Genomic DNA, 115,343 nt, shown 5'->3' on the forward strand with positions numbered 1-115,343 from the left:
CATCGCCTGCGCCGGCGGCAGCAGCACCTTGTCCTTGCGGTTGAGCACGAACCATTGCCGGATGATCGGCAGGCCGATCACATCCAGCATCACCAGTCGCTGCTGCTCCAGTTCGGTGGCCACCGTATGCGCGGAGATGAAGGCGATGCCGAGCCCGGCCATCACGGCCTGTTTGATCGTTTCATTGCTGTCCATCTCCATGCCGATCGTGGCGCGCAAGCCTGCGCTCTCGAACAATTGCTCCATCAATCCGCGTGTGCCCGAGCCCGGCTCTCGCGTCAGGAAAGTCTCGCTTGCGAGATCGCTCATGGAGAGGCGCGCCTTGCCCGCGAGGCGATGATCGCTCGGCGCGATGATCACATGCGGATGATCGCCGATCAGGTTCACATCCATGTCGATCCCGGCCGGCGGCCGGCCCATGATCGCGATATCGAGATCGTAGCTGCGCAGACCTGCGATGGTCTCCTCGCGATTGCCGACCGTCAGCAAGATCTCGATCTTGGGATGGAGCTTCGCGAAGGCCGAGATGGCGAAGGGCACGAAGTATTTCGCCGTACTGACGGCGCCGATGGAGATGCGCCCGCCGGTCTTGCCGGCCATCATGTCCAGCGATGTCGCGCAGGCCGCCATCGCTGCCTCGATCCGTTCCGACAGCGCCAGCACCTCGCGGCCCGCATCGGTCAGAATCATCCCGTCGCCGGTGCGCTGGATCAGCGGCAGGCCGGCGAGGCCTTGCAGGTTGCGTAGCTGCAGCGTCACCGCCGGCTGTGTCAGGCGCAGCTTCAAAGCTGCCGCCGTAATGCTGCCGCTGGCGGCGACGGCGGCCAGTGCACGCAGCTGGCGGATCGAGATGTCGCGGAAGCGCTTCGTCATATAAGGAAAACTTTCGCGGCCTAATTTTTACGAAAGTTCCTTTATTTGGCCCCGAGGGTCAATATCTGTGGGCAAAATGACCCATTTCTGCCATTCCCGGGCCTTCCGGACGCGGCCATGTGCCAGAAGGAGCCCAGTATTTTGCGGAGATTGCGATGACCGACCACATGCCCCTGTCCCGATATACGGCTGACTACGCCGGACAGGACCCGCTGCGGCTGGCGGTGGCTGCTGCGGTCGACGCCTTCGCCAAGGCCTCCATCGAAATCTCCGACCTGATTGGCTGCGGCGCGCTGGCCGGAATTACCGGCGAGGCGCAGGGCGCGCAGAATGCCGATGGCGACGTGCAGAAGGATCTCGATGTCCGCGCCGACGAGATCGTTCGCGCGGCGCTGAAGCCGGTGTCCTGGGCAGCGCTGGCCTCCGAGGAAGCCGAGACAGCGGATATCAGTGATAGCGGCGGGTTGCTCGATATTGCTTATGATCCGCTCGACGGATCGTCGAATATCGAAACCAATATGACGGTGGGCACGATCTTCTCGATCATGCCGACCTCGAAGGGCGCGATCCCATTCACGCAAAAAGGCAGCGCACAGATTGCTGCCGGCTTCGTTGTCTACGGCCCGCAGACATCGCTGGTCCTCACGCTCGGTGATGGCGTCGATATCTTCACGCTCGATCGCACAGCAAGAAGCTACAAGCGCATTCGCCAGCGCGTGCAGATCCCGGCCGAGTGCGCGGAATATGCGATCAACGCGTCCAACCATCGCCACTGGGAAGCGCCGGTGCGCGACTTTGTCGAGGAGTGCCTCGCCGGCGTCGATGGCCCGCGTGGCAAGAATTTCAACATGCGCTGGATTGCAGCCTTGGTCGCCGAGGCCTATCGCATCCTGATCCGCGGCGGCGTGTTTCTCTATCCGTCCGATGCGCGCAAGGGCTATGCCGATGGCCGGCTGCGTCTCGTCTATGAAGCGCATCCCATGGCCTTCATCGTCGAACAGGCCGGCGGCGGCGCGACCACGGGTCGTGTCCGTATTCTCGATCTCGCGCCGACGGCGATCCATCAGCGCGTGCCGCTGATCATGGGGTCGATCAGCAACGTGAAGCGTATCGAGGCCATGCATATCGATGCCAGCGCGGGACAAGCGCAAGCCGCAGCAGAATAAAGCAAAGCGCAGCCGAACCAAGAATGTGCGCACGACACATCCTGTTTTGAGCCATTCAAAACATGACAGGCTTGAGGCCTTCTAAGGCTAGCCGGCCCGAAACCGGTTGAGCATGACGCGACCGCGGCCTAGACAAACGCAGGGGTCGCAAAGGATACGCGCATGCTTCCGCAGCAGGTCAAGGTCTCTGATATCACCGACGAGAATTCGACACAGATCTATCTCAACCAGGCCATCATGACGACGTTCTGCCGCGTGCTCGATAGCTCGCGTCTGGCGCCCGATGTGGTGATGCGTCTTCTGGCAACCGCGATCGGCGCGACCTATCGCGAAGTTGCCGCGGCCCATCAGGACGGTCAGTGCCCCTGCGGATGGCGCCCGGTCCCGGATGCCGATATCGAGGCCCTGCGATCGTCGCTTGAAGGCGCTGCTGCGCCGAAGATGGCCGACGATCTGCACAGCATGGTGATCGCCGGACGGGCGTAATCGCCGACCGATCTGCCCTGAATTAAGGCGCATCTGCGCGGAATTGGCCACTGCGGATCACCGCAGATGGCAATTCTGGGCCTGTTTCGCTCTCCCGATCACGTGATTGGGCCAGCGCGATCGGCATATGGCAATTCCTTTAGACCTAAACTACTTTGGCCCGATCCTTGAATGTCGAGGAGATCGCGATCGGTGCAAAGTGACCTCATGACATCCTCATCCGCTGCAGTTCTCGACCACACCCCGGCCAGTTCGACCGTCTGGCGCGAAGTCGCGCGCGCGATCGCCGATATCGGCGCCAAGCGCTGTTTCGGTCTGGTTGGCGGCGCAAATTTCAAGGTGACGCTCGGCCTGACCGAGTTCGGTGTCGAGTTTGTCGCTGCGCGTCACGAAGGCGGCGCGGTGAGCATGGCCGATGTGGCGGCGCGTCTGACGCGCGATCTCACGATTGTCAGTGTGACGGCGGGGCCAGGTCTGACCAATGCGATCACTGGCATCGGCGAAGCTGCGAAGAGCGACACACCATTGCTCGTTCTCGCGGGTGACGTGGTGCTCGGCGACAAGCAGTCGGCATTTGCCTTTAATCAATCCGAACTCGTTCACGCGGTTGGCGGCGAGTGGCGGCAGATCACCGATGCACAGAGCGCTTACGCCGACACCTGGAAAGCAGCCTCGGTTGCTCTGCGTGAGCGCAAGCCGGTCGTGCTCAGCCTGCCGATCAATGTGCAGGAAATGCCGGTGACGGCGACGATGGGCAAGAAGCATTTGCCAATCATGCCGCGGGTCACGATCAATCCGGCGAAGCTGGATGAACTTGTTGCGACGATCCGGACATCGAAGCGACCGCTGATTCTGGCGGGTCATGGTGCTGTCGTGGCCGATGCGCAGCCGTTACTGGTTCAATTGGCCGACAGACTCGGCGCGTTGCTGGCGACGTCGTTGCAGGCGCATGGGATGTTTTCCGGTCATCCGTGGAATCTGGGTGTTGCCGGCGGTTTCTCGTCGAAGGCCACGGCTGAACTGATTGCACAGAGCGACATGATCCTCGCCTTCGGCATGTCGCTGAACATGTGGACCACGAAGAAGGGCAAGCTGATCTCGGACTATGCCCAGCTCGTGCAGATCGATGTCGAGAAGGGGCGCATCGGCGTGCATCGTCCGGTCGATCTCGAACTTGAAGGCGATGCCTCGGCTGTGGCCACCACCGTGTTGCAGGCGTTTGACAAGACGCCGCCCAGCGAGGCCGGCTGGCGCACGCCCGAGGTTGCGGCGGTGATGACTGCCAGAGGCAATCATAATCTGGCCTATGACGACACCAGCACTGCCGAGCACATCGATCCGCGCACGCTGAGCAAGGCGATGGACGATATCCTGCCGAAGGATCGCACCGTCGTTGTCGACGGCGGACATTTCGTCGGTTGGGTGACGCGCTATATTTCAGCGCCCGATCATAAAGGCTGGTGCATTCCGATCGCGTTCCAGTCCATCGGCCTCGGCCTTGCCGGCGCGATCGGTGCGGCGGTGACGCAGCCGGAACGCTTGACCGTGTTAGCAGTCGGTGATGGCGGCTTCCTGATGTCGATCGCGGAACTGGAAACCGCGGTGCGGCTGAAGAAGCGCATCTGTATCTTCATCTATAATGACAGCGCCTATAGCGCCGAGGTGCATCATTTCGGGCCCGAAGGCTACAACGCCGGCATGGCGCAGTTCCCGGTGACCGACTTTGCCGCCATCGCGCGCGGCTACGGCGCCGATGGCGTTGTGGTGCGGACGCTCGCCGATCTCGATGCCGTGAAGGCCTGGGTCGCCGATGGTGCGCAGGGCGTGTTCATCGTCGATGGCCGGATCAATCCGAAGCTCATAGCGGATTGGTACAGAGAAATGTTCAGTGGCGCGAATTTGTAGTTGGCCTTCTTATCTCTCCCCGCTTGCGGGGAGAGGCCGGCTGAAGCGCGTGGAGCGCGTGAAAGCCGGGTGAGGGGGAGCGTTAAGAGCAAACCACTAACTCCCCCTCACCCGAAGGCTCCGCTGCGCTCGCTGTCGACCTCTCCTCGCAGGCGGGGAGAGGTTATGCCGCGGCTTGGTTCGTTGCCTCAACATTCGCCAACCATTCTTTCGCAATCGTCAGGTCCGCCTGCGATAATTGATGGCCAACGAGCAGCGTGCGGTGCTGCACATCGGCACCCGCTTTTGCCAGCATCACGGCAAGCCGCTGCGAATTGCTTGGCGGGATGATCGGATCGGACTGGCCCGACACGATCAGTACCGGCTTGGCTGCGAGATCTGCCACTGGCGCGTCACGTAGCGGCACCATCGCCCGCAACAATATGCCGCCGGCCAGCGCCTCGGGTCGCAACAGCATCATCGCAGCGGCGATATTGGCGCCGTTGGAATAGCCGAGCGCGATCGGTGCGGTGATGCCGTAACGCTTACGTGCTTCGGTGACGAAGTCCGCGAGCTCGTTGGCGCGTCTGATCACATCGTCCTCGTCGAACACGCCTTCGGCGAGCCGGCGAAAGAAACGCGGCATCCCGTGCTCCAGCACCTGACCGCGAGGCGACAGCAATGCAGTGCCGGGCGCAATCGCCTCGCCGAGTGGCAGCAGATCGCTTTCGTCACCGCCGGTGCCGTGCAGCAGCAGGAGCGGTGTTGCCTCGTGCCGGTTGCCCGGCACGAAGCGATGGATGTGGGACAGATCAAAGCTCATGACGCCACCTTTTCGATATCGAGCACCGGCAACACGCGTTCGATCTCGCTGCGATGCTTTTCGAGGAACGCGGGCAGCTTCAGATGTTCGCCGAGGGATTCGACGGGCTCATCCACGGCAAAGCCCGGGATGTCGGTGGCGATCTCGAACAGCACGCCGCCGGGTTCGCGGAAATAGACCGAGCGGAAGTAGTTACGGTCCTTCTGCTCCGTCGGCTGCTGGCCATGAGTCTTCACCAGCTTGTTGGCCATCACCTGCTGATCGGCATCATCGATAGCGCGGAAGGCGACGTGATGCACCGAGCCACGGCCCTGACGGCCCGGCAGGAAACCGCCGGCCTCATAGATGTCGACGATGCCGCCTTCCGCGCTGTCGGCACTCAGGCGAATGATCGAACCTTCACGCGCGGTTTCCTTGAAGCCGAACACGTCGGTGAGGATCGCGCTGGTCTTCTCGGCCTTCTCCAGCAGTAGCGTCACGCCATGGAAGCCGCGGATCGCGTGTTCGGCCGGGACGTCGCCATTGCTCCAGCCGGGCTCGTTCTCGATACCGGCAACGCCGACCAGAGCGAGGCTCATGCCGTCCGGATCGGTGAAGGGCAGCACGGCTTCGCCAAAGCGCTTTTCGAGCGCTTCATGGGCGATGCCCTTCTCAATGAAGCGATGCGTCCAGTAGCCGAGCGAACGGGCCGGGACGCGGAACGAGGTCTGCTGGGTCTGGCCTACGCCGCCACGGCCGGGGGCGGCATGTTCCCACGGGAAGAAGGTCAGGATGGTGCCCGGCTTGCCGGTCTCATCGCCGTAATAGAAATGATAGGTGCCCGGATCGTCGAAATTGACGGTCTTCTTGACGAAGCGCATGCCCAGCGCGCGGGTGTAAAAATCGAAATTCCGCAAGGCGTTACCAGCAATTGCGGTGACATGGTGGATGCCTGACATGGTCTGTCTCCTGGTTAGGAAGGCGTTTCGTCTTCCGTTGCCGGGATAATTGGGTGATCCCCTGATCAAAGACAATCTGGTCATTTGTGACATGACTGTCTACGATATGGTGACAGTCAGGAATGCCTCATGGACAAACTCAACAGCCTGCGTGCCTTCGTCAAAGTCGTCGAACTCGGTAGTTTCTCCGAAGCAGGGCGGCAGTTGCGGCTGTCGCGCTCGGCGATCTCGAAATATGTCGGCGAGCTTGAACAGGATCTGGGCGTGCAGCTTCTCAACCGCACCACGCGCCATGCCAGCGCGACCGAGAATGGCCAGGCCTATTTCGAGCGGGCGTTAAGTATTTTGGCCGATCTCAATGCCGCCGATCAGGCGGTGGCGCAGGCGCAATCGACGCCGCGCGGATTGCTGCGCGTCAATGCGCCGATGTCATTCGGCACGCTGCAACTCGGGCCGGCCATCGCCGACTTCATGGCGCAATGTCCGGAGCTGCAAATTCAGCTCGTACTCTCGGACGATCAGGTCGATCCGATGCAGGGTGGCTTCGATGTCACACTGCGTATCGCCGATCTGGAATCATCCAGCCTCATTGCGCGCAAGATCGTCGCCATTGATCGCGTCGTCTGTGCATCGCCGGATTATCTCAGGCAGCACGGTACGCCAAAGCTGCCGGAAGACCTGCGCAGCCACGCACTTCTGACTTACGGCTTCCTGCTCACGGGCAATCAATGGAAGCTCACGGGCAAGAATGGTGACGATCACTGGATCCAGCCGAGCTGGACGCTCTGCGTCAACAATGCCGAGGTGCTGCGCGATGCCGCCATCAAAAGCAGGGGAGTCGCGCTGCTGCCGACCTTCATTGCCGGCGATGCATTACGTGCAGGATCTCTGCGCGGTGTGCTCAGTGCCTACAAGGCGCCGCCGTTGACGCTCTATGCGATCTATCCACCGACGCGGCATCTCGCCGTGAAGGTGCGGCTGTTCATCGACTTCCTGGTGGCGCGCTTCAGCGGCGTGCCCGAGTGGGACAAGCAACTCAAAACGTAGGGCGAATTAGCGCCAGATCGCGCGCATGCGGGAATTGATGTCCATGCGCACACCCTGCGCAGCCGCACGCGCCGGATCGACTGCCGCGACCTGTGGCCAGGTGGTGCGCTCGAACAAATGGAGCAGCGCCTCCGGAATGAAGCGGGTGCGCGACGCATAGACATGGCGGTCGCCATGCGCCTGCTGGCCGTGGGTGAAGAAGCGCTGCGGCACCATCAGATGCAGATCGTCCTTGGCGCGCGTCATCGCCACATACAAAAGCCGGCGCTCTTCCTCGATCTCGGCGGATGTCCCGGTGCCCAAATCCGACGGCATGCAGCCATCGACCACATTCAGCACATAGACCGATTTCCATTCCTGCCCCTTGGCAGAGTGAATGGTCGAGAGGATCAGATAATCCTCATCGAGCAATGGCACGCCGGACTGATCGCTGGTCGCGTCCGGCGGATCGAGTGTGAGTTCGGTGAGGAAACGTTCCCGGGACGGATAGCCCGAGGCGATCGCTTCGAGCTGGATCAGATCGGCACGGCGCGTCAGCGAGTCCTCGTGAATCCTGTCGAGATGCGGCTCGTACCAGCGCCGCGCCAGTTCCAGCTCGGCGGGCCAGCCGGCACGGCCTGATTTTATTTCACTGACGATCTCGACAAAGCCGGGCCAGTCGGCAGCTGCGCGCGGCGGCGCAGGGGCATGTACCAGCGCGCCGATCGGATCGGGCGCCGTGATCATGTGATCCAGCGCGCGCTGTGCGGACGCCGGCCCGACGCCGGGCAGCAACTGCATCAGACGGAAGCCGGCAACGCGGTCACGCGGGTTCTCGACGAAACGGAGCAGCGCCAGCATGTCCTTGACATGCGCAGCATCGAGAAACTTCAACCCACCGAACTTCACGAACGGAATGTTCCGCCGCGTCAGCTCGACTTCCAGGGATCCACTATGCGACGAGGTGCGGAACAGCACCGCCTGTTCCTTCAGCGTCATGCCGCCTTCGCGATTCTCAAGCACACGCGCAACGATGGCGCGGGCCTGGTCGGTTTCGTCCCTGATGGTGACGAGTTGCGGCTTGGCGGAGGAGGCGCGGTCGGTCCAGAGATTCTTGGTGAAGCGTTCGCGGGCGAGATCGATCACGCCATTGGCCGCTGCCAGGATCGGCTGCGTCGAGCGATAATTGCGGTCGAGCGTGATGATCTCTGCCGGCGGGCTGAACTGCCTGGGAAAGTCGAGAATGTTGCGCACGGTGGCGGCGCGAAACGAATAGATCGACTGCGCGTCGTCGCCGACGACGGTGAGCCCGTGGCCCTGTGGCTTCAGCGCCAGCAGGATCGCCGACTGCAGCCGGTTGGTGTCCTGATATTCGTCGACCAGCACGTGATCGAAGCGACCGCCGATATCATCGGCGAGCAGCGGTTCGCTCGCCATCTGCGCCCAGTACAAAAGCAGGTCATCGTAATCGAGCACGTTCTGCTTCTGCTTGGCTTCGACATATCCGGCGAAAAATTCGCGCAGCTCAGCCGACCAGGCCGCGCACCACGGATAGGACGCGCCGAGCACCTGATCGAGTTCGGTCTCGGAATTGACGCAGCGGGAGTAGATCGCGAGGCACGTGCCCTTGGTCGGGAAGCGCGTTTCGGTTTTGGAGAAACCGAGTTCGTGCCGGACCAGATTCATCAGGTCCGCGGAATCCTCGCGGTCGTGAATGGTGAATGCAGGATCGAGGCCGATTTGTTCGGCATAGTCGCGCAGGAGTCGCGCGCCAATGCCGTGAAAGGTGCCGGCCCAGGCCAGTGCGTCGGTCATGACGCCGGCATTGTCGCCGATCACCTTGCGCGCGATGCGTTCGACGCGGCGGCTCATCTCGCTGGCCGCGCGCCGCGAGAAGGTCATCAGCAGGATGCGGCGCGGATCGGCGCCATTGACGATCAGATGCGCGACGCGGTGTGCAAGGGTGTTGGTCTTGCCGGAACCGGCACCGGCGATGACCAACAGCGGTGCAGACGTGATGCTGTTCCCGTGCGGGAACACGCCATGCTCGACGGCATGGCGTTGTTCTGGATTGAGGGCGTCGAGATAAGAGGCTTGAGCGAGCAAGGCATGTATCCGAGGTGACGAATCACGCTCGCTGATTCCCGCTTTGTTCGCAATGGAAGAGCGGCGTGCCGAAGCGCGCCGCTGGAAGAATTAGGCCGCCCGTACTTCGCGCAGGAACACATCGACCTGCGTGCGGAGGTCTTCGCCATTGCGTGACAGGTCCGCGGCCGACTCCACCACGCGCGACGCGGCGAGGCCGGTCTCGCGGGCGGCGTCATTGACGCCGGCAATGTTTTGCGAGACCTCGCCGGTGCCGCGGGCGGCTTCGGCGACGTTGCGGGCGATTTCGAGCGTGGCTGCGCCCTGCTCCTCGACGGCGGCGGCGATGGCGCTTGCGATCTCGCTGACGCGGCCGATGGTCGAGGTGATGCTCTGAATCGAACCCACCGAGAGCTTCGTGGCGCTCTGAATCGCGCCGACCTGTGCCGAGATTTCGTCCGTTGCCTTCGACGTCTGGGTGGCCAGTGCTTTCACTTCGGAAGCGACGACGGCGAAGCCGCGGCCGGCTTCACCTGCGCGGGCCGCTTCGATGGTGGCATTGAGTGCGAGCAGGTTGGTCTGCGCAGCGATCTCGCTAATCAGCTTGACGACGTCGCCGATCTTCTGCGCGGCCTCCGCAAGGCTTTGCACTTCGCTATTGGTGACGTTGGCCTGCGATACCGCATCGCCGGCGACGCGGGCAGATTCGTTGACCTGCTGTGCGATCTCGCTGATCGAGGCGTTGAGCTGCTCGATAGCAGCGGCGACCGCCTGAGCGCTCTGCGTGGCCTCCTCGGACGCTGCCGCGACGGCTGCGGTCTGCCGGGTCGATTCCTCGGCGGTGGCCGCCATCGATTGCGCGGTGTTGCGGAGTTCGCCGGCAGCCGAACCGACGGCGGTGACTACGGTACCAACGCTGCCCTCGAAGCGCGAGGCGAGAGCACTCATGGTGTCGCGGCGATCGTTCTGGGCGCGCTCGCGCTGCTCTTCCTGGGCGGCGCGCAACTGTTCGGTTTCGATCAGCCCGGTCTTGAAGATTTCGACGGCGCCGGCCATCGAGCCGATCTCGTCCTTGCGGCCTGCACCCGGCACCGCGATCGCGTGATTGCCGCCCGCAATGGCGCGCATCGCAGTTTCGAGTGCGCGGATCGGCTTCGCCATCGAGCGGCCCATGAAGGTTGCGATGGCGCCGGCGAGCAGCAGCACGCAGGCAGAAATGATGGCCAGCCAATTCAGCGAGGATCGCATCAGGCTGTGATATCCGCTGGTATCGCGAGTGATCTCGAAGACGGCGATATTGTCGCCCGAAAAGCTCTTGATCGCGCCGAAGGTGGTGGCGACAGGTTTGTTGTCGAGTTCGCCATATTGTGTCACGACTTCACCGGCGAGCGCGCGACGCAGCGTATCGACACTCGGGGCAGCCGACTTCAGGGTGGACACTAGCGTCTTGCCGGCCTGGCCATCGATCTGGTGAATGCCGACATCGACACCGAAGCGCGACTTCATGGTGTCGACGAAAGTCTTGCCGAACGGGGCGCCGACATCGATGGTGCCGAGAATGGCTTCACCATCCATCGCGGGCGCTACGCCAAAGACGTTGAGCGCATCGCGGCCGGGCTCGATGCCGCCGACCGACTTCTTGCTGGTCATCGCCTGCACCACCATCTTGCGGCGCTCGGAGACGTTGTCGCCGAAGGTGCCGGGATTATGGATGCGGGCGAAGCTGATGGCCGGCGGTGTTTGAATCGTGATCAGTTCCAGGCCGCGCGGCTTGATACGCTGATGGGCCTCCTTCAGATTCGCGAGCGCACTGGCACGATCGTTCGCCTTGATAGAGTCCTTGATTGGCTGTGACGACGCGATCGACTCGGCAACCGCGAGCAGCGTGCGCGTTTCGGCATTCAGCGCAGCGGTCAGATTGGCGTAGTCGTCATGCGCCTCGCGCGTAAGGGCCGTGTCGATGATCGCCTGTTGCTGCCACATGCTGAAGGCAGCGAGCGCGCCGCACGATCCGGCAGCGACGAGCGTGATGGCGACAATCATACGTGCTGAAATAGAATTGAGTGCTTGCATCGACGTGCCCCTTGGACCGCGACAAGCAATTTTGCTGCGGCACTGAAATTCCACGTGAAAATAGGGAAGCCGAGTGAAGGAGCCCTTAATTACCTCTGCTGTGTAGGTATCCGGGTATCATAATTCCATTATGCCGCAGCAGATTTTGGCTTCGGGCGATGCCAGCATCAGTCGTGATCGAATGTGCGACGATACTAGTGGAGCCGAGACGAGCCATTCCCCGGCGCAAGGCATCGGTCCACGTGCGAGAGAAGAACCGCCGATTTGAGGGGCTTCTGGAGGCGACAGACGGCGCCGAGCTCGGTGGACATCGCGAGAAAATCGGGCGCTGACACGCCTGCCGGTGAGGCCGCGTGACCTGACATGACGATGATCGGGATCTCCGGGCGGCACTGATGCGCCAGCTTCATCGTCTCCAGCCCGTTCATCCCGGGCATGAAGATATCGATGATGAGTAGATCGAAATCCGCGTTGCGGAGAATGTGGCGCGCGCGCGGGCCGTCGCTCGCGCAAGTGACGCGGTGGCCTTCGCGCTCAAGCATCAATTTGGTGAAGATCTGAACGACCTTGTCATCGTCGACGATCAGGATGCTTGCCATCTGCCGGTCCCCCGGATGCCGTCGCGCCAGTGCGGAGCATGGTTGTCTGGTTACGCACGCATCGCTACATTCCACGTTGCAAATGTGGCTTCTCGTTAAACGCCGCATCGAGCAGCGACCTGTGGACCTGAATATGTCCGTCATAACTGACGAATCCGAGCTTGCGAAACTTGTTCATGAAGAAGCTGACGCGCGACCGCGTGGTGCCGATCATCTCCGCCAGCATTTCCTGACTGATGTCGATATCGATGGGATGGCTGGCGCCTCCCTCGCCATAGTGAGCGAGGATCAGCAACAGGCGCGCGAGGCGCTTCTCGCTTGAATTGAACAACTGATCGATCAGATCTTCTTCGATGCGGTTGTTGCGCGACAGAAGATAGGCGACGAAGAATTCTGCGAAAGCCGGCTCGTCGCGCAGATGGGCGAGCATCACCGACTTGTTAATGGTAACAATCGTGCAGTCTTCCATCGCCGTCGTTGTGACGGTGCGCAACGGATGACCATTCAGGCAACCCTCACCGAGGAATTGTCCGGGTTCGAGCAGGCCGACGACGGCTTCCTTGCCTTGTTCGGACAGGACCGTGAGCTTGATACGCCCGCTCAGGATGTAGCAAACAGAATCTGCCACCTCACCCTGACAGAAGATGTTCTGGTTTTTCTTGCAGTCGGTCGTAACCTTTCCGATGCCGGGACAGGTCAGAAAATACGGCGCATCGAACTCGGCTACAGCAGGGACCTTCAAGGCAGCTAGCCGTGTCATCGCGAATCTCCGGATCGATCTTTGCAGGTCAGCGTAAATCTATTCAGGGTTGTATTGTTCCCATCAGATCTAGTTAAATTGCCGGCATAAGAGATCACAAACGCACATGCGTGAGTGGGAGGATTGATGGGGTCATCAATGCCGATGCGCACATAGATACCACCAGGCGCGTGAGGCGGCGTAGTTACGTCATCGGATTCACTGCCCTGAAACAACTTCCCTCCATGTTGCTACGCAACTTAACGCGCAGATCGTCTGTCATGTCCGCAACACACGCTGCCCTTGAATTGCGAGGGTTAACGAAACGTTTCGATCGGCCAGCCGTCGACGGACTCGATCTCACGGTTCGTGCTGGCGAGTTCTATGCGCTGCTGGGTGCCAACGGAGCCGGCAAGACGACGACATTGCGCATGGTCGCGGGATTGCTGCGTCCCGATGCCGGATCGGTGTCGATACTTGGTATCGACGCGCTCGCCGATCCGGTGGCAGCGAAACAGATCATGGCCTGGGTGTCCGATGAGCCGATGATCTATGACAAGCTAACGCCGCTCGAATACCTCGAATTCGTTGCCGGTCTATGGGGCTGCGATGCTGAAACGGCGGAGCGCACGTCGCATGGATTGTTGGCATCGCTAGGCCTTGGTCCACATCTGCATGAGCGATGCGAAGGCTTCTCCAAGGGGATGCGCCAGAAGGTGGCGCTGGCCGGGGCGCTGGTGCATGAGCCCCGGCTGATCATTCTCGACGAACCTTTGACCGGGCTCGATGCCGTGTCGGCGCGTCATGTCAAAGGCCTGTTGCAGGATCGCGTGCGCTCCGGCTGCACCGTGATCATGACCACGCATATTCTCGAAGTCGCCGAGCGCATGGCTGACCGGATCGGCGTGATCGCCGCAGGCAGGCTGATTGCCGAAGGTACGCTTGCCGAATTGCGTCAGCAGAACGGACAGGGCGACACCAGCCTCGAAGATATGTTCGTGGCGCTGGTGGACGGCGCGCCGGTTGCCGCATGACGCCATCCGCCAGCGTGATGTGGTTTGCTGGCCATGAAGTCCGGCTGGCCTGGCGAGAGATGCTGGGCATGCTCACGGCGGGGCGTCGCTGGCGTCCGCGCAGCGTTTCGCTTCTGCTGATCGCCTTCGTGATCTTCCTGCATTTGCCGGCCTATGCGGTGGTCGGCCGTTTCGCAGATGTGCAGACGCCGCTCGATCAACCGACGGCCATTGTTATCACCGCGAGTATCTTCCTCGCCTGGGCGCTCGTTCTGTCGCAGGCTATCGAGTCCGTCACCCGCGTATTCTACGCGCGCGCCGATCTCGATCTCATCATGTCGTCACCCGCGCCGCTCACCAACCTGTTCTCCGTCCGCATCGCGGCTATCGCTTTGACGGTGACCCTGATGGCGATGCTACTGGCAACGCCTTTCGTCAACGTACTGGTGATCGGCGGCGGTGCACGCTGGTTCTCCGCCTATGCCGTCGTCATCGCGATGGGCCTTTCCGCATCGGCGTGCGCCATCGCCATCACCGTCGGACTGTTTCAGCTCTGCGGCCCCGCCAAAACGCGACTGGTCGCGCAAATTATTTCAGCCGTGACCGGCGCAGGCTTTGTCATCGCATTGCAGGTTGCGGCGATTCTCTCTTACGGCACGTTGTCGCGTTTCGCCGTGCTGACCTCCGATGCCGCAGCTGCCTTTGCGCCTGAAGCGGACAGCATGGCGTGGTGGCCCGCGCGCGCGATGCTTGGCGATGTCGCGGCACTGGTGCCGCTGCTGGCAGCCGGGTTGATTATGCTGGGAAGCGCCATGGCGATCTTCTCGCCGCGATTCAGCAACTACGTGGCCAGTGCCGCACCATTGGCTCAAGTTGGTCGCAAGAAAGTCGCAAGACCGTTTCGACCGGGTTCTCGACGTAACGCCTTGCGCCGCAAGGAATTTATCCTGTTATGGCGCGATCCGTGGTTGGTCTCGCAAACCCTGATGCAGCTGCTGTATCTGCTGCCGCCGGCCCTGATGCTGTGGCGCAGCTTCGGCGAGGGGGCCGGCGCGTTCATCGTGCTGGCGCCGGTGATCGTGATGGCCGCGGGTCAGCTCGCCGGCGGCCTGGCCTGGCTGACGATCTCCGGCGAAGACGCAGCGGATCTGGTCACGACCGCGCCGCTTCCCGCAAACACGATCATCACGGCCAAGGTCGAAGTCGTGCTGGTGATCATCGCCGTGGTGTTCACGCCGATGGTCGCGAGTCTTGCGCTCGTCTCGCTGCAGCTGGCTGCCGTGACGGCATTGGCGACCGTCGTGGCGGCCGCCTCGGCGACAGCCATCCAGCTCTGGTTCAGGGTGCAGGCACGGCGCAGCCAGTTCAGGCGCCGTCAAACGTCATCGCGCATTGCGACCTTCGCCGAGGCTTTCTCGTCGATCGGCTGGGCCGCGACGGCGGCACTGGCACTGGTGCTGCCGATTGCCTCTGTGATCTCGGGTGCCATGACGGCAGGCCTCATGGCTCTGACGTGGAAGATCAGTCCTGTCAGGACCTGAAACAGCAAAGCCACCCGCGGACACGGATGGCTTTGAAATTAACAACGGTCTCGAAACGACGATCAGGCCACCATCGACATCGGCGCGACGGCAGAGGTGGCTTCGCTAAAAACCTCGTCGGTGACCACCGTAAAACGCACCAGCGGCGTCGGGCCGAAATTGGTGGAGATTGCGACGTCCGCGGCATCGCGGCCGCGGGCCATCACGATGCGCCCGATGCGCGGATGATTGTGGCGCGCATCGAAGGTGTACCACTTGTGTCCGAGATAGACTTCGAACCAGGCGCTGAAATCCATCGGCGCGGGATCCTTGGGCACGCCGATATCACCTAGATAGCCGGTGCAGTAGCGCGCCGGAATGTTCATGCAGCGGCACAGCGTAACGGCCAGATGCGCGAAGTCGCGGCACACGCCGATGCGCTCTTCATGGCCTTCGAAGGCGGTGCGATCGTTGCGGGCATGGTGATAGCCGAACTCGATGCGTTGATGCACGTAATCGACAATGGCCTGGACGCGCGCTGCGCCATCCTCGATATGGCCGAACAGCGACCAGGCCAGATCTGACAGCTTCTGGGTGTCGCAGTAGCGGCTGCCGAGCAGGAAGACCATGACATCGTCAGGTAGCTCGCCGACCGCCTGCAGCGCCCCGGACGGCGGAGCCGCATCCGGCAGTCCGCTATCTGAAATCAGAAAGTCATTCTTGATCTCGATGAGCCCGGGCGGCGCGACGATGCGCGTGCAGGTATTGCCGAACATGTCGAGATAATCATGCGCCTGTACGTCGTGGGAAAACTGGATCCGGTGCGGGCTCTGCAGATCCTTCGCGCGCGAAGGATGAATGCTGAGCATCAGGATCATGGGTGTTTCCTGCAAACACTGGAAAGCGATGTCGTAGCCCGCGCGAATCTTCACTTTTACGTCTCCACTTGCTCGGCAAATCAGGAATTCATCGTTGCCAGACAAGTGTAGTCACCAAACATCGTTCCGAGGTTCAGTGACAGGAATGTGCAGAAAATGTGGGCAGCAAAGCCGCGCCGGCCCCGCTGCGCCATGAGCTATTTCTTCAGGGACAGCAGCAGCAGCGAGCGGGCGGTCACCTGATACATATGGCCGAACGGGAAATCCTCGCCGCCCTTCGTATCGGGGATATTGGTATCCACCAGAAGTTCCCAGGCCTGTCCGCCAAACGCCTCGGGCATCGTGAAATCGACCAGTCCTTCGAAGCCGTTGAGAATCATCAGCATGGTCTGGTCCTCGGCTGGCTTGTGGATGCCGGTCTTCTGCGCGCGGCCGTCCAGCAGCATGCCGAAGCATTTCATGTTGCCGTCTTTCCAATGTGCATCTTCCATCGGGCCGCCATTGGCGTTGATCCATGTCACGTCGCGAACATCGAGATCGGGATCGTGTTCGCCGGTCAGGAAGCGGCTGCGACGCAGGACCGAGCAGCCGCCGAGCAGCTTGATGAGCCGCTTGGTGAAAGCGAGCAGGTCCTTGCCCTCGGTCGTCAGGCTCCAGTTGAACCAGGAGATCTCGCTGTCCTGGCAATAGGCATTGTTGTTGCCGTTCTGCGTGCGGCCGAATTCGTCGCCGCCGAGCAGCATCGGCGTGCCCTGCGAGAACAGCAGCGTTGCCAGCATGTTGCGCTTCTGCCGCTCGCGCAGCGCGATGATCGCCTTGTCGTTGGTCGGCCCTTCCACACCGCAATTCCACGAGGCGTTGTTGGAGGAGCCGTCCTTGTTATCCTCGCCATTGGCCTCGTTGTGTTTCTCGTTGTAGCTCGCCCAGTCGTTCAGCGTGAAGCCGTCATGGGCGGTGACGAAGTTGACGCTGGCCCAGGCGCGGCGGCCCTGATGGTTGAACATGTCGCCGGACGCGACAAGCCGCGGCGCCAGTGCGGAGACCGGCGCTTCGCCGCGCCAGAAGTCGCGCGCAGTATCGCGGAATTTGTCGTTCCATTCCGCCCAGCCGGGCGGGAAGCCACCGACCTGATAGCCGCCGGGCCCGATGTCCCAAGGTTCGGCGATCAGCTTCACTGTCGTCAGCAACGGATCCTGATCGACGGCTTTCAGGAAGCCGCTCTGTTCGGTGAAACCGTAGACTTCGCGCGCGAGAATGGTGCCGAGATCGAAACGGAAGCCGTCGATGTGCATCTCCCGCACCCAGTAGCGCAGGCTGTCCGCCACCATCTGGATGACGCGGGCATTGGATAGGTTGACCGTGTTGCCGGTGCCGGTGTCGTTGATGTAATAGCGGGGCTTGTCCGGCATCAGCCGGTAATAGCTGGCGTTGTCGATGCCTTTGAAGGATAGCGTCGGGCCAAGCTCGTTGCCTTCGGCGGTGTGGTTATAGACCACGTCGAGGATGACCTCGAGCCCACCGGCGTGCAGCGCCGACACCATCTCCTTGAACTCGCGTAGCGAGTTCGGTACGTCCGATGCGTAGCGCGGATCGGGCGCGAAGAAGCCGATGGAATTGTAGCCCCAGTAATTCACCAGCTTCTTGTTCAGCAGATAGTCGTCATTGATGAAAGTATGGATCGGCAGCAGCTCGACCGAGGTGATGCCGAGGCCGCAGAGATAATCCACCACAGGCTTGCTGCCGAAGCCGGCATAGGTGCCGCGCAGCTTTTCCGGCACGTCGGGATGCAGCTTGGTGAAGCCCTTGACGTGGGTCTCGTAGATGATGGTCTGGTCCCATGGCACGGGCTGCCGGCCAGCCTCGCCGGCCCAGTCGAAGTCGCGATCGACAATCACGCATTTCGGCATGAACGGGGCGGAGTCCCGTTCGTCGAAAGTGGTATCGTCGCCGCTTTCCATCTTGTAGCCGAACACGGCCGGATTCCATTCGAGCTGCCCGGCATGGGCGCGGGCATAGGGATCCAGCAGCAGCTTGTTCGGATTGAAGCGATGGCCCTTTTCCGGCTCATACGGGCCATGGACGCGGTAGCCATAGAAAGTGCCGGGGCTGACGTCCGGGATGTAGCCGTGAAACACCTCGTCGGTATATTCCGGCAGCTCGATTCGCGTTTCCTTGTCGCCGTCGAACAGGCAGACCTCGACCTTGGTGGCATTGGCCGAGAAGAGCGCGAAGTTGGTGCCCTTTCCGTCCCAATGCGCGCCAAAGGGATAGGGAAGACCTTCTTCAACTACTCTGTTCGTCACGATTGCCCCACTGTCTGGTGATGAAAATGCGCGGGATAACTGCGCCGCCGCATTTCCGTTGCAATGCAATCAGGTTGTTTCGGAATATATCTTGGCCTGCGAGGGTCGCTAGCCCGGAGTTTTGCTTATGACCGACGTCTCCCGTCACAAACGCATCGCATTGCTGGGCGCGCCAGTTGAAGTCGGGGCCTCGCAGCGCGGGACTTTGATGGGGCCGGCGGCCATGCGGACGGCAGGCTTGGGGCCGCTGCTGGAGGAGCTTGGCTTCGAGGTGGAGGATCATGGTGACCTCATGCCACCGTCTGTGCCTCTGTCGACAGATACGCCGCCGGAGAATGCCAAGCATTACCGTGTGATCCAGAGCTGGATCCAGGCGTTGAGTGCGCGAGCCTACACGCTTGCCAAATCGGGCGCGCTGCCGATCTTCGTGGGGGGTGATCACAGCCTGTCCATGGGATCGGTCAATGGCGTGGCGCGACACTGGCACGAGCAGGGGCGCGAACTGTTCGTGCTGTGGCTCGACGCGCATGCCGATTACAATACGCCGCACACGACCATCACCGGCAACATGCACGGCATGTCCGCGGCCTTTCTGTGCGGCGAGCCCGGTCTGGATGGCTTGCTCGGCGTTGATCCGCGCGCATCGATCAAGCCTGACAATCTCGATCTGTTCGGGATTCGCTCCATCGACAAGCTCGAGAAAGAGCTGGTGCACGCACGCAAGGTGGCCATTGCAGATATGCGGCAGATCGACGAGTTCGGTGTCGGAGTTCTGATCCGCCGTGTCATCGAGCGGGTCAAGGCGCGCAACGGCGTGTTGCATGTGTCCTTCGATGTGGATTTCCTCGATCCTGCAACAGCGCCCGGCGTTGGCACCATGGTGCCCGGCGGCGCGACCTATCGTGAGGCGCATCTGATCATGGAGCTGCTGCACGATTCCGGCCTGATGTGTTCGCTGGATGTCGTCGAGCTCAACCCGTTTCTGGACGAGCGCGGGCGTACCGCACGGGTGATGGTCGAGCTGGTCGGCAGCCTGTTCGGGCAGCAGATCACCGATCGGCCGACACCGAGCAACGCAATTATACCGCCCGGCTAGTTCACGTTCGGCAAAACCTCGATTGGTTCCGGGCTTTCGTGCGCGTTACGCGTGATCGTTTTGTCATGCTCTCGGAACTAACCCTGCAGTGCGGGATTGCTACCTCATGGTTCACACACGAGGAGCACGTCATGATTAAGCATCTTGCCATCATCGCCGTTGCTGCGGCGGGCATCAGCAGCGCAATTCCAGCCAAGGCCCAGGAGTTCGGCGTTGGCGTCGGTCCGGGAGGCGTTACGGTTGGCGCCGTCGGCCGCGACCGCTATCGCGACGACTATGATCGCGGGTACTACCGCGATCGTCGTGACCGCAACGAGACCGTGATCATCAAGCGCAGCCGCGACCGCGATCGTGGCTATTACGATGGCGGCGTCGAACGTCGTACTGTCATCGAACGCTACTAATATTACGCCGAACGAGAGGCGGCCCTTCCTCGGAAGGGCCGTTTTTTCGTGCGTGATGGAAGCCTCAGAACATTGAGTGACAGGACCATGGCAACTGCAGCGACAGTCTGGTGGCAGGCCGGTACCATCTATCAGATCTATCCGCGGTCGTTTCAGGACTCGAACGGAGACGGCATCGGCGATCTCGCGGGCATCGTTGGCCGGCTGCCTTATCTGCGGCGGCTCGGCATCGACGCGATCTGGCTGTCGCCGATCTTCCCGTCTCCGATGGCAGACTTCGGCTATGACATATCAGACTATATCGGCGTCGATCCGATTTTCGGTACGTCGGCCGATTTCGATGCGCTGGTGGCTGCGGCTCACGGTCATGGTCTGAAGATCATTCTCGATCTGGTGCCGAACCACACCTCGGATCAGCATCCGTGGTTTGTCGAAAGCCGGTCATCATCAGATAATCCCAAACGCGATTGGTATATCTGGCACGATCCGAAGCCGGACGGCAGCGCGCCGACCAACTGGATGTCGGAGTTTGGCGGCAGCTCCTGGCAATATGACGAGGCCACCCAGCAATATTACTATCATGCCTTTCTCGACAAACAGCCCGACCTGAACTGGCGCAATCCTGCCGTTCGTGACGCCATCTATGAGGTGATGCGGTTCTGGATGCGCCGCGGCGTAGATGGCTTTCGCGTCGATGTGATCTGGCATCTGATCAAGGATTCTGAATTTCGCGATAACCCTGCAAATCCGAATTTCACGGCCGGGCGCCCGCCACACGAGGCTTTCCTGCCGCTCTACTCGACCGATCGGCCGGAGACGCTGGATGTGGTCGCCGAAATGCGCCGCGTGGTCGATGAATTCGACGATCGCGTGCTGATCGGCGAGATCTATCTCCCGTTCGATCGGCTGGTCGCCTACTACGGAAGTGACCTGTCGGGCGCGCATCTGCCGTTCAATTTTGCGCTGCTCTCCGCGCCGTGGAATGCTTTTGCCATCGGCGAATTGATCGCGCGCTACGAAGCCGCACTGCCGCTCGGCGCCTGGCCGAACTGGGTGCTCGGCAATCACGACCGGCCGCGCGTCGCTAGCCGGGTTGGCATGGCCCAGGCGCGCGTCGCTGCGATGTTGCTGCTGACGCTACGCGGGACGCCGACGCTATACTATGGCGACGAGATCGGCATGAAGCAGGTGCCTATTGCACCGGATCAGGTTCAGGATCCGTTCGAAAAGAATGTGCCTGGGATTGGTCTCGGCCGCGACGGATGCCGCACGCCGATGCAATGGGGTGCCACCGAGCATGCGGGTTTCACGACCGGCCAGCCCTGGCTGCCGCTGGATGCGGACTATCCGCATCAGAATGCGGCGGCGCTTGCGGCCGATCCCCATTCGATTCTTAGCCTCTATGTGAAGCTGATCGATTTGCGCAAGCACATGCCTGAGCTTGTGTTCGGCGGCTATGAGCCTGTGGACGCTGCGGGCGATGTGCTGGCCTATCGGCGCGTCTATGACGGGCAGGCGCTCCTGATTGCCCTCAATTTGAGCGGTGAGCCTGTCGTATTGCATGTGGAGGGCGGCGAGATTTTGCTGGCGACGGCGCTGGATCGTAAGGGCGAGAACGTGTCGGGCCAATTGGAGTTGCGCGGCAATGAGGGCGCTATTGTAAGGTTACGATAGCTCAGGTCCATCAGCCATCTTCCTGGATTGCCTGGCTTGCGCTCGCAATGACGCGGAGGGGCTGGTGCGATTATCCCGGATGCGCATCCGTCTCGCCATCGATGTCGCTTCTGCGCAGCAGATAATCCAGACCGCCGACACGATACCAGCGATAGGCATAGGCCTCCAGCATCAGATGATGCTTGCCTTTGGCGTCGGCGCGGCTGTGGTCTTCAGCCAGAAGGTTGATCAGGTGTTCGCCCTGCTGGCCGTCTATCCCGACAGCAAAGGTAACTTCGCAGGGTTTCTCGTCGAGATTATGCACGAACAAGACCGAGTTGTTGCGCCAGTCATAGCGGATCGCGAGCACGGCCGGATTGCGCGTGGCGATGATGGCAAAGTCGCCCCAACCGATCTCCGGCACTTCCTTGCGCATGCGGATCATGCGCTCGGTCCAGTTCAGCATCGAATTGGGATCGCGGCGTTGTTTGGCGACATTCACGTGGTCGTAGCCATAGGGGCCTTTGTTGATCACCGGGTTTTTCGACCTGTCGCTCTTGGTGAAGCCGGCATGCGGCTCGGTCGACCATTGCATCGGCGTTCGCGCGCAATTGCGCTCCGGTAGGGATAGATCGTCGCCCATGGCGATTTCGTCGCCATAGCGCAGCACCGGTGTGCCGGGCAGCGTGTACATCAGGCTATAAGCGAGTTCGAGCCGGCGCCGGTCGCCGCCCAACATAGGCGCCAGCCGACGGCGGATGCCGCGGTCGTAGAGCTGCATGTCCTTGTCCGGGCCGAATTTGGCAAACACCGTCTGGCGTTGCTCTTCAGTCAGCCGTCCAAGATCGAGCTCGTCATGATTGCGCAGAAACAAGCCCCATTGCGCCGTCGCCGGGCGCGGCTTGGTCACCTTCATGGCCGCCGCCAGTGGACGTACATCGCCGGAGGCCAGCGCATAGAAAAGGTTCTGGTTGACGTGGAAGTTGAACATCATCTGCATGCGGTCGCCATCGTCTCCGAAATATTCCATGTCGGTTTCCGGCAGCACATTGGCTTCGGCGAGAATGATTGCATCGCCCTTGCGCCATTGCAGGAATTCGCGGAAGGCGCGCAGCATGTCGTATTGTTCGGTCGGCTTATTGACCTTCGGTCCCTTGGTGGCGATCACGAAGGGCACGGCGTCCATGCGGAAGCCGGAGACGCCGAGCTGCAGCCAGAAGCCCATAATCTTCAGGATCTCGGCCTGTACATAGGGATTTGATGTGTTGAGGTCGGGCTGAAAATCGTAGAAGCGATGGAAGAACCAGGACTTCGACGTGGTGTCGTGGGTCCAGGTCGATTTCTGCACGCCGGGAAACACCATGCCCTTGTTGGCATTGGCTGGCTTCTTGTCCGACCAGACATACCAGTCGCGATACTTCGAATCCCTGGCGCTGCGCGCGTCCTTGAACCAGGCATGCTGGTCCGAGGTGTGGTTGACCACGAGATCGATGATGACGCGGATGCCGCGCTGGTGGCAGCCATGGGTGAATTCGACAAAGTCGCCGAGCGTGCCGTAGCGCGGATCGACGCCGTAATAGTCTGAGATGTCGTAGCCGTCGTCCTTGCCGGGCGACGGCTGGAACGGCATTAGCCAGATCGCGGTAATGCCGAGGCCATGAATGTAGTCAAGCCGCCGCGTGAGGCCCTTGAAATCGCCGCAACCGTCACCGTCGGCATCCATGAAACTGCCGACGGACAGGCAGTAGAAAACGGCGTTTTTGTACCAGAGGTCGTCGATCATGATGGCACCGGTATGCAGGACGGTGCGGTTCAAGTCGTGGCGCAAGCGAGGGTTCCGTTTTCGCCGGCGGTATCCATCGTTCTCATTGCAAACAAAAACGCCGCCGGTTGCCCGACGGCGTGTTGATAATGCGATCGGCTGGTGTGCCGAAGCTCAGTCGAGACCGATTGTGGTCAGGTCCTGGAACCAGTGCTGGGCCTGCACGAACTTCTTCACCTTAGGCGACAGCGCATGCGGGTTGGTGTCGTGAACTACCCAGACCAGCACGGCATCGTCGACGATCTGCGCGTGGGCTTCGGCGAGCAACTCGTCCTGCTTCTTCGGATCGAACGTGTTCTTGGCTTCGTCGATCAGCGCATCGACCTTCGGGTTCTTGTAGCCGCCCCAGTTCACGCCGACCGGTGCGATCTGGCCGGAGTGGAAGAAGCGCACGATGGCGTAGAGCGGATCCGAGGTGACGTAAGCGATGTTGTTGGACGTGATGCCCTTCATGCTGTCGTCGGCCGCACCCTTGCGCCATGCGGTGTAGAGAACTTCGAGTTCGACGACCTTGAATTCCACCTCGACGCCGATTTCCTTGAAGCTCTGCTGCAGGAATTCGTTGATCGGCAGCGACAGCATCTGGCCGGTGCCGCCATTGGCGATGATGAACGTCGCCTTCAGCGGCTTCTCCGGGCCGTAGCCGGCTTCCTTCACCAGCTTCTTGGCTTCGGCAAGATCATACTTGATCTTGAATGTCGGCTTGCCGAACCACGGGCTCGACGGATCGACCTGGCCGATGGCGGGCTTGGCGAGTCCGTTCATCAGCGCGACGACGGCATCGCGATCGATGGCGAGGTTGAGCGCCTTGCGCAAGCGGACGTCGGTCCAGGGTGAACCCGGCAGCACGCTGAGGTGATAATTCCAGACATGCGGCGTGACGTTGTCGACGATCTTCATGCCGGCGCCCTTGAGCTGCGGCACAGCGTCGGGAGCAGGGGTCTCGATCAGGTCGACCTGACCGGCGAGCAGCGCGTTGGTGCGGGTGAGGGCTTCCGGCATGGGCACGAGCACGAGCTTGTCGGCTTTCGGAATGCGCTTCTTGTCCCAGTAATCCGGATTCTTGCTGAGCTCGGCGAGCTCGCGCGGAACGAGCTTGGTCAGCTTGAACGGGCCGGTGCCCGACGGCTGCGATGCGAACTTGTCCCAGTCCTTGCCGACCTTCTCATACTGCGCCGGGCTGGAGACCAGGAACCAGAGCATCTGATACGGGAAGAAGGAGTCGACGGTCTTGGTGGTGATCTCGACAGTGCCGTCGTCGATCTTGGCGTAGCTCGCGACCGAGGGCAGGCGGGTCTTCACCTGCGCGCTCTGGCGCTTGTCGAATTGCGGCGCCTTCTCGTTCAGCACCTTGTCGAGATTCCAGATCACCGCATCGGCGTTGAAGTCGCTGCCATCGTGAAACTTGACACCCTTGCGCAAAGTAAAGCGCCATTTGGTCTTGTCGGTGTCGTCGACCTTCCATTCGGTGGCGAGGCCGGGAATGAGTTTGCCCGGACGATCGGCGACATCCATTTCCCAGGCGACGAGCGGATCGTAGATCGTATAGCCGGTGAACTGGTAGCCGCCGGCGCCGCGATCGGGTTGACCCGTGGTCAGCGGCACGTCCGCCATCGAGATGCCATAGCGCACCACCGTTTCGGCTTGCGCCGGCGCGGCTGCACCTATGGCGGCGGCGATGGCCGCAACAAACAACGAGCTTCGAACGCGCATAAACCAGACTCCGTATGGTGGGATATTGTCTGCCAGATACCTGCAATCCTGATGCCAGATTGGGCATTTCGAACGGTTGGTGTGTGCTGGTGTGCTGCAGTGCCGCAGTTTGAGTCATTGCGGTGCAAGGTTGCAGGCCTTGGCACAAGCGTTGCATAAGAATTAGCCAGTTTAGAACAAGCCAACACTGGCGAGAGCCAACGTGTCATCCAAAGCCAAGAGGGACTGATTACGATGCGTATCGAAAAGCCGACAAAGAGCCGTCTCGCGGCAGCAATCACCTTGCTGACGCTCGCTACGGCCCTGACCTTGCCGCAGGTGGCGCGCGCCGAGACGGTGCTGCGCATCGGCATGACCGCTGCCGATATTCCGCGCACGCTCGGCCAGCCCGATCAGGGCTTCGAAGGTAATCGTTTCACCGGCAACACGATGTATGACGGCCTGACCGGCTGGGATCTGTCGTCCGCGACCAAGGCGAGTGTTGTCATCCCGGCGCTCTCCACTGAATGGAAGGTGGACGACGCCGACAAGAAGAAGTGGACCTTCAAGCTGCGTCCCGGCGTCACTTTCCACGATGGTTCGGCCTTCAATGCGGATGCCGTCGTCTGGAATGTGGACAAGGTGCTCAAACAAGATGCAGTCCAGTTCGACGCCAGCCAGGTTGGTGTGACCGCCTCGCGTATGCCAACCTTGGTGTCGGCGAAGAAGATCGACGACATGACCGTCGAACTGACCACGAAAGAGCCGGACTCCTTCCTGCCGATCAATCTCACCAACCTCTTTATGGCGAGCCCCACCAAGTGGCAGGCGCTGTTCGACAAGGCCGAAGGCGCCGACGCCAAGGCCAAGTCGCAGGCCGCATGGGCGGCCTTCGCGCGCGAAGCCTCCGGCACCGGCCCGTGGAAGATGTCGAAGTTCACGCCGCGCGAGCGTCTCGAACTGGTGAAGAACGACGCCTACTGGAACAAGGACCGCGTTCCGAAAACCGACAAGATGGTGTTGCTACCGATGCCGGAAGCCAACGCACGCACCGCTGCGCTGCTGTCGGGGCAGGTGGATTGGGTCGAGGCGCCGGCACCCGACGCGGTCAAGGAAATCACCGCGCGTGGCTTCAAGATCGAGAAGAACGAGCAGCCGCATGTCTGGCCGTGGCAGTTCTCCCGTGCCGAAGGCTCGCCTTGGAACGACATCCGCGTCCGCAAGGCCGCCAATCTCTGCATCGATCGCGAAGGCCTGAAGGACGGTCTGCTCGCTGGCCTGATGGTGCCCGCGAGCGGGACCTTCGAGCCCGGTCACCCCTGGCGCGGCAAGCCGACCTTCGAAATCAAGTATGATCTGAAGGCAGCACAAGCGTTGATGAAGGAAGCCGGTTACGGCCCTACCAAGAAGCTCGAAGTGAAGACACAGACCTCGGCGTCCGGCTCCGGCCAGATGCTGCCGCTGCCGATGAACGAATATCTGCAGCAGGCGCTGGCGGAGTGCTACTTCGACGTCAAGCTCGACGTCATCGAATGGAACACGCTGTTCACCAACTGGCGCCGCGGCGTCAAGGATCCCTCGGCGAATGGCTCCAACGCCACCAACGTCACCTATGCGGCGATGGATCCGTTCTTCGCCCTGGTACGCTTCCTGCAGTCGTCGATGGCGCCGCCGGTCTCGAACAATTGGGGCTTCATCAACAATCCGAAATTCGATGAACTCGTGACCAAGGCACGCACCACCTTCGATGCGACGGCACGTGACGCGGCGCTGGCCGAGCTGCACGCCGCTTCGGTCGATGACGCAGCCTTCCTCTACGTGGCCCATGATGTCGGTCCGCGTGCGCTGAGCCCGAAGATCAAGGGCTTTGTGCAGCCGAAGAGCTGGTTCGTCGACTTCTCGCCGGTGTCGATCACGCCGTAAGCAACAAGCGAATATCGGCCGCACATTGTGCCGCTGATATTCGCACGAACCTCTCCACGTCATGGCCGGGCTTGACCCGGCCATCCATGCCCTCTTCGCTGCAAAGACGTGGATGCCCGGGTCAAGCCCGGGCATGACGAACGAGGGGGCAGAGTCTGAACCGAAGGTGATCAGTGTTCGTCTATATCGCGCGACGCGTCGTCTATGTGATTCCTATCGTCCTCAGCGTGGCGCTGGTGTGTTTCCTGCTGGTGCACATTACGCCCGGCGATCCGCTCGTTGCCATTCTTCCCGCTGACGCATCGCAGGAGCTGGCGCAGCAACTGCGCGTCGCCTACGGCTTCGATCGTCCGCTACCGGTCCAGTTCGGCCTTTGGCTGTGGCGCGCGCTACACGGCGATCTCGGCAGCTCCATCGCCACCGGACGTCCTGTTCTGGCGGAGGTGATGAAAGCCGTCGGCAATACCGTGACACTGGCCATTGCGGCCGCCGCCATCGGTTTCACGCTCGGTTTGTTTTTCGGGCTGATCGCCGGCTATTTCCGCGATACCTGGATCGATAAGGTCGCAACCTCGATCGCCATCGCCGGCGTGTCCGTGCCGCATTACTGGCTCGGTATGGTGCTGGTCATCATCTTCTCGGTGCAGCTCAACTGGCTGCCTGCGGTTGGCGCAGGGCCGGGCGGCTCCGGCTCATGGGCTTGGGACTGGGAGCACATCAAATATCTTGTGCTGCCGGCGATCACGACATCGGTCATTCCGATGGGCATCGTGACCCGCACGGTGCGTGCGCTCACCGGCGACATCCTGTCGCAGGATTTCGTCGAAGCGCTGCGCGCCAAAGGCCTGCAGGAAACCAAGGTGTTTCGCCACGTCATCAAGAATGCGGCGCCCACGGCGCTGGCCGTGATGGGCCTGCAGCTCGGCTACATGCTCGGCGGTTCGATCCTGATCGAAACCGTGTTCTCGTGGCCCGGTTCGGGGCTTCTTCTGAACTCCGCAATCTTCCAGCGTGACCTGCCGCTGCTGCAGGGCACGATCCTGGTGCTGGCGCTGTTCTTCGTGTTCCTCAATCTTCTGGTCGATATCGCGCAGGCATCGATCGATCCGCGCATCAAGCGGAGCTGACCATGCTGGATATCCTCTCATGACTGTAATGACAGACACCGCATTGCAGGCGGCGCCTGCCACCAAGGCCCGCGGCTATTGGGCCACGGTCGGCCGCCGCATCGTGCGCGACAAAGTCAGCATGGCCTGCGCGTTCATTCTGCTGCTGATCTTCCTGGTGGCGATCTTTGCGCCCTATCTGCATCTCGCAGACCCCTATCAGGGCTCGATGATCCGTCGCCTGCGCGCGATCGGTACGCCCAATTATCCGCTCGGCACCGACGAACTCGGCCGCGACATGCTGGCGCGCCTGATCTATGGCGGCCGTCTGTCGCTGTTGATCGGCATCCTGCCGGTGATCCTGGCCTTCATCATCGGGACGGGTCTTGGCGTTGTGGCCGGCTATGTCGGCGGCAAGCTCAATACCGCGATCATGCGCACCGTCGACGTGTTCTACGCGTTCCCGTCGGTGCTGCTGGCCATCGCGATCTCCGGCGCGCTCGGCGCCGGCATCGTCAATTCGATCGTGTCGCTGACCATCGTCTTCGTGCCGCAGATCACGCGTGTCGCCGAGAGCGTTACCACGGGCGTGCGTAACATGGACTATGTGGAAGCCGCGCGTGCCTCCGGCGCGAACGCTTTCACCATCATGCGCGTGCACATGCTGGGCAACGTGCTGGGTTCGATCTTCGTCTACGCGACTGGCCTGATCTCGGTGTCGATGATCCTCGCTGCCGGCCTGTCGTTCCTCGGCCTCGGTACCAAGCCGCCGGAGCCGGAATGGGGTCTGATGCTGAACACGCTGCGCACCGCGATCTATGTCAATCCGTGGGTGGCAGCACTCCCAGGCGCGATGATCTTCGCGGTGTCGATCTGTTTCAATCTGCTGAGCGACGGCATGCGCAGTGCCATGGATATCCGGAACTGATGGCATGAGTGATATTGTAGAAGAAATCGACAAGCTGGAGCCGCTGGAAGACATTGGCGGTGTTGCACAGCCGCTGTTACAGGTGGTCAGTCTGACCAAGCACTTCCCCGTGCGCGGCGGATTGTTCGCACCGAGCAAGACCGTGCGCGCGGTGGACGATGTGTCGTTCGCCATCGCCAAGGGCGAAACCGTTGGCATTGTCGGCGAGTCCGGCTGCGGCAAGTCGACGACGGCGCGGTTGCTGATGCATTTGATGCCGCGCAATTCCGGCGACATCATCTATGACGGCCGTACCGTCGGGCGCGAACTCTCGCTGCGCGAACTGCGCCGTGGCATGCAGATGGTGTTTCAGGACAGCTACGCCTCGCTCAATCCGCGCCTGACCATCGAGGAATCGATCGCCTTCGGGCCGAAGGTGCACGGCATGGCTGACAAGGCCGCGCGGCTGCTGGCGCGCGAGCTGCTCGGCAAGGTCGGTCTGCGGCCCGAGACTTTCGCCAACCGCTATCCGCATGAAGTCTCCGGCGGTCAGCGTCAGCGCGTCAACATCGCGCGTGCACTGGCGCTGTCGCCCCGTCTCGTCATTCTCGATGAAGCGGTCTCGGCGCTCGATAAATCGGTCGAGGCGCAGGTGCTCAACCTGCTGGTCGATCTCAAGCGCGAGTTCGGTCTGACCTATCTGTTCATCAGCCACGATCTCAACGTGGTGCGTTACATCTCCGACCGCGTGCTGGTGATGTATCTCGGTGAGGTCGTTGAACTCGGCCCGGTGGACGAAGTCTGGGACGGGCCAGCACATCCCTATACGCGCGCGCTGCTCGCCGCGATGCCGTCGTCCGATCCCGACAAGCGGACGGAAACGCCGCCGATCACCGGCGATCCGCCGAATCCGATCGACCCACCGTCCGGTTGTCGTTTCCACACACGCTGCCCCTTTGCCGAAGCGATGTGCGGCGAGGCCACGCCGAAGCTGACTGAAATCACGCTGACCGGCCACCAGGCCGCCTGTTACATGGCGATCCCGGGTTCGGGACACAGCAAAGCACCTGCTGCAGGAGCGCACTGACATGACCAAACCGACTGCCAAGCAGATCAAGGCGCTGACCGAAGTCAGCGGCCTTCCGGCCTCCGACGAGGTTGCGGAGCGCATCGCCAATTCGATCGGGCCGGCGTTCGAGGGATTCGCGGCTGTGGCTGGGACGCTGCCGTTCGATCTTGAGCCCGCGACCTTCCTCGCTGTTCAGAATACGAAGGCTGCCAAATGAGCGTCACCGAACCCGCATTGCTGTCGCTGACGGAAGTCGCCGACGCGATCGCAAGCAAGAAGATTTCGTCGCGCGAAGCCACGCAGTCGTGCCTCGATCGTGCCGTGAAATCGCAGCCGAGCCTCAACGCCTATATGTCGATCGAGGCCGATGCAGCGCTGAAGGCGGCGGACGCGGCCGATGCGTCGCTCGCCAAGGGGCAAAGCCGCGGCGTGCTGCACGGCGTGCCGCTGGCGCACAAGGACATGTATTACGACGAAGGGCACGTCGTGACCTGCGGCTCGCATATTCGCCGCGACTGGGTTGCGACCACGACGGCGACGTCACTGCAACGCTTGAAGGATGCCGGTACGGTGCGGCTTGGTTCATTGCAGATGGTGGAATTTGCTTACGGCCCGCTCGGTCACAACGTGCATTACGGCGCCGTGCATAACCCGTGGCATGTCGATCACGTCACCGGCGGTTCATCGTCCGGCTCGGGCTCGGCCGTTGCCGCGCGCCTGACCTATGCGGCGCTCGGCTCCGACACTGGCGGATCGATCCGTCTGCCGGCGCATTTCTGCGGCGTCTCCGGTTTGAAAACGACGGTGGGGCTGGTCAGCCGCGCCGGTGCGATGCCGCTGTCGCAATCGCTCGATACGGTCGGTCCGCTGGCGCGTACTGTCGAGGATTGCGCTCTGCTGACCGGCCTGATGGCCGGTGCCGATCCGCTCGATCCCACCACCAGCACGCACCCTGTGCCGGACTACATGGCGGCGACGCGCGTGTCCGCCAAAGGTATGACCGTCGGCATTCCCAAGGCGTTCTATGTCGACGACCTCGACGCCGATACGGCGGCCGTTTTGCAGAACACCATCGCGGCGCTGAAGGATGAAGGCATCAAGATCGTCGAGGTCGATCTGCCCAATCAGGGCCAGCTCACGGCAGCCTGCCAGTTCGTGCTCGCGACGGAAGCTGCGGCGATGCACAAGCGCTGGATGATCGAGCGGCCGCAGGATTACGGCGCGCAGGTGCTGATGCGGCTGCAGAACGGTCTCGCGATCACCGGCGTCTCCTATATCGAGGCACTGCGCTGGCGTGGTCCGGCGCTCGCCGCCTATCTGGCGGCAGTCACCGGGACTTACGCCGTGCTCGCTCCGGTTTCGCCCGGCGCGGCTCCGACCATTGCGGAAACCGATGTCGGTAACAGCTCGGGCGCCGAAGCGATGATCCAGCGCCTGACGCGCTTCACGCGCCCGATCAACTATCTCGGTCTGCCCGGTCTCTCGATCCCGGCGGGTTTCACCAAGTCGAAACTTCCGGTCGGCATGCAGCTGATCGGTCGCCCGTTCGACGAAGCGACGCTGCTGACCATCGGTGCGGCCTTCCAGCGCGCGACCGACTTCCACAAACAGTGCCCGGAGTTGGCATGAGCAATCTCGTCGACGTTCGCAATCTCAATGTCCGGTTCGGCGGCGAACGCACCGTCTATGCGGTGAACGATCTCAATCTCACGCTCGGCGAAGGCGAGGTGCTCGGGCTGCTCGGCGAGTCCGGTTCGGGCAAGAGCGTCACCTTGCGCGCGCTGATGCGGCTTCTGCCGAAGAAGCGCACGCAAATCACCGGCACGGTCAACGTGCTCGGCAAGGACGTGCTGGCGCTCGACGATGATGAGCTGTCGGCATTTCGCGGCCAGACGGTGTCGATGATCTTCCAGGAACCGGCCCTGGCGCTGGACCCCGTCTATACGATAGGTCAGCAGATCGCCGAAAGCGTGATGCGTCACGAGGGCAAGAGTCAGGCCGAGGGTGTGAAGCGCGCGCTCGAAATGCTCGAGGTCGTGCGCATTCCTTCCGCCAAGCGTCGTCTCGATGCCTATCCGCATGAAATGTCCGGTGGCATGCGGCAGCGCGCGATGATCGCGCTAGCGCTGGCCTGCAAGCCGAAGATCCTGCTCGCGGACGAGCCCACCACGGCGCTCGATGCCACCGTGCAGATCCAGATCCTGCTCTTGCTACGCGAGCTGCAGCGTGAATTCGGCATGTCGATCATCTTCGTCACGCACGATATCGGCGTGGCCATCGAGATCTGTGACCGTGTCGCGGTGATGTATGCAGGCCAGATCGTCGAACAGGGCACGCTAAGCCAGATCGTGCGCTCGGCCGTGCATCCCTATCCGCAGGGGCTGTTGGCCTCCACCGTGCACGGCGCCAAGCGCGGCGCGCGCCTTGAGACCATTCCCGGCACGCCGCCGTCGCTCGACAAGCCGCCGGTGAATTGCTCCTTCGCGCCGCGCTGCAAATTCGCCCAGCCGCGTTGCGTCGAGGCGCCGCCGCCGAATGTCGAACTTGCCGACAATCGTGTGGTGCGGTGTATTCTGGCGGAGCAGGCGGCAGCGGCAGTGCCGGCCTGACGCCTTCCTACCCCGCCAAATTCTTCAGCAGGAACGTCAGCGCCGTCTGCGCGAAGCTGTGCATGTTGCCGGACCGGTCGTTACTGCCCGTCTCCAGCGTCATGACCTCGTTTCGCGGGCCGGCGACGGCCATGCAGCTATGGCCGGCGGCGTCGCCATAGCGATTGCCGGAGGGGCCGGTGGCGCCGGTCTCCGACAGTCCCCAGTCGCATCCGAGGCGGGTGCGGATCTGGGTCGCCAGCAGTTGCGCGTAGGGCTCTGAAGATGAGCGCATGCCCGGTATCCTAAACGCGTCATCGGAAATATCCATCAACACGCGCCGTGCATCGCGCGTATAGATCACGCCGCCGCCGATGAAGTAGACGGAGGCGCCGGGCACTGCGAGCAGTGCTGCGGAGATCAACCCGCCGGTCGAGGATTCAGCTATGCCGATGGTCTGTTTGCGCGCGATCAGCTCAATCGCGATCTTCTCGGCGAGGGGAATGAGATCTCTCATGACTTCTTCCCCCAAGGTTTAGACCAGGGCCTGATCCACGGCTTCTTCGCCATTGATCCGTAGACAGCGCGAATGAAATTCTTGCTGGCGGTTTCGTTCGGCGCCCATTTGGCGTCGAGATCGGCAAATGGCTTGGCCGCCAGAACCTCGTCTTCGGTCTTGCCCTCCCTGATCAGCTTGGCCATGCGATCGCGCGCCGTCACCAGCATGGTGCGATAGTCGATCAGCGCAGCCTTGTTCGCGAGCGGACCGTGGCCGGGAACGATCTTGGTGTTGTCATTCGCCAATTTCAGATAGGCGTCGGTCGCTGCGATCATGCCCTTGATATTGCCGCCGTTGAGGACGTCGATATTGGGATAGCGGCCGTTGGTGAATGTATCACCGGTCGCAATGACATTGGCGCTCTTGAAGTAGACATAGGTGTCGCCATCGGTATGCGCGTTGTCGGGATGGCGCAGTTCGGCGATGCGGCCGGGCAGACTGAGTTTGAGTTGATGCGTGTAGGTGTTGGTCGGCAGCGCCGCCTTCGGCGCAGGTGGATTCTGCGCGCCGGTCAGGAAATTCGTGGTGCCCTTTTTCAGGCGGGTTCTGACCTTGACGTTGGCGACGATGGTCGCGCCTGCGTTGGCAAAGGCCTCGTTGCCACCGGTGTGGTCGCCGTGGAAATGCGTGTTGACCAGATACTTGACCGGCTGTGGCGTCACCGCAGTGATGGCCGCGTTGATCTTGTCGTGCAGCGGGGCAAACTGGCTGTCGACGAGGATAGCGCCTGATTTGGCCGTCGCGAGCGTCATGTTGCCGCCCTGGCCTTCGAGCATGTAGACGCCGTCACCGAGGTCGGTGGTCTTGACCTCGACCTTCGAGAAGTCGGGCGGCGGCGGTGTGGACGCCTGCTGTGCGAGCGCAGGCGCCAGCGCCAGAAGGGTGAAAACCGCGGCCAGTGTCGTCCGATTCATCGCAAGCTCCATTCCGAAACAGGCCAGACTTCTAGCATGTTTCGGATGACGATCTGCTCGCGAACACGTGATGTCGGCAATGCCGATCAGCGGCCAGGGCGGTCACGTTCCGGCGGGACCTGCGAGAGCAGCCAGTCGCGAAAGGCCTTCAGCTTCCGCGAGTCGGAAGAGGCTTCGGGCGACACCAGATAGAACCCGGCATCGGCGGGCAGGCTGATGTCGAACGGCACCACCAGCCGGCCCTTGGCCAGGTCGCCTTCCACATAGGTGGTGCGGCCGATCGCGACGCCGAGGCCATCAATGGCGGCCTGCAGCGTCATGAAGATCATGTCAAAGGTCAGATCCGGTTGCTTCGAAATATCGGCCGGCAGTCCGGCGGCGGTGAGCCAGAGCCGCCAGTCATCGTCATAGCCGCCGCTCGAATGCAGCAGCGTATAGCCAGCAAGGTCCTGCGGCTGTCGCAGCGCCTTTTTGCCGGTCAGGAGCGCAGGGCTGCATACCGGAAACAGATGATCGGCGGTGAGCCAGTCCGCGCGCAAGCCCGGCCACTGGCCGCGGCCGTAGCGGATCGCTGCGTCGACATCGCCGCTCTTGAAATCGACCATGCTGGTCGACGTCGTGATGCGCACATCGATATCGGGATGGGCTTTCTGGAACATCGAGATGCGCGGCAGCAGCCATTTCGACGCCATCGATGCCAGCGTGCTCACGGTCAGCACGTGGTCGTTGTCGCGGCGCTTGAGCCGGTCCGTGGCAAGACGAAGGTCGTTGAAGGCGGCGCGAACGCCCGGCAGATAATCGTGTCCTTGCGGGGTGAGTGCGAGCGCGCGGTTCTGCCGAACGAACAGTTTGAGACCGAGCTCGTCCTCCAGCCGCTTGATCTGATGGCTGATCGCCGTCTGCGTGACGTTCAGTTCGCTTGCCGCATTGGTGAAGCTCAGATGGCGTGCGGCGGCTTCGAAGGCGCGCAGTCCGTTGAGTGACGGCAACCGGGTGCTCATCCGCGCTCTCTCCCTGGCGATCCACCGCTCTTGCCACACATGAGTTTGTGTCATGTGACGCGGTGCACAATGTCGTTTGTGCAATGTGAGAATGAAGCCGATATTTCCTGAGTAAATTTAGCTTCGGGAGAGCAAAATGTCTACTTGCACCCATGAATCGATGACAAATCATCATGCTCCGCTCACCGTGGCGGCAATCGCTGAGACGTTTCACGTGTGGCGAGAGCGCGCCCATCAACGCCGCGAACTGGCGCATTGGAGCGAGCGTGACATCCACGACGCCGGCCTTTCGGTGGGCGACGTGATGGCCGAGGCCAGCAAGCCGTTCTGGCGCGCATAGGGACGATCCGATCGTCCGGGAGCAGCTGTCATGCAACATCTCAACCTCGATGACCTCGGTCAGTATTCCGATGTGGTGTTGTCACGCAGCGGGGTTGCGGTGACGGTTCGGTTTGTCGAGCTTCACGATGCGGACGCGTTGCAGGGCTATTTTCGCGGTCTGTCGACGCGTTCGCGCTACAATCGCTTCATGGGCGCCGCCAGCGAATTGCCGGCCGGGCAGCTCGAGAAGTTCATCCATGTCGGCGAGGCTGACAGCTTCTCGGTCGTCGCGACGATCTCGCGCGATGGCTCGGAGACCATTGTCGGCGAGGCCCGCTACGCGTTCGATGAAGCGACGTCCCGTTTCGAGCTGGGCCTGTCCGTAGCCGACTTCATGCAAGGGCAGGGCATTGGCATGGCACTCATGTCCAATCTGGAATGCCGTGCTGCTGCGCTCGGAGCCGACCAGCTCTTCGGAGATACATTGCGCTCCAACGAGGCAATGCTCGCACTGGCCCGCAAGGCCGGCTTCACATTCGCGCCGACGCCGGGCGACTGGAAGCAGGTGCGCTTCGTAAAGCAGATCGATACGGTGCCAACCGCAAACCCATGTGCGGTCTGGCGCCTCGCAGCGCAATCCCTGCAGCCGATACTTGCCTAAGCGCGGCGCTCGCCACGTTCAGGCAAGATTTGATGCGACGAAGCAATTCAATCCCTCTCTAGCTCAGGATTGCTTCGTCGCATCTGCATGTCCTGAAGACGGCGCCTATGCCGTCCCTTTCGCGAAGTCTGTCGATGTGGCCACGTCGCGCCACGCAGCCAGTTCCTTTTCGACAAAAGCGTGCTTGCTCTCGATCCGCGCAACCGTGTCGCTGCCGAGCGGCAAGCGGACCGGAGGGGTCTTGGCAGCCGCGAGCTGCATGAAGGCCTTTGCCAGCTTGCTGGGATCGCCGGGCTGCGCATGATTGGCGTCGGCGGCATGGCCGCGAGTCTTGCCGACGGTGGCGTGATAGTCGCCGATCTCCAGTGCGGTGCGCACCAGCGAGTTATCGTCTAGAAAGTCGGTGCGAAAGAAACCGGGCTCGACCACGGTCACATGGATGCCGAGCGGCGCGACTTCGGCGGCCAGCGCTTCGCTGATGCCTTCGACCGCGAACTTGGTCGAGCCATAGACGCCCCAGCCCGGAAAGCCTGCATATCCGCCGACAGATGAAATGTTCATGATGTGACCAGAGCCCTGCCGGCGCATATGCGGCAGCACGGCACGGGTGACGCCGAGCAGGCCGAACACGTTGGTGGCATAGAGACGTTCGACTTCCTTGGCACTGGCTTCCTCGATCGCGCCGAGCAGGCCATAGCCGGCATTGTTGACCAGCACATCGATGCGGCCGAATTTCTTCACGGCCTGACCTGCGGCCTCATGGGCCTCTGTCTCGCTGGTGACATCGAGCCGCGTCGCCAGCAGGCGCTCATGCGTGCCGAGACGTGCGGTGACAGCATTGGGATCGCGGGCCGTTGCAACGACGGCATCGCCCTGGGCCAAAGCTTCTGCCGCAATGAGGGCGCCGAAACCGCGGGATGCTCCTGTGATGAACCAGACACGCATGATGATCTCCCTTTCGTAATGGCCCCGCGTCAGTGCCGGGCTGATGGGCGACAATTAGCGGCTCGCCAGAACTGAAATAATCCTCTATTTATTTCATGTGTTAATGAGTTGGATTCAACAATGAGCCTGATCGGTCCGGCCGACCTCGCCACCTTTCTGGCGATTGCCCGGCATCGCAGCTTTCGCAATGCCGCCATTGAACTTGGCGTGTCCGCCTCCGCGCTGAGCCACGCCTTGCGCGGCATCGAGGAGCGGCTGGATATCCGGCTGGTCAACCGCACCACCCGCAGCGTCGCGCTGACGGAGGCGGGCGAGCGGCTGTTCGCGCGGGTCAGTCCGGCGTTTCAGGACATCACTGATGCGCTGGAAGACCTCAATCATTTTCGCGGCAAGCCGGCGGGGACGTTGCGCTTCAACGCCGCCCGGCAATCGGCACAGCTCGTGCTGCTGCCGATCGTCACGCGATTCCTGAAAGCCTATCCGGAGATCAATGTCGAGATTGCCGTGAATGACGGTCTTGTCGATATGGTCTCTGCCGGCTTCGATGCGGGCATCCGTTTCGGCGAAACTGTTGCGGCGGACATGATCGCGGTGCCGATCGGCACGCGGCAGCGATCGGCCGTTGTTGCGTCACCCGGCTTCTTCAAGCAGCACAAGCCGCCGCAGACGCCGCACGAGCTGAAAGACCTGCCGTGTATCCGCTATCGCTTCTGGGGTGGCGCGCTGTATCGCTGGGAGTTCGAGCGCGGCGGCATCGAGCTCGAGATCGATGTCGCGGGCGCGCTCACTTTGAACGATCAGGATCTGATGGTGGACGCCGCGCTGGACGGAGCCGGACTGGCTTACGTGTTCGAAGGGCAGGTCGAGGAGTTGATCGCCAAACGCAAACTGGTGCGTGTCCTCGCCGACTGGTGTCCGGCCTATCCCGGTTTCTTCATGTATTATCCAAGCCGGCGACAACTGCCGGCGGCATTACGCGCCTTCATCGATTTTGCCAAAACGCCCGCTCCTGCAAAGTCGAAGACCTAGATGCGTTTCAGTTGCCTGAGAAGTTCGGCTTGCGCTTCTCGATGAAGGCTTGCACCGCCTCGCGGTGATCTGCCGTCATGGTCGTGCGGATCAGCCGCTCGGCTTCATGGTCCCGCGCCGTCGCAAAATCGAAGGCCAGTGCCTCGTCGAGATTGTCCTTCATATAGCGCAGTGCCAGCGTCGGCCCCTGCGCCATGCCGCGCGCCAGCGCGAAAGCCTCGTCCTGCAGCCTGTCGTCGGGCACCACGCGGTTGAACAACCCGATGGCTTCGGCGCGGCTTGCCTCGACTTTTTCGGCGGTGAACATCAGCTCGCGCGCGCGGGCTGTGCCGACGAGACGCGTCAACAGCCAGGCGATGCCGTAATCGCCGCTGAGACCGACGCGCAGATAGCCTGTCGAGACGAAAGCCGATTGCGCGGCGATGCGGATATCGCAGGCCATGGCGATGGCGAGGCCCGCACCTGCAGCAGGGCCTGGGAGCGCGGCAATGGTGGGCTTGCGCACGGCAACGAGGGCGCCGGTCAGGAGGCGCTGGCGCTCCTGCAGATCGGCGACACGCTCGTCGAACGACATCTCCAGCACCGTCTGCTTGCGATGCGCGCCCATGCCCTTCACGTCGCCGCCGGAAGAGAAGGCGGTGCCGGCGCCGGTAATCAGTAGCGCGCCGACATCAGGATTTTCGCCGCAGGTGCGGATCATTGTGCGCAATGCGGGCGTCAGATGGTCCGACAGCGAGTTGCGCGCTTCCGGCCGGTTCAGGGTGATGACGGCCACGCGCTCGCGGATCTCACACAGCAGTTCACTGGTGCCGGTGTCGATGACCTTTACGGCTTCGCTCATGTGTCTCGCCCCGTTCTCGCGTCAGAATTTCTCGACCCATGGACGGATTTCGAGCTCCGAACTCCATGCACTGCGGGGCTGCTGTAGCACGTTCCAGTAATTCATGGCGATGGCATCGGGGTCGAGCATCGAGTCCGGCCTGTCCGCTGGCTCAACGCGGACTGAACTGCGAATACCGCCATCGATGACAAAGTGGGCGATGTGAATGCCCTGCGGCGCGAATTCGCGGGCCAACGACTGGGCCATGCCACGCAAAGCGAACTTGCCCATGGCGAAGGGAGCCGATTGCGCAAAGCCCTTGATACTCGCGGAGGCACCAGTGAACAGGATGGCGCCGTGCTTGTTGGGCAACATGCGCTGCAATGCCTGTTGCGCGACCAGAAATCCGCCGAAGGCGCTAACTGCGATGGCTTGTGCAACATCGGGAGGTGCGAGCTCGATGAAAGGCCCGCGGGCGCGCTGGCTGGCGTTGTAGACAACGATATCCGGCGCGCCGATCTGGCGTTCGACATCTGCAAACAGTCTGGCCACATCTTCGGCCTGGGTCGCGTCGCAGGCAAAGGCCTTGGCGCCGGTCTCCTGGCACAGCGCATCCAGCTTGCCAGGATTGCGGGCGGCGAGTGCGACGCGGATGCCATGTTTGGACAGCAGCCTCGCCAGCGATGCGCTGATACCCTCACCGACGCCGACGATCAAAGCGGTTTCGTAATGCGGAATTTCCATGGATCAAATCTCCGGCTGGGGCACTTTATTCGCTGGCGCGGCAGGCGCATGATGAAGATGGAAACGCAACTGCCAAACACAAGAGGTCGTCATGAACGCCCACGCCCAGATTGCCGCCAATCTGATCGCACCCGATACGTCCGGCATGAACTTCTACCGCGCCGATCCGGCGCTGACCGATCTGCTGCGTATTCATCTGCCGGAGGATCTGTTCAACCATATCGAACCGCATCTTGATCGGCTGGGCGGTCTTGTTGGTGGGCCGCTCGATGAAGCGGGGCGGATGGCCGACAAGCATGGACCAGTGCTGCATCAGCGCGACAAGTTCGGCCAGGACGTGCAGTGGGTGGAATATCACCCGGCCTATCGCGAGCTTGAGAACGCAGCCTTCGGCGAATTCGGCATTCACGCTTTGTCGCATCGCAAGGGGATCATGGGCTGGCCCTCGACCTATCCGGTGGCGGCCAAACACGCCTTTACGTTCCTGTTCAACCAGGCCGAGTTCGGCATGGGGTGTCCCATCAATGTCACCGATGGGGCGGCCAAGTTGCTCTCGAACTATGGTGATAACGCACTGAAGGCGAAATATCTCGACGGCTTGACGCAGACCGACATGAGCAAGCTGACCCAGGGCGGCCAGTTCATGACCGAGAAGGAAGGCGGCTCCGACGTCGGCAAACTGACGACGCGGGCCGTGCAGGAGGGCGATCACTGGCGGCTGTATGGAGAAAAGTGGTTCTGCTCCAATGCCGATGCGAAGGTCGTGATGCTGCTGGCGCGGCCGGAAGGTGCGGTCGGCGGCACCAAGGGCGTCGGCCTGTTCCTGATGCCGCGGACGCTCGATGACGGCACGCCCAATCACTACCGGATCGTGCGCTTGAAGGACAAGCTTGGTACGCGGTCGATGGCGTCAGGTGAGATCAAGCTCGAGGGCGCCATTGCATATGCCGTTGGCAAGCTCGATCGCGGCTTCGTGCAGATGGCCGAGATGGTGAACTCGTCGCGTCTCTCGAATGGCGTGAAGTCGACCTCGCTGATGCGCCGCGCCTGGCACGATGCGATGGCAGTCGCGCGCGGCCGTGTCGTATTCGGCCAGCGCATCATCGACATGCCGCTGGCGCGGCGGCAATTGATGAAGATCATGGTGGCGACCGAGCAGGCGTTGTCGATGAGCTTCCTCACTGCGGATGCGCTGGACCGCGCCGAAGCCGGCAGCCAGGACGCCGCAGCGCTGCTGCGGATCCTGACGCCGACGCTGAAATTCCGTGCCACGCGTGATGCGCGCAAGGTCTGCGGCGATGCGATGGAGATGCGCGGCGGTGTCGGTTACATCGAGGAATTCGCCACCGCGCGGCTGCTGCGCGATGCGCATCTCGGCTCGATCTGGGAGGGCACCGGCAATATCGTAGCGCTGGATGCGCTGACGCGTGCCGTGGGCCGGCATGGCGCGGAAGCCGCGCTTGCGGCCGATCTGCATGCGCGGCTGGACGATTCTCCGAGCGTGCCACAGGCATGGCGCGATCGGCTGCGCGGTCTCGCCGACCGTGCCATCGGCTTCGCGCGCGAGGTCGCCGCACGGTCGGACAACGAAGGCGACGCCCGCCGTGCGACCAGTTCTCTGTATCATGTGGCCAGTGCCGTGGCACTCACATGGGAAGCGCACCGCATCCACGCACGACGCGGCGATGCGCGGCGTCTGCTGTTGTCGCGCCTTGTCATCGATCATCGCCTGATGGCGCCCGATCCGTTCGCGCTGGTGGAAACCGAGACGCAGAAGCAGATCGTCACGCATCTGCTCGGCGAGCGCGATGTCAGTATGGCGGAGGCCGGCCGGCTCGTGCTGGCCTGATCTGATCGCAGGGGCTATGACGGCGGGCTGTTGTCTTTCAGGAACTCGAGCAGCAAGCGGCTGACCTCTTCTGGTTGCTCCTGTTGCACCCAATGGCCCGCGCCGTCGATCAGATGAACCGCGCGCATGTCCGTGCAGGCGCTGTTCTGCATGGCCTCGATGGCGCCGGGACGCTGATAGATGCCCCAGTCCTGCTTGCCCGAGATGAAAGCTGAGGGCACGTCGATGGTGCGCCCGGCGAAGGTCTCGTAGTCTGCATTGAACGCGCCTGTCGTGTTGCAGCGGTACCATTGCAATCCGCCCTGGAAGCCGGTCCGGGCATATTCGCCGGCATAGAAGGCCAGCTCATTGTCCGGCAGCCATTTGCACAATGCGACCTGCTCGGGCGTCGGCATTTCCGCAGCGACGGTCTCGGCCATGGTCTGGCCGCGGTCCATCACATAGTAGGTTGGCAATTTCGCGAGTTCGCTCGCGGTCCAGCCTTGCAATGGAGTGGGCGTATTGCCCGACCAGTCCGCACTTTTGTGATGATAATAGGCGCGCAGGAAATCATGCACGCCTTGCGGCGCGTGCTGCATATGCGCGTTGGCATCGCGCGTCGCGTAGTACCACTGATAGTGGATGCGCGGCCGCGGCAGTGCGGCGAGGTCGCGATGCACGGGATCTTCCGCCTTTGGCGGAGCCGGCTGATCGGCGGTACCGAATGGCAGCGGCGGAGGCCCGGCGAAGGGCGCACTCATCAGCACGACGGATTTGAAGACATCCGGCCGCACCAGTGCGCACCATGCTGCGACCGAGCTGCCGTAGTCATGTCCGACCACCGCATCGACATGGCGATAGCCGAAGGCTGCGACCAGCCCGACCGCATCGCGCACGAGGTTGAGCAGATTGAAGGGACGCAGATCGCCATCATAGTCGGCGCTCCAGCCGGTGGTGCGGCCATAGCCACGCTGGTCCGGTGCAATCACGTGATAGCCGGCCGCGGCCAGCTGCGGCATCACCTTGCGCCAGCTGAAGGCCAGTTCGGGAAAGCCGTGCACCAGCAGGATGCAGGGCCGGCCCTTGGTTTCGAAGCCGGCCTCCAGCACATGGACGCGCAAACCGTTGATGTCCTCGACAAAGCGCGAGCGAATTCCAGCCGGCAGAATGTTGGGATCGATGGGTGTCACGTCGCCTCCATGCTGCACTTGTGCGGCAGCGTGAGTGCACTCCAGCGCAAGCACCGTGAAAAGACAACTAGCGTTTGAAGCGGGCCACCAATTCGATATGGGGCGTATGCCGGAATTGGTCCACGGGTGTGACCCTGTCGAGCTTGTAGCCGCCATCGATCAGGATCTTTGCATCGCGTGCGAAGGTCTGGACGTTGCACGACACGGCGACGACGACGGGCATCTTGCTTGCCGCGAGCCGTTCAACTTGTGCCTGCGCGCCCTGACGCGGCGGATCGAACACGACAGCGTCGAAGTCGCGCAATTCCTGCGGTACCAGTGGACGGCGAAACAGGTCGCGCATCTCGGCCTTGATCGGCTTCAGTCCCTTGGTGTCCTTGATGGCCTGTTGCAGCGATGTGATCGCGCCACTGTCGCTGTCGAGCGCGGTGACCTTGGATTTGGTTGCAAGCCGGAGCGCAAAGGGACCGATACCGCAGAACAGATCGGCGATGTTTTTCGCGCCTTTGCAGAGCTGGAGCACAAGCGCCGCCAATGTCTCTTCACCGGCCGCGGTGGCCTGCAGGAACGAGCCGGGTGGTAATGTGACCTGTGCGCTGCCCATCGTCACGACCGGCGGCACGCGCATCAGCACGAGTTCGCCATGCCGTGTCAGCCGCGCCAGTTTGTGCGCTTCGGCAATGCGCGACAGTGTCGTGATGATCGCGGTCGGCAATGGCCCGGTGCCGCGGACGTCGATATCGAGTCCGTTACTGGCGGCTGTCACCTGAATGTCCAGCGGTTTGCTGACCGGCTTCAACACCTCGGCCAGCGCGCGTGCGGCATCGAGCGCGCCATCCAGTCCAGGATCCAGGATCGGGCACGCGTCGATGGCGATGATGGCGTGGCTCGCCGATGCCGCAAAGCCGACACGCAGCTCGCCATCGCTGCCACGCCGGGCATGCAGCGTCACGCGGCGGCGGCCGGCGCCATGGGCATCGACGATCGGATCGACCGGGCAGGTGATCTTCGCCTGTGCCAGCGTGTCGATCACGATCTGGCGCTTCCAGGTCTGATAGGGATCGGGCTGCCAGTGCTGGATGGCGCAGCCGCCACAGCGCGTGAAATAGGTGCAGAACGGGTCGATCCGTTCCGGACTGGCCGTGTCGATCTGCAGCAGTCGCCGCCGCTGCGGATGCCCGTCATCGGGGCCGGCCTCGACGACCTCATGCGCCAGCGTGTAGGGCACGAATAGTGACGCGCCGTCTGCGAAGCTGACGCCGTCGCCGCGCTGGCCGACATGATCGATGGTCAGGCGTTCAGCCACGCCGGGCACCCATGAAGAATTCGATATTGCCGTCGCCGCCGGTGATTGACGACGGGAAGACTTCAATATCAGTGCAACCGAGCGTCCTGGCAAAATCCGTGATGTCGTCGCAGATGGCCTGATGCACCGCGGCGTTCTTGATGATGCCGCGTTTGGATTGCTTTCGATCGGCCTCGAATTGCGGCTTGATCAGCGCTAGCAGGCTCATCGGCGCCGCCGCGAGCGACAGCGCAACAGGCAGTACCGCCTTCAGCGAAATGAAACTGACATCGATCACGACCACATCCGGGCGGGCCGGCAGACGCTTGTTCTCATAGCTGCGGATATCGGTCTCCTCCATCGAGATGATTTTCGGATGGCCGTGCAGCGATGGATGGAGCTGGCTGTGCCCAACATCGATGGAGAACACCATGCTGGCGCCGTTGGCGAGCAGCACTTCGGTAAAGCCGCCGGTGGAGGCGCCGACGTCAAGACAGACGTGATCCTCGATCTCGATCGGGTATTGCTCGAGCGCACCTGCGAGCTTGACGCCGCCGCGCGAGACCCAGGGATGCGCCGGTTCAGCCTCGATCGCGGCATCGAGCGGTAACGGTTCGGAGACCTTGGCGACAGCCTTGCCGTTGGCCTTCACGAGACCTGCTTCGATGGCAGCTTGGGCACGTGCGCGGCTTTCGAAAATGCCGCGTTCGACGAGAAGCGTATCGGCGCGCTTGCGTAGCGCAGTCGCAGTGGTCGGAGATTTCATCATGGTCAGTACGATGCAGCAAGTTTCAAACAGGCTTCGAAGCTCGTCAGATCCTGCCAGAGATCATTGGGCGCTTCGCGGGGGACGATCATGGACGCGCCATAGAGATCGAGCGCGTGGATCATCATCAGATTGTCGGCGAGGCCGAAATTTTCGACGGTGAGCCCGTTCGCATCGACCAGATGGCCATCATGATCGGTGATCTCCGTCATACGGCGGACGCGGTCGATATAGAGCGCGGGGTCATTGCAATAGCCGAAGCACAGCTTGCCGTGGCCCGCCATATAGCCGAGCTCGAACACCGTACCGGCATCGGCGCTGGGGCCGCGGAATGGCGTGAGATTGGCGATGATGATGTCGCAGTGGTTCATCATCGCTTCGTTGCCGTGGAATATCTGGCGCGAGGCGTCGCCGGCATTGATGTCGATGGCGTTATCGAGCGGGAAGAACCCGTGTGCGCCGTAGCGCTTGCAGAGCGCGACCTTCTGCCGGCCGATCTCGGCGGCATTAGGCAGGAACACGTCGGGGCCTGCGAGATAGATATTCATGAAGTCCCCGTCTCATAGTGAGCCGCGCCGACATTGACGAGCCAATTCAGACGAGAACGAGGCAATCCGGCGGTTCCTGCCGAATTGCCTCGTCGTATTCTCTTCGCAATTGCAAACGCGATGTCGCGTTCAACGACAGATCAAGCGAGCTTGACGGTCTCGGCCTTGAAATCCTTGCCGAGGGTCTCGAACACCTTCTTGACGATCCCCTTGGAGTCCAGACCCGCTTGGGCATACATCGCTGCCGGCGTGTCGTGATCCTGGAACATGTCGGGCAGCACCAGCGAACGCATGCGCAGACCGCCGTCGAGCATGCCGTTGTCGGCGAGCAGCTGCATCACATGCGAGCCGAAGCCGCCAATCGAACCTTCCTCGACGGTCAGAAGGATCTCGTGATCGCGGGCGAGCTTCATGATCATGTCGGTGTCGAGCGGCTTCATGAAGCGTGCGTCGGCAATCGTGGTCGACAGGCCGTGGGCGGCGAGTTCGTCGGCGGCCTTCTCGCATTCGGCGAGGCGCGTGCCGAACGACAGAAGAGCAACCTTGCTGCCTTCGCGGACGATGCGGCCCTTGCCGATTTCCAGGGGGATACCGACTTCAGGCATCTCGACGCCGCGGCCTTCGCCGCGGGGATAACGCAGGGCGCTCGGTGAATCGTTGATGGCGACCTGGGTCGCGACCATGTGCACCAGTTCGGCCTCGTCGGAGGCGGCCATGATGACCATGTTCGGCAGACAGCCGAGATAGGCATTGTCGAATGAGCCCGCATGGGTCGCACCATCCGCACCGACCAGTCCGGCGCGATCGATGGCGAAACGCACAGGCAGGTTCTGGATCGCCACGTCGTGGACGATCTGGTCGTAGCCGCGCTGCAGGAAGGTCGAGTAGATGGCGCAGAACGGCTTGTAGCCTTCGGTCGCAAGACCGGCGGCAAAGGTCACCGCATGCTGCTCGGCGATGCCGACGTCGAAAGTGCGGTTCGGGAACGCCTTGTTGAAGATATCGACGCCTGTACCCGACGGCATGGCCGCGGTGATGGCGACGATCTTGTCGTCCTTCTCGGCTTCTTTGACGAGGCTCTGGCCGAACACGTTCTGATAGGCCGGGGCGTTGGGCTTGGACTTCGACTGGGTGCCGGTCGCGACGTCGAATTTGACGACCGCATGATATTTGTCAGCGGCGGCTTCGGCCGGACCGTAGCCCTTGCCCTTCTGGGTCACGACGTGGAGCAGGATCGGGCCGGTCTCCATGTCGCGGACGTTCTGCAGAACGGGCAGCAGGTGATCGAGGTTGTGACCGTCGATCGGGCCGACATAATAGAAGCCGAGCTCTTCGAACAGCGTGCCGCCATTGACCATGAAGCCGCGCGAATATTCTTCGACGCGCTCGGCACGATCAGCGATCAGCTTCGGCAGATGCTTGCCGAGCTGCTTGGCGGCATCGCGCAGCGAGCGATAGGTCTTGCCCGAATACATGCGCGACAGATAGGCCGACATGGCGCCGACCGGTGGCGCGATCGACATGTCGTTGTCGTTGAGGATGACGATGAGGCGGGAATTCATCGCGCCTGCATTGTTCATGGCTTCATAAGCCATGCCTGCCGACATCGAACCGTCACCGATCACGGCGATAACGTTGTTCTTGCCGCCGGACAGGTCGCGGGCGACCGCCATGCCGAGGCCGGCGGAGATCGAGGTCGAGGAATGCGCGGCGCCGAACGGATCGTATTCGCTCTCGCTGCGCTTGGTGAAGCCCGAGAGGCCACCGGCGGTGCGGAGCGTACGGATACGGTCGCGGCGACCGGTGAGGATCTTGTGCGGATAGGCCTGATGGCCGACGTCCCAGATGATGCGGTCGCGCGGCGTATCGAAGACGTAGTGGAGGGCGGTGGTCAGTTCGACAACGCCGAGGCCGGCGCCGAAGTGGCCGCCGGTGACGGACACCGCATCGATCGTTTCCTGACGAAGCTCGTCGGCAACCTGACGAACCCGCTCGATCTTCAGCTTCCGGAGATCTTCCGGAGTCTTAATGGTATCGAGCAACGGTGTCTTACTAAAATCGGTCACGGCACTATTCCAATTTTACATGTCCGGGACTGCGTCTGGCTTCGGGGCCGTCGCGTTTCCGCGCGCCCACCGGACAACCGCAGCCTCCAGAACCGGGAAGCCTGTTTCGAGGCCTTATAATCGGCTTCGATTTTTCAGTGTGATATCTAACATGCTTGGCGGCGACTTCATCTGATCATTTTTGCCAGATGAATGAAGCGCTTATCTACGTTAACGGCCGGCGTTTCAGCCTGCTCGTCAGCGCATAGTCCTAGTCCCTTTACACCAAAGCGATGGCCAAAGCCAACCGCCGTGCCTGCGGGGGTGGCAGCACAAAGGCGCTATGGACATTCGCGCGTGTGTCTAGCCGATGCGCCGAGCGACCGGTTCCGTCTCATGGGAACCCGTGTGGGTAGGGCTCTTCGCGCCCAAATCGAGCTTTTTCCATGCGTTTTCGCGGGTAGTGGGGGGGCCATCGACCAACGCCAAAGTTGTAGCCGGCTGACTAACACGCCCCCTGAGAGGCACGGGCCCGCAAACGATCATGAAGAAATCGTAGGCATGCGGCCGCTCATTGGCCATGACGAACTGGAAGTGCACCCGGAAGAACTTCCAGCGGAACCGGTTGTAATGTTCCGGGCGGATGATTTCACGGAACCGGACGGGGACGATGGTTGGATTCCGCCGGGCCGGGCCAGCGTCGATCCCGTGACCGACGATGGGATCGAACGGGAAGAAGTTCATCACGTCCTTGCGGGACTGGCAGTCGATCCAGTCGATGGAAGGCTCCACGGCCAGCAGCCGCAAATTGTCGCGAAAGCCTTGCGCGACTCTATGGAAGCCGACGATCGGCATATTGCCGCCGAGCGTCAGCAGCACGACGCGAGGGCCGTGGCTGCCGAGTTCCGGATCGAGTTTCAGCGCGCGGGCGAGGATTTCGGAGCCAAGGAACGAGCCGGAGCTGTGACCGACCAGCACGATTTCCTGCGCTTTGGTAGACTTGGCGACCTGGACCAGATGCTGCGCGAAGCGGTCGATCCGGGCGTCCCAGTCCGGCCGGTTGCCGTGGGAGAACTGCCAGGTGAAGATCGTATCGGCCATCAGATAAAGCAGATAGGTGTGCTTTTCGGTGTATTTCAGCAGCGAGCCGAGGACGGCCACGAAAACCGCCGCAGCGCCGCAGCCCACCAGAAATCCGTGTATTCCAAGCGCCTGCAGCCCTAGCGCGAACAGCCAGGCGATGCCCGCCGACCAGATCGCTCCGTTGAGCAGCAGGACGTGGGGCCAGCTGATGAAGGTGGCGAAGCGCCAATGCGCCTTCCAGAACCGGCCCATCGTGCCAGAGAAGACGAGGCCCCAATAGATGGCGATGGCGTGGATCAGCGTGCGCCAGATCGGCACGGCCAGATCACGCTGGATCATGTCTTCCCAGCGCAGGAAGTCGTAATCGGTCGTGGTCTGCCAGCCGTCACCGGAGGTTTCGATGCGCCAGGAGGCGGATTCATGCGCGAATTCGCCTTCGGTATGGCCCTTCGGCCGGCTGACCGAGGTGGTCAGGCCATAAAGGCGGCCGAACTTGCGCAGTTCGGTCCGAAACATGCGGTAATACTGCGAGAGTCCCCGCGGATCGTATCCCTGCACATAGATGACATGACGGTGCTGGACGCGCACGCTGGTTCCCCGGACTGACGGCGGACTATAAACAGGCCGCGCCATGCGCCAAGCGCTAATTCGGCCGCGGGGTGGTGCGAGGTCTCAACCCGCGCGATTTCCTACTGGACGTCCAGCGGTTCGGTGCCGATCGCTTTGCCGTTCGAATCCGTGGTGATGTTGTCCACGCGGGCTTCGGCCTGACGCAGCAACTCGTCGCAGCGCCGTTTCAGCGCCTCGCCGCGCTCATAGATGGCGACCGACTCTTCCAGCGGCACCTTGCCGTCTTCGAGGCGCTTCACGATCGATTCCAGTTCTTCGATCGCGGTCTCAAACGTCAGCTTCTTGACGTCAGCATGGGTGTTCTCGGCCATTCGGTTTCCCGTGTGCGCATTTTGGAAGGACGGAGTCAAAGATATGTTTGAGGGCGTATTGTGGCGGGTCCGTTTTGCGACCTGTGCCCCTTTCAGCGCGATGCCCCCATCAGCGCAGAAACATGGGCTGCGGCCGATTCTTTCAAGCCCTGCAGATCATAACCACCCTCGAGTACCGAGACAATGCGGCCACCGGCGGTGCTGTCGGCGAGATCCATCAGCTTGCGCGTCACCCAGCCGAAATCCTCGGCGTCGAGATTGAGCGACGCGAGCGGATCGCGGCGATGCGCATCGAAGCCTGCGGAGATGATCAGCAGTTCCGGTGCGAATTTCTGCAATTGCGGCAGGATGAGGTTGTCGAAGGCAGAGCGGAATTTTGCACTGCCGTCGCCGTCATGCAGCGGAGCATTGACGACCGTGTCGTGCTCGCCGCGCTCCTGGGATGCACCGGTGCCGGGAAACAGCGGCATCTGATGCGTCGAACAATACATCACCGTGGGGTCGGCCCAGAAAATGTCTTGCGTGCCATTTCCATGGTGGACGTCGAAATCCACGACGGCCGCGCGGGTAATGCCGTAGGTGCGCTGCGCATACCGCGCTGCAATCGCGGCCTGATCGAAGAAGCAGAAGCCCATCGGCTTGTTGTGCTCGGCATGATGGCCGGGCGGGCGGGTCGCGACGAAGGCATTGCTGTGCTCGCCTTTCATCACCGCGTCGGTCGCCGCGATTGCGCCGCCGACGCCGCGCATCACCGCTTCCCAGGTGCCGGGGGACATCGACGTGTCGCCGTCGAGATAGACGAGGCCATTGCTCGGCGCGACATGGCGCAGTTCGTCGATGTAGTGATTGTCATGGCACAGGCTGACCACTTCGAGATCGCCCTCTGGCGCTTCGCCCCGCACCAGCGCCTTGAAGCGATCCTCACCTAGTACCTGTTCCACGGCGCGTATGCGGTCGGGGCGTTCGGGATGACCGGGCGGCGTGAGGTGATCGAGCGAGGCCGGATGGCTCAGAAGAAGTGTCGTCATGCAAATGGTCCGCAAGCGCAGGGTGCGCTGGTATGATGAGACGATAACCTAGCCGGTCAGGTCAGGTTCCGATAGGGGGCATCGCTGGTGCGGTCGTCCCCTAACAGAGCTACCGATCAGAATTATGGATCGCTTTCTTCACATTCGATTCATGTCGTTTCATCGACACCGCCTGACGCCGCGGAATTGAAACGCGCGTTAAGTCGCGGCTGCTATCGGTGGAGGCCGCGGCATTCTGCGGAGAAGGTGCGCATATTCCATCATCGGACTCCGCAGTTGCGCTCGCGTCTGGGGTGGGTTCGTACGCGATGAGTGAATCGAGATATCCAAGGCGCGTACCCCATCTCCTGCGTTCGGTGTGGCCGTTCGTCGCCATCGTCTTGCTGCAGGCATTTCTCGCCGGCACCAGCATCCACATCCTGTCGTCGGTCCGCGCCTATGTCACCGGCGAAAGCCGATGGTCGAAGGGGCAGATGGAGGCGGTGCATTCGCTCAGCCTCTATGCCGAGACCGGCGACGACAGATATTATCGTCTCTATCAGGCGAGCATCGCCGTGCCGCTCGGGGATCTCATCGCGCGCCGCGCGCTCGAACAGCCGGTTCCGGATCTGCGGGCTGCCTATGACGGATTCCTGCAAGGCGGCAACGATGCCGCAGACATCCCCGGCATGATCTCGCTGTTTCGCAATTTCAGCAAGGTCGTCTATCTCGCCCGAGCCATCGAGACCTGGCACGCCACCGATCCCGTGATCCAGAATTTGGTGGATACGGCCGATGCCATTCACGCCAGCGTCACCGATGGCAAGGTGGGATCGATGCGCCTCGCAGCCCTGAAGGCGCAAATCGACCAGATCAATGAACAGACCTTGCCGCTGGCAGTGGAGTTCTCCCGGCGCCTCGGCATCGGCTCCCGCGCCATTCAAGGCATTCTGCTGGTCGCCAATGTGCTCACCGCGGCGCTATTGATCCTGCTCGGCATCTGGCGGATACGCAAGCTGCTGATCCAGCGTCAGCGCTTCGAGACGGCGCTGAAGATCGAGAAGGAGCGTGAGCAGAAATACATCTCACGTCTCGCGTTCCAGGCCTCGCATGATGCACTGACGGGGCTGGCGAACCGCCGCGAATTCGAGCGTCGGGTCCAATACGCATTGCCGCGGATCGACGCCGATGCGCGGCCGCATGCACTGATGTTCCTCGATCTCGATCAATTCAAGATCGTCAACGACACCTGCGGCCATGCTGCCGGCGATCATCTGCTGCGGCAGGTCTCGGGCATACTGAAAAAACATCTGCGCCCGGACAATCTGTTGGCCCGCCTTGGCGGCGATGAATTCGCTGTGCTGCTGGAGCGCTGCGAGCCGGATCGTGCGGCTGCGACCGCTGAGCGATTGCGGCGGACGGTGGAGGAACTGAACTTCGTCTGGAACGGACGTTCGTTCAACGTCACCGTCAGTATCGGCCTCGTCTGTATCGCGCAGCCCGACGTGACGCTGGAAGAGGCGCTGCGCGCGGCCGATGCAGCTTGCTACATGGCCAAGGAGAAAGGCCGCAATCGCGTTACACTGCATCAGCCCAGCGATTCCGAATTGCTGCAGCGGTTCGGCGAAATGAACTGGGTACAGCGCATTCACGATGCGCTGGAACAGGATCGTTTCTGTCTCTATGCCCAGAAGATCATTCCGCTGAGCGAGCGAGAGGATGGCACTCTGCATGTCGAACTGTTGTTGCGGCTGCGCGACGAGGCGGGGCAACTGGTTGCGCCCGGCCATTTCATTCCCGCGGCGGAACGTTATGGGTTGATGACGCTGATCGATCGCTGGGTGGTCAGGAGTGCGTTCGCCATTCTCGCCGCGCGATTGGCCGAAGGTGCCACGCCGGTCTCGACCTGTGCCATCAACCTGTCCGGCGCGACATTCAAGGATGAAAGCTTTCTGGATTATGTCCGCGAGCAATTCCGTATCTATCGGATACCGCCGACCATCATCTGCTTCGAGATCACGGAGACCAGCGCCATCGCCAATCTCGCCGATGCCAACAAATTCATTCAGGCGCTGCAGCAGATCGGCTGCCGCTTCTCGCTGGACGATTTCGGCAGCGGCATGTCGTCCTTCGCCTATCTCAAGCACCTGCCGGTGGACTATCTTAAGATCGATGGTTCCTTCGTCAAGGACATGCTCACCGATCCGATCGACCGTGCCATGGTCGAGATGATCAGCCATATCGGCAAGATCATGGGCAAGCGGACGGTGGCCGAATTCGTCGAGAGCGCCGAGATCATCACGGCGCTCACCGAGATCGGCGTGGACTTTGCGCAGGGCTATGCGGTGGGCCGGCCGGAGCCGTTCGATGTCCATAGCGAGATCGACCGGAGGAACGTGGCGTAGAAGGTGGAGGCCGTTCAATTTAATGATCGTCATGGCCGGACGGCGCGAAGCGAACTTCGCGATGATCTCAGACCTTTCCCCACGTCATGGCCGGGCTTGTCCCGGCCATCCACGTCTTCCTCTTTTTGCGGCCAAGACGTGGATACGCGGGACAAGCCCGCGCATGACGGCTGAGTATGCGATGACGGCTGCGCGTCGTTGCCTATTCGAATTTCAAACAGCCACTGTGCTTCAGACATGCGTCATCGCCCCCATTGTTTGCGGCGCGGGGGCGCCGTCGTCTCTTGCATTCCCTGCCCCCTGTGAGAGGGCGTGCGGAACGCCGGGTGCCCGTTGCACCCTTGGGCCTGATGCGAATGCGGTCTTCCGCAGGGATAATGCATCAGGACTTTCGGACGCGCCGAGCGAGTGCCCGACGTTCCGCCTGCGGTGTTTTTTCAGCCTGCTTGCACTTTGCCTTGGCGAACGGTCCGATCACCAAAATGATGGTCCCACGGCGGAGGGACAGGGAGCCTCAAGCGAGTAAGCCGGACGCGTCTTGACTTGGTCGTCCGTCACACTGTCCAGGGGTTTGTCCATCCGAAGGCCGGCCGTCCCTTGCCAGTGGCAGTGCTGGCACAGATCCGTCCTGCCCGAAGACAGACGTCACCCCATGAACCGCGTAACGCCGCATCTCCGGCGTCCACCGCATCCCACCCCGCGAACGTGACGATCGCGATCGCCCCTCTCGGTGGGGCAGGACATGGGGGAATATAATCAAGATAGGGATGATGTCAATGGGATATAGGAATAAATATTAGGGTGCTACCCCGCCCCATACTCGTCATTCCGGGGCGCGGGCGCGCCTTCGCGCACGCGAACCCGGAATCTCGACATGTTCAGCGCAAAACATTTCGGGATTCCGGGTTCGCGTCCGGCAAGTGCCGGCCGCGCCCCGGAATGACGAGCGAACGCCTCGGAATGACAGCCTGGCGCAGACCGTCGTTGCCCTAATCCACCCGCGCAATCCGCCCCAGCGGCATCGGCGACACCGGGCTGTTGGCCTTCATGTAAGCGTTCAGCGCATCGACATCGTAGACGCCGACCAGCGGCTCCTTGCCCTCTTTCAACACCGTGAAGCCATCGCCGCCGACGGCCAGAAAGCCGTTCACGGTGACGCGGTAGTTGGCCGTGGGATCGATCACCTTGCCATCCAGCATCATGCGCTCGGGCGGGACGCGCTGACCCGCCGCCGCCGTGTTATCCCACGCGTAGCTGAAGCCTTTCGACACCTGCAGGATGCGGGGCCGGATCGGCGTGATCCATTGCTGCTCAAGCATCGCCTTGATCTGCGCGCCTGTGAGCGTCAGCGTCATCAACTGATTGCGGAACGGCTGCGCTGCGAAGACGTCGCCATAGGTCACGCTGCCGTCTGCCGATTTGGTGATGTCGGCGCGGATGCCGCCGGGATTGGTAAAGGCGATCACGGCGCCGCCGAGATTGCCGGCGGATGTCGCCGCGAGATGTGCATCGGCGATGATATCGCCAAGCGGGCTTTCGCCGGTCGTCATGTCGGGCATGCGCGACAGCGTTGCGGTGACCGATCCGGCAGGACGGCTGGCGATCGGCGCGGCGACCTTGTCATAGGCGGCCAACAACGCCGTCTGGGCGGGATCGGCGGGATAGGTGGCCGTGCGCACGATGACATTGTCGGCCTTGGCGCTGATGACATCGCGGGTGGTGCGATCGAGCTTGAGGTCGATGGTGGTGACCAGCGTGCCGTATTTGTCGCCTGACGTGACGAGGCGTCCGTCGATCTGGCATGTATAGGCCCGGTGTGTGTGGCCACTGACGACGACGTCGACCGCCTTGTCGAACTTCTTCACAATATCGACGATCGGTCCGGAAATACCCGGGCATTCATTGTAGTCGCCGGTGGGGAAGCCGCCTTCATGGATCAGCACCACGATGGCTTCAGCGCCCTTTGCCTTCAGTTCGGGCACCAGTGCGTTGACGGTGTCTGCCTCGTCCCTGAATTCGAGACCGGCAATGCCGGGCGGCGCGACGAGGCCGGGCGTGCCTTTCAGCGTGAGCCCGATGAAGGCGACGGGAATGCCGTCGAATGTCTTGATCTGATAGGACGGCAGCAGCGGCTTGCCGGTTCTGGTGTCGATGGTCGAGGCGGCGAGATAGTTGAACGTCGCGCCGGCAAAGGGATGCGGACCCTGGCAGCCATCGACGGGATGGCAGCCGCCGTTCTGCATGCGAAGCAGCTCTTCGCGGCCTTCGTCGAATTCGTGATTGCCGACCGAGGCGATCTCAAGGCCCATCATCGACAGCGCCTCGATGGTCGGTTCGTCATGAAACAGTGCGGAGAGAAACGGGCTGGCGCCGATCAGGTCGCCGGCAGCCACGAACACACTGTTCGCCTTGCCGGCGCGGAGCTGCTTCACCAGCGTCGCCATATGCTCCGCGCCGCCCGCGGGCACGGTGATCTTCTTCGTCCTGTCGGCGGGATCGTCGATGGTGATGCCGCCGGGGGCAGGGCGCAGATTGCCGTGGAAGTCGTTGATGGCAAGGACGGTGACGTCGACGGGAGATGCGGGGGTCTGGGCGTGGGCGATTGCGCCGCACGCAAGTGAGATCAAGAGAGCGAGAGATGCGATGCGCGCCGTCTTAACCTCTCCCCGTTTTTTACGGGGAGAGGTCGACCGGCGAAGCGTAGCGAAGCCGGTCGGGTGAGGGGCGGGGCACAATGTCGGCAAAGCGGAAGGTCTCTCAGTTCGGATATTTGCAGCTTCGGTCGCGGTGGATAGCTATTAGTGACGCCGTCGTTTGACGCGAAAACGACACGGGGCGTCACGATTGCGTTGATGACAGCGCCATGCCCCTCACCCGCCGCTCGCGTAGCGAGCGGCGACCTCTCCCCGTAAAAAACGGGGAGAGGTTAAGAAAGCTCAGAATCATTACGCCTTCTTGCGCGCGAAGAACGCCTTGAACGCCGCGCTCGCTTCCTGCGACTTCATGCGCTCGCCGAACAGATGGCTCTCCTGATCGATGCGCCGCGTGAGATCCTCGGGCGGGAGCTTCAGCAGCCGGCGCGAGATTGCCACGGCTTCCACCGGCAGGGCGCAAATTTCGCGGGCGACCTTGCGCGCTTCGACTTCGGTGTGACCGGGCGGCACGATTTCGTTGATGAAACCGGCGGCCTGGCCATCTTCCGCCGTCATCGTGCGGCCCATCACCAGCGCGGCGAAGGCCCGCTGATGACCCATGGTGCGCGGGAACAGCAGGCTGGAGGCGGCTTCCGGCACCAGGCCGAGATGAATGAACGGCGTTGAGAAGGTTGCGGTGGTCGAGGCCAGCACGTAGTCGCAGTGGAACAGCATGGTCGTGCCGATGCCGATGGCAATGCCATCCACCGCGGCGATGATCGGCTTGGTGTTCTGCGCCAGCGAATACAGAAATTTCACGGCGTTCGACGCGCGTGGGGACTCGGCCTTTTCGGCGCTGTCCTTCAGAAAATCCTGCAGGTCGTTGCCCGCGGTGAAGGCGCCGGAGCCGCCGGTGATGATCATGCAGCGGATATCGGGATTGTTCTGCGCGGTGTCGATCGCGTCCGACATGGCGTGATACATGTCCTGCGTCAGCGCGTTCTTCTTTTCCGGCCGGCGCAGCGTGATCACGCGCGTGGCCTCTTCGTCGGTCACGATCAGATGTTCGGTCATGTCAATTCCCTGGCATAGCCCATAGCGCCCCGCAAAAAGCGCGGCTGCCGCGTTTCCTCTGCCGGATATTACATCAATCCGCTGCGGCCGATATGGTGGGCGACGGTTTATGCCAGCAAAACGGCATCGGCCGACATCACGGATTCACTGGAGTCCATCACGGTGCGTTCGAGCGAACCGGCCTGCACCGCAACATTCTCGGCGAAGAACCGCGCCAGCGTGACATAACGCGTCGCATCGCTGCCGCCGTCGATGTCGCGCGCTGCAAGCGCCTCGTTCGCCAGCATGCAGCCGCCGAGCGCCGAGCCGAACAGCCGCAGATAGGGCGTGGCGCCGGACAGTGCGTCGTTTGGCGCCGAGGCCAGCTTCTCCAGCAGCCACTTGCTCGAACGCTCCAGCGAGCCGAGCGCGTCGCGGAGTTTTGCGCCGGTGGTGCCGAAACCGGGATCGTTGGAGGCCTCGACGCGCGACACGATGCCGCCGAGTTCGTCAAGCAGTGCCCACACGGCTTCGCCGCCTGATGCCGCGAGCTTTCGCGTGACGAGATCGATCGACTGGATACCGTTGGTGCCTTCATAGATCGCCGTGATCCGCGCATCGCGGTAGTGCTGTGCCGCGCCGGTCTCTTCGATAAAGCCCATACCGCCGTGGATCTGTACGCCCAATGAAGTCACTTCATTGCCGATATCGGTGGAGAAGGCCTTGGCGATCGGCGTCAGCAGGGCGCCGCGGGCAGCGGCTTCGGTGCGCACCTTGGCGTCGGGCGAACGCGCGGCGATGTCGAGCGCCACGGCGGTGGCGTAGCAGATGGTGCGCGCAGCAGCGGTGAGCGAGCGCATCTGCATCAACATGCGCTTGACGTCGGGATGCACGATGATCGGATCCATGCCGGCCGTCTTGCTACCGATGCCGCGGCCTTGTTTACGCTCCTGCGCAAAAGCCAGCGCCTGCTGATAGGCGCGGTCGGCAATGCCGACGCCTTCAAGGCCGACGCCGAGCCGGGCCTGGTTCATCATCGTGAACATGCACAGCATGCCGCGATTTTCCTCGCCGATCAGGTAGCCAATGGCGCCGCCCTTGTCGCCCATGGTCATGGTGCAGGTGGGCGAGGCGTGCATGCCGAGCTTGTGCTCGACGCCTGACGCATGGATGTCGTTACGTTCGCCGAGCGAGCCGTCGGCATTGACGAGAAATTTTGGAATCAGGAATAGCGAGATGCCCTTGGTACCGGCGGGGGCATCGGGCAATCGCGCAAGCACGAAATGCACGATGTTATCGGTCATGTCGTGATCGCCATAGGTAATGAAGATCTTGGTGCCGGAGATGCGATAGCTGCCGTCCGCCTGGCGCTCGGCACGCGAGCGCAGCGCGCCAACATCGGAGCCGGCCTGCGGCTCGGTGAGCTGCATGGTGCCGGTCCATTCGCCGGTGACCAGCTTCTCCAGATAGATCTTTTTCAGCTCGTCGCTGCCATGGGCATCGAGTGCTTCGATGGCCGACAGCGTCAGCAGCGGGCAGAGGCCGAAGGCGATATTCGACGCGCTCCAGATTTCGGTGCAGACGGCATTGACGGCCAGCGGCAGGCCCTGTCCGCCGAAGGCCTCGGGACCGGAGACGCCGTTCCAGCCGGCGGCGGTCCAGCGCGCATAGGCATCCGGCCAGCCGGGGGCGGTGGTGACTTTGTTATCTGCGAGCTTGATGCCGTTCTTGTCGCCCACCGTATTGAGCGGCGCCAGAACGTCACTGGCAAAGCGGCCGGCCTCTTCGAGCACCGCAGCGGTCATATCGGCGTCGAAATCGCCATAATGCCCGGCTTTCAGGGCCGCCTGCAGGCCGGCGCCGTGATTGAGGGCCAGCAGCATGTCGTTGATCGGTGCTCGGTAGGTCATGGCATCTTGCTCCCGGAAATTCTTTCAGCTTTCCGCCGTCTTCCCACGAAACGGGCGCCCCCTCAACACGCCAAAGGGCGCATCCGGGGCGCGCTGTGGCTGGGGCAGGAAGATCCGGGCCTCCGTAGGGGGAAGCAAGATCCGCCAACTTCTCCAGCATTTTCAATGACTATCCTGAAGGTGACTTGTACGATACGACGCATTCATGTTGACGCGGATCAAAAGCTGGGCACGACAGATCAAGACGGACACGCATGCCGTCTATCTCGCCGCGCGCGATCCGCGGGTGCCATGGTTTGCGAAAGTTCTCGCGATCGCTGTCGCCGCCTATGCGTTGTCGCCGATCGATCTCATTCCGGACTTCGTGCCGGTCCTTGGCTATCTCGACGACCTGATCATCGTGCCGCTGGGCATCTGGCTCGTGGTGGCGCTGGTCCCAAGCGAGGTGATGGCGGAGTACCGGATCAAGGCGCGCGAGGCTGCAGAACGCCCGACCAGCAGATCGGGCATGATCGCCATCATCACATTGTGGCTGGCGAGCGCACTCCTGATCGGGTGGCTCGGCTATCGCTACTGGACGCGGGCCTGATCGCCCGCGTTCGTCAGAACCTGACTTTCACACCCGCATAGAAGGCACGCGGCCGCGCCGGGCTGACCGAACGTGCGTCTGTGAACTGAGCGCCGCCATTGGCAAAATTCGGCACCGAGTCCGTCTCGAAGAAAGTCCCGTAGGTCGAATAGCGTCGGTCGAGGACGTTGTCGACGCGGGCGAAGACCTGCACGGATTTGTCGATCTGGTACGACGCGTGGGCATTGAACACGGTATAGGCTTCAAGTTTAGGCGCCTGGTTGGAATCGTCACCGACGAAATACTGGCTGCTGACGAACAGCGCATCAGCCCCGACCTTGAAAGCGTCCGTCAGCGCATAGTCGAACCCGGCCTTGACGCGGTGACGCGGGATCGCCGGGATCTGGTTGCCGGGCAGGATCTGGACGTTGCCGTCGTCATCCTTGAACGGGCTGTTCGAGCCGATCGCGAGCGGATCAAGGAAGCGCGCATCGACGAAGGCATAGCTGGCATAGAGCTGCAGGGTCGGCGCACGCAATGTGACTTCCGCCTCGATGCCCTGCCGGCGCGTCGAGCCGACATTCTGGAAATAGCCATAGCCTTGCAGCACCGGGCTCGGGATCGCGAGAATGTCATCGGTGTTGGTGGCGCGGAAGGCGCCGATCTTCCAGCCCAGCGTGCCGGCATTCAGCTCTTTGGTACCACGCAGGCCAGCTTCTATCGTATGCGAAACCACCTGCTTGAGCGGCGGATCGGAGATCAGGAAGGCGCCGACGATGCAGGGATTGGCAGGGTCGGCGCAGCCGAGTTCCAGCGGGGTCGGCGCGCGGTTGGCTTCCGAATAGCCGGCATAGGCGGTCAGCTCAGGCGTGATCTTGTAGGTACCGCCGATGATCGGATTGAAGCGATTGAACGTGTGGTCACCGTTGAGCGCGGTGCCGATCTGATCCTCGAGCACGATCTGCGCTGTGTTGAAGCGACCGCCGCCGGTGATCGAAAAGGCATTGGTCACATCGAACGTGTCGAGCGCGTAAATGCCGCCATATCGATTGGTGGTGCGCAGCGACACCGGGCCGATCGCGATCGGATCGCCGGACTGACCGAGGGAAATCCCGCTGCCGGTGACGATGTAATCCGGGCCGATGGTGCCGAGTTCGGCGCTGGCTGTGAAATGACTGGCGCTGGACGAATAGCTGGCGCCGACGACAAAGCGGTTGTTATGGCCGAACAGCTGATCGGTGTTGGTCGCCTGCAGCGAGCCGCCCACCGTGGTCGAGCGCGTCGAGGTGCGATCATTCTCGCCAAGAACGGCACCGGGCGCGAAGGGATTGGCAATTTGCGCGCCGTTCAGGCCATTGGCCGGCGTGTCGTCATCGCCGAAACACAAGAGGGTCGGATCTTCACAGGGCTGGGTGCCGGTTGGATTGCCATCCTGGGTCTTGTTCCGGAAGAATCTCAGATGCGCTGCCGCTTCCACCGTCCAGGTTGGCGTCGCCTCGACCTTTCCAGTGAAATTGAGATAGCCGACGCGGTTGTTCGAGGTTTGCGGCGTCGTATAGGTGGCGCCATAATTCTGCTGCAGCAGTTCGACCGGAACGGTCGCCGAGGCGCCAAACTTGTTGTTGGCGACGCCCATATTGAGGTGAAGCTCGCTGCTGTCGCTGCGATAGCCAACATCGCCATAAAAGCGTCGGACGTCCGATGTCGCGAAGTTGCGGAATCCCTTGTCATGCAGGCCTTCGAGGGCGCCATAGACGGCGAAGCCCTCGACCTGCTTGCCCCATTGCGCCGAGCCCTGGATGCGGCCGAACGAGCCGCCCATCGTGCTGAGCTCGGCTCCCTGATAGTTGAAGCCGTCCTTCATCTGGATGTTGACCGCGCCGCCTAGCGCATTGAGGCCGAAGGCGGGATTGTTGGTGACCACACTGACCGAGCGGATCGCCGCGGTCGGGATCAGGTCCCAATTGACGGTGTCGCCGAAGGCCTCGTTGATACGCACGCCATTCTGATAGACCGCGAGCCCCTGCGGCGTACCGGCCACCGGCGACGCCACGAAACCGCGAAATTGCAGATCGGGCTGGAAGGGATTGCCCGCGACTTCGTTGATCAGAATGCCGGGCACTTGCTGCTGCAGCGCATCGGTGACGTTCAGGGAATTAGCGCGTTCGATCGCGCGGGCATCGACATAATTGATACTCGCCGTGACCTTGTCGACGTCGATGCCGGAACGCGACGTCGGCGTGGTCGGATAGACGTAGACCGTACGCGGCCGCTCGGCGACCCGCTGGGTGGTCTGGCGCCGGGGGCCGCGTTTGCTGGCGGTGGCAGGGGCGGACACCACCACCGGAGGCAGCACCTGCGGCTCTCCAGGCGGACTTTGCGCAAAAGCCGTTTCGGAAACCGGTAGAAAACCCGTCGACAGCGAAGCCACGACCAGCACTCTTACGCGCATCTGTTTCACCCCATTCCGCGTCGGCGCTCTGATGGCACCGTTCGGTAGCGTGATACTAGCGAGTGTGAGAGGCTGCGCTATCTGCAAATGTCGAAATCCGTCTCAGTTATTTTCCCGATAAAGTCGGGACAAATTCCCGATCGCGCGTAACAGGCGGATTTGGCAGCGGCTCCGTCACGGGAATGATAGCCTCGACAGTCACACCGTCCACATCAGATCTGACCGTGAGCGTCCCGCCCAGGGCCCAGACCCGCTCTCTCATGCCGACCAGACCAAAGCCGCCATTGCGATCAGGATCGAGGCCGCGGCCATTGTCACGCACGCGGACCAGTACGTTGTCACAGTCAGGCTTCGCCGCCGCCCCCATCACCGGTTCGATGGTCACGCTCACGGCAGAGGCTTGTGCGTGGCGGAACACATTGGTGAGTGCCTCCTGAACGACGCGATAGGCGGTCAGCTCGGCGACCTCACCAAGGGGAGCAAGCGTCGGCGATACCAGGCTCTCGATGACGACCTCCGGATGGGATTCGCGCCAGAGACGCAGCAAGACCGTAATGGCACCGGACAAACCGAGATCCGTCAGCCCGACCGGGCGCAATCGCTCGAGAATGCGGCGATTGAAGTGCTGCAAGACATCGACCTGCGCCAGAATGGCAGTGCCGTGCCTCGACAAGGCACCTGTCCCCGATGGATCGTGATCGGCGAGACGCATCACTGCGCCTGCATGGGCGCGCAGGGCGAACAGATACGGCCCGAACTCATCATGCAGTTCGCGTGCGATATCCCTGCGCTCAATATCCTGCAGCGAGACGGCCCGTTGCGCCAGACGCCGCCGGTCTTCGAGCACATCGCCCAATGTGGCTGCGAGATGATTGAGGCGGATGCAGAGCGCGGCAAGTTCCGGCGCTCCCGCGGGGGCGACGCGCGCTTGATAGTTCCCCGCTTCGATATCGACCATGGCCTGCGACAATGCATCGAGCGGCGCCAGCGCCCGCCGAACGACCAGGCTCGTGACGACGAACAGCACCATTGCAACGATCAGACTGAGTGCGAGCTGGGTGACGATGCCGTCCCATATTTCCCGCATCTCGTCATCGGGATGTGAGGTGATCAGCAGCGTCTGTCGCTTCTCGCCAACCATCACCGATACCGACTCCGATATCCGCTCCGGGTGAATCAAGGATACGAACCACGATGGCGGAGAGCCTGCACCGTCGCTCCGATCCTGACCGTCACTCTTCGGGGACGGCATGTTCCCATCGCCTTGCCTGACAATACTGACATGTCGCAATCGATTGAGATCGGCGACAATTTTATCGAGCCGCGCATTCGGATCCTGTGCTTCGCTCAGGCCAGTTCCGATACTTTCGATGACTTCACGCGTCAGCCGGATAACGCTCTGGTCCTCGGCCTGGACGCGCGGGCCAGCTTCCAGCGCGAGCCGCACGACATTGGCGACCAAGCCAAGAGCGAGTACGAGCGCTACCAGGAGATTGATCCGCGCGCGCAGCGAAAGATTCTGCCACATGACCATGCTTTCACTCGCATCTCGCCTGCATGCCGCGACTATGAACTTGACAGCGAAATTCGACGGCGATCATATCGGATCGAGGCGACCTTCGATTGTCAATCATGTCACTCCAAAGGCGCGCGGCTGATGCAGCGCAGCAATCGAGGAGCAGGCCGAGACTTGCTGACAGAGTTTCTGGCCGACAGAGTTTACGGGGTTAACCCATGCGCGTTCTGATCGTCGATGATCACCCCATCGTCACATCGGGCTGCCGCGCGGTGTTCGCGGACGATCCGGAGATCGAACTGCTGGAAGCGTCCGATGCCGCCAGTGGGGAGCAGGTTTTCCTGACCGGCGATCCCGATATTTGCATCATCGACATCAATCTGCCGACAGTGTCCGGATATGAACTGGCGCGGCGCATCCTGCTGCGCGACGACACGATGCGCATCATCATGTTCAGCATGAATGACGACCCGATCTTCGCTGCCCGTGCGATCGAGAGTGGCGCCAAGGGCTATGTCTCCAAGACCGGCGACCCACACGATCTCCTGGAGGCCGTCTATGAGGTTGCGCGTGGCGGCGTCTATCTCCCACCGGCGATGGCGCGAAGCCTTGCCTTTGCCGGGCCTGCGCTGACGCAAAGCCCGCTGTCGAAGCTGAATTCGCGCGAGATGGAGATCCTGCGACTGCTCGGTGCCGGCAAGAGCCTCGCCGAGATTGCATGGATGGTTCACGCCTCCTACAAGACGGTCGCCAATACATCGTCACTCATGCGGCAAAAGCTCGGCGTCCGCAGCTCAGTCGAACTGGTGCGCTTCGCCATCGAGCGTGGCATCGCCTGACCGGGCGTCCCTGACCAGACATCACTTGTTTCGGCGATGTCGCATCGCTGCCGCATCCAACCGGTAAAGTCATGACCATGCAGACAGTTTCGCTCAATCGATCATATGGCGGCACACAGGGCGTCTACAAACACGCCAGTCGCGCGACCGGAACTGACATGACATTCTCGGTCTATGTGCCGCCGCATCAGGACGGCGTCAGGCTGCCCGTGGTCTGGTATCTCTCGGGCCTCACCTGCACCCACGCCAATGTCACCGAAAAAGGCGACTTTCGTGCCGCATGCGCCGAATTGGGGTTGATCTTCATTGCACCGGACACGAGCCCGCGCGGTGCCGATGTTCCCGGTGATGCCAACAATGCCTATGACTTCGGCCTTGGCGCCGGCTTTTATGTCGATGCCACCCAGGAGCCCTATGCGCGCAACTATCGCATGTGGAGTTATGTGACCGAGGAGCTGCCGCAGCTCGTAGCCGACCAATTCCCCATCGATAGCAGTCGTCAGTCGATTCTCGGCCATTCCATGGGCGGGCATGGCGCGCTGACCATTGCGCTACGTCATCCCGATCGTTACCGCGCGGCCAGCGCGTTCGCTCCGATCGTAGCGCCATCGCTGGTGCCGTGGGGGATCAAGGCGCTGGGAGGCTATCTCGGCGACGACAAAGCGGCGTGGCGAAAGCACGATGCGGTTGCCCTGATCGAGGACGGCGCGCGATTCCCCGAATTACTGGTCGATCAGGGTGACGCCGACAATTTTCTGGCCGAACAATTGCGGCCTGAACTGCTGCAGAGCGCCTGCACAAAGGCGGGCATTCCGCTGACGCTGCGCCACCAGCCCGGCTACGATCACAGCTACTATTTCATCTCGACCTTCATGGCCGATCATCTGCGCTGGCACGCGGCGCGGCTCAAAGGGTGAGTTGCGGCTCGCATTACTGCGGCTGCGGGACACCGTAATTCGGAGCGAGCAGGCGGTTGCGCACCAGATAGCTTGTCGCCCGCGACCAGCTTTCATCGGTGTTGCCGCGCAGGTCGGCGCTCATTGTGGCAACCAGCCGCCCGGTGTGAACATTTCGCAGGGTGATGTTCATATTGAGAATGAGGTTCGAGACCTTCTGTACGAGCCCCGTAATGACGAGGTCGGCACCGATCTGCTGCGCGAGTTGTACGTCACAGCCGCCGCATGCCTGCAAATTCCGGCCTTGCGCCGCAACATTGAGGGATGACATATCCAGCAGCTCGAAACGGCCGGACTGCTTCATCTGCTCGCGAAGCTGGTCGGCAGCATGGAGCAGTCTTGCCTGCTCGTCGCTGCGGCGTCCCTTCACCTCGCCTTCAAGGCTCGTATCCAGCCATTCGAAGTTGAACACCGCGACTTTAGGCGCTGCGGCGTGAGCCGTCGCTGTCATCATCAGTAACAGCACGGTGATCGATAGGGCTCTCATCGCGGACCTCGCATCATTAAAATGCAACGCGTCGGCAGAATCCGAGGTTGCAAGCTACGATAATTGGTTCATGTTTCAAGCACGAGACCCTTCACCGGCGCCAAGCCGGGAAGGAGTAGCCGGAGGGAACATGATACGGTGGTTGATCGGCGCGATCAGTCTATGCGCCGTGACGTCGTCTGCGCTGGCGGCCGAACCGCTGATGATCAGCATCGGTTATCTCGGTCAGGCCGGCATCAAGGCAACTCTTTCGCTGGTCGAATTACCGTCCGAGAACGATGGCATCGCCGGGGCGCGGCTCGCCATCGAGGACAACAACACCACGGGCAGGTTCCTGAAGCAGCAGTTCGGGCTGGAAGAGGTCCGTGTGAAGGAGGGCGACGATGTCGCCGGAGCCGCGCGCAATCTCGCTGGCCGTAATAGTTTCATCATTACCGACCTGCCGCCTGATGCATTGCTGCAGGCGGCGGACGCGGTGCGTGACCGCGGCGGCATCCTGTTCAATGTGGGGTCCGCCGACGATCGGCTGCGCGAGGCGGACTGCCGTGCCAATGTGATCCATATTGCGCCGACGCGATCGATGCTGGCGGATGCACTGGCGCAATATCTGGTGTGGAAGCAGTGGAAACGCTGGCTGCTCGTGGTCGGCTCGCATGACGACGATCGGCTTGAAGCCGACGCCTATCGTCGTGCCGCCGCCCGGTTCGGCGCAAAGATCGTGCAGGAACGTGTCTTCGAGGACACCGGCGGCGCGCGGCGCACCGATAGCGGCGTTACATTGATCCAGCGCCAGATCCCGGTCTTCACGCAACAGGCACCGGCCTATGACGTCATGATCGCCGCCGACGAGAGCGAAGTCTTCGCATCCTATTTGCCATATCGCACCTGGGATCCGCGACCGGTCGCGGGATCGGCGGGTCTGGTGCCGACCAGTTGGCATGCCGCACAGGATCAATGGGGTGCCGTGCAGATCCAGAACCGCTTCACCAAGCTGAACGCGCGCCGCATGACAGCGCGCGACATGCAGGCCTGGCTCGCGACCCGCATGATCGGCGAAGCCGCGTCCCGCACGAATTCGGGCGATGGCAAAGCCATTCTGGCGTTTCTGAAGTCCCCCGATTTCTCCATCGCCGGCTTCAAGGGGCAGCGGCTCACGATCCGCGACTGGAACCTGCAGCTACGCCAGCCCATCCTGCTGGTCGACGGGCGCATGGTGGTTTCGGTATCGCCGCAGGACGGCTTCCTGCATCAGGTCTCGGAGCTCGACACGCTCGGTATAGATCGTCCGGAAAGCAAATGCAGGCTGCAATGATGATGAACAGATCGAAGATGCTGCGTCGTGTCTGGCTGTGTGGGGCGGCGACATGGCTTGCAACAGCAGCGCCTGCATCGGCCTTTCTCGCTTATGTGTCGAACGAGAAGAGCAACACGGTCTCGGTGATCGACACCGACAGCTGGACCGTCACCGCGACCATCAAGGTCGGTCAGCGTCCGCGCGGTATCGAACTGACGCGCGATGGCAAATCGGTACTTGTCGCGGTCGGCGACGACGACACCATTCAGATCATCGACGTTGCCAGTCAGAAGGTGGTCGACTCGCTCCCATCGGGTCCGGATCCTGAGCTTTTCACCCAGGATGCCGCTGGCAAGATTCTCTATGTCGCCAATGAGAACGACAACACGGTGACCGTACTCGATCTCGAAAAGCGCGTGCGCATCGGCGACGTGCAGGTCGGTGTCGAGCCGGAAGGCATGGCGATCAGCCCCGATGGCAAGATCCTGATCAACACGTCCGAAACCACCAATATGGCGCATTTCATCGACACCGCGACGCGCGAGATCGTGGCCAATGTCCTGGTCGATGCGCGCCCGCGCTTCGCTGAATTCAAGCGCGACGGCTCGGAACTGTGGGTGTCCTCCGAGATCGGCGGCACCGTGTCCGTGATCGATCCGGCCAAGCGGGTCGTGACCGACAAGATCGAGTTCAACATTCCCGGCCTCCGGCGCGAAGCCATTCAGCCGGTGGGTATCGGCATGACCCGGGATGCCAAAACTGCTTTCATCGCGCTCGGCCCCGCCAACCGGATCGCCATCGTCGATGCGGCGACCCATAAAGTGATCAAGTATCTGCTGGTGGGCCAGCGGGTCTGGCACATGGCGTTTACCCCCGATGAGAAATATCTGCTGGTCACCAATGGCGTCTCCAACGATGTCTCGGTCATCGACGTCGTGGCGCAGAAAGTCATCAAGACCATTCAGGTCGGCGAATTGCCCTGGGGCGTCGCCATGGCACGGCCATGACCACAATCGACACATCCCGCCCTGACCAGATCGCGCACGACGCGCCCGAGCCATTTGACGCGCCGGCGGTCACACCCGCTCTGTCGGTCGCAGGCATCAGCCATTGCTATGGTCGTCGGCAGGCGCTGTCGGATGTCTCCTTCAATGTCGCACCGGCGAGTTTCACGGCTCTGCTCGGCCTCAATGGCGCGGGCAAGAGTACGCTGATTGCGCTGATCACCCGGCTGTTCGGTATTCAAACTGGACGGATCAGCGTCTTCGGCCACGACATCAGCGAAACGCCGAGCGAAGCCTTGCGGCTGCTGGGCGTGGTGTTTCAGCCGCGTACGCTCGATCTCGATCTGTCTGTCATGCAGAACCTGCTCTATCATGCCGCGCTGCAGGGCATCGCGCGGCGCGAGGCCCGCCTGCGCGGCGACGAGGTGATTGCGCGCATCGGCCTTGCCGACCGGGTGAACAGCCGGGTGCGTGATCTCTCCGGCGGGCAGATGCGACGCCTCGAGATCGCTCGCGCACTGCTGCATCGGCCGCGGCTGCTGTTGCTGGACGAAGCGACCGTTGGCCTCGACGTGCAGGCGCGCGCCGATATTCTTGCGCATGTCCGGATGCTGGTCACGGAACAAGGCATCGGCGTGCTGTGGGCAACACATCTGTTTGACGAGATCGCCGCCAGCGACGATCTCGTCGTGTTGCATGGCGGCCATGTGCTTGCACGCGGTTCGGTAACGCAGATCCTGAGCGAAACCGGCGCTGCCAATTTCGACATGGCTTTCCGGGGCATGACCGAGGCGGCCGACCGGGGCGGGAGGTCATCGTGAGTACAACATTTGTCACGCACGAGCATCGCAAGCTGGGTTTCGGCAATTATGTCACCTGCCTCAACGGCATCCTGCGGCGCGAGGCGTTGCGCTTCCTGCATCAGCGCGAACGCTTCGTCTCGGCGCTGGTGCGTCCGCTGGTCTGGCTGTTCATTTTCGCCGCCGGCTTTCGGCAGGTGCTCGGTATCTCGATCATCCCGCCTTACGAGACCTATATTCTCTATGAGGTCTATATCGCGCCGGGCCTTATCGCGATGATCCAGTTGTTCAATGGCATGCAGTCGTCGCTCTCGATGGTCTATGACCGCGAGATGGGGAATATGCGGACGCTCCTGGTCAGCCCGCTGCCGCGCTGGTTCCTGCTGGTCTGCAAATTGCTGGCCGGGACAGTGGTCTCCCTGCTGCAGGTCTATGCGTTTCTCCTGATCGCGTGGTTCTGGGACATCGCTCCGCCGCTCATCGGCTATCTCACCGTTCTGCCGGCACTGATCCTGTCCGGATTGATGCTGGGATCGCTGGGCATGCTGATCTCGTCGCGCATCAAGCAACTGGAGAATTTTGCGGGGGTCATGAACTTCGTGATCTTCCCGATGTTCTTTGCGTCGTCCGCGCTCTATCCTTTGTGGCGCGTGCAGGAGGGCAGCCCGATGCTCTATTATCTCTGCCTGTTCAATCCCTTCACACACGCGGTCGAACTGATCCGCTTCGCGCTCTACGACAAGGTCAACTGGGTCTCCCTTGCCGTTGTCGCGGGCTGTACCGCCGTATTCATGATCGGTGCAATCATTGCTTACGATCCCGGCCGCGGCCTTGCCCGCCGGGCACCAGCCGGGGGCGAGACATGAACAGACCGATCGGCATCGTCGCAACACTCTTGTTGATCTGGTCGGGCGCTGCGCAGGCCGCCGATCCGCGTTATCCCGACTGGCCGTGCGTTCAGGCCAAGGTGCCGGAAATCTCGCTGGCTGCCGTTTGGGCCGGACCGCCGATCGACGATGTCGCCAGCGCCTGGAAGGACGATGCTCAGGTCAGCGCGCTTGTGGAACGTCTGGCGACACGGCGCGTGCCCGTTGAGGAAGCGCAGAAGGCGATCACGGATTTTCTCGCGCGATCGCCGGACAAGGCCAGGGCAGGCAAACTGATCTTCGCCGGGCTGTTCGACAGTTTGAACGCGCAGCGCGCGACGGTGCTGGCCGGTCTCGAACGCGTCACGCGCAAACAGCGCGAAGCGGCCGATCGCGTCCGCGCCGACACGGCCGCGCTGCAGACACTGCAGACCGCGTCGCCACCCGATCAGGCGAAGATCGACGAACTCAACAACAAGCTGCTATGGGAAGCCCGCATCTTCGACGACCGCCGCCGCGTCGTCACCTTCGTCTGCGAGGTGCCGACGCTGATCGACCAGCGCCTGTTCGCGCTCAGCCGCACCATCCAGCAGGAGATGGAATAGTATCGCGCCAGGGCGTGTACCCATATGTCCAGCAAGCTTCAAAAGCCTGCGGCGATGATGGCGCGCAGCAGCTTCGCGTTGCTGAAGCCAATATCTTCACGCGTTAATCCCATGCGCAAGATCACCAATTTGCGCGAGGGAATGACCGCGATCACCTGACGGAGGTGGCCTTGCAACATAAACGTGTCGGCAGGGAGATCGAATCCTTGGCCCCGGGCCAACCAAAGCTGTCCACGACCATAGACGGGGCCTTGGCCCTCATCGGACGCTGGCGCAGGTGAGCGCATATAGTCGACAAAGCCCGCCGGCAAAAGCTGTTGGCCGTTCCATTCCCCGCGCAATCGCAAAAACTCGCCGAAGCGCGCCCAATCGTGCGCGTTGGCGTAGAGGAAGCCTTCGCCGAGAAACGTGCCGGCCTCGTCGGCTTCGATAACGGCGCTATTCATGCCCAAAGGGTTGAACAGCCGCTCGCGCGGATAAGACAGAGCTCCCTCGCCAATCGCGTTCTGCCACAGTCGCGTCAGCAGGACGGACTCGCCGGACGAATAGTGGAATTTGGTTCCCGGTGAGGCGATGAGCCTTCGATCCCGCGCGAAAGCCGCCGCATCCCGCACGAGATACTCCATGCGCCCCGGGTCGGTGTGTCGCCCCTGATCTTCGTTCCATTCCAGTCCGCCAGACATGGCCATCAGATCGGCGACCGAGATGTCCGAGCGGGCGTCCCCCGCCCATTGCGGAAACAGATGTTTCTGATCGAGCGAAAGCTTGCCGTCCTTGATGGCCAGGCCGACCAGTGCCGCCGTGACGCTCTTGGTCATCGACCAACCCAGCAGGGGCGTTGAAGTTGTGAAACCCTGGCCATAGGTTTCGGCGACGATGCGCCCGTCGTGAACGACAACGATGGCGCGCATGCCGGGACCTTGAAATACCGGATTGTTCACCGCCGCCTGCAAACGTGCATTGTCGGATAATTGCGCCTTCTCGCCGGTCGGCCAAAGCTTGTCGGCGTCTTTCGTAGACGAGAGTCGCAGTGCGGCAGGGCGGTCCCAAGATTGGTCGTTCAGGACGTTGGTGCAGCCCCGTCCCTCGACATATTGGGCGTGACGTTTGGCGAAAAAACCGAAAAGACTGGCGTCGACGCTGTGGTCGGCGGCGCTGACATCGATTTTCATGAGGCGGAAGATCGGATGTCCGAGGGCCAGCAGGTCGGTACGCAAGATCGCATCCGCTTCGCGTTCGGCCATGAATACGTTCGAGCAGATGGTCTTCGCCGCAGCAGCGGAGGCGAGCTGTAATTCGTCCTGATGGGCGATGACGATCCAACCGCCGAGCCCGAGTATCGCCAAGGCCAAAACAGCGACGACGAAACCGAAAAGCCTGAGCGCCCAATGCATGATGTCTTATCCCAGCCAAGGGGAGTCTTTTACTATGGCGCGGAAGATGGTTCCAAGAGCGCCCTAGTTCGCCGGCGACCGCGGTTCAGGCTGTGCATCCACCAGCGGCAGATACTCCCACTCCCAGCCATCGGTGCCTTCCGGATACCAGACGACATTGCTGTAGCCATAGGACAGCGCGCGCTTCGCTGCATTCCAGGACATCCAGCAATTCGCCTGACAGTAGATCACCAGAAGCGCGGTACGGTTGCCGGCCGATGCGCGCGCGAGACCGTCCTGCAGATAGGTCTCGGTGCCGGCGGCCAGCCTGCCATAGCCGGTGTCGGGCAGCCACAGGCTGCCCGGAATGTTGCGCCGCGGCTTGTCGCGCCAGACCGTCTCTGGTGGCAAATTGGCCGGCTTCGGCGGACGCGGCATGACATCAACGAAAGTGCCGCGTTTGTCGCGCCAGATCGCCTCGGCCTCTTTCGTCGTAACGATCTGTGCGCCTTTCAGCGTTGCCGGCACCGGCGCGCGATAATTGTCGGTGCGATAGTCATCGGGCTCGGGCACGGCGTCCTGCGCCTGCGCCGACGTGACCATCACCAGTGCCATCGCGAGAAGGATGGCGTAACGCATGGTCACGGCGACTTGGCCGCGGCCTCCGGCCCGATCGGACGATTGTTCTCATCGAGAATGGGAACACCGAAATCGAGCAGGACCTTGTTGATGGCCGGCTGGTTTTCCTGAATCAGCCGGTTGAGCTGCCGCTTCCAGTTCTGATCCGCGGAGCGCACGCCCATGCCGATGCGATAGACGAGGCGGGGTCCGGTGGTTTCCTTGACCAGCGGCGTGACATGAAGCGGAGGATTGGCATTCTTGGCGTAGAAGCCGGCCATAGGCCCCCACAGAATCGCAGCGTCGATATCGCCGGATGTGAGATCCTTGATCATGGCCAGTGCCGATGAATCAATGCGGGTATCGATCACCAACGGATAGGGCTTCGCATTCACCATCAGGCCGTTGACCGCCATATTGGTCGCCGGCGGCGTCCCTGCCACGATGCCGATATGCTTGCTCTTCAACCTGGCGTCATCCAGCGTCGTGACGTCATCGAGACCGGCGCCGGTCTTCGACACCAGCGCATAAGCCGTCCGGTAATAGGGATTGGTGCCCTGCACGAGGTCGTCGCCCTGCGGGAAGCCCATGATGACATCGCAACGATGCGCGCCGAGAGTCATGCGAACGAAGCCCGTCGCCTGCGGGAAATAGACGTAATCGAGCTTCTTCTGCAGTTTGGCTGCGAACAGCTCGGCGAGCTTGTTCTCCAGACCCTCGCCCTTCTCATTCGAGAACGGCATGTTGCGCGGATCGGCGCAAACACGCAGCACCTGCGGATCGACCAGTTCGATCGAGAGATCGTCGGTCGCAGCAGTCTGGCCAAGCGCGGTGCATATGCCCTCAAGCAACAGCGCACTCGCGAACAGCGATGTGAGTAGCGCGCGACGTGTTCCGGATCGTTCCGCTCGGTGCTGCATGCGCTACCTGCCGTTCACATTTGATGGGTGACACGACAAAAACCTAGGCCTCTCGTTTTAAGCGTGCAAGATGCAATGGGGCGCTTCCGATGTTGCGCCGCACTTTCCGGGCGATTGCAGAGTCGCTGCTTCCCCCGGGGTGATATGGAGATGCAAATGACATCTCGTCTTGCGATGCATGCAGCGCTCATCATGCTGGCAATGCTCGCATCCGCTCGCGCGCAGCAGCAGACTTTGGCGATCAGCGAAATCGCACCGGGCGTCTTCGTGCATCAGGGACGCATTGCCTTGATGTCGTCGGACAATGACGGCGCCATCGCCAATATCGGCGTCGTGATCGGCGAGCAGGCTGTTGCGGTGATCGACACCGGCGGCAGCGTGCGGGAGGGGCGGCAACTACTGGCCGCCATTCGCGCACATACAGACAAGCCCATTCGCTACGTCATCAATACCCATGGCCATCCCGACCATATGTTCGGTAACGCCGCTTTCGTCGCTGACGGAACCGAGTTCGTCGGCCATATCAGGCTGCCGCAGGCACTGGCTGTACGCGGACAGTATTATCTCGACGCATTCAGGCGCAGCATGGGCGACGCGCTGATCGATGACGTCCGTATCGTACCGCCAACCCGGCTCGTCGATGGCGAGCTCGTCCTCGATCTTGGCGGGCGCACACTTGTCGTGAAAGCCTGGCCCACCGCCCATAGCGATAGCGACGTCACGGTATTCGACTCGGCGACGAAGACGTTGTTCGCTGGAGATCTGGTCTTTCTCCGCCATATCCCGGTGCTCGATGGCAGCATCCAGGCGTGGCTCAAGCTGCTGGACGATCTCGCGGCGCTGCCGGCCGAACGCGTCGTTCCCGGCCATGGTCCAGTGAGCGATTGGCCGCAAGCCCTCGCCGCCGAACGCCGGTATCTCGAAACACTCGCGTCCGGTATCCGCAAGGACGTCATCGACGGCAAACCGATCGCGGCAGCTACGAAACACGCGGCAGAAGCCGAACGCGGCAAATGGGAGCTTTTTGACGACTATAACGTCCGCAACGCAACTGCAGCATACTCACAATTTGAATGGGAATGAGCGCCGGTTGGGTTAGTATCAAGCGCGTCGCTTCTTCCCTTGCGAGGGCCGTACCATGCCGGAATTTGCAATCCGCAGCGTCTGTGCCGCCATCCTGCTGAGCGCCTTACTCAGTCCGCATTCTGTGTCCGCGGCTGGTCCGGAGCCTTACGATCCATGGCCGGGGCTGGTGCAGGACATTTTCGACAGCCGACCGATGGAAGATGGCAGCAACCTGATTGCACTCGAGATGCCGACGCGCGCGGAGGATGCCGCCATCGTGCCGGTGACGTTGCGCCTTAAGCCGACGTCGGACGCACGCTCGCGGGTGGTGACGATCACGCTGGTGATCGACCAGAACCCGGCGCCCATGGCCGCGAAATTCAAGCTCGGGGCCGACGCAAATGTCTCGGAGATTTCAACGCGTGTCCGAATCAACAACTACACCAACGTCCATGCCGTCGCCGAGACCAGTGACGGCAAGCTCCATGTGGTGCAAACCTATGTGAAGGCATCCGGCGGCTGCTCTGCACCTGCGGCGAAGAATGCCGAAGAGGCCAAGGGCCGGTTGGGCCAGATGCGCTACAGGGAGTTTGCTGGAGCGCAAAACGAGGAAAAAAGCGGTGCGCGAGAGGCGCAGGTCATGATCGGCCACCCCAATAATTCCGGCCTGCAGATGGATCAGGTCACGCAACTCTATATTCCGGCCCTCTATGTCGACCGGCTCCAGCTTTGGCAGGACAACAGCCCGGTCCTGTCGGTGGAGGGCGGCATCTCGATCTCCGAAGACCCGAATATTCGATTCACTTACGTCTCAAATGGCGCAAAGACGTTCCGTGCCGAGGCCAAGGACACCGATGGACATCAGTTCAGGCATGAGTGGAAGGTGAATGGCTCCGGCATGTAACGCGGCGCATCATGCCGGCGATAGCGCTAGAAGCAGCGCACTTCAGCTTCGGCCTGGGCACGCCTGACGTCATTGATGGCACTGTTGGCCTGCTCCGAGGTCCGGAACTGGGCGCTCAGATTGCCGCGCACCTGCGACATGCTCAGCGCCGTTTCCGCCGTGATATAGCGGGTATAGGGCACAATCGACGCCACGACATCGATCGAGCACGAACATTGCTCGATCGACTGCCGGGTCTCGCCGTTCGCTTTCATACAGCCGAAGACATATTCGGCGCGCGCGGAGGTCGGATAGTCATTGATCTCCGCGGCCCTTGCTGACCCCGACAAAACGGCAATGATCGCAAACGGGGCGAGATATCCTGTCATTCGATCGGGTCCCACGAGAGCCTCGCAAAGCTGGCGAAGACGACCGGCAAACTATACTAAGAAAACGAAACGGCTCAATAAGCCGAACAGATATGGAGGGGACATGTCGCGCGCATCTCTATCGATGGCTGTCATATTGCTGCTCTTCGCAAGCCAAGCTCATGCTCAGGGCAAAGCCGGCCAGGGCATCCGGCTCTGGAACCTGACGACGTCGACCATTACCGGGTTCCAGCTATCCCCGGCCGGAAAGCAGCAATGGAGCGCCAACCTGACATTGGCGGACAAGGATAAGGAAGTCGATCACGACGAGCGGCTGCGCATCACGGGGATCGAGCCCGGCAGTTACGACGCCAAGGTCAGCTATTCCGAGGCGCGCCAATGCGTGGTCAGGAATATCGAAATCAAGGCCGATGCCGTCTTCTCAATTGCGGACAAGGACCTGCAGGACTGCAACAAGTAACGATCATGCCTTGTCATGGCTATGCGGATATTCACAGCGCCACTTCACCGCGGTCCATTTCGGATGTTCGCCGATCCACTGGGCGATGTAGGGCGGCGCTGCCATGGCACATTGATGCAGCGAGAAGTCCGCCGTAAACGACAGGTTCCGCTCTTCGCAGGTGTTTGGCGACATCACCGCGCAGACTGTCAGGACCAGATTGATCATATTCATGTCGGCATCCCTGATCGTTCACCGGACGATAACATCCGAAATACGCGCCCGTCAGCGCGAAGTTTCGGCGATTTCCAGGCTAAAAATTGATCCCATAAACCAGACGGGCCTGGTGACGTTCGAAATTGACCAGATCCAGCGTCGATCCTGGCACCTCCGAACGGCCCCATAATTGGGTGTTCCAGCTTGCAGTCAGTCGTGATCGGTCAGAAAGCTGGAAATAGGCGGTTGGCCCGACGAACAGCGCCTGACCAGCCAGTTCGCCAAGGCCGATCCCTTCATATCGGCGCATATAGCGCGCCTCGCCTCCGAGAAGGATGCCGGGACGCACCTGCATCATGACGCCGAGCGCCGCTCCGATGCTCGCCTCGCGTTCCCGCGTTCCGGTATCGACATAGCGCGTCCATTCCGGCTGATAGATCAGATTGAGCGCCGCAACGGCGACGTCAGGGACGATCTCGCGATCGAAGGCCAGCGTGAGCCCCGTGCCGTAGCTCCTGACCCGCGCTGCGCTCGTTTCGTCGATCCCGTTGAACTGCGCGTCGATCGCGAGCGTCATGCCGACGGGGGCCGTTTCGCGATCGAGAAATCTGTAGCGGAAATCCAGCGATACCCCCTGCCAGGCGAGCGTGCGCTGATCGGCGAATCCGGGAACGCCAGTGATCCGATGGGCTGAGAAGCTGCTGCCGATCTCGATGCGAATGTCCTTGGCGGGAACGAACTCCAGTTCGAATTCCTGCTCGCCCGCGCGGTAGCGACCGCCGGATTTGCCGAATCGCCCGGTCGTCTCGCTCTGGAATTCTCGCTCGCCCACCCGGCCGACGTCACTGCCGATCATGAAGCCGAAAATATGCTCGGTATCGATGTCACCGGCCTGCACGCGTGGCACGGCCAGCGTGCTGAATGCAAGAATCGCCGCGTAGACTGTCCTGACGCCGCGCTGCACCTGCATCCAATCCTGTCATCGAAGAGAGACGTATATAAAGATAACGCGCCGCGCGAGCCTAGTCGAAATTGGCCCAGCCGCGAAGACGTCTCTGCGATTGACTTGAACATCGCACCAGGATCGGTTGCTATACACATGCGGGGCGCCGTTAGTGCCAATAGTCAGGGAAGGATATGTCTATGGCGAGACTCCTGGTCCTCTACAAAACACCGAAGAAGCCTGCAGCCTTCGACAAATACTATCAATCTGTACATATCCCGCTGGCAAAGAAGATTCCGGGGCTGAGACACTATGGTGTCAGCACAGGGGGCGTCACAACGCCGACGGGTGACAGCGATATTCATCTGGTCGCCGCGCTGGATTTCGAAACGGTTGCAGCGCTCAAGCTAGGCCTCGCCTCGCCGGAAGGGCAGGCCGCAGCAGGCGATCTCGCGAATTTTGCGGATGGCGGCGTAGATCTTCTGATCTTCGACACGAAGGACGTCTGACAGCCGCAACGCGCGTTCAGCGGCCTCTGCCCGGCTCACAAACCGTAGTCTGCGAGCCGGGAGAGATCGATCAAGACGATCAATCTGTCACTTACGGGCCGCGCAGGCGTACATGTTGATTTCCATGCCGACCTGCACTTCCACGATCTTCGGAGTCTTCCAGCTCATCTTGGTCTCCTCAGAGGTTTGCGCGATGATTGCGCCGCCGCACGATAAGCAGTGAGGCGACGTCTTTCAACTTAACTCCTCAGGTTGCGGCGCAAAATGTGCAGGCAACCAAAGTGTAACTACACTTCCGCGGTGAGGGCAGGCCGCTGATGGCCGTGATGCGCTCTGTGAATCGCGGACGGAGCCACGCCAAAATACTTCCGGAACACGCGACTGAAGTGCGAAGAACTTGAGAAGCCCCAGGAAAACGCGACGTCCGTGATCGTCTTTCCGTTCTGCGCTTCCAGTTCCTGCCGGCAATTCTGCAGCCGCGCCTGCCAGATATAGTCGCTGACAGTTATCCCGCGGTCGCTGAACAGCATATGCAGATAACGTTTGGTGCAATGCAATGCAGACGAAATCTGATCGATGCTGAGCTCGGGATCCCGCAAATGTTCCCGAATGAAACCCTGCGCACGGACATACATGGCTTCCGGCCCGACACGATCAAGCGTCATGTCGACTTCCCGCAGCGGCAACAGCAACAGATCAATCAGTGAATCGGCAACACCGATGGCACTGTTTGGCGATAGTCTGGTCGCTTCGTGGAAGGCGGCCTGTACAAATTCGTGCGCGATGCGCCCGGTGCCGGCGCGCGCCGACAGTTTGCAGGCGGCCAGATTTCCCGCGCCGAGGCCGCGCTCATGCAGCAACTCCTTGGGCACGATCACGACGTCGTGGCGTGTAAAGGCCGGGCTGACGATGGTGTGCGGACACGACACGTCATAGACGAGGCAATCGCCGGGCCCGATATCGATCCGGCGACTGTCCTGTTCGAAATGCGAGACGCCATAAGTTTGGAACACGATCTTCACGTATGGATGATCGCTTTGCCTAATTCGCGGGGCCGCATGGCCGATTCGATGCTGACTCGCCTCGATGTGACACAATTTCAGCCGCGAAACCGATGTGCAGCTGATCAGCGCATCGAATGTGGATGCTTCCAGCGGATCGATGTCAAATCGCCCGCACAGATCGGTCAGGGCATCTGACCAAACCTGGATCTGCCTTGTCGGCGTCAATCCGGATGTGCTGAGAGAACTAAGCGTATCGGACATGAACAATTCACCGATCAAAGACCATCACGTAACAATAGGCCGCGCGACGGAACTATACTTACAGAACGAAGCACATATCGAACGAAGCACATATGGAAGAATGTGCAAAACAATATGTAAAGGCACAGCCCGCAGCTCGTGAATCGTGGTCAGAGTAACTCACTTCTCCTTGTCGATCCTCTGACTCGATACCAGCCCCGTCAAGTGAAACATCACCCTTAGGTCGCAGTGCGGCGATCCGTGTGCAGTGCGAAAGGCGCGGACTTTCCAGATAGCGTTCAGGTTTTTCGTCAATGTACGAGAAAATTATCTTGCACGGGTTCTCTGTCGAGCAAGCCTGCTTCGCTCTTGGGCAAGTATGCAGCAGCGGATCTTGCTACTCATAGATACCAAAATGAAGCTGGGCCGCTTGACGAGACCCGGCATTATGTCTGGGAGGACATCACGATGCGAAAGGTGCTGCTTGCGACCTGTCTTGGCACAATGGCGGCCTCTGCCGCGAGTGTTGCCATCGCCAATGATGAACTGACAAAGATGGCGCAGAACCCGAAAGACTGGGTAATGCCAGCGGGCGACTACGCCAATACGCGCTATTCGAAGCTGAACCAGATCACGGCGGCTAATGTCGGCAAGCTGCAGGTGGCTTGGACCTTCTCTACCGGTGTTCTGCGCGGCCACGAAGGCGGTCCGCTGATCATCGGCAACATGATGTATGTACATACGCCGTTCCCGAACAAGGTCTACGCAATGGACCTGTCGCAGGACAACAAGATCGTCTGGAAGTATGAACCGAAGCAGGATCCGAACGTCATTCCGGTGATGTGCTGCGACACCGTCAATCGCGGCGTTGCCTATGCGGACGGCAAGATCTTCCTGCATCAGGCCGATACCACGCTGGTCGCACTCGACGCCAAGACCGGCAAGGAAGTTTGGACCGTCAAGAACGGCGACCCTGGCAAGGGTGCAACGGGCACGTCGTCCCCGCTGGTGGTCAAGGATAAGGTGCTGATCGGCATCTCGGGCGGCGAATTCGGCGTCCAGTGCCACATGACCGCTTATGACCTGAAGACCGGCAAGCTTGCTTGGCGCGCCTTCTCGGAAGGACCGGACGACCAGATCATGGTGGATCCGGAGAAGACCACCGCACTCGGCAAGCCCGTCGGCAAGGATTCCAGCATCAAGACGTGGCAAGGCGATCAGTGGAAGATCGGCGGCGGCTGCACCTGGGGCTGGACCTCCTACGATCCGGAGCTGAACCTCGTCTATTACGGCTCGGGCAATCCCTCGACCTGGAATCCGAAGCAGCGGCCGGGCGACAACAAGTGGTCGATGACCATCTTCGCGCGCGATGCCGACACAGGCATGGCCAAGTGGGTCTATCAGATGACGCCGCATGACGAATGGGACTATGACGGCGTCAACGAAATGATCCTCAGCGATCAGCAGATGAACGGCCAAAACCGCAAGCTGTTGACGCATTTCGATCGTAACGGCCTCGCTTACACCATGGACCGTGTCACCGGCGAATTGCTGGTTGCCGAAAAATACGATCCGAAGGTGAACTGGACCACCGGTGTCGACATGAACAAGTCGTCGCCGACCTATGGTCGCCCGAAAGTGGTCGATCAGTACTCCACCGAGAAGCAAGGTGAAGACGTCAACACCAAGGGCGTCTGCCCGGCGGCACTCGGCACCAAGGATCAGCAGCCTGGAGCCTATTCGCCGGATACCCAGCTGTTCTATGTGCCGACCAACCATGTCTGCATGGATTATGAGCCCTTCAAGGTGAACTACACCGCCGGCCAGCCTTATGTGGGTGCGACGCTGTCGATGTATCCGCCTCCGGGCGAAACCCATATGGGTAACTTCATTGCCTGGGACAACAAGACCGGCAAGATCGTCTGGTCCAACAAGGAACAGTTCTCGGTCTGGTCGGGAGCGCTCGCCACTGCCGGCGGCGTGGTGTTCTACGGGACGCTGGAAGGCTACCTGAAGGCGGTCGATGCCAAGACGGGTAAGGAACTCTACAAGTTCAAGACTCCGTCCGGCATCATCGGCAACGTCACCACCTATGAAAACAATGGCCGGCAATATATCGCCGTCCTGTCGGGCGTCGGCGGCTGGGCCGGAATCGGTCTCGCAGCGGGTCTGACGGATCCGACTGCCGGTCTCGGTGCCGTCGGTGGTTACGCAGCCCTGACCAACTATACCGCACTCGGCGGCGCGCTGACGGTCTTTGCACTCCCACAGTGAACTGACGCATCAGTCACCGGCGCATGGTTCGTCCATGCGCCGGTCTTTTCTGAAATCGCATGCCGAGGACAAGCTATTGCGTCACATCTGGTCTGTCATTGCCACGATTGTTGTCGTGGCCTCTGGGAATACGAGCTTCGCCGAGAATGCCGGCGATCCGAAAGCCGTCAAATCGGAGGACGGCAAGTATCTGGACAAGGAGGGCAATCCGACCTTCAACGTCGCCGCCGATGGCACCATCGACTGGTACACATATTCGGGGTACCGGCGCTATCACTCGGAATGCCACGTTTGTCATGGCCCCGATGGGATGGGATCGACCTACGCACCGGCACTGAAGGACTCGCTGAAAACGATGAGCTATGGCGACTTCCTCGGTGTTGTCGCCAGCGGCCGCAAGAATGTCAGCACGTCGCAGGAAAGCGTCATGCCGGCCTTTGGCGATAACACCAATGTCGCCTGCTACATGGACGATCTCTACATCTATCTGCGTGCGCGCGCCAATGATGCGGTCGGCCGCGTCCGCCCGGGCAAGCGCGAGGAAAAGCCCGCAGCCTATACGGAGGCCGAGAGCGCCTGCATGGGAAAACCGCACTGATGCGGATCACGAGCGAGCCGCTGACTTGCAATCCCGGATGACGCAGACTCGGACAGTACAGGACCGGATGACGCAAGATCAAATGACCGAGGGAGTTGAGAATGAAGACCCGCGCCGCAGTCGCCTTCGAAGCAAAGAAGCCGCTTGAGATCGTCGAAGTCGATCTCGAAGGGCCGAAGGCAGGCGAAGTTCTGGTCGAGATCAAGGCGACCGGCATTTGCCACACCGATGCCTATACGCTCGATGGTTTCGACAGCGAAGGCATCTTTCCTTCCATCCTCGGCCATGAAGGGGCCGGCATCGTGCGTGAGGTCGGTCCCGGAGTCACCTCGGTCAAGCCCGGCGATCATGTCATTCCGCTCTACACGCCGGAATGCCGGCAATGCAAAAGCTGCTTGAGCCAGAAGACCAATCTCTGCACCGCGATCCGCGCCACCCAGGGCAAGGGCGTGATGCCGGACGGGACTTCGCGCTTCAGCTATAAGGGCAAGCCGATCTACCACTACATGGGCTGCTCGACCTTTTCGAACTTCACGGTGCTGCCGGAGATCGCGGTGGCGAAAATCCGCGATGACGCCCCGTTCGACAAGAGCTGCTATATCGGCTGCGGCGTCACCACGGGTGTCGGTGCCGTGGTCAATACAGCGAAGGTCACGCCGGGCTCCAATGTCGTCGTGTTCGGCCTTGGCGGCATCGGCCTCAACGTCATTCAGGGCGCACGGATGGTCGGAGCCGACAAGATCGTCGGCGTCGACATCAATGACGACAAGGAAGAATGGGGCCGCCGCTTCGGCATGACCCATTTCGTCAATCCGAAGAAGGTCGATGGCGACATTGTTCAGCATCTGGTGGGGCTGACCGATGGCGGCGCCGATTACACCTTCGACTGCACCGGCAATACCACGGTCATGCGACAGGCGCTCGAAGCCTGCCACCGCGGCTGGGGTGTTTCCGTTGTTATTGGCGTCGCCGAGTCCGGGAAAGAGATCGCGACCCGGCCATTTCAGCTCGTTACAGGTCGCGTCTGGAAAGGCACAGCCTTCGGTGGCGCGCGCGGTCGTACCGACGTTCCCAAGATCGTCGACTGGTACATGAACGGAAAGATCGAGATCGATCCGATGATTACGCATGTGCTCAAGCTGGAAGAGATCAACAGGGGATTCGATCTGATGCACGAAGGAAAATCGATCCGATCGGTGGTCGTGTTCTGAATGCAGGCTGCAACACCAGAGTGCCAATACAACAATGCTTCACACAAGTGACGCATCATACCAGGAGGATAGACTGATGACTGTTCATATCCACCCGTCCGTTGACGGCGGTGTCAAACAAGGTTCAGGCCATTTTTCCGGCGGAACGCTGGTCTGCAAATGCAGCGACAAGCCGGTCAAGGTTGGCGTCAAAGGCGACGTCGCTCATAACCACGCCTGCGGCTGCACCAAATGCTGGAAGCCCGATGGGGCAACCTTTGCCGTGATCGCAGTGGTTCCGCGCGAAAACGTCACCGTACTGCAAAACGGCGACAAGCTGCGCATCGTCGATCAGGCCGCAACCATCCAGCGCCATGCCTGTACCGGTTGCGGCACCCACATGTTCGGCCGCATCGAGAACAAGGGACATGCGTTCTATGGCCTCGACTTCATTCATCCCGAATTGTTCGAGGAATCCGGCTCGGCCGCACCGGGCTTCGCCGCCTTCGTCTCGTCGGTGATTGAATCCGGCGTGAAGCCGAGCGACATGACCGCAATAAGGTCGCGCCTCAAGGAATTGGGACTCGAACCTTATGATTGCCTTTCGCCTGCGCTGATGGATGTCCTCGCCAATCACGTGGCAACGGCCAAAGCGGCCTGAGTCAACACAGCATATGAGCATCCGCCGGTGGCGACATGTCGCCACCGGCGTTGCTATCGGTCGATTTGCTCCGGCAAGGAGCTTCGACTTGGTGGGTCACCCGAATAATCGCGCTTCGGCCTCGCTGCGATCGGCCTGCTGCTTTGTGCGATACTCACAGCATTGACTGCACGAAGAAGGAGAGCCCGCAAGCGCTCGTCATGCCCTTTCGCTTTCGCGCGGCACAGCGTGCGGACATCCATGCGGTCTGACCGCGTGAATCTCGAATATCACGTTCAAGCCCAGATTATGCCTTAGCGAAAGTCAGCAGTCGTTGTCGGCGGTTTTGCCCGGTGCAGCCGTTGCTCCCTCGGCCTGCTGCGCTGCAGTGGGCCGTCCTTGCATTTGCTTCTGAGCATCCTCGGACGACGCTGGAGTATTGCCGGCCTGCTGGTTCATGGCGCTCGTCGGTGGGTGCTGACCAGTGTTGGAATTTGCACTGCCGACCGTCGTTCCGGTGTTTCCCGGCGTCGGGCCAGAGCCAGCGTCACGCATCTCTGCCGATTTGTCAGTGGTGCATGGCCCCGCATACGCTGCAGCGCCACTAAGCCCCAGTGCGATGGCGCACGCGAGAATCAGTCGAGTCATTTTCATCTGTCTCTCCCTTGGGTAACGCAAGCAAGCTACGCATCTGCGTGCATGCAGCATTTCCAACAAATCGTCGGGAGACGCTTAGGTTCCGTGCGTCGGCGGTAAAGCAGCCCCTGAATGCGATCCGTGGCTCCACGCATTCTACGTTGCCGACGCAGGAACACTCTGAAGTAAAATAATTACCGGGTCTGGGCGGCCACCGGTCCGTATCATTATCACAACCGGGAAGGCGAGGCCGATGACCATTCCGGCCAACGCCCTTTCATCCCGAAACCCTACCTTGCCGGGGCCTTGGTGTCCGCAATGCGGACATTCGAGAATATGCGTTAAGCGGCTTCGGGCTGATTACACTCGACGTGATGCTCGGCAATCAGGTCCATGGCCTTGTGCCGCCACATCTCAGCGTCGGCGAGATGCTTCCAGCTCTCTTCGGGGAAGTGCGCGGCTCGCTGACGGCAAAGGCTTTCCATCGCGCGATAGGTCTGAAGCTCTTTCATACCGACCTCCCGTTTTGTTTATCCTATTCCCGGTTTGATGGCGGGCTCAAGAAGATTCAAAGCAGATGTTCTGCAAGGATGCTCTCCGGCGCGATCCTTGTCCGCCGGCTGCATCTGGCCCTTTCGTCCTGCCGCATTTCTTGGTCTTTCATGATCATCTCCTTTCAGAGGAACACTTTGAACAATCGCAGGTTTCTCAATTCATCATCAGGAGAGATCGGTGCCCGAATACTCAGAAGAGCAGATCCGGAAATATGCCCATCAACTCTGGGAGAGGGATGGTAAGCCCGAAGGCAAGGCAGAGGACTTCTGGCACCGAGCCAAGGGTGAATTGGAGAGACCCAATCCTGATGATCCGAAACCGATGCCTGAGTAACGCATGAGAAGCGCAGGCAGTGCGTCAGAACGCCAAGCCACAGGTCAGGGTCTGTGTAAGCTAAAGTATTTTGGGCGCGCATGATTGAGCACAACGCGCCCGCTGAATCACGTCGACCAACCACGCCTGTTAAGGGATGTGTGCTGGCACGGGCGTTTTGGAGGAGGCCGAGTGCAAATTGACGCAGGGCCGGTGCAGCAGGGACTACTTCAAGAATGGACCAAGGGAGCTGTCAAACGGCACCGTTCCGAGCTGTCTCTAGCGCATTGCTCAGCTCGTGAAGCTCATAGGGTTTGCGCAACAGCGGAAATTCAAAACCGGACTTCCGCGAGGCATCGCTATAGCCCGATGCGAGAACCACCGGTATGTGCGGGTGACTTTGTTTGAGATGGCGAGCGAGGCCAAGACCATCCATTTTTCCTGGCATCACAACATCACTGAACACAATGTCGATGCCGTTGCGCTCCACTTCGCGCAAGGCGGAATCTGCGTCGGCTACCCATTTCACGCGGTATCCTAGCTCTTCCAAAAGGAGGGCGCTGGAGGTTGCAACATCGGGATTGTCTTCGACAAGAAGAACGGTGCCGGCGCCTTCGGCCAGCACCTCTGCTTCGTGCGCGCCAGCATGGCCTTCTCCGCGCGGAAGGCGAATGACGATTTCGGTGCCGTCGCCGAGGCGGCTTTTGATCCCGACATTGCCGCCGGCCTGATTAACAAAGCCATGAACTTGCGAGAGCCCCAATCCGGTTCCCTTGCCGACAGGTTTGGTCGTGAAAAACGGGTCGAACACCCGCGCAATGACATCGTCGGGAATACCGGTGCCAGTATCGATCATCTTGATGCTCACATACTCGCCTCTATCATCTCCATCAGCGACACAGTAATTCTCGGCCGCAATCGTCAAGGTGCCGCCGTCGGGCATGGCATCACGCGCGTTTATGCCCAGATTGATAAGTGCGGTCTCAAGTTCGGTTTGATCCGCAAATACCGGCCAGAGTCCGGCGGGTACAGAGATTTCAAGCTGTATCGCGCTGCCCAAAACCGTTACTAAAACCTCGCGCACAGCCTGTACTGTCGCTCCAACGTCAAGCAATACCGGATCGACCTGTTGGCGGCGCGCAAACGTCAGCAGCTGGCGCGTAAGTGATGCACCGCGACGAACGCTGGCCTCGATCGCTTCTGCTGCCTTGACCACGCGAGGATCGATGGCGTGGCGCTTGATCAGCCGAGTGTTGCCGGTAACCGCCATAAGCAAGTTGTTAAAGTCGTGGGCGACTCCGCCGGTCAGCTGTCCGAGCGCATCCATCTTCTGCGATTCCGCTAGCTGCTTTTGCATGCGTTCAAGCTGCTGCGCCGCTTGACGTCGTTCTGTGATATCGCGCGTAATCTTGGCAAAGCCAATCAATTCGCCTGCATTGTTGCGAATGGGATCAATGACCACGCTCGCCCAAAAAAACGAACCATCTTTGCGGACGCGTAAGCCTTCTTCCTCGTAGCGGCCCTTCTCACGCGCAATTGCTAGCGCACGCGCCGGTTTTCCCGCGTCCCGGTCACCGGGGGTGTAAAAGCGCGAAAAGTGCTGGCCGATAATTTCCTCGGGAAGATAGCCTTTGATCCGCTGACCGCCCAGGTTCCAGCTGGTGACCCGACCTTCCGGATCAAGCATGTACAGGGCGTAGTCTGTGACATTCTCCACCAGCAGCCGAAAATGACTTTCGCTTTCGTTCAATGCGGAGCGTGCTTGCATCCGCTCAGTAATGTCGCGCGTGATTTTCGCGAAGCCGACAAGAGCACCATTTTCATAGATGGCATCAATGACGACGGAAGCGAAAAATCGCGAACCGTCTTTGCGCATCCGCCAGCCTTCCGCTTCGAAGCGCTTATTCCGACGTGCGGCCTCTAATGCGGCGGCCGGAAGCCCGGCTTCGCGGTCTTCCGGGGGATAGAAAATAGAAAAGTGCTGGCCCACGATTTCATCCGCGCCATATCCTTTAATCGTCTCGGCGCCCGCATTCCAATTCGATACGATGCCGTTCAGGTCCAGCAGATAGATTGCATAATCCGTAACGCCCTGTACGAGGAGCCGAAATGCACGCTCGCTTTCGAAGAGGCTGCGCTCGGAGTTATTATTCTCAGTCATTAGTCACTTCCCTCGAAGCTTAATTAACGCGCGCCTGGGTTATTGGATGGTTATCGCCGGCTAGGACTAAACCTTACAGCTGTCGCCGACGAAACGCTCTGCTCAGCGGCCAGGTCTTCAAGCTCTTTCACGCACTCGAATCGCAGTGGGTTGCCCGCGAGAAGATATTCGCATTCGCGTCAATGGTCCGAAAAGAAGGCAGCCCGGGGATCAAGCGCACGAATAGCCGCTTTCATCTCCCGTGTGCCGGCCAGCGAAATGCCGCGCCTGGCCATTCTAGCTACCGATGTGATTCGGCGGTTCAGGGCGGCGGCAACCCGAACAGTCGACGCGCCCTCAAGGGAGAGCTGTCTTAGCCGAGCCATGTCGTTCTCTGTCCAGCTCTTCGACTAGTGGGATGGGGCATGCACTTTCCCTTCAGGAGGCCGTAGGCCAGGAGAATTGGCCCAAATGTGAAGGTTGGCGTACCTCGGGCAGGCTTGCTCGAGCAGCCGATCCCGCTCCACGCGGCGGGCATTCGCATTGCGCGGGCGCGCAACGCCTTCGCCTGATCAACCAGGATCTGCTTGGGATCGTTGTCTCTGAAAAAGTGACGCGGTTTCATGCACGCCTCCCTTCCATTGGAGGGGCGGGAGCGCGAATGGCGTTCTCATCACCGATAAAAGCCGAGAGCCACGCGGTGATGACGACCAATGATCTGGGCTCGCATTGGTTCCGCCCGAGGGAACGCGTGGCGAGGCATCATTAAAACCGTTCTTGCTGGAGAGCAGATGGCCGGCGTGTGGAAGGAGTTTGCGTGCAATCTCTCGACAACGCGAATTTCTGCGGGTTAACCGGAAACTTTCGGGAATTGGACAGCTATTTGCGCCGATTTCGCCAGCCAGAGACTGTTCCGTTCGCGGGAAAAGTGCGAATTGCGGGCCATTCTCGAAACATCAGGGAAAATAGACGTCCGACGGGACTGGCCTGGCTGGGGCGGGAGTGCTGTTCGCACCTGTCTCTAAGCCAATTCCCGGCAAACAGGGAATTTTACAGGGAACTCATCCGCTTCGACAGGAGCGACCGTCTCGTGGGGCAGTTCCTGGGACAATTAAACAGGGAATTTGTTTTCGAAAGCAGGGAGCTTCTGGGTCGATCAGAGATGAGAAAGTCATCCTCGCGATCGAAAGCGGACATCAATATTTTTAAGCCCAGAACGCGGCTTGCGCCATCTCGTGCTTTAGTTGCCCGCGCTACCGCCTTATTCGTCGGCAAGGAACACCAATTTCTTCTCACATGTCGGCGCGACTTTTGCTCCGTGTCAGGCTGCCCATTCTGAGGTTGGAGGCGTCCGTCATGAGCACCTGAAGATATGGATCGTAACTTGGCGGACCAGTTTGGTTGCCTTCCTCAGGGACGTACCCATGCACTGCGCGGTTCGTGAGTACACTCCCATCAAGATCTGGTCGACGGTCTACGGCTTATCGTTGTCGTGCGAGGACATCTTGCGACGGTTCGGCTCAGACGAAGGTCATCACTCACCAACTCTGCCTGTTGGTCCGAAGAATGGCGTGTCGGCCGAGACGGACGACATTGCACGAGCACTCTTGAGCGGCTCGTCGCCGATCCGCCGCCCATTAATGTGGCAGCTCTGCCCAAATCATGGGAGCGGACGATCCAAATTATTGTACGTCCCGGGACAAGCTTTCTGCGGACATGCGCCCGTAGGCTTCTTCGAGGTTAGGAACATGGTTCAGGCCATGACAACGTCGAAGGAGCGATCGAATGGTCAAGTTGCATTTTGCTGACATCCGTAGGCTTTGGCCTGAAACGGGCGCGATGATCGGATGGCGTGCGGCGGCAGTGGGCGCGCTATTGGCGGTCGGCACCTTTGTTCCGATGTCGGCGCAGGCAGCCGTGCCGGCAGCATGCGCCGAGTTGCAGACAAAATATCCGGACTGGAAGGGCAAGACGCTCGTCAACGCCATCAATCCGCATACACCGGGCTACGAATCCATCGATCCCAAGGATCCCAACAAATATATCGGCTTCGATATCGATCTCGGTGAGCAGATCGGCGAATGCCTTGGCTTCAAGCTGACCTACAAGGCTGTAACCTTCGCAGCCTTGCTGACCACGCTGGCATCGGGCCAGGCCGACATCGTGATATCCGACATCTATGCCACCGAAGAGCGCGCCAAGGCGGCCGATTTCATCACCTATTCCAAGGTGTTCGACGGCGTGCTGGTCGCCAAGGGTAATCCGAAGAAGATCACCGGTATCAACACCTCGCTGTGCGGCACGGCTGCGGCGGAAAACACCGGCTATGTCGAAGTGCCGCTGATCCAGGCGCTCGGGCCGGAATGCAAGAAAGAAGGCAAGGCGGAGCCGACCATCCAGCTCTACGACAACAATGCCAACTGCATCCAGGCGATTCTCGCCGGCCGCGCTGATACCTATATCAACGACGTCAACACCGTCGACAACGCGGTGAAGGCCTATCCGGACAAGCTCGAGAAGGCGGTCGCGGTGACGATCCCCTATCAGGTCGGCATCGCCGTGCCGAAGGACAAGCCCAAGTTCCGCGATGCAGTGAAGGCCGCACTCACCGAGATCTACAAGTCAGGTGATCAACTGGCACTGCTGAAGAAGTGGAAACTCGATCCGGAAAACCTGATGGAGCCCGGCCTGCTGACGGTGAAGTAACGCCGGCCCGCAAGCAAGGATACTCTCACGTAAGGGCTTTCCGCCTCCATGGAGCTGTTCCTCCACTATCTCAGCATGCCGTATATGATCGAGGGCATCCAGGCGACCTTGCAGGTCACCGCCCTCGGTCTGTGCGGCGGGCTGATCCTCGGCCTGATCCTGGCATGGATGCAGCTCAGCAGGTTCAAGCCGCTGGCATCCTTCGCCCGGGTCTATGCCGTGATCTTTCGCGGCACCCCGCTGATCCTGCAGATGGTGTTTGCCTATAACGCCCTGCCGCAGATCGGCATCAAGCTTCCCGCCATTCTCGCCGCCGGCCTGGCACTGGCTTGTAACGAGGCGCCATTCATCGCCGAAATGCTGCGCTCCGGCGTACTCGGTGTCGATCGCGGTCAGGTGGTGGCCGGCCAGGCGCTCGGCATGACCCCGGGCGTCCTGATGCGCCGGATCATCGCGCCGCAGGCGATCCGCTCGATGATCCCGGCTTTCGGCAATGAAGCGGTCAGCGCGCTGAAGAACTCGTCGCTGGCCTCCGTCATCGCCGTGCAGGAGCTGACGTTGCGCTCGACGCAGCTGGCATCCTCGACTTTCGATTTCTTTTCGATCTTCTTCGCGTCGGGTCTGATCTATCTGCTGCTCACAGCGGCGATCGCCGGCATCCAGCTGCTTCTGGAATGGAAGTTCGACCTCGATCGTACGACCAGGCAGAACCAGTTCATGCGCTTCATGCCGTGGTATCGCGCGCCTGGCAGCGACGATCCGCTGGCGCCGCAGGCGGACATGCTGCCGGAAATCCTGCCCGACGGCGGCATTGCGGAATTACCGCCGCCGCGGATGCGGCCGGAACGCGCCGATCGCGCCAAACGCGCGGAGATGCTGGCGCGCAACAATGTCGCCGTCGAGGTCTCCGATCTCCGCAAGAGCTACGACAGGAACGTGGTGCTCGACGGCGTCGACATCACGGTGCGGATCGGTGAAGTGATCGCGCTGCTCGGACCAAGTGGCTCCGGCAAAAGCACGCTGCTCCGCTGTATCAACAATCTCGAACTGTGGAACGGCGGCGCCATCAAGGTCGCCGGCCGCCAGCTCGGCTTCAACGCGCACGGTAAGCCGCTGTCGCCACGTTTGCTGGCGAATGCCCGCGCCGAGGTCGGCGTCGGCATGGTGTTCCAGCAGTTCAACCTGTTCGGCCACCTCACGGCCAAGGAGAACATCGCCGGCCCGCTGCGTTGGGTGCACGGTGTCGCGCGCGCCGATGCTGAGCGCCGCGCCGATGAACTCCTGGCGCGCGTCGGTCTCAGCCACCGCGCCGATGCGCTGCCGCGGCATCTGTCAGGCGGTCAGCAGCAGCGCGTCGCCATTGCCCGCGCGATCGCGCCCAATCCAAGCGTGCTGTTGCTGGACGAGCCGACGTCGGCGCTCGATCCCGAACTGGTCAATGAAGTGCTCGAAGTGATCCGCCGCCTCGCGGTCGAGGACGGTCTGACCATGATCATCTCGACGCATCAGCTCCGCTTTGCCAGCGAAGTGGCCGACCGTGTGGTGCTGCTCGCCGGAGGCGCGATCATCGAGGAAGGCCCAGCCAGTGAAGTCCTGACCAATCCGCGCAATCCCGTCGCGCAGCGTTTTCTCAATGCGATGGAGGCGGAAGTCTCGTGATCATCGCGCCTGTGAAGTTCGTCCATTTGCTACCGAGGGCCTCAGCATGAAGCATCATCTTCTTCCGGTGTCGCCGAAGACCGTTCACTGGGGCTATTTCAGCAAGGTGGTCACGCCGGCGCTGACGCTGAAGTCGGGCGACCGCGCTACCATCGAAACGCTGACGCATCATGCCAATGACGATTACGAGCGCATGATCGAAGGCGATCCCGGCGCCGAAAGCGTGTTCAAATGGACCCGCGAGCACAAGGCCGTCGTCCGCCGCGGCTCCGGTCCGACGGAAGGTCCGTTCGTCCGCGGCTCAGGCGAAGGCGTCGGCGTGCATCTGCTCACCGGGCCGGTGGCGATCGAAGGCGCGGAGCCGGGCGATGTGCTGGAAGTGCGTATTCTCGACGTGCGCCCGCGGCCGGCCTGCAAGGCCTGCTATGCCGGCAAGTGCTTTGGTTCTAACGTCGCGGCCAATTGGGGATTCCACTATCACGACCTGATCGAGGAACCGAAGCCGCGCGAGGTCGTGACGATCTTCGAGCTCGATACGTCGGGCGAGCCGTTTGCCAAGGCGGTCTATAATTATGTCTGGACGCCGCAGACCGACCCCGATGGTATCCTGCATCCAACCATCGACTATCCCGGCGTACGCGTCGATCACGCGACCATCAGGAAACGCGAAAGCATCCTGCCCAATGTCAGGGTGCCGGCACGGCTGCATTTCGGCACCATGGGCCTCGCGCCATCTGAGGAGGATTTCGTGTCGTCGATCCCGCCGAGCTACACAGGCGGCAATATCGATGACTGGCGCGTCGGCAAGGGCGCCAAGATGTTCTATCCCGTAGCGGTGGCTGGTGCGTTCTTCTCGGTCGGCGATCCCCATGCCGCGCAGGGCGACAGCGAGCTCGGCGGCACGGCCATCGAGACCTCGCTGACCGGCGATTTCGAGTTCATCCTGCACAAGCATCGCGACCTTGGCGGTACGCCCCTTGAAGGCCTGACGCATCCGATGCTGGAAACGCCCGACGCCTGGTCGGTCTACGGCTTCACCTTCCCGAATTATCTCGCCGAGCTCGGCGCCAATGCGCAGCTCGACGTCGCCAATCATTCCAGCCTCGATCGGGCCATGCGCGATGCGTTCCGCAAGCTCAGGCGTTTCCTGATGACGGTGCACAAGATGAGCGAAGACGAGGCGATCTCGCTGATGTCGGTCGGTGCGGATTTCGGGGTGACGCAGGTGGTCGATGCCAATTGGGGCGTCCACGGCACAATCCGCAAGAACGTCTTCCGCTGTGACTAAGCGGATGAAATTGCACTGAATTCGGCTATGAGGATGATGGCGCGGTGATCGGGGAAGTTGCAGGGCAGGGCGCTGCGTCCTTCGGGATGGCACGGAGGTTGCTTCGCTTCGGCTATGAAGGTCGATGCATGAGCCTCCGTCCGTTCACCAGTGAATCCTACTCTGAAGACGACCGCCCCGAAGCATGGCGCGACGTCCTGAGTTCGATTGGCCTGCAGCCGACGGCTGCGACGACCACGCATCACGGACATGCCACCGCAGTTCGTCGGACCTTCGAAGGTATTGCACTGGCTAAATTGTCTGCCGGCGCACAGGCGATCTCGCCATTGTCGGATCTCGCCAGCGACCATCCGCTGGTGTTGCTGCCGCTCGAGGACGGTGTTGCACTGAAGACCGCCGCCGGACATCAGATCGTCGCCGTCGGGCATCTGCTTTTGCTGCCCCGCAAAGGGTACTGGAGCGTCGCATTCCAGCGCGACATGCGCGCGGTGGTGCTCTCGGTGACGTCCGATCCGCTGCACAGTCGCCGCGCCAGTGCTCCCGCCATCGCTGATGTCCAGGTCGTAGGCCCCGGCGGCTTCGGCGACGTGTTCGCGCGTATGATGGAACAGGCGGCCCGCAACCTCGAAACATTGTCCGATGCCGAATGGTCGGCGATCGCACAAAGTCTTGCCGATCTGTTGCCGACCTTTACACGTCAACTGGCCGAGCCGACGGCCGATCTCAACAGCGGCACGGCGACCAAGGCTGCGACCTTGCATCGGCTGTGCCAGACCATCGAGCGACGCCTCGACGATGCGGATCTGACGCCGGCCAAGGTGGCGCAGGCCGAGGGCATCTCCGAACGTTATCTGCAGAAACTGTTCGAAGGCACCGGCAGCAGTTTTACACATTATCTCCGCGAGCGCCGGCTGCAGCGCACCTGGGCCGATCTGTCGAATCCGTCCGAGGCGCATCACTCGATTTCCGAGATCGCCTTTCGTGCCGGCTTCAATGACTCCGCGCATTTCAGCCGCACGTTCCGTCACCGCTTCGGCCTGTCGCCGCGCGAATTCCGCCAGAACGAAGCCGAGCGCTTGACGGCGTCGGCGACGGCGGCGGGACAACGCGGATGGCCGCAGGAAGCGCTGGCTCAGTTGCGCAGCCAGCACGGGCCGTCGATCACAGGGAAGATTGCGCAGCCGGAGCCGGCCGCGACGATCATGCAGGGCATCGCGGATGCTTCGAAGAATCAGCGGCACCATCATCTCGCCGCCGATGCATCTCGCGTGCACTGGGGCTATTTCAGCCGCTCGTTGCCGCCGCAGATCGAGATCAATTCCGGCGACACGATCACCATCGAAACACTGACGCAGCACGCATCCGACGATCCCGAGCGGATGATCAAGGGCGATATCGGCGCTGAGAGCGTGTTCTGCTGGACGCGCGATCAGAAGAATGTCGATCGCCGCGGTGCCGGTCCGATGGACGCCTCGATCTATGGCCGCGGTGCCGGCGAGGGCTTTGGCGTCCACATTTGCACCGGGCCGGTGGCGATCAGGGACGCGCAGCCCGGCGACGTGCTGGAAATCCGTATCCTCGACATCGTGCCGCGCGCCAGTCGCAATCCGGATTTCGACGGTCAGGTTTTCGGCAGTAGCGTCGCGGCGTGGTGGGGCTATCACTACAAGGAATTTCTCGCCGAGCAGAATGCGCGCGAGGCGGTAACGATCTACGAAATTCTCGATCACGACGACGTGCCATATGCGCGCGCGCTCTATTCGTATCGCTGGGAGCCGCAGACCGATCCGTTCGGCACCGTGCACAACACCTACGACTATCCGGGCATTCCGATTACGCCAGCCTCGGTGCGGCGTCGGCATGACGTGCTCGACGGCATTCGCATTCCCTTGCGCCCGCATTTCGGTGTCATTGCCGTGGCGCCGCGCGAGGCCGATCTCGTCGATTCAGTGCCGCCAGCCTATTTTGGCGGTAATCTCGACAATTGGCGGCTCGGCAAGGGATCGACGGTCTATCTACCGGTCTCGGTGCCCGGCGCATTGCTGTCGGTCGGCGATCCCCATGCTGCGCAGGGCGACGGCGAACTCGGCGGCACGGCGATCGAATGTTCGATGACCGGAACCTTCCAGGTGGTCTTGCACAAGAAGGGCAATCTCGCCGGCCAGGCATTCGCCGATCTCACTTATCCGCTGATCGAGACCGAGAGTGACTGGGTGCTGATGGGCTTCAGCCATCCGAACTATCTCGCTGAATTCGGCGCCAAGGGGCAGAGCGAGGTCTATGCGACGTCGTCGCTCGATCTCGCGATGAAGGACGCCTTTCGCAAGATGCGGCGCTTTCTGATGAACATCAAAGGTCTCACCGAGGATGAGGCGATCGCGTTGATGTCGGTCGCGGTCGACTTTGGCGTGACGCAGGTCGTCGACGGCAATTGGGGCGTCCATGCCATTCTGAGCAAGCGGGTGTTCGATCACACGTCAAAATCATAAGGTCCAGGAGACGCGCTGTTGCAATTTCACATGATCTCCGGCGGCCCGAAGCCGGTCGCGCCGTTCAGCCATGCTGTGGAGACCGACGGTTTCGTGTTCGTCACCGGGCAAATGCCGGACACGCCGGCAATACCGGGCGTGCTACCCGATGGCATCGTGGCTCAGACCAAAGCGGTGATGGAGAATCTGCGCGTCGTGCTCAAGGGGCTCGAGCTCGGCTTCGAGCACATCACCATGACGCGGATCTATCTCACCGAGTTCAAGCGCGATTACGTGGCGATGAACGAAACCTATCGCAGCTATTTTCCGCCTGATCGCCTGCCGGCGCGGACCTGTGTCGGCGTCACCGGCCTCGCTTATGACGCTCTGATCGAAATCGACCTGGTTTGTCGACGGCCCACATAATGGTCGGTGCGAAGAGATGGAAAACCTAGTTCGCCTTTTCGATCAGGCTTTCCAGCAGGCGCTTCAGGTCGGCCGTTGCCTTGTTGCCGTAGTTCTCGGCGATATGGGCTTCCTGGCTCAGCGCCAGCGAGTTCAGCCGCTGGGTCAGCGTCTTGCCGCGGTCGGAAATGAACATCACCACCTTGCGGCGGTCGTCGGGGTCCTGCACCCGGTAGACCAGCGCATCAGACACCATGCGATCGACCATCTTGGTCAGGGTCGGATGATTCAGCAGAACCGCATCGGCGAGGTCGCCCATGGAGTGGCCCTTGCCGTCGGACAGCACTTTCAGAATGCGCCACTGTTCGACCGGCACGCCTTCCTTCTTGAAGCGCGCATCGAGCTGGCGATTAATTTCCCGGTTCGCCTGCGCCAGCAGATAAGCGAGGTGTTCGGTGATGGGCGTGCTCGGCGTTCTGGCCACGGTTGGGAAACTTTGCTGGAAGGGGTGATGAATATTAAGCGACTTTGCCTGATCCATATGCACGGGAATCGTTGAATATTCAATATTTTCCTCTACGATATTTTCTTTCGCACGATTTTACTGCCGATCAATTGATGCCGCACCGCCGCTGACAACGTCGAAAGGAGAGCGACATGCTCTCGTCACTGCAGATTGCAACGACCGGCGCGCTGCCGATGCCGGCGCCATGGTTGCTGAAGGGCTTTCAGGACAGCGGGGGAGGTCGTGACGCGATTGCACGTCCCGATCTGTTTCCTCGGCGTCGCAATCGCGAAAAGCTGCGCGTCGTCAATTTTATCGGCTTGTCCGGCCCGGCCGGGATCTGGGGCCTAGCGGGCACCAATAGCATGATGCTCGCGGCTTCGGAGATCAATCGGCGTGGCGGCATTCTCGGGCGCGAGATCGAGCCGGTGTTTCATGACGCCGGCGGCGATATCGATGGCGTTGCTCGCACGGCAACCGACATGATCGCGGCTGGCGATGTCGATGTCATTATGGGCTCGCATATCAGCGCGGTCCGCGTCGCGCTGCGCAAGGTGATCGCCGGGCGCGTGCCCTATATCTACACGCCGGTCTATGAGGGCGGCGAACGAACGCCCGGCGTGATGGCGATCGGCGAGACGCCGCGCGATCAGTCGCGGCCGGCCATCGAATGGCTGGCGAATGAAAAGAAAGCGAAGCGCTGGTATCTGATCGGCAGCGATTACGTCTGGCCGTGGCTGGCCCACAAGGCCACCAAGACATACATCGCCGGCGCCGGAGGGCGTGTGGTGGGTGAGGAATTCGTTGCGCTTGGCGAGCAGAATCACGATGCCCAGATCGCCCGTATCCGGGCCGCCAAGCCGGATGTGGTGGTCATCTCGCTGATCGGCACCGACAGTATCGTGTTTAACCGCGCCTTCGCCGAACATGGTCTCTCGTCGAAGGTTCTCCGACTGGCGGGGGCCATGGATGAAACGCTGCTGCTCGGCATGGGCGCGGATAGCTCCGAGGGGCTCTATTGTGCATCGGGCTATTTCGTCGACCGTGCGTCGGCGGCGAATGATGCATTCCGTGCGCAATATGAAGCATCGTTCGGGCGCTGTGCGCCCGTGCCGGGATCGGTCGCGCAGTCGAACTACGAGGGGCTTCGGTTTCTCGAATCCGTGGCGACCAAAGCGGGCTCATTCGACGTCCGACCGATGCTGAACGCGGCGTCCAGCGTGGCCTATCACGGGGCCCGCGGTGAGATCAGCATACGCGGCGGGCGGGCGAAAATGCCGATCTATCTTGCCGAAGCAGACGGTCTGGATTTCAGGCTCATCCGAACATTCTAGGTCAGTCGCAGACCCGATTCAGGACGACCGCGAAAAATAATACTTGAAAAGGAAAATATTTCTCTTTCTAATGATGCGCGAAAGGCGACACCGTCGTCGCCTTGACGGCGTGGGCATCCCGAAGAAATGCCGCGCCGGTTGCATCGTGGATATCAGGAGAAATCATCGTGGCCGTTTCACTTCCCACTCCCGATCAACTCCTTGCCGTCGCCGATCAGTGCGGCCTCGCGCTGTCCGATGAGGACGTCACCTCGTTCCGCGCGCTGATGCAGGGATCCGTCGATGCCTACAACGTGGTGGCGGCGATGCCCGACGAAGTACCGGAAGTGAAATATCCGCGTACGCCTGGCTATCGGCCCGCGCCGGAAGAGAACACGCGCAACGCCTGGTATCGCAAGTCGGTGGTGAAAGGTGCGCCCAGCGGCAAGCTCAAGGGCAAGACCGTCGCGCTGAAGGACAACATCATGCTGGCCGGCGTGCCGATGATGAACGGCTCGTCCACGCTGGAAGGCTATGTGCCGGATTTCGACGCCACCATCGTCACACGCATGCTCGATGCCGGCGCCGAGATCATGGGCAAGGTGCATTGCGAATCCTTCTGCATGTCCGGCGGCAGCCACACCAATTCGACGGGCAACGTGCATAACCCGCACAAGATGGGCTATTCCGCCGGCGGGTCGTCGTCCGGCAGTGCCGTTGTCGTGGCGCTTGGCGAAGTCGACATGGCAATCGGTGGCGATCAGGGCGGCTCCATCCGCATGCCGTCGTCCTTCTCGGGCACCTATGGCATGAAGCCGACCTGGGGCCTGGTGCCCTATACGGGCATCATGCCGATCGAGATATTCGTCGATCACACCGGTCCGATGACATCCAATGTCGCCGACAACGCGCTGCTGCTGGAAGTGCTTGCCGGCGATGACGGCTATGATCCGCGGATCAAGTCGCCGGAAGTGCCGGAATACACCAAGGCGCTCGGCGCCGGCGTCAAGGGCATGAAGATCGCCATCGTCAAGGAAGGTTTTGAGCAGCTCGGCGCCGAGGACGCGGTCAACCGCAGCGTCCGCGAAGCCGCCAGGCGCTTCGCCGATCTGGGCGCGACAGTGGAGACGATCTCGATCCCGATGCATCTCACCGCGGCGGCGGTGTGGACCCCGATCGGCACCGAAGGCATGACCCAGACCATGATGGTGGGCGACGGCTATGGCCTCAGCCGGTCGGATCTCTATTCGACCTCGCTGATGGATGCCCATCGCGGCTGGCGCGGGCAGGCGGATTCGCTGTCCGAAACCACGAAGCTGCTGCTGCTGTTCGGCACCTATATCAACAATAATTTCGGACCGCGCTTCTACGGCAAGGCGCTGAACATCTCGCGTCGCGTCACGGCTGCCTATGACAAGGCGCTGGCGAGCTATGATCTGTTGCTAATGCCGACCACACCGATGAAGGCGACACCGCTGCCGGCGCCCGGCGCGCCGCGTGAAGAAGTCGTCGGCCGCGCCTTCGAGATGATCTCCAACACCTCGCCGTTCGATATCTCGCATCATCCGGCGATGTCGATTCCCTGCGGCATGGTCGATGGCCTGCCCGTCGGGTTGATGTTGGTCGGCAAGCATTTCGACGAGATGACCATCTATCGCGCGGCTCATGCCTTCGAGCAGTCCGCTGATTGGAAGACGATGTGAGGAATCCATGCAGAAGCGGGGATCGGTGATCGCGCATGGATAATCTGATCATGGCGATCTTCGAGATCGCCAGTTTCGGGGCGATCGTCGTGCTGGTCGTGCTGGGGCTGGGGATCATCGCCAGCATGATGGGCATCTTCAATTTCGCGCAGGGCGAGTTCGTTCTGCTCGGGGCCTATGTCACCTATATCGTCCATTCCGCCGGCGCGCCGGTGTGGCTGGGCATGATCGCCGCACCCTTTGTGGTTGGTGCTTTAGGTTTCGTACTGGAGCGGCTGATCGTCCGGCGCTTCTATGCTGCGCCGATCGTCGCCATGCTCGGTACCTATGCGCTCGGGCTGATCATTCGCGAGATCGTGCGCGGCCTGATCGGTGGGCTGTATCTCTCGGTACCGGAGCCCATCGGCGGCTCGGTGGCCATCGGCGGCATGCATTTCTCAACCTGGCGTCTGGTGATCATCGTGATCACCGCACTGGTAATGGCAGGGAGCTATCTGCTGCTGGCGCGCACCGCGTTCGGCCTGCGCATCCGCGCTTCGCTGGAGAACCCGGCGCTGGCGCGAGCCTCCGGCATTTCGACCAACGCAATCTATGGCGCAACCTTCGCCTTCGGCGCCGCGCTCGCAGGTCTGGCCGGCGCGCTGATCGTGCCGGTGTTCACGCTGTTCGCCGATCTCGGCATTCGCTTTCTGATTCAGGGCTTCGTCGCCGTCATGGTCGGCGGCATCGGCTCCTTTGCCGGACCGGTGGCTGGCGCCGGATTGATCGGCACGCTGAGCGCGGCGCTGCCCTGGGTCATCTCGCCCGTTATCGCCGATGTCGCCGTATTCGTGCTCGCCATCATCTTCATCAAATTCCGGCCGCAGGGCCTCGTTGCAGGAAAAGGGGTTTAGTCCGATGTCTCATGACGCCAACACTCTCAGCCGCCGCCGCTTTCTCGGCAATGCGGCGCTGTTCGGTACGGCCGTCGCCACCGGTGTCGGCAGCTGGGTCATCCCCGCTGGCTGGGCCAACGCGGCTGCCGGACCGATCAAGGTCGGTGTCGGTACCGATCTGACCGGGCCGATGGGCTATGCCGGCAATGCCGACGCCAATGTGGCCAGGATGGTGATCAAGGACATCAACGATGCCGGCGGTCTGCTTGGCCGGCCGCTGGAACTGTATATCGAGGACACTGCGTCCAATGAATCCGTCGCGGTCGGCAATGTCCGCAAGCTGATCCAGCGCGAAAAGGTTGATCTGGTCATCGGCGGCATCACCTCGTCGATGCGCAACGCCATCAAGGACGTCATCGTCTCCCGCGGCAAGACGCTCTATATCTATCCGCAGCTCTATGAAGGCAAGGAATGCACGCCCTATCTGTTCTGCACCGGGCCGACGCCGGCGCAGCAATGTGATGAATTCATCCCCTGGCTGATCAAGAATGGCGGCAAGAAGTTTGCGCTGCCCAGTGCCAATTATGTCTGGCCGCATACGCTGAACGTCTATGCCCGCAAGGTGATCGAGGCCAATGGCGGCGAGGTCGTGTTCGAGGAGTATTACCCGCTCGACCAGATCGATTTTTCGTCGACCGTGAACCGCATCATTTCGAACAAGGTCGATGTTGTCTTCAACACCGTCATTCCGCCAGGTGTCGGGCCGTTCTTCAAGCAGCTCTCTGAAGCGGGCTTCCTCAAGAATGGCGGGCGGCTCGCTTGCGTCTACTATGACGAGAACACGCTCAGCATCAATCAGCCGGCCGAGATCGAGGGCCTCGCAAGCTGCCTCGATTACTTCAAGGCGCTGACGCCGGAAGATCCGTTCAGTGCCAAGCTCCAGGCGGCCTACGAAAAACAGTTCCCGGGCAATTTCCTGTTCGCGGCTGGCAGTGCCGCGACCGGCACCTATCGCGGCCTGAAACTGTGGGAGGCGGCCGTCAAGGAAGCCGGCAGTGTCGATCGTGATGCAGTTGCCAAGGCGCTCGACCATGCCAAGATCGCCGAAGGCCCGGGCGGCCCGGCCGAGATGGTCCCCGGTCAGCGGCACTGCAAGATGAAAATGTACACGGCGGTGGCGAAGGGCGGAAAATATGAGGTCGTCGCGCGCAGCGCCGGTCTCGTCGATCCCAAGGAATGCTGAGCCGATAATCCGAACCTCGCGGGAGTGACCGATATCACTCCCGCTTCTCTTTCTCTCATGCCGGCGACCTAATGACCGAGACGACGCCACTCTCTGCCGTATCTCTGACGCGAGGCATCAGCGCATCGCGCCAATGGCGCGTGCTGCCGATGATCGAAATTGCGGTGCTGGTCATTGGCTTGCTGCTGCCGCTGGTGCTGCAGGACTATCTCACCGTCTATGCCACGCGCGTGCTGATCCTCTGCCTGTTCGCGCTGTCATTCGACCTGGTCTGGGGCTATGCCGGCATCATGAGTTTCGGCCAGGCCGTGTTTTTCGGCTCGGCCGGCTATGGCGTGGCGCTACTGGCGCGCGATCTCGGCATTACGTCCATCCTTCTCGTGCTGCCCGCTGGTCTTCTGATCGGCTTCGCCTTCGCGCTGCTGCTCGGCGGCTTTCTGCTGCTTGGTCGCCATCCCGCCAGCGTCATCTTCGTGGCGCTGGGCACGCTAACCGGCTCCTATGCCTGCGATCGTCTGGCGCGGGGCTGGTATTATCTCGGCGGTCAGAACGGCATTCCCTCGATCCCGCCGATGACAATCGGCAGCTATGAGTTCACAGAGGGGCCTTCCTATTACTACATGGCCATCGGCTTCCTGATCGTAGTCTATCTGCTCTGTCGTTTTTTAATGCGCTCGCAATTCGGCCTCGCGCTGGCCGGCCTGCGCGAGAACGAACAGCGCATCGCCTTCTTCGGCTACAAGGTGCAGCACCTCAAGGCGATCATCTTCTCGCTGAGCGGGGCTATCGCTGGGCTCGCCGGCAGTCTCTATGCGTTTCACGAAGGCTTCGTCTGGCCGAACATGCTGGGCGTCGTGATTTCCACCCAGGTGGTGCTCTATGTGTTGTTCGGCGGTTCCGGCACGCTGATCGGCGCCGTGATCGGCACGGTCGTCATCGAGGCCGTCAGCTTCTGGCTGTCGAACAGTTATCAGGACATCTGGCCGATCATCCTCGGCGTATTGCTGCTGCTGGTCATCCTGTTCCGGCCCGCAGGACTGGTCAGTCTGTTGTTGTCAGAGCGCGAGCGCGTCGGCAGCTTCGGCCGGCCGGGGAAGCGATAGTCATGGCGCTTCTCGAAGCAAAAGGCCTCATCAAGATCTTCGGCAAGCTCACGGCGCTGAACGGTGCCGATCTCACCATCGCTGCCAATGAATTCCATGGCCTGATTGGACCCAACGGCTCCGGCAAGAGCACGTTGATGAAATGTATCGCCGGCGCCGAGACACCGACGCAAGGCACGGTCACTTTCGGCGGTCACGATATCACGCAGGCTTCGCCAGCTGAGCGCGCCCGTGCCGGCATGAGCCTGAAATTCCAGATTACCAGCGTGCTGCCGGCGCTGACGCTCTACGACAACATCCTGCTGGCGCTGCAGGCACAGACATCGCTGCTCAACCTGGCGCTGTCGCGCACCCGCGGCGTGCTGCATGACAAGGTCATGGCGATGCTCGAACAGTTTCGTCTCGTCGATCGCGCCCACGAGCCGGCATCCGCGCTGTCGCACGGGCAGCAGCAATGGCTTGAGATCGCCATGGCGCTGGCGCCCGAGCCGAAGCTCCTGCTGCTCGATGAGCCGACCGGCGGCATGAGCCTGGAAGAACGCCGCGTCACCGGCGAATTGCTGCAGCCGATCAAGGCGCGCTGTTCGCTCGTCATCGTCGAGCACGATCTCGATTTCATCCGCGATATCTGCGACCGCCTCACGGTACTGGATCAGGGCCAGATCCTGCAGACCGGCTCGGTGCAGCATGTGCAGTCGTGCCCGAGGGTCCAGGAGGTCTATCTCCGCCGTGCCTGACGATAAATTCCTCGATATCCAGTCGCTGGATGCCGGTTACGGCCGCAGCCAGGTGCTGTTCGGCGTCACGCTCAGCGTGCCGTGGCGCGGCGGCGTCGCCATTCTCGGGCGCAACGGCGCCGGCAAGACCACGCTGATGAAGGCTATTGTCGGCGAGTTGCCGGTGCTCGGCGGTGCGGTGAGCCTCGATGGCCGCGATGTCGGCAAACTGCCGACCGAGCAGCGCATTCGCCGCGGCGTCGGCTATGTCCCGCAGGAACATTCGGTGTTCGCCAAACTCTCGGTGCGGGACAATCTCGCCGTCGGCGCGCTGACCAATCGCGACAGTGGGGCAGTCAACCGCGTGCTGGAGATCTTCCCGAAGCTCGGCCAGCGGCTTGATCAGTTTGCCGGCACGCTGTCCGGCGGTGAGCGCAAGATGCTGGCGATCGGGCGCGCCATGCTGTCCGATCCCAAGATCTTGCTGCTGGATGAGCCGACTGAGGGCGTCTGGATCGGTGTCATCGAGGAAATCACCGAGCGCCTGATCCTGCTGGCGAAGGACATTGCCGTCGTCATCGTCGAGCAGCATCTCGATCTCGCGCTTCGGGTCGCGAGCCGCGCTTACGTGCTGGATCGCGGCCGGGTTGCGCTGACAGGTTCGGCCGGCGAGATTCGTGACGATCCGAGATTGTTGCAGTATTTGGCGCCTTAGAGCCAAGCGAGATCGTTGGTGCACGCCTTTGCAGCCCTCGCTTCAGGGTGAATAGTGTCCGCTTTTGGCGCAAAGCGGACATCGTCATAGAACGCTTCTGATCCGGAAGTCCGGCCTTACTGAGTGTTCGAGGTCGCCTTTCGGAATGCTGGATCCCAGGCGGTACATTTATTCAGAGGTTTAAAGTGACATCATAAATTCCGTGATCTTCTGTGTCTGCCATGACTTCGAAACCCAGCTCTCTGCACATTTGAAGCATGATCGTGTTTTCGCGCATGATTTGGCCAACGATCTGTTCAAGCCCTTCGGAGCGGGAATACTCAATAATCAACTGCATCAAAGCCCAACCGAGCCCTCTGCCTTTGAGGTCCGATTGAAGGAGGATGGCATATTCACCGGAAACGCCGTCATCTTTACGATGCATCCTGACGACGCCAAGCGGCTCCTGGCTCGCCTCATCGAACGCGATGAACGCCATGGCCCTAGCGTAATCAATCTGCGTCAAGCTTACGAGAAACGGGTGGGAGAATTCCTTGATGGCACCGAAGAAGCGAAGCCTGAGATCGCCCTTATTAACGCGGGAGAGAAGCGTCAGAACTAGAGGTTCATCCGCCGCCGTGATCGGCCGCGTAAAAATTCTCCAGTCAGAATTGAGAACGAGATGTCGCTCCCATTCGACCGGGTAAGGACGAGTTGATCCACCGACCGCGTTCATGTGTGTCTCGTGGCCTGATCCTACATTAAAAACCGCCCTGCAGCTTGGCAGAGAGCACCTTCAGAATACCTTCGTAAGTGGTGATCATCTTCTGGTGCCAATCGATCGTCTCGGTCGTTATGTCCTGCCAATCGGCACCGTTGGCACGCTTGCCGATCTGCAGTTCGCCAGCTTCCATAGGCGACATGTGCTCGTGGCATTCGTCCAGAGCCTCCCTGATGCCATGTGCGTATGTTTCAAGATTTATCATGAGGACCTCGTTGGTTACATGGTACAGACGGGTAGCCCGTCGAATGTCTCTCGGTAGTTTGAAGCAGACGGTAGATCTCCTAGGCTGGATCAGAGATGCTATCAGCTAGGTTCCTTACGCAATAACGCGCGATGACCAACTCCTCGTTCGTCGGAATGATCCGGATTTCAACACTGCTATCCCAAGTGCTGATGCACGCGGATCCTGCATCGTTTGCGTCTGTATCGAGGGTGAGACCTAACCAGCTCACCCGCTCGCAAACGCGCCGGCGAATTTCCTGTGCGTGCTCGCCAACCCCGCCGGTAAAGATCAGACAATCCAGACCATGGAGACTGTTGACCATCATCGCCGACTCTCTGGCGATGGACGTCACGAACAGATCGATGGCTTCGGAGGCATGCGGGTCTTTACTGGCGAGCAGTGCTCGCATGTCGCCTGATAGTCCCGACACTCCAAGCAGCCCGGATTCTCGATAGAGCAGATTTTCGAGGTCGGTTGCCGACATTCCGAGCTCTTGCTGCAGATAGAGGAGTACGCCAGGATCAATGGCGCCGCAGCGGGTGGCCATCACGAGGCCGTCAAGTGGGGTAAAGCCCATTGTGGTGTCGATACTGGCGCCGCCACGCATGGCGCATAGGCTGGCGCCGCTGCCCAGATGCGCAATAACGCACCGTTTTTCGGCGGCAGATGGTGAGAGTTCCTGGAGTCGTCCGGCAATGAACTCGAACGACAGTCCATGAAATCCATAGCGGCGGATGCCGGTGTCGTGGAGCTGGCGTGGAATGGCAAAGCGGGTGGCGGACGCGGGAAGTGAGTGGTGGAACGCCGTGTCGAAGCAGGCAATTTGGGGCAGTTCCGGGCGTTCGGTCATGATGGCACGTATCGGCGATAGACAGCGTGGCTGATGCACCGGCGCCATCGGTGTCAGCTTGGCAAGCTTATTGACGATCGATCCCGTCAATCGGACCGGCGCTGCGAAGGCCAGTCCGCCATGGACCACGCGATGACCAACTGCAATCAGATCATCACTGGCAAGATAGCCATCGACCCAGTTTAAAGCATCGAGCAGCAGTTCTTCTCCGTGTCCGTCTGCAACTTTGCGATGCTGATCATAGAGAACGGCACCGTCGGTCTCTTTGATCGTCAGGCGCGGTTCGGCATCATGTTCGTCCAGACTCCCGCGGCAGAGCAATCTCGGCTCCCTATCCGATGCGATGTCGAATAGCGCAAGCTTGATGCTTGAAGAGCCGGAGTTCACGACAAGGACGGCATCTGGCATTGTTTGTCCTCAGTCGGCCGTGTGCTTGGTCAAGCGGTCTGGCCAGCTCCAATCGCGAATCTGCGGCATGTCTTCGCCATGGGCGCGCACATAAGTTGTGTGTTCAAGCAGCTTGTCGCGAAGCTGCTGCTTGATCGCCGCTGCTGTGATGCCGAGGCGAGGAACGCGTTCGATGACGTCGATGGCGAGATGGAAGCGGTCGAGCCGGTTCAGTACCACCATGTCGAACGGCGTAGTCGTCGTCCCTTCCTCCTCGAAGCCATGTACATGCATGCCGTCACGGTTGGCGCGGCTGTAGGTCAAGCGGTGGATAAGGTTGGGATAACCGTGAAAGGCGAAGATCACCGGCTTGTCCCGGGTGAACATGCCATCAAAGTCGCGGTCATCCAGTCCGTGCGGGTGCTGCGTCTTGGGTTGCAGCGTCATCAAATCGACGACGTTGACGACGCGGATCTTCAGGTCGGGTAGGGCTTGCCGAAGAAGGTCGACCGCGGCCATGGTTTCGAGGGTAGGCACGTCGCCACAACAGGCCATCACGACGTCTGGTTCGCTGCCCGTGTCTTCGGTGCCAGCCCAAGGCCAGATACCGATCCCAGCGTCGCAATGGGTCGCAGCTTCCTCAATGCCGAGCCATTGCGGCGAGGGTTGCTTGCCGGCAACGATGACGTTGATGCGGTCATACGTCCGAAGCACGTGATCAGTGATCCAGAGCAGTGTGTTGGCGTCCGGCGGGAAGTAGATCCGGACGATGTCGGCCTTCTTGTTAGCAACCAGGTCGACAAAGCCCGGATCCTGATGACTGAAGCCGTTGTGGTCCTGACGCCAGACATGGGATGTAAGGAGATAATTGAGAGAGGCAACGGGGCGTCGCCAGGGCAGCGCCCGGGACACTTTCAGCCATTTGGCATGCTGATTGAACATTGAATCGACGATGTGGATGAATGCCTCATAGCAGGACATCAGCCCGTGGCGTCCGGTCAGCAGATAGCCTTCCAGCCAGCCCTGACATAGATGCTCGCTAAGCACTTCCATCACCCGGCCGTCCTGGGCGAGATGGACATCGTACGGTTCGACGCCCTCCATCCAGACGCGCTCGGTCACGTCAAATACGGCGTCTAGCCGGTTCGACGCTGTTTCATCTGGACCCATGATGCGGAAGTTGCGCGCATCGGCGTTCAGCTTGATGACGTCGCGCAGGAACTGCCCCATCACGCGCGTTGCTTCGCCTTCTGTTCCGCCGGGATGGGGAACATCGATGGCATAGGCGCGGAAGTCAGGCAGCTTTAGCTCGCGCTTTAGCAAACCACCGTTGGCATGGGGATTCGCTCCCATGCGCCGGCGACCCTGCGGCGCCAGGGCCTGCAACTCAGGTAGCAGCCGGCCAGCTTTATCGAACAGATCGTCGATCCGGTAGCTGCGCATCCATTCTTCGAGCAGACTGAGATGTTCAGGATTGCCGCGCGGGTTGGCAATCGGCACCTGGTGAGCGCGCCAAAAACCCTCCACCTTCAAGCCGTCAACTTCCTTGGGTCCGGTCCAGCCCTTTGGACTGCGCATGACGATCATCGGCCATTTCGGCCGATCCACCGTTGCGCGACCGTCACGGGCCGAAGCCTGGATCGAACGAATCCTGTCAATCGCGCGCTCGAGCGTATGTGCCATCAGCGGGTGCATCATGGCGGGATCGCTGCCCTCGACGAACATTGGTTCATGGCCGTAGCCATGAAACAGATGGCGTATTTCGTCGTCGCTCATCCGCCCCATCACGGTGGGACTGGCAATTTTGTAACCGTTGAGATGAAGAATGGGCAGTACCGCGCCGTCATGCTTCGGGCTCAAGAACTTGTTGGAGTGCCATGACGCGGCGAGGGGGCCGGTCTCCGCTTCGCCGTCTCCGACGACACAGGTGACAATAAGGTCGGGATTGTCGAAGGCCGCGCCGTAGGCGTGCACTAGCGCATAGCCGAGTTCGCCGCCCTCATGGATAGAACCGGGAGTTTCCGGAGCCGCATGACTAGGAATGCCTCCCGGAAACGAGAACTGTCGAAACAGTTTCTGCAGTCCTTCTTCGTCCTGGGTAATGTCCGGATAGACCTCGCTATAGGTGCCTTCCAGATATGTATTTGCGACCATGCCCGGGCCGCCATGGCCGGGGCCGCAGATATAGATCATGTCGAGGTCGTGGGCGCGAATAATGCGATTCAGATGCGCGTAGATGAAGTTTAGCCCAGGCGTGGTTCCCCAATGGCCGAGCAAGCGGGGCTTGATGTGGTCCTTGCGCAACGGCTCTCGCAGCAGGGCGTTGTCGAGCAGATATATCTGACCCACCGACAGGCAATTTGCGGCGCGCCAATAGCGATCAATCAATTGCACCTCGTCGGTGCTGAGGAAGGCCTCTCCATAGCGTGGCATATGCTGCACCTTGATCCAGCCGCTGCACGGCGGCAAATATCTGCCGCCAATATTCGCAATCGCTTTGTCGTAAATTTCAGCGGCTTGCGGGCGCGTCGCCGTGCAATATACCGATCTTGAAGTGTTTCTTGGCGTAAGCGACGATTTGACCATCGGTCGGATGGTCAGCGGCCTCGACGCCGACAATGCGGCTGCCGATGTGCGTGTGCTCTCGCAGATAGGTCGCCAGTTCGGTTTTCGCCTGCGCCGGACCAATGATCAGAATCTCACCGGCATCACTCACCGCGTCCGCCACGTCTTTCATCAGTCCCTTGTCTTCGTGGACGTGACCGCTTCCAATTTCGTTGGCCTTGTGATGAATGTGGCGTGTCTCGAATGTCGGATGGAGATCGAGTTGATCTGTCCCGGTGAGGCCGACATGGAATATCTTCGCTTCGCGATGGTCGATCCAAACGACCGCATGAAAATGATGCATCTTGTTTCCTTGTTTGCGATTTTCGCTCGCGTCTAACTTGCTCTTGCGGCGGTGTTATCTTCTGCAGAAGCGAGGTGCATGCTTGTTGTTGCGGAATATCGTCGCAGAACAGTACGGCAAACGGCGAGTGGCCATTTGACATACGTCAAACAGCTGTCACGTCAGAAACGTTTTAATTAAAGAAGACCACGAACACGCATCGATGATCGATTTCGATAGATCCAAACCGCCAGAGCGGCGGAAGTTCCGAATATAAGTTTCAGGCCGACGATAACGCTCGCTCCAGCAATCAGCGGAAGGAACTTCGTTGTATGATTTGAGGTGAATCCGTGTCACCCCACATGTGGCATCCGCTTGAACCCGCGCGTCGTCTGGCTGACGACGCTCGATGGCGCCTCCATTGGCCTCTTTGGCATCAGCGCAGGAGATCGTCGTGATGAATACACCTTTGCTCATTGCCAGGGCCAATGGCGATGCGCTGGAACTGTGCCCAACAGGAAGTTGGACCGTCGTCAATGCGGCAACTCTGGAGCAACTATCTGCCAGCATTGCGCCTCAGCTCGCGCGGGCACGGTCGGTAACCGTGAACATGTCCGGCGTCCGCGAGCTCGACACGTTGGGCGCTTGGCTTATCGAGCGAATATCGCGACATTTGGCCGGCGGCGGACAACGTGCGCACATTGTTGGTGCTGCAGAAGACTATATCGATCTGATCGAAGAATTGAGACAGGTCAATCGACGACGTAATCCGGGTCTCACCGAGCGTAAGTCCATCGCCGGCAGATTGGAAATGCTGGGTCGGGCGGCGCTGGCTGCAATTCTGGATCTGTCGGCTTTCCTTCAAATGCTCGGCGCGATTTGCCTGGCCGCTGTCGGTGTGCTTCGCCGCCCGAGATCGTTTCGGCTGACATCACTGGTTTACCAGATCTATCGGGTCGGCTGGCAGGCGCTTCCGATCGTGGTGCTGATTACATTTTTGATCGGCGCCATTATCGCGCAGCAAGGCATATTCCACTTCCGCAAGTTCGGCGCGGAGGCCTATGTGGTCGATATGGTCGGGATCCTGGTGTTGCGTGAACTGGGGGTTCTGATCGTTGCAATCATGGTCGCCGGAAGATCCGGAAGCGCCTACACCGCTGAACTGGGCTCCATGAAGATGCGCGAGGAGATTGATGCCCTATCGACGATGGGTCTTGATCCGGTCGATGTGCTGATCCTGCCTCGCGTCGTCGCGTTGATCGTCGCGTTACCGATCCTAGCCTTCGTAGGGGCGGTCGCGGCGCTTTACGGGGGAGGCCTCGTCGCATGGTTTTATGGGGGAATGTCGCCGGTAACATTCATAGCCCGGTTACATGAGGCGATTTCGGTGACGCATTTCGAAGTGGGTATCATCAAAGCGCCATTCATGGCGCTGGTGATCGGGATCGTCGCGTGTAGCGAGGGGCTTCGCGTGAAAGGTAGCGCTGAATCCCTAGGCAAACAAACAACGACATCTGTCGTGAAATCGATCTTCCTCGTCATCGTTCTCGACGGACTATTCGCCGTGTTTTTCGCATCGATAGGAATGTAGCGATGCAGGAGACAGGTACACATCTTGCCATTCATGTTGAGGACCTAGTTGTCGGTTTCGGCCGCCATATCGTCATCGATCATCTTTCACTCGATGTTCGACGGGGCGAAATCCTGGGGCTGGTCGGTGCCTCCGGTGGCGGGAAGTCCGTGCTGATGCGGACTGTGATTGGTTTGATTGAGCGGCAAAGCGGAAAGATCGAGGTGATGGGGAGCGATATCGGTCTGACGCCCGCGCGCCGGGCAAAGGGTGTCGCTGCAAAATGGGGAGTGCTGTTTCAGCAGGGGGCGCTGTTTTCGTCACTCACGGCATTGCAGAACGTTGAGTTTCCGCTTCGTGAAAATGCAACGCTCTCGGACGAACTCATGGCCGAGATTGCGAATGCCAAGCTGGAAATGGTGGGTCTCGCGCCGGAAGACGGTGCCAAGTTTCCGTCGGAGCTTTCCGGCGGCATGACAAAGCGAGTCGCGCTTGCACGCGCATTGGCGCTGGATCCGGCCATTGTCTTTCTCGATGAACCGACTTCCGGCCTTGATCCTATCGCAGCTGGCGATTTCGACACGCTGATCAAGACGTTGCAGAAGACCCTGGGACTGACGGTCTTCATGGTCACGCACGATCTCGCCAGTCTGAACACCGTTTGTGATCGCGTTGCGGCCCTGGCTGATGGAAAAATCGTCACGATCGGACCGATGAGCGAGCTGCTTCGATCCGAGCATCCATGGGTTAAGGCTTATTTCCATGGCAAGCGCTCCCTCATGCTCCAACCAAAGGCGATCTGATATGGAAACGCGCGCTCCTTTCGTCATCGTCGGCGCATTCGTTCTCGCAGCTATCGCTGCGGTGTTCGGCTTTATATTCTGGCTGCATAGCACCGGAAATTCAGGTCCGCGGACGGCCTATCAAATCCAATTCGACGGCTCTGTGCCGGGTCTGCTGGTGGGTGCCGCGGTACTCTTTAACGGCATTCGCGTAGGGGAGGTGACGCGTCTCGATTTGGCGGCCGATAGCCCCAGTCGCGTCAATGCAAGCATCTCGGTTGTGAACACCACTCCCGTTCGCAGTGACACAAAGGTGGGATTGGACTTCCAGGGACTGACGGGGGTGCCGGTAATCGCATTGGAGGGAGGTAAATTGTTGACGAATTCCGCTCCCGTGACGATGCTGGTAGCCGAACCCGGCGCTGGCCGCAGTATGACACAAGCGGCACGCGATGCCCTTGGGCGGGTCGACGGCGTTCTGGCGGAGAACGCGGCGCCGCTGAAGAGCGCGATTGCCAATCTTCAAGTGTTCTCAGAAGGACTCGCTCGCAACACCGGAAAGCTCGACGGAATTGTCAGCGGTCTGGAACGAATGACGGGCGGCGGCGCTTCTCCGGTATCTAAGGCGACCTATAATCTTCGCGCTGCTGTTGATTTCCCGGCATCAACCAAAATACTTAAGGGGCAGTTCGCGATACCCGAGCCAACAGCTGTCGTCCTTTTGCAGACGCAACGATTCTTGTTTTCGCAGCCCAAGGACATGGCGGCTTTCCCCGACGCGCAGTGGGCAGACAGCATTCCCAAGCTCGTCCAGGCGAAGATCTTGGAGAGTTTCGAAAACTACGACGTAACACATGCACCCACGCGACCGCTGGACGGCGTTCAGCCCGATTATCAGCTTTTGATCGATGTCAGACGATTTGACGTTGGGCCTGATGAAACGCCTGCGGCAGAAATTGAGTTGTCTACAAAGATTCTGGATAAGGATGGAAAGGTCATCGCTTCACGGATATTTCACCAGAGCCAGAGGATTGAACAGCTGGATGCACCAGGAACCGTTCGGGCTTTCGACTCTGCTTTCTCAAACCTTGCCAAAGAGCTCGTCTCTTGGACTACCCAGAGTTTCTGACTTCGGAATCAGCAATGGTTGGGTTGTTCGCTTTTGGCGCAAAGCGGACCTTCATTCGTAAATCCGAGCCCTTTGTGGAGGGGTGCCGTTGGTGCAGGCCGTGATTGCAGATCGCTGATACGCCCGATTCCTCCAGGCTCCAGATCTCTTCGAAGACTTGAGGCAGAGCTCCGGATTTCGCGTATTGCGAGGGCCGGTATTGCGATCGAGATTTTAGCGCGCTGGAAGCGTCTTAGCTCCGATCTCAAACCGTGTGCAGGGCGCCTGGCAAGCTCGGCCATTTGGACTGTACGGTGCGATGTGGACGTCCAGCCTTCCGTGCTGCTACTTGTTCGGTCAAATTAATCTCGATCGTTTGTCCGGGCCCCGTTTCGCATGCAGAATTCCACTGGCCAGAGGAGGCGGATGTCACTGGCGGGCATCCGTCTCGACCGGGCTTCGTCAGTGGCATTGCCCCAGCAAATTGCGGCGCAGATGCGCGACGGGATTCTGCACGGGACGCTGCCGGCGGGCACCCAGTTTCTCGGTTCGCGGGAGATTGCGCGCGAACTCGGTTGCTCGCGCATGGTGGTGCTGAGCGCCTGGGACATCCTCTACGCCGAAGGCTATCTGGAATCGATGCCGCGCGGCGGTGTCTCGGTCGCCGTAGTCAGCCGCAATGCGGCATCGCCGGCGGGCGCGTCTGCGGATATCTCGCGCATCGCCGGTCCCATCTCTCAGCGCTGGCAGTCGCTGATTGGCTTCACCTACGAAACCAATTGGGCGTCCGATTTCAGTCCTGGTGCGCCCGATATCTCGACCTTTCCGTTCGGCGATTGGGCTCGGTTGCTGCGCCAGACGTCGCTGCAACCCGACAAGGAGGAATGCCTCGATTTGTCCCCCGCCGGGCTTCCGGAGCTTCGGCGCGAGATCGCGGACTTCCTTGGCGCGGTACGTGGTCTCGTCTGCACGCCTGAGCAGATCGTCGTTACCTCGGGCACTTCCAGCGCGCTCGACCTGTGCAGCCGCATGATCCTCGATCATGGCGACGAAGTTTGGGTGGAGGAGCCGGGCTTCGTCGAGGCGCAGTGGTCGCTGACGGCGGCCGGCGGTAAATTGGTGCCGATACCGGTGGACGACAAGGGGCTATGCGTCACCGAGGGCATTCGCCGAGCGCCGAATGCGAAGCTGATCGTGGTGACGCCGTCGCATCAATATCCGCTCGGCGTCAGCATGGGGTTGGAGCGGAGGCTGGAATTGCTTGACTGGGCCAATCGCAACGACGTCTGGATTGTCGAGGACGACTACAATTCCGAGTTCCGGCATCAGGACAGCATGATCGCCTCGCTGAAGTCGCTCGACCGCGAGCAGCGCGTGATCTATCTCGGCACCTTCTCCAAGATCATGATGCCGAGCTTGCGCCTGGGCTACATCGTCGCGCCGGAGCGCTTCGTCGAGATCTTCACGAAAGGCCGCGCGCGCATCGACGTGCACAGTTCCGGCATCGGCCAGCGCGCGCTCGCCGAATTCATGCGCGAGGGCCATCTGCTGCGCCATCTCCGCCGGATGCGAAAAGTCTATGCGGAACGGCAGAAGGCCCTGATGGATGCGATCCGTCAGTATTTGCCTGATGATCTCACCGTCGCTCCCTGTGCAACCGGTCTTCATCTCGTCGCTCTGTTCACCGAGCGCCTGAAGGCGCGGATGAGCGATGTGGAGGCGGCACGGCTGTTGAAGCAAGGGGGTCTCCACGTGCAGCCGCTATCGCAGAATCATCTGGAGACGCCGATCTATGCCGGCCTCGTATTGGGCTATGGCCGCCTCAAGCCCACCGATGCGCCGCGCCTGATCGCGAAAATGGCGCAGCTTCTCGGTGTGGAGCCATCTGCAGCAAAAAAATAATCCGATCCGCCATATGCGTTTCCCGGCAGTGGCCACGCGCCTGCAAATTGCTCAATCTTCGGCGGGTAGCTCCCTTGCCGCCGCGTAGGCGCGATCTCGTCGAGCCATCGACGGCGCGACAACTGCCGCACATCCTGCATCTGAGCGGATAAGCACGTCGATGGGATCGTTGCTGCATTTGCGTGCAGCGCTTGCACTGTAACAAAGCACCTTGGCGCCTCGCTCGCGCGTTACCCTGCGTCCGTCAATCTGGCCTAGTCGTTTCCAGCGAGTCTGGCTCTATCCGGATGCGCACGATGCGCCAAGATTTTGCAGAACGAGGTTCGACAGGGGACGGTGGCAGATGATGGCTGATCGCGGGCGTTTGTTGAGATTGACGGGCAGCGTGCTGCTGATGGCGCTCATGCCAGCAGCGGCACAGGCGCAGACGCGGGCCGAGACCCTGCGCCAGGTGACCGGCAACAATATCCCGACGCTGGACCCCACCACGCCGGGTGCGACACGTGAGGCCTTTGGCGTTTCGACCAGCATCTATGACCGCCTTGTGGCCTTCGACCGCAAGCGCGACGAAAACGGCGTCTGGGTATTCGACCGCAGCAAGATCCGCGGCGAACTGGCCGAGAGCTATGAGGTCAGCCCGGACGGGCTGAAGATCACCTTCAAGCTGCGCGATACCAAGTGGCACGATGGCACGCCCGTCACCGCAGAAGACGTGAAATGGTCGCTCGATCGTGCCGTCACGGCCAAATCCATTGCCGCAGGGCAAATGGGCACGGGATCGCTGACCAAGGCCGAGCAGTTCGCCGTTGTCGACGAGCGCACGATCACTGTCACGCTCCCCAAAGCGGATCGTCTGGCGCTGGCCAATCTCGCCACGCCGCTGGCGCCGATCTTCAACAGCAAGCTCGCCAAACAGCATGCGACCGCCGAGGATCCCTGGGCGCAGGAATGGCTGAAGACCAATACCGCCGGCTCAGGCGCGTATACGGTCGAAATGTTCAAGCCAGGCGAGCAGTTGATCCTGAAGCGCAATGAGAACTGGAAGAGCGGCCGTGACGACAAGCTGCCTTACTTCAAGCGCGTCATCGAACAGACCATCGGCGATCCCGCCACGCGAGCCAATTTGATCGAGAAGGGCGATGCCGACATCGCCATCGATCTGCAGGCCAGCGACGTACCGTCGCTGCAGCAGCGCGGCAAGGTCAAGGTGGAGTCGTCACCGCAGACCAACGGCTTCACCATGATTGCCTTCAACACGCAGATGGCGCCGTTCGACAATCTCAAGGTCCGTCAGGCCATCGCCATGGCGCTGCCTTATAACGACATGTTCAGCGCAGCAATCTTCAAACGTGGCTTTCCGCTGTTCGGTGCATCGTGGACGTCGCCGCCGAATGGCGACTTCCCGCAGCCGATGCCGGCGAAGACCGATATGGCCAAGGCCAAGCAGCTTCTGGCTGAAGCCGGTTTCGAGAAGGGCTTCAAGACCA

The 115,343-nt window shown here is 61.1% G+C and carries 104 protein-coding genes (2 of these 104 running past the window's edge); 55 read left to right on the top strand and 49 right to left on the bottom strand.

The genetic code is table 11. The annotated features are described in order from the left end of the window. A protein-coding gene (locus AB8A38_RS24305) for a LysR family transcriptional regulator (protein ID WP_439087713.1) crosses the window boundary here: on the bottom strand, positions 1-873 show its 5' portion. It extends 102 nt beyond the left edge of the window; the window shows 873 of its 975 coding nt (coding positions 1-873); its start codon is at positions 871-873; its stop codon lies off the left edge, out of view. Positions 874-1,028: 155 nt separating this feature from the next. Here AB8A38_RS24305 and AB8A38_RS24310 point away from each other — a divergent pair, with 155 nt between their 5' ends. The 3 genes from AB8A38_RS24310 (at position 1,029) to AB8A38_RS24320 (ending at position 4,430) form a co-directional block, all read left to right on the top strand. After that, positions 1,029-2,039 (top strand): class 1 fructose-bisphosphatase, encoded by a 1,011-nt coding sequence (locus AB8A38_RS24310; RefSeq protein ID WP_439087714.1) that lies wholly within the window; start codon positions 1,029-1,031, stop codon positions 2,037-2,039. Positions 2,040-2,201: 162 nt separating this feature from the next. Continuing rightward, entirely contained in the window at positions 2,202-2,525 is a 324-nt protein-coding gene (locus AB8A38_RS24315; RefSeq protein WP_439087715.1) for a hypothetical protein, read from the top strand. A 207-nt stretch (positions 2,526-2,732) separates the two neighbouring features. After that, the gene (locus AB8A38_RS24320) at positions 2,733-4,430 is read left to right on the top strand and encodes a thiamine pyrophosphate-binding protein (protein WP_439087716.1); all 1,698 of its coding nucleotides are present in this window, start codon (positions 2,733-2,735) and stop codon (positions 4,428-4,430) included. A 163-nt stretch (positions 4,431-4,593) separates the two neighbouring features. Here AB8A38_RS24320 and AB8A38_RS24325 read toward each other — a convergent pair whose 3' ends face one another. After that, a complete protein-coding gene (locus AB8A38_RS24325) occupies positions 4,594-5,232 on the bottom strand; it encodes an alpha/beta hydrolase (RefSeq protein ID WP_439087717.1) in 639 nt (212 codons plus the stop codon). Continuing rightward, a complete protein-coding gene (locus AB8A38_RS24330) occupies positions 5,229-6,170 on the bottom strand; it encodes a ring-cleaving dioxygenase (RefSeq protein WP_439087718.1) in 942 nt (313 codons plus the stop codon). The genes AB8A38_RS24325 and AB8A38_RS24330 overlap by 4 nt, the downstream gene beginning before the upstream one ends. Before the next feature lie 129 nt (positions 6,171-6,299). Between AB8A38_RS24330 and AB8A38_RS24335 the strand changes: the two genes are divergently transcribed. After that, on the top strand, positions 6,300-7,217 hold the full coding sequence (locus AB8A38_RS24335; protein ID WP_439087719.1) for a LysR substrate-binding domain-containing protein: 918 nt from the start codon (positions 6,300-6,302) through the stop codon (positions 7,215-7,217). 6 nt (positions 7,218-7,223) lie between these two features. Here AB8A38_RS24335 and AB8A38_RS24340 read toward each other — a convergent pair whose 3' ends face one another. The 4 genes from AB8A38_RS24340 to AB8A38_RS24355 all read right to left on the bottom strand — a co-directional run bounded on the left by AB8A38_RS24340 (position 7,224) and on the right by AB8A38_RS24355 (position 12,713). Beyond that, the gene (locus tag AB8A38_RS24340; protein ID WP_439087720.1) at positions 7,224-9,302 is read right to left on the bottom strand and encodes an ATP-dependent helicase; all 2,079 of its coding nucleotides are present in this window, start codon (positions 9,300-9,302) and stop codon (positions 7,224-7,226) included. A 90-nt stretch (positions 9,303-9,392) separates the two neighbouring features. Continuing rightward, a complete protein-coding gene (locus tag AB8A38_RS24345) occupies positions 9,393-11,354 on the bottom strand; it encodes a methyl-accepting chemotaxis protein (protein WP_439087721.1) in 1,962 nt (653 codons plus the stop codon). A 194-nt stretch (positions 11,355-11,548) separates the two neighbouring features. Continuing rightward, entirely contained in the window at positions 11,549-11,953 is a 405-nt protein-coding gene (locus AB8A38_RS24350; RefSeq protein ID WP_439087722.1) for a response regulator, read from the bottom strand. Positions 11,954-12,017: 64 nt separating this feature from the next. Further along, positions 12,018-12,713: a Crp/Fnr family transcriptional regulator gene (locus tag AB8A38_RS24355; protein ID WP_439087723.1), complete on the bottom strand. Its 696-nt coding sequence runs from the start codon at positions 12,711-12,713 to the stop codon at positions 12,018-12,020. Positions 12,714-12,937: 224 nt separating this feature from the next. On the opposite strand from AB8A38_RS24355, the gene AB8A38_RS24360 reads away from it, so the two are divergent. Together AB8A38_RS24360 and AB8A38_RS24365 are read left to right on the top strand one after the other, a co-directional pair. Then, on the top strand, positions 12,938-13,726 hold the full coding sequence (locus AB8A38_RS24360; RefSeq protein WP_439084087.1) for an ABC transporter ATP-binding protein: 789 nt from the start codon (positions 12,938-12,940) through the stop codon (positions 13,724-13,726). Then, complete coding sequence (locus AB8A38_RS24365) at positions 13,723-15,246, top strand: permease (RefSeq protein WP_439087724.1); 1,524 nt, start codon at positions 13,723-13,725, stop codon at positions 15,244-15,246. The genes AB8A38_RS24360 and AB8A38_RS24365 overlap by 4 nt, the downstream gene beginning before the upstream one ends. 62 nt (positions 15,247-15,308) lie before the next feature. Here AB8A38_RS24365 and AB8A38_RS24370 read toward each other — a convergent pair whose 3' ends face one another. Continuing rightward, the gene (locus AB8A38_RS24370) at positions 15,309-16,157 is read right to left on the bottom strand and encodes a transglutaminase-like domain-containing protein (protein ID WP_439087725.1); all 849 of its coding nucleotides are present in this window, start codon (positions 16,155-16,157) and stop codon (positions 15,309-15,311) included. A gap of 143 nt (positions 16,158-16,300) precedes the next feature. After that, complete coding sequence (gene glgX, locus AB8A38_RS24375) at positions 16,301-18,406, bottom strand: glycogen debranching protein GlgX (RefSeq protein ID WP_439087726.1); 2,106 nt, start codon at positions 18,404-18,406, stop codon at positions 16,301-16,303. Positions 18,407-18,533: 127 nt separating this feature from the next. Here glgX and rocF point away from each other — a divergent pair, with 127 nt between their 5' ends. The 3 genes from rocF (at position 18,534) to AB8A38_RS24390 (ending at position 21,580) form a co-directional block, all read left to right on the top strand. Further along, positions 18,534-19,502 (top strand): arginase, encoded by a 969-nt coding sequence (rocF, locus tag AB8A38_RS24380; protein ID WP_315843768.1) that lies wholly within the window; start codon positions 18,534-18,536, stop codon positions 19,500-19,502. Positions 19,503-19,633: 131 nt separating this feature from the next. Beyond that, positions 19,634-19,906: a hypothetical protein gene (locus AB8A38_RS24385; RefSeq protein ID WP_120287064.1), complete on the top strand. Its 273-nt coding sequence runs from the start codon at positions 19,634-19,636 to the stop codon at positions 19,904-19,906. 87 nt (positions 19,907-19,993) lie between these two features. Then, a complete protein-coding gene (locus AB8A38_RS24390; RefSeq protein ID WP_315843767.1) occupies positions 19,994-21,580 on the top strand; it encodes an alpha-amylase family glycosyl hydrolase in 1,587 nt (528 codons plus the stop codon). 70 nt (positions 21,581-21,650) lie between these two features. On the opposite strand, the gene AB8A38_RS24395 is transcribed toward AB8A38_RS24390, so the two are convergent. Continuing rightward, positions 21,651-23,342, bottom strand: a complete 1,692-nt coding sequence (locus tag AB8A38_RS24395) for an alpha-amylase family protein (RefSeq protein ID WP_315844239.1) — start codon at positions 23,340-23,342, stop codon at positions 21,651-21,653. Between the two features lie 153 nt (positions 23,343-23,495). Beyond that, positions 23,496-25,094 (bottom strand): ABC transporter substrate-binding protein, encoded by a 1,599-nt coding sequence (locus AB8A38_RS24400; protein WP_315843766.1) that lies wholly within the window; start codon positions 25,092-25,094, stop codon positions 23,496-23,498. 234 nt (positions 25,095-25,328) lie between these two features. On the opposite strand from AB8A38_RS24400, the gene AB8A38_RS24405 reads away from it, so the two are divergent. The 7 genes from AB8A38_RS24405 (at position 25,329) to AB8A38_RS24435 (ending at position 32,687) form a co-directional block, all read left to right on the top strand. Next, positions 25,329-26,996: an ABC transporter substrate-binding protein gene (locus AB8A38_RS24405; RefSeq protein WP_439087727.1), complete on the top strand. Its 1,668-nt coding sequence runs from the start codon at positions 25,329-25,331 to the stop codon at positions 26,994-26,996. Positions 26,997-27,169: 173 nt separating this feature from the next. Then, positions 27,170-28,123: an ABC transporter permease gene (locus AB8A38_RS24410; RefSeq protein ID WP_089265970.1), complete on the top strand. Its 954-nt coding sequence runs from the start codon at positions 27,170-27,172 to the stop codon at positions 28,121-28,123. A gap of 28 nt (positions 28,124-28,151) precedes the next feature. Continuing rightward, positions 28,152-29,030 (top strand): ABC transporter permease, encoded by an 879-nt coding sequence (locus AB8A38_RS24415; protein WP_439088595.1) that lies wholly within the window; start codon positions 28,152-28,154, stop codon positions 29,028-29,030. Positions 29,031-29,034: 4 nt separating this feature from the next. Further along, positions 29,035-30,096, top strand: coding sequence for an ABC transporter ATP-binding protein (locus tag AB8A38_RS24420; protein ID WP_439087728.1), 1,062 nt, complete (start codon positions 29,035-29,037; stop codon positions 30,094-30,096). A 1-nt stretch (position 30,097) separates the two neighbouring features. Continuing rightward, a complete protein-coding gene (locus AB8A38_RS24425) occupies positions 30,098-30,295 on the top strand; it encodes a hypothetical protein (protein WP_120287058.1) in 198 nt (65 codons plus the stop codon). Next, positions 30,292-31,707, top strand: coding sequence for an amidase (locus AB8A38_RS24430; RefSeq protein ID WP_439087729.1), 1,416 nt, complete (start codon positions 30,292-30,294; stop codon positions 31,705-31,707). The genes AB8A38_RS24425 and AB8A38_RS24430 overlap by 4 nt, the downstream gene beginning before the upstream one ends. After that, positions 31,704-32,687 carry an ABC transporter ATP-binding protein gene (locus AB8A38_RS24435; RefSeq protein WP_439087730.1) on the top strand — a complete coding sequence of 328 codons (984 nt, stop codon included), beginning with the start codon at positions 31,704-31,706 and terminating at the stop codon, positions 32,685-32,687. Before AB8A38_RS24430 ends, AB8A38_RS24435 begins: the two co-directional genes overlap by 4 nt. Positions 32,688-32,694: 7 nt before the next feature. Here the strand turns inward: AB8A38_RS24435 and AB8A38_RS24440 are convergent, their stop codons facing one another. From AB8A38_RS24440 to AB8A38_RS24450, 3 genes are all read right to left on the bottom strand, one after another. Continuing rightward, positions 32,695-33,183: a CinA family protein gene (locus AB8A38_RS24440; protein ID WP_439087731.1), complete on the bottom strand. Its 489-nt coding sequence runs from the start codon at positions 33,181-33,183 to the stop codon at positions 32,695-32,697. Then, the gene (locus AB8A38_RS24445) at positions 33,180-34,139 is read right to left on the bottom strand and encodes an MBL fold metallo-hydrolase (RefSeq protein ID WP_439087732.1); all 960 of its coding nucleotides are present in this window, start codon (positions 34,137-34,139) and stop codon (positions 33,180-33,182) included. The genes AB8A38_RS24440 and AB8A38_RS24445 overlap by 4 nt, the downstream gene beginning before the upstream one ends. Before the next feature lie 86 nt (positions 34,140-34,225). Next, on the bottom strand, positions 34,226-35,140 hold the full coding sequence (locus AB8A38_RS24450; RefSeq protein WP_439087733.1) for a transcriptional regulator GcvA: 915 nt from the start codon (positions 35,138-35,140) through the stop codon (positions 34,226-34,228). 136 nt (positions 35,141-35,276) lie between these two features. Between AB8A38_RS24450 and AB8A38_RS24455 the strand changes: the two genes are divergently transcribed. Together AB8A38_RS24455 and AB8A38_RS24460 are read left to right on the top strand one after the other, a co-directional pair. Beyond that, on the top strand, positions 35,277-35,480 hold the full coding sequence (locus tag AB8A38_RS24455) for a DUF1127 domain-containing protein (protein ID WP_439087734.1): 204 nt from the start codon (positions 35,277-35,279) through the stop codon (positions 35,478-35,480). A 30-nt stretch (positions 35,481-35,510) separates the two neighbouring features. Beyond that, positions 35,511-36,122 carry a GNAT family N-acetyltransferase gene (locus AB8A38_RS24460; RefSeq protein ID WP_439087735.1) on the top strand — a complete coding sequence of 204 codons (612 nt, stop codon included), beginning with the start codon at positions 35,511-35,513 and terminating at the stop codon, positions 36,120-36,122. 105 nt (positions 36,123-36,227) lie between these two features. On the opposite strand, the gene AB8A38_RS24465 is transcribed toward AB8A38_RS24460, so the two are convergent. Beyond that, positions 36,228-37,067 (bottom strand): oxidoreductase, encoded by an 840-nt coding sequence (locus AB8A38_RS24465; RefSeq protein ID WP_439087736.1) that lies wholly within the window; start codon positions 37,065-37,067, stop codon positions 36,228-36,230. A gap of 120 nt (positions 37,068-37,187) precedes the next feature. On the opposite strand from AB8A38_RS24465, the gene AB8A38_RS24470 reads away from it, so the two are divergent. After that, complete coding sequence (locus AB8A38_RS24470) at positions 37,188-38,096, top strand: LysR family transcriptional regulator (RefSeq protein WP_439087737.1); 909 nt, start codon at positions 37,188-37,190, stop codon at positions 38,094-38,096. 7 nt (positions 38,097-38,103) lie between these two features. Here the strand turns inward: AB8A38_RS24470 and AB8A38_RS24475 are convergent, their stop codons facing one another. Beyond that, the gene (locus tag AB8A38_RS24475; RefSeq protein WP_439087738.1) at positions 38,104-38,937 is read right to left on the bottom strand and encodes an enoyl-CoA hydratase; all 834 of its coding nucleotides are present in this window, start codon (positions 38,935-38,937) and stop codon (positions 38,104-38,106) included. Between the two features lie 21 nt (positions 38,938-38,958). Further along, positions 38,959-39,660: an SDR family NAD(P)-dependent oxidoreductase gene (locus AB8A38_RS24480; RefSeq protein ID WP_315843752.1), complete on the bottom strand. Its 702-nt coding sequence runs from the start codon at positions 39,658-39,660 to the stop codon at positions 38,959-38,961. Positions 39,661-39,751: 91 nt separating this feature from the next. Here AB8A38_RS24480 and AB8A38_RS24485 point away from each other — a divergent pair, with 91 nt between their 5' ends. Further along, the gene (locus AB8A38_RS24485) at positions 39,752-41,509 is read left to right on the top strand and encodes an acyl-CoA dehydrogenase family protein (RefSeq protein ID WP_315843751.1); all 1,758 of its coding nucleotides are present in this window, start codon (positions 39,752-39,754) and stop codon (positions 41,507-41,509) included. A 14-nt stretch (positions 41,510-41,523) separates the two neighbouring features. Here the strand turns inward: AB8A38_RS24485 and AB8A38_RS24490 are convergent, their stop codons facing one another. From AB8A38_RS24490 to AB8A38_RS24525, 8 genes are all read right to left on the bottom strand, one after another. Continuing rightward, positions 41,524-42,669 carry an alpha/beta fold hydrolase gene (locus AB8A38_RS24490; protein ID WP_315844238.1) on the bottom strand — a complete coding sequence of 382 codons (1,146 nt, stop codon included), beginning with the start codon at positions 42,667-42,669 and terminating at the stop codon, positions 41,524-41,526. A 76-nt stretch (positions 42,670-42,745) separates the two neighbouring features. Beyond that, positions 42,746-43,984: a class I SAM-dependent RNA methyltransferase gene (locus AB8A38_RS24495; RefSeq protein WP_439087739.1), complete on the bottom strand. Its 1,239-nt coding sequence runs from the start codon at positions 43,982-43,984 to the stop codon at positions 42,746-42,748. Continuing rightward, entirely contained in the window at positions 43,977-44,732 is a 756-nt protein-coding gene (locus tag AB8A38_RS24500) for a TlyA family RNA methyltransferase (protein WP_410001847.1), read from the bottom strand. The genes AB8A38_RS24495 and AB8A38_RS24500 overlap by 8 nt, the downstream gene beginning before the upstream one ends. A gap of 2 nt (positions 44,733-44,734) precedes the next feature. Beyond that, entirely contained in the window at positions 44,735-45,277 is a 543-nt protein-coding gene (locus AB8A38_RS24505) for a nucleoside 2-deoxyribosyltransferase (RefSeq protein WP_315843749.1), read from the bottom strand. Between the two features lie 140 nt (positions 45,278-45,417). Beyond that, positions 45,418-47,343: a 1-deoxy-D-xylulose-5-phosphate synthase gene (gene dxs, locus AB8A38_RS24510; RefSeq protein WP_439087740.1), complete on the bottom strand. Its 1,926-nt coding sequence runs from the start codon at positions 47,341-47,343 to the stop codon at positions 45,418-45,420. A gap of 342 nt (positions 47,344-47,685) precedes the next feature. Continuing rightward, a complete protein-coding gene (locus AB8A38_RS24515; protein WP_315843747.1) occupies positions 47,686-48,993 on the bottom strand; it encodes an alpha/beta hydrolase in 1,308 nt (435 codons plus the stop codon). A gap of 101 nt (positions 48,994-49,094) precedes the next feature. Continuing rightward, entirely contained in the window at positions 49,095-49,346 is a 252-nt protein-coding gene (locus tag AB8A38_RS24520) for an exodeoxyribonuclease VII small subunit (protein WP_439087741.1), read from the bottom strand. A gap of 92 nt (positions 49,347-49,438) precedes the next feature. Further along, a complete protein-coding gene (locus AB8A38_RS24525) occupies positions 49,439-50,374 on the bottom strand; it encodes a histone deacetylase family protein (protein WP_315843746.1) in 936 nt (311 codons plus the stop codon). Positions 50,375-50,682: 308 nt separating this feature from the next. Between AB8A38_RS24525 and AB8A38_RS24530 the strand changes: the two genes are divergently transcribed. Further along, positions 50,683-52,758, top strand: a complete 2,076-nt coding sequence (locus AB8A38_RS24530) for a putative bifunctional diguanylate cyclase/phosphodiesterase (protein WP_439087742.1) — start codon at positions 50,683-50,685, stop codon at positions 52,756-52,758. Positions 52,759-53,747: 989 nt separating this feature from the next. On the opposite strand, the gene AB8A38_RS24535 is transcribed toward AB8A38_RS24530, so the two are convergent. The 3 genes from AB8A38_RS24535 to AB8A38_RS24545 all read right to left on the bottom strand — a co-directional run bounded on the left by AB8A38_RS24535 (position 53,748) and on the right by AB8A38_RS24545 (position 58,354). Continuing rightward, the gene (locus AB8A38_RS24535; RefSeq protein ID WP_439087743.1) at positions 53,748-55,385 is read right to left on the bottom strand and encodes a bifunctional metallophosphatase/5'-nucleotidase; all 1,638 of its coding nucleotides are present in this window, start codon (positions 55,383-55,385) and stop codon (positions 53,748-53,750) included. Between the two features lie 318 nt (positions 55,386-55,703). After that, positions 55,704-56,465, bottom strand: coding sequence for a crotonase/enoyl-CoA hydratase family protein (locus AB8A38_RS24540; protein WP_439087744.1), 762 nt, complete (start codon positions 56,463-56,465; stop codon positions 55,704-55,706). Positions 56,466-56,572: 107 nt separating this feature from the next. Further along, positions 56,573-58,354 (bottom strand): acyl-CoA dehydrogenase, encoded by a 1,782-nt coding sequence (locus AB8A38_RS24545; protein WP_439087745.1) that lies wholly within the window; start codon positions 58,352-58,354, stop codon positions 56,573-56,575. 205 nt (positions 58,355-58,559) lie between these two features. On the opposite strand from AB8A38_RS24545, the gene AB8A38_RS24550 reads away from it, so the two are divergent. Next, positions 58,560-58,943 carry a YkvA family protein gene (locus AB8A38_RS24550; protein WP_439087746.1) on the top strand — a complete coding sequence of 128 codons (384 nt, stop codon included), beginning with the start codon at positions 58,560-58,562 and terminating at the stop codon, positions 58,941-58,943. A gap of 13 nt (positions 58,944-58,956) precedes the next feature. On the opposite strand, the gene AB8A38_RS24555 is transcribed toward AB8A38_RS24550, so the two are convergent. Both AB8A38_RS24555 and AB8A38_RS24560 read right to left on the bottom strand, forming a co-directional pair. Beyond that, positions 58,957-61,374, bottom strand: a complete 2,418-nt coding sequence (locus AB8A38_RS24555; protein ID WP_439087747.1) for a TonB-dependent receptor — start codon at positions 61,372-61,374, stop codon at positions 58,957-58,959. A 106-nt stretch (positions 61,375-61,480) separates the two neighbouring features. Beyond that, positions 61,481-62,902: an ATP-binding protein gene (locus AB8A38_RS24560; protein ID WP_439087748.1), complete on the bottom strand. Its 1,422-nt coding sequence runs from the start codon at positions 62,900-62,902 to the stop codon at positions 61,481-61,483. 206 nt (positions 62,903-63,108) lie between these two features. Between AB8A38_RS24560 and AB8A38_RS24565 the strand changes: the two genes are divergently transcribed. Together AB8A38_RS24565 and fghA are read left to right on the top strand one after the other, a co-directional pair. Next, entirely contained in the window at positions 63,109-63,729 is a 621-nt protein-coding gene (locus AB8A38_RS24565; RefSeq protein ID WP_068734560.1) for a response regulator transcription factor, read from the top strand. Positions 63,730-63,800: 71 nt separating this feature from the next. Next, positions 63,801-64,646, top strand: coding sequence for an S-formylglutathione hydrolase (fghA, locus tag AB8A38_RS24570; RefSeq protein ID WP_439087749.1), 846 nt, complete (start codon positions 63,801-63,803; stop codon positions 64,644-64,646). A 13-nt stretch (positions 64,647-64,659) separates the two neighbouring features. Here the strand turns inward: fghA and AB8A38_RS24575 are convergent, their stop codons facing one another. After that, on the bottom strand, positions 64,660-65,172 hold the full coding sequence (locus tag AB8A38_RS24575) for a DUF3280 domain-containing protein (RefSeq protein ID WP_439087750.1): 513 nt from the start codon (positions 65,170-65,172) through the stop codon (positions 64,660-64,662). A 130-nt stretch (positions 65,173-65,302) separates the two neighbouring features. Between AB8A38_RS24575 and AB8A38_RS24580 the strand changes: the two genes are divergently transcribed. Genes AB8A38_RS24580 through AB8A38_RS24600 form a run of 5 tightly spaced genes read left to right on the top strand, consistent with a single transcriptional unit; the run spans position 65,303 to position 69,741 of the window. Continuing rightward, complete coding sequence (locus AB8A38_RS24580) at positions 65,303-66,484, top strand: ABC transporter substrate-binding protein (protein WP_439087751.1); 1,182 nt, start codon at positions 65,303-65,305, stop codon at positions 66,482-66,484. Then, positions 66,484-67,473 carry a YVTN family beta-propeller repeat protein gene (locus AB8A38_RS24585; protein ID WP_439088596.1) on the top strand — a complete coding sequence of 330 codons (990 nt, stop codon included), beginning with the start codon at positions 66,484-66,486 and terminating at the stop codon, positions 67,471-67,473. Before AB8A38_RS24580 ends, AB8A38_RS24585 begins: the two co-directional genes overlap by 1 nt. Beyond that, positions 67,470-68,291 carry an ATP-binding cassette domain-containing protein gene (locus AB8A38_RS24590; protein ID WP_439087752.1) on the top strand — a complete coding sequence of 274 codons (822 nt, stop codon included), beginning with the start codon at positions 67,470-67,472 and terminating at the stop codon, positions 68,289-68,291. Before AB8A38_RS24585 ends, AB8A38_RS24590 begins: the two co-directional genes overlap by 4 nt. Further along, positions 68,288-69,136 carry an ABC transporter permease gene (locus AB8A38_RS24595; protein WP_439087753.1) on the top strand — a complete coding sequence of 283 codons (849 nt, stop codon included), beginning with the start codon at positions 68,288-68,290 and terminating at the stop codon, positions 69,134-69,136. The genes AB8A38_RS24590 and AB8A38_RS24595 overlap by 4 nt, the downstream gene beginning before the upstream one ends. Beyond that, complete coding sequence (locus AB8A38_RS24600) at positions 69,133-69,741, top strand: hypothetical protein (protein ID WP_439087754.1); 609 nt, start codon at positions 69,133-69,135, stop codon at positions 69,739-69,741. The genes AB8A38_RS24595 and AB8A38_RS24600 overlap by 4 nt, the downstream gene beginning before the upstream one ends. 38 nt (positions 69,742-69,779) lie before the next feature. Here the strand turns inward: AB8A38_RS24600 and AB8A38_RS24605 are convergent, their stop codons facing one another. From AB8A38_RS24605 to AB8A38_RS24615, 3 genes are all read right to left on the bottom strand, one after another. Then, positions 69,780-71,135 (bottom strand): serine hydrolase domain-containing protein, encoded by a 1,356-nt coding sequence (locus tag AB8A38_RS24605; RefSeq protein ID WP_439087755.1) that lies wholly within the window; start codon positions 71,133-71,135, stop codon positions 69,780-69,782. Positions 71,136-71,198: 63 nt separating this feature from the next. Further along, on the bottom strand, positions 71,199-71,753 hold the full coding sequence (locus tag AB8A38_RS24610; RefSeq protein WP_439088597.1) for a PQQ-dependent catabolism-associated CXXCW motif protein: 555 nt from the start codon (positions 71,751-71,753) through the stop codon (positions 71,199-71,201). Between the two features lie 2 nt (positions 71,754-71,755). Then, positions 71,756-72,652 (bottom strand): substrate-binding domain-containing protein, encoded by an 897-nt coding sequence (locus AB8A38_RS24615; protein WP_439087756.1) that lies wholly within the window; start codon positions 72,650-72,652, stop codon positions 71,756-71,758. A 156-nt stretch (positions 72,653-72,808) separates the two neighbouring features. On the opposite strand from AB8A38_RS24615, the gene AB8A38_RS24620 reads away from it, so the two are divergent. Continuing rightward, positions 72,809-73,735, top strand: a complete 927-nt coding sequence (locus AB8A38_RS24620) for a quinoprotein relay system zinc metallohydrolase 2 (protein ID WP_439087757.1) — start codon at positions 72,809-72,811, stop codon at positions 73,733-73,735. Positions 73,736-73,790: 55 nt separating this feature from the next. Next, complete coding sequence (locus tag AB8A38_RS24625; RefSeq protein WP_439087758.1) at positions 73,791-74,621, top strand: quinoprotein dehydrogenase-associated SoxYZ-like carrier; 831 nt, start codon at positions 73,791-73,793, stop codon at positions 74,619-74,621. Positions 74,622-74,647: 26 nt separating this feature from the next. Here the strand turns inward: AB8A38_RS24625 and AB8A38_RS24630 are convergent, their stop codons facing one another. Beyond that, a complete protein-coding gene (locus AB8A38_RS24630; RefSeq protein WP_439087759.1) occupies positions 74,648-74,989 on the bottom strand; it encodes a hypothetical protein in 342 nt (113 codons plus the stop codon). Positions 74,990-75,092: 103 nt separating this feature from the next. Here AB8A38_RS24630 and AB8A38_RS24635 point away from each other — a divergent pair, with 103 nt between their 5' ends. After that, on the top strand, positions 75,093-75,449 hold the full coding sequence (locus AB8A38_RS24635) for a hypothetical protein (protein WP_439087760.1): 357 nt from the start codon (positions 75,093-75,095) through the stop codon (positions 75,447-75,449). Between the two features lie 3 nt (positions 75,450-75,452). On the opposite strand, the gene AB8A38_RS24640 is transcribed toward AB8A38_RS24635, so the two are convergent. Both AB8A38_RS24640 and AB8A38_RS24645 read right to left on the bottom strand, forming a co-directional pair. Next, complete coding sequence (locus AB8A38_RS24640) at positions 75,453-75,662, bottom strand: hypothetical protein (RefSeq protein WP_068734580.1); 210 nt, start codon at positions 75,660-75,662, stop codon at positions 75,453-75,455. A 79-nt stretch (positions 75,663-75,741) separates the two neighbouring features. Then, positions 75,742-76,614 carry a hypothetical protein gene (locus tag AB8A38_RS24645; RefSeq protein WP_439087761.1) on the bottom strand — a complete coding sequence of 291 codons (873 nt, stop codon included), beginning with the start codon at positions 76,612-76,614 and terminating at the stop codon, positions 75,742-75,744. Between the two features lie 173 nt (positions 76,615-76,787). On the opposite strand from AB8A38_RS24645, the gene AB8A38_RS24650 reads away from it, so the two are divergent. Further along, positions 76,788-77,096 (top strand): EthD family reductase, encoded by a 309-nt coding sequence (locus AB8A38_RS24650; RefSeq protein WP_175366351.1) that lies wholly within the window; start codon positions 76,788-76,790, stop codon positions 77,094-77,096. Between the two features lie 87 nt (positions 77,097-77,183). Here the strand turns inward: AB8A38_RS24650 and pqqA are convergent, their stop codons facing one another. After that, positions 77,184-77,264 carry a pyrroloquinoline quinone precursor peptide PqqA gene (gene pqqA, locus AB8A38_RS24655; protein WP_081421972.1) on the bottom strand — a complete coding sequence of 27 codons (81 nt, stop codon included), beginning with the start codon at positions 77,262-77,264 and terminating at the stop codon, positions 77,184-77,186. A 119-nt stretch (positions 77,265-77,383) separates the two neighbouring features. Beyond that, positions 77,384-78,361 carry a helix-turn-helix domain-containing protein gene (locus AB8A38_RS24660; protein WP_315843724.1) on the bottom strand — a complete coding sequence of 326 codons (978 nt, stop codon included), beginning with the start codon at positions 78,359-78,361 and terminating at the stop codon, positions 77,384-77,386. 447 nt (positions 78,362-78,808) lie between these two features. Between AB8A38_RS24660 and xoxF5 the strand changes: the two genes are divergently transcribed. From xoxF5 to gfa, 4 genes are all read left to right on the top strand, one after another. Next, positions 78,809-80,614 (top strand): lanthanide-dependent methanol dehydrogenase XoxF5, encoded by a 1,806-nt coding sequence (gene xoxF5 / locus AB8A38_RS24665; RefSeq protein ID WP_089266008.1) that lies wholly within the window; start codon positions 78,809-78,811, stop codon positions 80,612-80,614. Between the two features lie 34 nt (positions 80,615-80,648). Next, positions 80,649-81,212, top strand: coding sequence for a c-type cytochrome, methanol metabolism-related (locus AB8A38_RS24670; protein ID WP_410001844.1), 564 nt, complete (start codon positions 80,649-80,651; stop codon positions 81,210-81,212). 101 nt (positions 81,213-81,313) lie between these two features. After that, the gene (locus AB8A38_RS24675; RefSeq protein WP_315843723.1) at positions 81,314-82,423 is read left to right on the top strand and encodes an S-(hydroxymethyl)glutathione dehydrogenase/class III alcohol dehydrogenase; all 1,110 of its coding nucleotides are present in this window, start codon (positions 81,314-81,316) and stop codon (positions 82,421-82,423) included. A gap of 76 nt (positions 82,424-82,499) precedes the next feature. Continuing rightward, complete coding sequence (gfa, locus tag AB8A38_RS24680; RefSeq protein ID WP_439087762.1) at positions 82,500-83,063, top strand: S-(hydroxymethyl)glutathione synthase; 564 nt, start codon at positions 82,500-82,502, stop codon at positions 83,061-83,063. Positions 83,064-83,366: 303 nt separating this feature from the next. Here the strand turns inward: gfa and AB8A38_RS24685 are convergent, their stop codons facing one another. Beyond that, a complete protein-coding gene (locus tag AB8A38_RS24685) occupies positions 83,367-83,696 on the bottom strand; it encodes a hypothetical protein (protein WP_439087763.1) in 330 nt (109 codons plus the stop codon). Between the two features lie 323 nt (positions 83,697-84,019). Then, positions 84,020-84,190, bottom strand: coding sequence for a hypothetical protein (locus AB8A38_RS24690; protein ID WP_315843721.1), 171 nt, complete (start codon positions 84,188-84,190; stop codon positions 84,020-84,022). A 220-nt stretch (positions 84,191-84,410) separates the two neighbouring features. Between AB8A38_RS24690 and AB8A38_RS24695 the strand changes: the two genes are divergently transcribed. Then, on the top strand, positions 84,411-84,566 hold the full coding sequence (locus AB8A38_RS24695) for a DUF2934 domain-containing protein (protein ID WP_439087764.1): 156 nt from the start codon (positions 84,411-84,413) through the stop codon (positions 84,564-84,566). A gap of 232 nt (positions 84,567-84,798) precedes the next feature. On the opposite strand, the gene AB8A38_RS24700 is transcribed toward AB8A38_RS24695, so the two are convergent. Beyond that, entirely contained in the window at positions 84,799-86,706 is a 1,908-nt protein-coding gene (locus AB8A38_RS24700; protein WP_439087765.1) for a PAS domain S-box protein, read from the bottom strand. 1,818 nt (positions 86,707-88,524) lie between these two features. Between AB8A38_RS24700 and AB8A38_RS24705 the strand changes: the two genes are divergently transcribed. From AB8A38_RS24705 to AB8A38_RS24725, 5 genes are all read left to right on the top strand, one after another. Continuing rightward, entirely contained in the window at positions 88,525-89,391 is an 867-nt protein-coding gene (locus AB8A38_RS24705) for an ABC transporter substrate-binding protein (RefSeq protein WP_439088598.1), read from the top strand. 48 nt (positions 89,392-89,439) lie between these two features. After that, entirely contained in the window at positions 89,440-91,050 is a 1,611-nt protein-coding gene (locus AB8A38_RS24710) for an amino acid ABC transporter permease/ATP-binding protein (protein ID WP_439087766.1), read from the top strand. A gap of 46 nt (positions 91,051-91,096) precedes the next feature. Then, positions 91,097-92,338 carry an acetamidase/formamidase family protein gene (locus AB8A38_RS24715; RefSeq protein ID WP_315843717.1) on the top strand — a complete coding sequence of 414 codons (1,242 nt, stop codon included), beginning with the start codon at positions 91,097-91,099 and terminating at the stop codon, positions 92,336-92,338. A gap of 128 nt (positions 92,339-92,466) precedes the next feature. Beyond that, positions 92,467-94,827: an acetamidase/formamidase family protein gene (locus AB8A38_RS24720; RefSeq protein ID WP_315843716.1), complete on the top strand. Its 2,361-nt coding sequence runs from the start codon at positions 92,467-92,469 to the stop codon at positions 94,825-94,827. 18 nt (positions 94,828-94,845) lie between these two features. Then, positions 94,846-95,232, top strand: coding sequence for a RidA family protein (locus AB8A38_RS24725; protein ID WP_439087767.1), 387 nt, complete (start codon positions 94,846-94,848; stop codon positions 95,230-95,232). 25 nt (positions 95,233-95,257) lie between these two features. On the opposite strand, the gene AB8A38_RS24730 is transcribed toward AB8A38_RS24725, so the two are convergent. Further along, positions 95,258-95,695 (bottom strand): MarR family winged helix-turn-helix transcriptional regulator, encoded by a 438-nt coding sequence (locus tag AB8A38_RS24730; RefSeq protein ID WP_068735340.1) that lies wholly within the window; start codon positions 95,693-95,695, stop codon positions 95,258-95,260. 173 nt (positions 95,696-95,868) lie between these two features. Here AB8A38_RS24730 and AB8A38_RS24735 point away from each other — a divergent pair, with 173 nt between their 5' ends. The 7 genes from AB8A38_RS24735 to AB8A38_RS24765 all read left to right on the top strand — a co-directional run bounded on the left by AB8A38_RS24735 (position 95,869) and on the right by AB8A38_RS24765 (position 103,384). Continuing rightward, entirely contained in the window at positions 95,869-97,050 is a 1,182-nt protein-coding gene (locus AB8A38_RS24735; RefSeq protein WP_439087768.1) for a substrate-binding domain-containing protein, read from the top strand. A gap of 167 nt (positions 97,051-97,217) precedes the next feature. Beyond that, entirely contained in the window at positions 97,218-98,732 is a 1,515-nt protein-coding gene (locus tag AB8A38_RS24740; protein ID WP_439087769.1) for an amidase, read from the top strand. Positions 98,733-98,767: 35 nt separating this feature from the next. Next, positions 98,768-99,625: a branched-chain amino acid ABC transporter permease gene (locus AB8A38_RS24745; protein ID WP_315843712.1), complete on the top strand. Its 858-nt coding sequence runs from the start codon at positions 98,768-98,770 to the stop codon at positions 99,623-99,625. Between the two features lie 4 nt (positions 99,626-99,629). Further along, entirely contained in the window at positions 99,630-100,850 is a 1,221-nt protein-coding gene (locus AB8A38_RS24750; RefSeq protein ID WP_315843711.1) for a substrate-binding protein, read from the top strand. Between the two features lie 71 nt (positions 100,851-100,921). Then, positions 100,922-101,953 carry a branched-chain amino acid ABC transporter permease gene (locus tag AB8A38_RS24755; protein WP_315843710.1) on the top strand — a complete coding sequence of 344 codons (1,032 nt, stop codon included), beginning with the start codon at positions 100,922-100,924 and terminating at the stop codon, positions 101,951-101,953. Positions 101,954-101,955: 2 nt separating this feature from the next. Beyond that, entirely contained in the window at positions 101,956-102,690 is a 735-nt protein-coding gene (locus tag AB8A38_RS24760; RefSeq protein WP_315843709.1) for an ABC transporter ATP-binding protein, read from the top strand. After that, entirely contained in the window at positions 102,641-103,384 is a 744-nt protein-coding gene (locus AB8A38_RS24765) for an ABC transporter ATP-binding protein (RefSeq protein WP_439087770.1), read from the top strand. Before AB8A38_RS24760 ends, AB8A38_RS24765 begins: the two co-directional genes overlap by 50 nt. A 172-nt stretch (positions 103,385-103,556) precedes the next feature. On the opposite strand, the gene AB8A38_RS24770 is transcribed toward AB8A38_RS24765, so the two are convergent. From AB8A38_RS24770 to AB8A38_RS24795, 6 genes are all read right to left on the bottom strand, one after another. After that, positions 103,557-104,099: a GNAT family N-acetyltransferase gene (locus tag AB8A38_RS24770; RefSeq protein WP_439087771.1), complete on the bottom strand. Its 543-nt coding sequence runs from the start codon at positions 104,097-104,099 to the stop codon at positions 103,557-103,559. Between the two features lie 25 nt (positions 104,100-104,124). Beyond that, positions 104,125-104,349, bottom strand: a complete 225-nt coding sequence (locus AB8A38_RS24775; protein ID WP_439087772.1) for a hypothetical protein — start codon at positions 104,347-104,349, stop codon at positions 104,125-104,127. A 79-nt stretch (positions 104,350-104,428) separates the two neighbouring features. After that, positions 104,429-105,628, bottom strand: a complete 1,200-nt coding sequence (locus AB8A38_RS24780; RefSeq protein WP_439087773.1) for an acetate/propionate family kinase — start codon at positions 105,626-105,628, stop codon at positions 104,429-104,431. A gap of 9 nt (positions 105,629-105,637) precedes the next feature. Then, the gene (locus tag AB8A38_RS24785) at positions 105,638-108,040 is read right to left on the bottom strand and encodes a phosphoketolase family protein (RefSeq protein WP_439087774.1); all 2,403 of its coding nucleotides are present in this window, start codon (positions 108,038-108,040) and stop codon (positions 105,638-105,640) included. Positions 108,041-108,116: 76 nt separating this feature from the next. After that, positions 108,117-108,515, bottom strand: a complete 399-nt coding sequence (locus AB8A38_RS24790; RefSeq protein ID WP_315843704.1) for a translational machinery protein — start codon at positions 108,513-108,515, stop codon at positions 108,117-108,119. Between the two features lie 156 nt (positions 108,516-108,671). Next, positions 108,672-108,971: a hypothetical protein gene (locus AB8A38_RS24795; protein ID WP_439087775.1), complete on the bottom strand. Its 300-nt coding sequence runs from the start codon at positions 108,969-108,971 to the stop codon at positions 108,672-108,674. On the opposite strand from AB8A38_RS24795, the gene AB8A38_RS24800 reads away from it, so the two are divergent. From AB8A38_RS24800 to AB8A38_RS24820, 5 genes are all read left to right on the top strand, one after another. Continuing rightward, positions 108,952-110,085: an MlaE family ABC transporter permease gene (locus AB8A38_RS24800; RefSeq protein WP_315843703.1), complete on the top strand. Its 1,134-nt coding sequence runs from the start codon at positions 108,952-108,954 to the stop codon at positions 110,083-110,085. The two genes, AB8A38_RS24795 and AB8A38_RS24800, sit on opposite strands and share 20 nt — an antisense overlap. 2 nt (positions 110,086-110,087) lie before the next feature. Beyond that, on the top strand, positions 110,088-110,867 hold the full coding sequence (locus tag AB8A38_RS24805) for an ABC transporter ATP-binding protein (RefSeq protein WP_315843702.1): 780 nt from the start codon (positions 110,088-110,090) through the stop codon (positions 110,865-110,867). Position 110,868: 1 nt separating this feature from the next. Then, positions 110,869-111,975, top strand: a complete 1,107-nt coding sequence (locus tag AB8A38_RS24810) for an ABC-type transport auxiliary lipoprotein family protein (RefSeq protein WP_439087776.1) — start codon at positions 110,869-110,871, stop codon at positions 111,973-111,975. A 405-nt stretch (positions 111,976-112,380) separates the two neighbouring features. After that, positions 112,381-113,856 (top strand): PLP-dependent aminotransferase family protein, encoded by a 1,476-nt coding sequence (locus AB8A38_RS24815; RefSeq protein WP_439087777.1) that lies wholly within the window; start codon positions 112,381-112,383, stop codon positions 113,854-113,856. 343 nt (positions 113,857-114,199) lie between these two features. Continuing rightward, positions 114,200-115,343: the 5' portion of an ABC transporter substrate-binding protein gene (locus AB8A38_RS24820; protein ID WP_439087778.1), read on the top strand. Its footprint extends 467 nt past the window's final position; only the first 1,144 of its 1,611 coding nucleotides appear in the window; it begins with the start codon at positions 114,200-114,202; the stop codon falls past the right edge of the window.

Source organism: Tardiphaga sp. 839_C3_N1_4, assembly GCF_051811045.1.
Lineage (GTDB): Bacteria > Pseudomonadota > Alphaproteobacteria > Rhizobiales > Xanthobacteraceae > Tardiphaga.

Bases quoted from the DNA above. Each gene is read 5' to 3' on its own strand.
- AB8A38_RS24310 (WP_439087714.1), top strand. From the start codon at position 1,029: ATGACCGACCACATGCCCCTGTCCCGATATACGGCTGACTACGCCGGA.
- AB8A38_RS24315 (WP_439087715.1), top strand. From the start codon at position 2,202: ATGCTTCCGCAGCAGGTCAAGGTCTCTGATATCACCGACGAGAATTCG.
- AB8A38_RS24320 (WP_439087716.1), top strand. From the start codon at position 2,733: ATGACATCCTCATCCGCTGCAGTTCTCGACCACACCCCGGCCAGTTCG.
- AB8A38_RS24325 (WP_439087717.1), bottom strand. From the start codon at position 5,232: ATGAGCTTTGATCTGTCCCACATCCATCGCTTCGTGCCGGGCAACCGG.
- AB8A38_RS24330 (WP_439087718.1), bottom strand. From the start codon at position 6,170: ATGTCAGGCATCCACCATGTCACCGCAATTGCTGGTAACGCCTTGCGG.
- AB8A38_RS24335 (WP_439087719.1), top strand. From the start codon at position 6,300: ATGGACAAACTCAACAGCCTGCGTGCCTTCGTCAAAGTCGTCGAACTC.
- AB8A38_RS24345 (WP_439087721.1), bottom strand. From the start codon at position 11,354: ATGCAAGCACTCAATTCTATTTCAGCACGTATGATTGTCGCCATCACG.
- AB8A38_RS24350 (WP_439087722.1), bottom strand. From the start codon at position 11,953: ATGGCAAGCATCCTGATCGTCGACGATGACAAGGTCGTTCAGATCTTC.
- AB8A38_RS24355 (WP_439087723.1), bottom strand. From the start codon at position 12,713: ATGACACGGCTAGCTGCCTTGAAGGTCCCTGCTGTAGCCGAGTTCGAT.
- AB8A38_RS24360 (WP_439084087.1), top strand. From the start codon at position 12,938: ATGTTGCTACGCAACTTAACGCGCAGATCGTCTGTCATGTCCGCAACA.
- AB8A38_RS24365 (WP_439087724.1), top strand. From the start codon at position 13,723: ATGACGCCATCCGCCAGCGTGATGTGGTTTGCTGGCCATGAAGTCCGG.
- rocF (WP_315843768.1), top strand. From the start codon at position 18,534: ATGACCGACGTCTCCCGTCACAAACGCATCGCATTGCTGGGCGCGCCA.
- AB8A38_RS24385 (WP_120287064.1), top strand. From the start codon at position 19,634: ATGATTAAGCATCTTGCCATCATCGCCGTTGCTGCGGCGGGCATCAGC.
- AB8A38_RS24390 (WP_315843767.1), top strand. From the start codon at position 19,994: ATGGCAACTGCAGCGACAGTCTGGTGGCAGGCCGGTACCATCTATCAG.
- AB8A38_RS24395 (WP_315844239.1), bottom strand. From the start codon at position 23,342: ATGATCGACGACCTCTGGTACAAAAACGCCGTTTTCTACTGCCTGTCC.
- AB8A38_RS24400 (WP_315843766.1), bottom strand. From the start codon at position 25,094: ATGCGCGTTCGAAGCTCGTTGTTTGTTGCGGCCATCGCCGCCGCCATA.
- AB8A38_RS24405 (WP_439087727.1), top strand. From the start codon at position 25,329: ATGCGTATCGAAAAGCCGACAAAGAGCCGTCTCGCGGCAGCAATCACC.
- AB8A38_RS24415 (WP_439088595.1), top strand. From the start codon at position 28,152: ATGACAGACACCGCATTGCAGGCGGCGCCTGCCACCAAGGCCCGCGGC.
- AB8A38_RS24420 (WP_439087728.1), top strand. From the start codon at position 29,035: ATGAGTGATATTGTAGAAGAAATCGACAAGCTGGAGCCGCTGGAAGAC.
- AB8A38_RS24425 (WP_120287058.1), top strand. From the start codon at position 30,098: ATGACCAAACCGACTGCCAAGCAGATCAAGGCGCTGACCGAAGTCAGC.
- AB8A38_RS24430 (WP_439087729.1), top strand. From the start codon at position 30,292: ATGAGCGTCACCGAACCCGCATTGCTGTCGCTGACGGAAGTCGCCGAC.
- AB8A38_RS24435 (WP_439087730.1), top strand. From the start codon at position 31,704: ATGAGCAATCTCGTCGACGTTCGCAATCTCAATGTCCGGTTCGGCGGC.
- AB8A38_RS24440 (WP_439087731.1), bottom strand. From the start codon at position 33,183: ATGAGAGATCTCATTCCCCTCGCCGAGAAGATCGCGATTGAGCTGATC.
- AB8A38_RS24445 (WP_439087732.1), bottom strand. From the start codon at position 34,139: ATGAATCGGACGACACTGGCCGCGGTTTTCACCCTTCTGGCGCTGGCG.
- AB8A38_RS24450 (WP_439087733.1), bottom strand. From the start codon at position 35,140: ATGAGCACCCGGTTGCCGTCACTCAACGGACTGCGCGCCTTCGAAGCC.
- AB8A38_RS24455 (WP_439087734.1), top strand. From the start codon at position 35,277: ATGTCTACTTGCACCCATGAATCGATGACAAATCATCATGCTCCGCTC.
- AB8A38_RS24460 (WP_439087735.1), top strand. From the start codon at position 35,511: ATGCAACATCTCAACCTCGATGACCTCGGTCAGTATTCCGATGTGGTG.
- AB8A38_RS24465 (WP_439087736.1), bottom strand. From the start codon at position 37,067: ATGCGTGTCTGGTTCATCACAGGAGCATCCCGCGGTTTCGGCGCCCTC.
- AB8A38_RS24470 (WP_439087737.1), top strand. From the start codon at position 37,188: ATGAGCCTGATCGGTCCGGCCGACCTCGCCACCTTTCTGGCGATTGCC.
- AB8A38_RS24475 (WP_439087738.1), bottom strand. From the start codon at position 38,937: ATGAGCGAAGCCGTAAAGGTCATCGACACCGGCACCAGTGAACTGCTG.
- AB8A38_RS24480 (WP_315843752.1), bottom strand. From the start codon at position 39,660: ATGGAAATTCCGCATTACGAAACCGCTTTGATCGTCGGCGTCGGTGAG.
- AB8A38_RS24485 (WP_315843751.1), top strand. From the start codon at position 39,752: ATGAACGCCCACGCCCAGATTGCCGCCAATCTGATCGCACCCGATACG.
- AB8A38_RS24500 (WP_410001847.1), bottom strand. From the start codon at position 44,732: ATGATGAAATCTCCGACCACTGCGACTGCGCTACGCAAGCGCGCCGAT.
- AB8A38_RS24505 (WP_315843749.1), bottom strand. From the start codon at position 45,277: ATGAATATCTATCTCGCAGGCCCCGACGTGTTCCTGCCTAATGCCGCC.
- AB8A38_RS24520 (WP_439087741.1), bottom strand. From the start codon at position 49,346: ATGGCCGAGAACACCCATGCTGACGTCAAGAAGCTGACGTTTGAGACC.
- AB8A38_RS24525 (WP_315843746.1), bottom strand. From the start codon at position 50,374: ATGACGACACTTCTTCTGAGCCATCCGGCCTCGCTCGATCACCTCACG.
- AB8A38_RS24530 (WP_439087742.1), top strand. From the start codon at position 50,683: ATGAGTGAATCGAGATATCCAAGGCGCGTACCCCATCTCCTGCGTTCG.
- AB8A38_RS24540 (WP_439087744.1), bottom strand. From the start codon at position 56,465: ATGACCGAACATCTGATCGTGACCGACGAAGAGGCCACGCGCGTGATC.
- AB8A38_RS24545 (WP_439087745.1), bottom strand. From the start codon at position 58,354: ATGACCTACCGAGCACCGATCAACGACATGCTGCTGGCCCTCAATCAC.
- AB8A38_RS24550 (WP_439087746.1), top strand. From the start codon at position 58,560: ATGTTGACGCGGATCAAAAGCTGGGCACGACAGATCAAGACGGACACG.
- AB8A38_RS24555 (WP_439087747.1), bottom strand. From the start codon at position 61,374: ATGCGCGTAAGAGTGCTGGTCGTGGCTTCGCTGTCGACGGGTTTTCTA.
- AB8A38_RS24560 (WP_439087748.1), bottom strand. From the start codon at position 62,902: ATGTGGCAGAATCTTTCGCTGCGCGCGCGGATCAATCTCCTGGTAGCG.
- AB8A38_RS24565 (WP_068734560.1), top strand. From the start codon at position 63,109: ATGCGCGTTCTGATCGTCGATGATCACCCCATCGTCACATCGGGCTGC.
- fghA (WP_439087749.1), top strand. From the start codon at position 63,801: ATGACCATGCAGACAGTTTCGCTCAATCGATCATATGGCGGCACACAG.
- AB8A38_RS24575 (WP_439087750.1), bottom strand. From the start codon at position 65,172: ATGAGAGCCCTATCGATCACCGTGCTGTTACTGATGATGACAGCGACG.
- AB8A38_RS24580 (WP_439087751.1), top strand. From the start codon at position 65,303: ATGATACGGTGGTTGATCGGCGCGATCAGTCTATGCGCCGTGACGTCG.
- AB8A38_RS24585 (WP_439088596.1), top strand. From the start codon at position 66,484: ATGATGAACAGATCGAAGATGCTGCGTCGTGTCTGGCTGTGTGGGGCG.
- AB8A38_RS24590 (WP_439087752.1), top strand. From the start codon at position 67,470: ATGACCACAATCGACACATCCCGCCCTGACCAGATCGCGCACGACGCG.
- AB8A38_RS24600 (WP_439087754.1), top strand. From the start codon at position 69,133: ATGAACAGACCGATCGGCATCGTCGCAACACTCTTGTTGATCTGGTCG.
- AB8A38_RS24605 (WP_439087755.1), bottom strand. From the start codon at position 71,135: ATGCATTGGGCGCTCAGGCTTTTCGGTTTCGTCGTCGCTGTTTTGGCC.
- AB8A38_RS24610 (WP_439088597.1), bottom strand. From the start codon at position 71,753: ATGCGTTACGCCATCCTTCTCGCGATGGCACTGGTGATGGTCACGTCG.
- AB8A38_RS24615 (WP_439087756.1), bottom strand. From the start codon at position 72,652: ATGCAGCACCGAGCGGAACGATCCGGAACACGTCGCGCGCTACTCACA.
- AB8A38_RS24620 (WP_439087757.1), top strand. From the start codon at position 72,809: ATGACATCTCGTCTTGCGATGCATGCAGCGCTCATCATGCTGGCAATG.
- AB8A38_RS24625 (WP_439087758.1), top strand. From the start codon at position 73,791: ATGCCGGAATTTGCAATCCGCAGCGTCTGTGCCGCCATCCTGCTGAGC.
- AB8A38_RS24630 (WP_439087759.1), bottom strand. From the start codon at position 74,989: ATGACAGGATATCTCGCCCCGTTTGCGATCATTGCCGTTTTGTCGGGG.
- AB8A38_RS24635 (WP_439087760.1), top strand. From the start codon at position 75,093: ATGTCGCGCGCATCTCTATCGATGGCTGTCATATTGCTGCTCTTCGCA.
- AB8A38_RS24640 (WP_068734580.1), bottom strand. From the start codon at position 75,662: ATGAATATGATCAATCTGGTCCTGACAGTCTGCGCGGTGATGTCGCCA.
- AB8A38_RS24645 (WP_439087761.1), bottom strand. From the start codon at position 76,614: ATGCAGGTGCAGCGCGGCGTCAGGACAGTCTACGCGGCGATTCTTGCA.
- AB8A38_RS24650 (WP_175366351.1), top strand. From the start codon at position 76,788: ATGGCGAGACTCCTGGTCCTCTACAAAACACCGAAGAAGCCTGCAGCC.
- pqqA (WP_081421972.1), bottom strand. From the start codon at position 77,264: ATGAGCTGGAAGACTCCGAAGATCGTGGAAGTGCAGGTCGGCATGGAA.
- AB8A38_RS24660 (WP_315843724.1), bottom strand. From the start codon at position 78,361: ATGTCCGATACGCTTAGTTCTCTCAGCACATCCGGATTGACGCCGACA.
- xoxF5 (WP_089266008.1), top strand. From the start codon at position 78,809: ATGCGAAAGGTGCTGCTTGCGACCTGTCTTGGCACAATGGCGGCCTCT.
- AB8A38_RS24670 (WP_410001844.1), top strand. From the start codon at position 80,649: ATGCGCCGGTCTTTTCTGAAATCGCATGCCGAGGACAAGCTATTGCGT.
- AB8A38_RS24675 (WP_315843723.1), top strand. From the start codon at position 81,314: ATGAAGACCCGCGCCGCAGTCGCCTTCGAAGCAAAGAAGCCGCTTGAG.
- gfa (WP_439087762.1), top strand. From the start codon at position 82,500: ATGACTGTTCATATCCACCCGTCCGTTGACGGCGGTGTCAAACAAGGT.
- AB8A38_RS24685 (WP_439087763.1), bottom strand. From the start codon at position 83,696: ATGAAAATGACTCGACTGATTCTCGCGTGCGCCATCGCACTGGGGCTT.
- AB8A38_RS24690 (WP_315843721.1), bottom strand. From the start codon at position 84,190: ATGAAAGAGCTTCAGACCTATCGCGCGATGGAAAGCCTTTGCCGTCAG.
- AB8A38_RS24700 (WP_439087765.1), bottom strand. From the start codon at position 86,706: ATGACTGAGAATAATAACTCCGAGCGCAGCCTCTTCGAAAGCGAGCGT.
- AB8A38_RS24705 (WP_439088598.1), top strand. From the start codon at position 88,525: ATGATCGGATGGCGTGCGGCGGCAGTGGGCGCGCTATTGGCGGTCGGC.
- AB8A38_RS24710 (WP_439087766.1), top strand. From the start codon at position 89,440: ATGGAGCTGTTCCTCCACTATCTCAGCATGCCGTATATGATCGAGGGC.
- AB8A38_RS24715 (WP_315843717.1), top strand. From the start codon at position 91,097: ATGAAGCATCATCTTCTTCCGGTGTCGCCGAAGACCGTTCACTGGGGC.
- AB8A38_RS24720 (WP_315843716.1), top strand. From the start codon at position 92,467: ATGAGCCTCCGTCCGTTCACCAGTGAATCCTACTCTGAAGACGACCGC.
- AB8A38_RS24735 (WP_439087768.1), top strand. From the start codon at position 95,869: ATGCTCTCGTCACTGCAGATTGCAACGACCGGCGCGCTGCCGATGCCG.
- AB8A38_RS24745 (WP_315843712.1), top strand. From the start codon at position 98,768: ATGGATAATCTGATCATGGCGATCTTCGAGATCGCCAGTTTCGGGGCG.
- AB8A38_RS24750 (WP_315843711.1), top strand. From the start codon at position 99,630: ATGTCTCATGACGCCAACACTCTCAGCCGCCGCCGCTTTCTCGGCAAT.
- AB8A38_RS24755 (WP_315843710.1), top strand. From the start codon at position 100,922: ATGACCGAGACGACGCCACTCTCTGCCGTATCTCTGACGCGAGGCATC.
- AB8A38_RS24760 (WP_315843709.1), top strand. From the start codon at position 101,956: ATGGCGCTTCTCGAAGCAAAAGGCCTCATCAAGATCTTCGGCAAGCTC.
- AB8A38_RS24765 (WP_439087770.1), top strand. From the start codon at position 102,641: ATGTGCAGTCGTGCCCGAGGGTCCAGGAGGTCTATCTCCGCCGTGCCT.
- AB8A38_RS24770 (WP_439087771.1), bottom strand. From the start codon at position 104,099: ATGAACGCGGTCGGTGGATCAACTCGTCCTTACCCGGTCGAATGGGAG.
- AB8A38_RS24775 (WP_439087772.1), bottom strand. From the start codon at position 104,349: ATGATAAATCTTGAAACATACGCACATGGCATCAGGGAGGCTCTGGAC.
- AB8A38_RS24780 (WP_439087773.1), bottom strand. From the start codon at position 105,628: ATGCCAGATGCCGTCCTTGTCGTGAACTCCGGCTCTTCAAGCATCAAG.
- AB8A38_RS24785 (WP_439087774.1), bottom strand. From the start codon at position 108,040: ATGCCACGCTATGGAGAGGCCTTCCTCAGCACCGACGAGGTGCAATTG.
- AB8A38_RS24790 (WP_315843704.1), bottom strand. From the start codon at position 108,515: ATGCATCATTTTCATGCGGTCGTTTGGATCGACCATCGCGAAGCGAAG.
- AB8A38_RS24800 (WP_315843703.1), top strand. From the start codon at position 108,952: ATGAATACACCTTTGCTCATTGCCAGGGCCAATGGCGATGCGCTGGAA.
- AB8A38_RS24795 (WP_439087775.1), bottom strand. From the start codon at position 108,971: ATGAGCAAAGGTGTATTCATCACGACGATCTCCTGCGCTGATGCCAAA.
- AB8A38_RS24805 (WP_315843702.1), top strand. From the start codon at position 110,088: ATGCAGGAGACAGGTACACATCTTGCCATTCATGTTGAGGACCTAGTT.
- AB8A38_RS24810 (WP_439087776.1), top strand. From the start codon at position 110,869: ATGGAAACGCGCGCTCCTTTCGTCATCGTCGGCGCATTCGTTCTCGCA.
- AB8A38_RS24815 (WP_439087777.1), top strand. From the start codon at position 112,381: ATGTCACTGGCGGGCATCCGTCTCGACCGGGCTTCGTCAGTGGCATTG.